The 100,285-nt window shown below is 46.8% G+C and carries 78 protein-coding genes, 2 tRNA genes, 1 other RNA gene, 4 pseudogenes and 1 riboswitch; of the genes and pseudogenes, 29 read left to right on the forward strand and 56 right to left on the reverse strand.

The annotated features are described in order from the left end of the window. Positions 1 to 120 (forward strand): annotated as a pseudogene (locus ACO0KV_RS06960) (IS30 family transposase); the annotation flags it as partial. A 130-nt stretch (positions 121 to 250) separates the two neighbouring features. On the opposite strand, the gene ACO0KV_RS06965 reads toward ACO0KV_RS06960, so the two are convergent. Continuing rightward, entirely contained in the window at positions 251 to 1,153 is a 903-nt protein-coding gene (locus tag ACO0KV_RS06965; RefSeq protein ID WP_423041268.1) for an MBL fold metallo-hydrolase, read from the reverse strand. Positions 1,154 to 1,261: 108 nt separating this feature from the next. Here ACO0KV_RS06965 and ACO0KV_RS06970 point away from each other — a divergent pair, with 108 nt between their 5' ends. Further along, positions 1,262 to 2,152: a LysR family transcriptional regulator gene (locus ACO0KV_RS06970; RefSeq protein ID WP_423041270.1), complete on the forward strand. Its 891-nt coding sequence runs from the start codon at positions 1,262 to 1,264 to the stop codon at positions 2,150 to 2,152. Between the two features lie 19 nt (positions 2,153 to 2,171). On the opposite strand, the gene ACO0KV_RS06975 is transcribed toward ACO0KV_RS06970, so the two are convergent. From ACO0KV_RS06975 to ACO0KV_RS06995, 5 genes and pseudogenes are all read right to left on the reverse strand, one after another. Continuing rightward, positions 2,172 to 3,053, reverse strand: a complete 882-nt coding sequence (locus ACO0KV_RS06975) for a LuxR C-terminal-related transcriptional regulator (protein ID WP_423041272.1) — start codon at positions 3,051 to 3,053, stop codon at positions 2,172 to 2,174. Between the two features lie 1,153 nt (positions 3,054 to 4,206). Then, positions 4,207 to 4,362 (reverse strand): hypothetical protein, encoded by a 156-nt coding sequence (locus ACO0KV_RS06980; RefSeq protein ID WP_423041274.1) that lies wholly within the window; start codon positions 4,360 to 4,362, stop codon positions 4,207 to 4,209. 180 nt (positions 4,363 to 4,542) lie between these two features. Continuing rightward, positions 4,543 to 4,887, reverse strand: coding sequence for a helix-turn-helix domain-containing protein (locus tag ACO0KV_RS06985; RefSeq protein ID WP_423041276.1), 345 nt, complete (start codon positions 4,885 to 4,887; stop codon positions 4,543 to 4,545). A 696-nt stretch (positions 4,888 to 5,583) separates the two neighbouring features. After that, positions 5,584 to 6,570, reverse strand: a complete 987-nt coding sequence (locus ACO0KV_RS06990; RefSeq protein ID WP_423041278.1) for a diguanylate cyclase — start codon at positions 6,568 to 6,570, stop codon at positions 5,584 to 5,586. A 191-nt stretch (positions 6,571 to 6,761) separates the two neighbouring features. Next, positions 6,762 to 7,660: pseudogene (locus ACO0KV_RS06995) on the reverse strand (LysR family transcriptional regulator). 100 nt (positions 7,661 to 7,760) lie between these two features. Here ACO0KV_RS06995 and metE point away from each other — a divergent pair. The 11 genes from metE to ACO0KV_RS07050 all read left to right on the forward strand — a co-directional run bounded on the left by metE (position 7,761) and on the right by ACO0KV_RS07050 (position 21,246). Then, positions 7,761 to 10,052 (forward strand): 5-methyltetrahydropteroyltriglutamate--homocysteine S-methyltransferase, encoded by a 2,292-nt coding sequence (metE, locus tag ACO0KV_RS07000; protein WP_423041280.1) that lies wholly within the window; start codon positions 7,761 to 7,763, stop codon positions 10,050 to 10,052. Positions 10,053 to 10,245: 193 nt separating this feature from the next. After that, positions 10,246 to 10,469: riboswitch (cobalamin riboswitch) on the forward strand. A gap of 265 nt (positions 10,470 to 10,734) precedes the next feature. Further along, positions 10,735 to 12,258 carry a CoA-acylating methylmalonate-semialdehyde dehydrogenase gene (locus ACO0KV_RS07005; protein WP_423041282.1) on the forward strand — a complete coding sequence of 508 codons (1,524 nt, stop codon included), beginning with the start codon at positions 10,735 to 10,737 and terminating at the stop codon, positions 12,256 to 12,258. A 13-nt stretch (positions 12,259 to 12,271) separates the two neighbouring features. Continuing rightward, a complete protein-coding gene (locus ACO0KV_RS07010; protein ID WP_423041284.1) occupies positions 12,272 to 13,432 on the forward strand; it encodes an acyl-CoA dehydrogenase family protein in 1,161 nt (386 codons plus the stop codon). Further along, the gene (locus tag ACO0KV_RS07015) at positions 13,429 to 14,211 is read left to right on the forward strand and encodes an enoyl-CoA hydratase (protein ID WP_423041286.1); all 783 of its coding nucleotides are present in this window, start codon (positions 13,429 to 13,431) and stop codon (positions 14,209 to 14,211) included. The genes ACO0KV_RS07010 and ACO0KV_RS07015 overlap by 4 nt, the downstream gene beginning before the upstream one ends. Next, positions 14,208 to 15,347 (forward strand): enoyl-CoA hydratase/isomerase family protein, encoded by a 1,140-nt coding sequence (locus tag ACO0KV_RS07020; protein ID WP_423041288.1) that lies wholly within the window; start codon positions 14,208 to 14,210, stop codon positions 15,345 to 15,347. Before ACO0KV_RS07015 ends, ACO0KV_RS07020 begins: the two co-directional genes overlap by 4 nt. A gap of 25 nt (positions 15,348 to 15,372) precedes the next feature. Further along, positions 15,373 to 16,269 (forward strand): 3-hydroxyisobutyrate dehydrogenase, encoded by an 897-nt coding sequence (gene mmsB / locus ACO0KV_RS07025; protein WP_423041290.1) that lies wholly within the window; start codon positions 15,373 to 15,375, stop codon positions 16,267 to 16,269. A gap of 339 nt (positions 16,270 to 16,608) precedes the next feature. Further along, positions 16,609 to 17,280: a PepSY-associated TM helix domain-containing protein gene (locus tag ACO0KV_RS07030; protein WP_423041292.1), complete on the forward strand. Its 672-nt coding sequence runs from the start codon at positions 16,609 to 16,611 to the stop codon at positions 17,278 to 17,280. 37 nt (positions 17,281 to 17,317) lie between these two features. Continuing rightward, positions 17,318 to 17,836, forward strand: coding sequence for a DUF2271 domain-containing protein (locus tag ACO0KV_RS07035; RefSeq protein ID WP_423041294.1), 519 nt, complete (start codon positions 17,318 to 17,320; stop codon positions 17,834 to 17,836). Between the two features lie 9 nt (positions 17,837 to 17,845). Next, complete coding sequence (locus tag ACO0KV_RS07040; protein WP_423041296.1) at positions 17,846 to 18,670, forward strand: DUF4198 domain-containing protein; 825 nt, start codon at positions 17,846 to 17,848, stop codon at positions 18,668 to 18,670. 36 nt (positions 18,671 to 18,706) lie between these two features. Further along, positions 18,707 to 19,738: an FAD:protein FMN transferase gene (locus ACO0KV_RS07045; protein WP_423041298.1), complete on the forward strand. Its 1,032-nt coding sequence runs from the start codon at positions 18,707 to 18,709 to the stop codon at positions 19,736 to 19,738. Beyond that, a complete protein-coding gene (locus ACO0KV_RS07050) occupies positions 19,738 to 21,246 on the forward strand; it encodes a sulfite reductase subunit alpha (RefSeq protein ID WP_423041300.1) in 1,509 nt (502 codons plus the stop codon). The genes ACO0KV_RS07045 and ACO0KV_RS07050 overlap by 1 nt, the downstream gene beginning before the upstream one ends. Before the next feature lie 42 nt (positions 21,247 to 21,288). Here the strand turns inward: ACO0KV_RS07050 and ACO0KV_RS07055 are convergent, their stop codons facing one another. The 9 genes and pseudogenes from ACO0KV_RS07055 to ACO0KV_RS07095 all read right to left on the reverse strand — a co-directional run bounded on the left by ACO0KV_RS07055 (position 21,289) and on the right by ACO0KV_RS07095 (position 32,583). Beyond that, entirely contained in the window at positions 21,289 to 22,908 is a 1,620-nt protein-coding gene (locus tag ACO0KV_RS07055) for a methyl-accepting chemotaxis protein (protein WP_423041301.1), read from the reverse strand. 410 nt (positions 22,909 to 23,318) lie between these two features. Then, positions 23,319 to 23,516: a hypothetical protein gene (locus ACO0KV_RS07060; protein ID WP_423041303.1), complete on the reverse strand. Its 198-nt coding sequence runs from the start codon at positions 23,514 to 23,516 to the stop codon at positions 23,319 to 23,321. A 15-nt stretch (positions 23,517 to 23,531) separates the two neighbouring features. After that, the gene (locus ACO0KV_RS07065; protein WP_423041304.1) at positions 23,532 to 24,176 is read right to left on the reverse strand and encodes an SOUL family heme-binding protein; all 645 of its coding nucleotides are present in this window, start codon (positions 24,174 to 24,176) and stop codon (positions 23,532 to 23,534) included. Positions 24,177 to 24,263: 87 nt separating this feature from the next. Then, on the reverse strand, positions 24,264 to 25,535 hold the full coding sequence (locus ACO0KV_RS07070; protein WP_423041305.1) for a class I SAM-dependent methyltransferase: 1,272 nt from the start codon (positions 25,533 to 25,535) through the stop codon (positions 24,264 to 24,266). 290 nt (positions 25,536 to 25,825) lie between these two features. Then, positions 25,826 to 26,746, reverse strand: a complete 921-nt coding sequence (locus ACO0KV_RS07075) for a glutaminase (protein WP_423041395.1) — start codon at positions 26,744 to 26,746, stop codon at positions 25,826 to 25,828. Between the two features lie 156 nt (positions 26,747 to 26,902). Continuing rightward, positions 26,903 to 27,259, reverse strand: a complete 357-nt coding sequence (locus ACO0KV_RS07080; RefSeq protein WP_423041306.1) for a DUF1304 domain-containing protein — start codon at positions 27,257 to 27,259, stop codon at positions 26,903 to 26,905. Between the two features lie 83 nt (positions 27,260 to 27,342). After that, on the reverse strand, positions 27,343 to 29,496 hold the full coding sequence (locus tag ACO0KV_RS07085; RefSeq protein WP_423041307.1) for a putative bifunctional diguanylate cyclase/phosphodiesterase: 2,154 nt from the start codon (positions 29,494 to 29,496) through the stop codon (positions 27,343 to 27,345). Positions 29,497 to 29,854: 358 nt separating this feature from the next. Next, positions 29,855 to 30,039: pseudogene (locus ACO0KV_RS07090) on the reverse strand (IS4 family transposase); the annotation flags it as partial. A 309-nt stretch (positions 30,040 to 30,348) separates the two neighbouring features. Then, a complete protein-coding gene (locus tag ACO0KV_RS07095; protein WP_423041308.1) occupies positions 30,349 to 32,583 on the reverse strand; it encodes a penicillin acylase family protein in 2,235 nt (744 codons plus the stop codon). Positions 32,584 to 32,993: 410 nt separating this feature from the next. On the opposite strand from ACO0KV_RS07095, the gene ACO0KV_RS07100 reads away from it, so the two are divergent. Next, on the forward strand, positions 32,994 to 34,196 hold the full coding sequence (locus tag ACO0KV_RS07100) for an ammonium transporter (RefSeq protein WP_423041309.1): 1,203 nt from the start codon (positions 32,994 to 32,996) through the stop codon (positions 34,194 to 34,196). A 65-nt stretch (positions 34,197 to 34,261) separates the two neighbouring features. Then, a complete protein-coding gene (locus ACO0KV_RS07105; RefSeq protein ID WP_423041310.1) occupies positions 34,262 to 34,438 on the forward strand; it encodes a hypothetical protein in 177 nt (58 codons plus the stop codon). Between the two features lie 19 nt (positions 34,439 to 34,457). Here the strand turns inward: ACO0KV_RS07105 and ACO0KV_RS07110 are convergent, their stop codons facing one another. The 5 genes from ACO0KV_RS07110 to ACO0KV_RS07130 form a co-directional block, all read right to left on the reverse strand. Beyond that, on the reverse strand, positions 34,458 to 34,658 hold the full coding sequence (locus tag ACO0KV_RS07110; RefSeq protein ID WP_423041311.1) for a DUF3079 domain-containing protein: 201 nt from the start codon (positions 34,656 to 34,658) through the stop codon (positions 34,458 to 34,460). A 136-nt stretch (positions 34,659 to 34,794) separates the two neighbouring features. Next, entirely contained in the window at positions 34,795 to 35,433 is a 639-nt protein-coding gene (locus ACO0KV_RS07115) for an SCO family protein (RefSeq protein WP_423041312.1), read from the reverse strand. After that, positions 35,430 to 36,260: a formylglycine-generating enzyme family protein gene (locus tag ACO0KV_RS07120; protein ID WP_423041313.1), complete on the reverse strand. Its 831-nt coding sequence runs from the start codon at positions 36,258 to 36,260 to the stop codon at positions 35,430 to 35,432. The genes ACO0KV_RS07115 and ACO0KV_RS07120 overlap by 4 nt, the downstream gene beginning before the upstream one ends. Positions 36,261 to 36,267: 7 nt before the next feature. Continuing rightward, entirely contained in the window at positions 36,268 to 37,767 is a 1,500-nt protein-coding gene (gene nirK / locus ACO0KV_RS07125; protein WP_423041314.1) for a copper-containing nitrite reductase, read from the reverse strand. 202 nt (positions 37,768 to 37,969) lie between these two features. After that, positions 37,970 to 38,410 carry an RrF2 family transcriptional regulator gene (locus tag ACO0KV_RS07130; RefSeq protein ID WP_423041315.1) on the reverse strand — a complete coding sequence of 147 codons (441 nt, stop codon included), beginning with the start codon at positions 38,408 to 38,410 and terminating at the stop codon, positions 37,970 to 37,972. A 332-nt stretch (positions 38,411 to 38,742) separates the two neighbouring features. On the opposite strand from ACO0KV_RS07130, the gene ACO0KV_RS07135 reads away from it, so the two are divergent. The 4 genes from ACO0KV_RS07135 to ACO0KV_RS07150 all read left to right on the forward strand — a co-directional run bounded on the left by ACO0KV_RS07135 (position 38,743) and on the right by ACO0KV_RS07150 (position 43,042). Further along, on the forward strand, positions 38,743 to 41,022 hold the full coding sequence (locus ACO0KV_RS07135; protein WP_423041316.1) for a nitric-oxide reductase large subunit: 2,280 nt from the start codon (positions 38,743 to 38,745) through the stop codon (positions 41,020 to 41,022). A 92-nt stretch (positions 41,023 to 41,114) separates the two neighbouring features. Beyond that, on the forward strand, positions 41,115 to 41,378 hold the full coding sequence (locus ACO0KV_RS07140; protein WP_423041318.1) for a DUF2249 domain-containing protein: 264 nt from the start codon (positions 41,115 to 41,117) through the stop codon (positions 41,376 to 41,378). A gap of 15 nt (positions 41,379 to 41,393) precedes the next feature. After that, positions 41,394 to 41,780, forward strand: a complete 387-nt coding sequence (locus tag ACO0KV_RS07145) for a SirB2 family protein (protein WP_423041320.1) — start codon at positions 41,394 to 41,396, stop codon at positions 41,778 to 41,780. A 26-nt stretch (positions 41,781 to 41,806) separates the two neighbouring features. Then, complete coding sequence (locus ACO0KV_RS07150) at positions 41,807 to 43,042, forward strand: HPP family protein (protein ID WP_423041322.1); 1,236 nt, start codon at positions 41,807 to 41,809, stop codon at positions 43,040 to 43,042. A gap of 8 nt (positions 43,043 to 43,050) precedes the next feature. Here the strand turns inward: ACO0KV_RS07150 and ACO0KV_RS07155 are convergent, their stop codons facing one another. The 15 genes from ACO0KV_RS07155 to ACO0KV_RS07225 form a co-directional block, all read right to left on the reverse strand. Continuing rightward, positions 43,051 to 44,199, reverse strand: a complete 1,149-nt coding sequence (locus ACO0KV_RS07155; RefSeq protein WP_423041324.1) for an NnrS family protein — start codon at positions 44,197 to 44,199, stop codon at positions 43,051 to 43,053. 370 nt (positions 44,200 to 44,569) lie between these two features. Then, positions 44,570 to 45,256 (reverse strand): Crp/Fnr family transcriptional regulator, encoded by a 687-nt coding sequence (locus ACO0KV_RS07160; RefSeq protein ID WP_423041326.1) that lies wholly within the window; start codon positions 45,254 to 45,256, stop codon positions 44,570 to 44,572. Between the two features lie 317 nt (positions 45,257 to 45,573). Beyond that, positions 45,574 to 46,218, reverse strand: a complete 645-nt coding sequence (locus ACO0KV_RS07165; RefSeq protein WP_423041328.1) for a response regulator — start codon at positions 46,216 to 46,218, stop codon at positions 45,574 to 45,576. A gap of 47 nt (positions 46,219 to 46,265) precedes the next feature. After that, entirely contained in the window at positions 46,266 to 48,191 is a 1,926-nt protein-coding gene (locus tag ACO0KV_RS07170; protein ID WP_423041330.1) for a type IV pili methyl-accepting chemotaxis transducer N-terminal domain-containing protein, read from the reverse strand. A 64-nt stretch (positions 48,192 to 48,255) separates the two neighbouring features. After that, on the reverse strand, positions 48,256 to 48,936 hold the full coding sequence (locus ACO0KV_RS07175; protein WP_423041332.1) for a carbonic anhydrase: 681 nt from the start codon (positions 48,934 to 48,936) through the stop codon (positions 48,256 to 48,258). Positions 48,937 to 48,958: 22 nt separating this feature from the next. Further along, the gene (moaA, locus tag ACO0KV_RS07180) at positions 48,959 to 49,975 is read right to left on the reverse strand and encodes a GTP 3',8-cyclase MoaA (RefSeq protein WP_423041334.1); all 1,017 of its coding nucleotides are present in this window, start codon (positions 49,973 to 49,975) and stop codon (positions 48,959 to 48,961) included. Positions 49,976 to 50,032: 57 nt separating this feature from the next. After that, complete coding sequence (locus ACO0KV_RS07185; RefSeq protein WP_423041336.1) at positions 50,033 to 51,352, reverse strand: hypothetical protein; 1,320 nt, start codon at positions 51,350 to 51,352, stop codon at positions 50,033 to 50,035. Positions 51,353 to 51,455: 103 nt separating this feature from the next. Further along, on the reverse strand, positions 51,456 to 51,914 hold the full coding sequence (locus ACO0KV_RS07190) for a hemerythrin domain-containing protein (RefSeq protein ID WP_423041337.1): 459 nt from the start codon (positions 51,912 to 51,914) through the stop codon (positions 51,456 to 51,458). 74 nt (positions 51,915 to 51,988) lie between these two features. Then, positions 51,989 to 52,735, reverse strand: a complete 747-nt coding sequence (locus tag ACO0KV_RS07195) for a peptidylprolyl isomerase (protein WP_423041339.1) — start codon at positions 52,733 to 52,735, stop codon at positions 51,989 to 51,991. Positions 52,736 to 52,783: 48 nt separating this feature from the next. Then, entirely contained in the window at positions 52,784 to 53,467 is a 684-nt protein-coding gene (gene narI, locus ACO0KV_RS07200) for a respiratory nitrate reductase subunit gamma (RefSeq protein WP_423041341.1), read from the reverse strand. A 10-nt stretch (positions 53,468 to 53,477) separates the two neighbouring features. Further along, complete coding sequence (gene narJ / locus ACO0KV_RS07205; RefSeq protein ID WP_423041343.1) at positions 53,478 to 54,152, reverse strand: nitrate reductase molybdenum cofactor assembly chaperone; 675 nt, start codon at positions 54,150 to 54,152, stop codon at positions 53,478 to 53,480. A gap of 44 nt (positions 54,153 to 54,196) precedes the next feature. After that, positions 54,197 to 55,750 (reverse strand): nitrate reductase subunit beta, encoded by a 1,554-nt coding sequence (gene narH, locus ACO0KV_RS07210; RefSeq protein ID WP_423041345.1) that lies wholly within the window; start codon positions 55,748 to 55,750, stop codon positions 54,197 to 54,199. Continuing rightward, on the reverse strand, positions 55,747 to 59,487 hold the full coding sequence (locus ACO0KV_RS07215; RefSeq protein ID WP_423041347.1) for a nitrate reductase subunit alpha: 3,741 nt from the start codon (positions 59,485 to 59,487) through the stop codon (positions 55,747 to 55,749). The genes narH and ACO0KV_RS07215 overlap by 4 nt, the downstream gene beginning before the upstream one ends. Positions 59,488 to 59,711: 224 nt before the next feature. Further along, the gene (locus ACO0KV_RS07220) at positions 59,712 to 61,097 is read right to left on the reverse strand and encodes a NarK family nitrate/nitrite MFS transporter (RefSeq protein ID WP_423041349.1); all 1,386 of its coding nucleotides are present in this window, start codon (positions 61,095 to 61,097) and stop codon (positions 59,712 to 59,714) included. A gap of 45 nt (positions 61,098 to 61,142) precedes the next feature. Then, on the reverse strand, positions 61,143 to 62,384 hold the full coding sequence (locus ACO0KV_RS07225; RefSeq protein WP_423041351.1) for an MFS transporter: 1,242 nt from the start codon (positions 62,382 to 62,384) through the stop codon (positions 61,143 to 61,145). 245 nt (positions 62,385 to 62,629) lie between these two features. Here ACO0KV_RS07225 and ACO0KV_RS07230 point away from each other — a divergent pair, with 245 nt between their 5' ends. Then, positions 62,630 to 64,738, forward strand: a complete 2,109-nt coding sequence (locus ACO0KV_RS07230; RefSeq protein WP_423041353.1) for an AsmA family protein — start codon at positions 62,630 to 62,632, stop codon at positions 64,736 to 64,738. Between the two features lie 97 nt (positions 64,739 to 64,835). On the opposite strand, the gene ACO0KV_RS07235 is transcribed toward ACO0KV_RS07230, so the two are convergent. The 11 genes from ACO0KV_RS07235 to ACO0KV_RS07285 form a co-directional block, all read right to left on the reverse strand. Continuing rightward, the gene (locus ACO0KV_RS07235) at positions 64,836 to 67,181 is read right to left on the reverse strand and encodes a molybdopterin cofactor-binding domain-containing protein (RefSeq protein ID WP_423041355.1); all 2,346 of its coding nucleotides are present in this window, start codon (positions 67,179 to 67,181) and stop codon (positions 64,836 to 64,838) included. Beyond that, a complete protein-coding gene (locus ACO0KV_RS07240) occupies positions 67,174 to 67,647 on the reverse strand; it encodes a (2Fe-2S)-binding protein (protein ID WP_423041357.1) in 474 nt (157 codons plus the stop codon). Before ACO0KV_RS07240 ends, ACO0KV_RS07235 begins: the two co-directional genes overlap by 8 nt. Positions 67,648 to 67,691: 44 nt before the next feature. Next, positions 67,692 to 68,993, reverse strand: coding sequence for a c-type cytochrome (locus ACO0KV_RS07245; RefSeq protein ID WP_423041359.1), 1,302 nt, complete (start codon positions 68,991 to 68,993; stop codon positions 67,692 to 67,694). A 345-nt stretch (positions 68,994 to 69,338) separates the two neighbouring features. Further along, complete coding sequence (locus tag ACO0KV_RS07250) at positions 69,339 to 69,917, reverse strand: superoxide dismutase (protein ID WP_423041397.1); 579 nt, start codon at positions 69,915 to 69,917, stop codon at positions 69,339 to 69,341. Between the two features lie 88 nt (positions 69,918 to 70,005). Next, positions 70,006 to 70,698: a VIT1/CCC1 transporter family protein gene (locus ACO0KV_RS07255; RefSeq protein ID WP_423041361.1), complete on the reverse strand. Its 693-nt coding sequence runs from the start codon at positions 70,696 to 70,698 to the stop codon at positions 70,006 to 70,008. Positions 70,699 to 71,311: 613 nt separating this feature from the next. Next, positions 71,312 to 71,389 (reverse strand) — tRNA-Ile (locus tag ACO0KV_RS07260). 162 nt (positions 71,390 to 71,551) lie between these two features. Continuing rightward, positions 71,552 to 73,711, reverse strand: coding sequence for an RNA polymerase sigma factor RpoD (rpoD, locus tag ACO0KV_RS07265; protein ID WP_423041399.1), 2,160 nt, complete (start codon positions 73,709 to 73,711; stop codon positions 71,552 to 71,554). Between the two features lie 1,232 nt (positions 73,712 to 74,943). Then, complete coding sequence (dnaG, locus tag ACO0KV_RS07270; RefSeq protein ID WP_423041363.1) at positions 74,944 to 76,737, reverse strand: DNA primase; 1,794 nt, start codon at positions 76,735 to 76,737, stop codon at positions 74,944 to 74,946. A 69-nt stretch (positions 76,738 to 76,806) separates the two neighbouring features. After that, complete coding sequence (locus tag ACO0KV_RS07275) at positions 76,807 to 77,253, reverse strand: GatB/YqeY domain-containing protein (RefSeq protein ID WP_423041365.1); 447 nt, start codon at positions 77,251 to 77,253, stop codon at positions 76,807 to 76,809. A gap of 127 nt (positions 77,254 to 77,380) precedes the next feature. Then, positions 77,381 to 77,593 (reverse strand): 30S ribosomal protein S21, encoded by a 213-nt coding sequence (gene rpsU / locus ACO0KV_RS07280; RefSeq protein WP_005877634.1) that lies wholly within the window; start codon positions 77,591 to 77,593, stop codon positions 77,381 to 77,383. Between the two features lie 290 nt (positions 77,594 to 77,883). Next, positions 77,884 to 79,083: an NAD(P)/FAD-dependent oxidoreductase gene (locus tag ACO0KV_RS07285; RefSeq protein ID WP_423041367.1), complete on the reverse strand. Its 1,200-nt coding sequence runs from the start codon at positions 79,081 to 79,083 to the stop codon at positions 77,884 to 77,886. Positions 79,084 to 79,497: 414 nt separating this feature from the next. Between ACO0KV_RS07285 and ACO0KV_RS07290 the strand changes: the two genes are divergently transcribed. Continuing rightward, the gene (locus ACO0KV_RS07290) at positions 79,498 to 81,768 is read left to right on the forward strand and encodes a TonB-dependent receptor (RefSeq protein WP_423041369.1); all 2,271 of its coding nucleotides are present in this window, start codon (positions 79,498 to 79,500) and stop codon (positions 81,766 to 81,768) included. Positions 81,769 to 81,963: 195 nt separating this feature from the next. On the opposite strand, the gene ybiB is transcribed toward ACO0KV_RS07290, so the two are convergent. The 5 genes from ybiB to ACO0KV_RS07315 form a co-directional block, all read right to left on the reverse strand. Continuing rightward, complete coding sequence (gene ybiB / locus ACO0KV_RS07295) at positions 81,964 to 82,950, reverse strand: DNA-binding protein YbiB (protein ID WP_423041371.1); 987 nt, start codon at positions 82,948 to 82,950, stop codon at positions 81,964 to 81,966. Positions 82,951 to 82,952: 2 nt separating this feature from the next. Beyond that, positions 82,953 to 83,408, reverse strand: coding sequence for an EVE domain-containing protein (locus ACO0KV_RS07300; RefSeq protein WP_423041373.1), 456 nt, complete (start codon positions 83,406 to 83,408; stop codon positions 82,953 to 82,955). A 133-nt stretch (positions 83,409 to 83,541) separates the two neighbouring features. Beyond that, positions 83,542 to 83,722: non-coding RNA, 6S RNA (gene ssrS / locus ACO0KV_RS07305), on the reverse strand. A 66-nt stretch (positions 83,723 to 83,788) separates the two neighbouring features. Beyond that, positions 83,789 to 84,100 carry a cell division protein ZapA gene (locus tag ACO0KV_RS07310; protein ID WP_423041401.1) on the reverse strand — a complete coding sequence of 104 codons (312 nt, stop codon included), beginning with the start codon at positions 84,098 to 84,100 and terminating at the stop codon, positions 83,789 to 83,791. Between the two features lie 11 nt (positions 84,101 to 84,111). Next, entirely contained in the window at positions 84,112 to 84,333 is a 222-nt protein-coding gene (locus ACO0KV_RS07315) for a DUF904 domain-containing protein (RefSeq protein WP_423041375.1), read from the reverse strand. 440 nt (positions 84,334 to 84,773) lie between these two features. Here ACO0KV_RS07315 and trxA point away from each other — a divergent pair, with 440 nt between their 5' ends. After that, the gene (gene trxA, locus ACO0KV_RS07320) at positions 84,774 to 85,100 is read left to right on the forward strand and encodes a thioredoxin TrxA (protein WP_422989476.1); all 327 of its coding nucleotides are present in this window, start codon (positions 84,774 to 84,776) and stop codon (positions 85,098 to 85,100) included. Between the two features lie 236 nt (positions 85,101 to 85,336). Continuing rightward, the gene (rho, locus tag ACO0KV_RS07325) at positions 85,337 to 86,599 is read left to right on the forward strand and encodes a transcription termination factor Rho (RefSeq protein ID WP_423015374.1); all 1,263 of its coding nucleotides are present in this window, start codon (positions 85,337 to 85,339) and stop codon (positions 86,597 to 86,599) included. A 98-nt stretch (positions 86,600 to 86,697) separates the two neighbouring features. Here rho and ACO0KV_RS07330 read toward each other — a convergent pair whose 3' ends face one another. From ACO0KV_RS07330 to ACO0KV_RS07340, 3 genes are read right to left on the reverse strand one after another with little or no spacing between them, the layout of a single operon-like run. Next, complete coding sequence (locus tag ACO0KV_RS07330; RefSeq protein WP_423041377.1) at positions 86,698 to 88,143, reverse strand: efflux transporter outer membrane subunit; 1,446 nt, start codon at positions 88,141 to 88,143, stop codon at positions 86,698 to 86,700. Continuing rightward, a complete protein-coding gene (locus ACO0KV_RS07335; RefSeq protein ID WP_423041379.1) occupies positions 88,143 to 91,328 on the reverse strand; it encodes an efflux RND transporter permease subunit in 3,186 nt (1,061 codons plus the stop codon). Before ACO0KV_RS07335 ends, ACO0KV_RS07330 begins: the two co-directional genes overlap by 1 nt. Positions 91,329 to 91,384: 56 nt before the next feature. Then, complete coding sequence (locus ACO0KV_RS07340; protein WP_423041381.1) at positions 91,385 to 92,707, reverse strand: efflux RND transporter periplasmic adaptor subunit; 1,323 nt, start codon at positions 92,705 to 92,707, stop codon at positions 91,385 to 91,387. A 570-nt stretch (positions 92,708 to 93,277) separates the two neighbouring features. Here ACO0KV_RS07340 and ACO0KV_RS07345 point away from each other — a divergent pair. Next, positions 93,278 to 93,928 (forward strand): TetR family transcriptional regulator, encoded by a 651-nt coding sequence (locus ACO0KV_RS07345; protein ID WP_423041383.1) that lies wholly within the window; start codon positions 93,278 to 93,280, stop codon positions 93,926 to 93,928. Here the strand turns inward: ACO0KV_RS07345 and ACO0KV_RS07350 are convergent. Beyond that, positions 93,906 to 94,535: a trimeric intracellular cation channel family protein gene (locus tag ACO0KV_RS07350; protein WP_423041385.1), complete on the reverse strand. Its 630-nt coding sequence runs from the start codon at positions 94,533 to 94,535 to the stop codon at positions 93,906 to 93,908. The two genes, ACO0KV_RS07345 and ACO0KV_RS07350, sit on opposite strands and share 23 nt — an antisense overlap. A gap of 301 nt (positions 94,536 to 94,836) precedes the next feature. Between ACO0KV_RS07350 and ACO0KV_RS07355 the strand changes: the two genes are divergently transcribed. From ACO0KV_RS07355 to ACO0KV_RS07375, 5 genes are all read left to right on the forward strand, one after another. Then, a complete protein-coding gene (locus ACO0KV_RS07355) occupies positions 94,837 to 95,103 on the forward strand; it encodes a type B 50S ribosomal protein L31 (protein ID WP_423041387.1) in 267 nt (88 codons plus the stop codon). Between the two features lie 225 nt (positions 95,104 to 95,328). After that, a complete protein-coding gene (locus tag ACO0KV_RS07360; RefSeq protein WP_423041389.1) occupies positions 95,329 to 97,050 on the forward strand; it encodes an ArnT family glycosyltransferase in 1,722 nt (573 codons plus the stop codon). Further along, a complete protein-coding gene (locus ACO0KV_RS07365) occupies positions 97,047 to 98,423 on the forward strand; it encodes an MATE family efflux transporter (RefSeq protein WP_423041391.1) in 1,377 nt (458 codons plus the stop codon). Before ACO0KV_RS07360 ends, ACO0KV_RS07365 begins: the two co-directional genes overlap by 4 nt. A gap of 177 nt (positions 98,424 to 98,600) precedes the next feature. Beyond that, positions 98,601 to 98,685 (forward strand) — tRNA-Leu (locus tag ACO0KV_RS07370). A 164-nt stretch (positions 98,686 to 98,849) separates the two neighbouring features. After that, positions 98,850 to 99,842 carry a tyrosine-type recombinase/integrase gene (locus tag ACO0KV_RS07375; RefSeq protein ID WP_423041393.1) on the forward strand — a complete coding sequence of 331 codons (993 nt, stop codon included), beginning with the start codon at positions 98,850 to 98,852 and terminating at the stop codon, positions 99,840 to 99,842. Here the strand turns inward: ACO0KV_RS07375 and ACO0KV_RS07380 are convergent. Further along, positions 99,834 to 100,285 (reverse strand): annotated as a pseudogene (locus ACO0KV_RS07380) (hypothetical protein); the annotation flags it as partial. The gene ACO0KV_RS07375 and the pseudogene ACO0KV_RS07380 overlap by 9 nt on opposite strands.

The following is a 100,285-nucleotide window of genomic DNA, read 5'->3' on the forward strand; positions in this document are numbered from 1 at the left end:
ATTACACAACAGGAGATTGATCACGCCATGAAAAGACTGAATAATCGACCAAGAAAAAGATTAGGATACCTTACACCCAATCAGGTATTCTTCAAAAATACGCTTGCACTTCAAAATTGAACTCGCGCAATAAAACAACTGCCATTGTCTGAGACAGATTTACCATCCGTGTTCTTCACCGGAAGGCACTCATGATATCGATCACAACAAGAGCAGTCTGCATGCAGTCGCCTAAGTAGGTAGGATCAAGCTACCATTTCATTTCGCCTTTATTCACTTTAGCGCCGATATTGAGTGACATTTCACCAGCAGTTAATTGTGGGTAAGCCTGTTGCATTGCGTTGATCAGTATCGAACTATCAGAACTAATGGATAAATTTTTCTCAAACTTCTGTAAATAATCTTTGGTAAAAATGATCGTACTGGCATCTATTTTTGTACCACTACTCATATGACCGGGCACAACAACTTGTGGTTTGAGTGCCAGCATCTCATCAAGTTGCTTGCCCCATGCATCCCGTTCGGCCACGGTTTGTGTGTCTGCTGTCCAGACGTGTAAATTGCCGAACACGGCGATATTGCCAACAATTGCTTTTATCGAAGGTATCCACACATAAGGACGATGTGCCAGCAAGCCAGTCGTTCCGCGGATCTCAATTCCCTGGCCTTCGAGCATGAGTTTATTTTCTTGTAATACACGAGGAATCACGGGTTGATGAGGTGCATTCCCCCCCATTTTTGGTCCCCAGAAGGCCAACTTACCAGCGACCTTGGGTGCAAGCTTATCCAGAACCGCTGAGGTCGTTACGACATCTGCTTTTGGAAAAAATACTTTTAAGGTTTCTACGCCGAAGTAATAATCAGGGTCAGCCTGACTGACATAGATCGTCGTTAATTGCTTACCACTATCGAGTACGTTCGCAGCAATACGCAACGCATCCGCGCGGGTAAAGCCACCGTCAATCAGGATGGCGTCTTTCGCCCCCATCACTAAGGTCGAATTAACGTTAAAGCTGTTAGCATCGGCGTTATACACTTTCAGAGTCAATACTGGCTGCGTAACTAGTGCTGTTTCTGGTTCTATTTCTGTCGCTGCTTGTGCCGCCTGCAAGGTAATTGCCAAAGAAGTCGCAAGAATCATTTTCTGTAACATATTAAAATCCTATATCGAGTTAAACATCGTGAATAACACTATAGTTGCAAATATCGCGCAGATAAATGCCATAATATGCACATAACTATTTCTTAAATCGAGCAAATCATGGACCGATTAACAGCCATGCAAGTCTTTGTCGAGGTCGCCCAGAGCGGAAGTTTTAGTGCAAGCGCTGACAAACTCGATATGTCGCGAGCGATGGTGACGCGCTATATCGGTGAGCTTGAGAACTGGTTAGATGCACGCTTATTACAACGAACGACCCGGAGTGTGACGCTCACTGAAGCAGGCGAACATTGTCTGCGTCGTAGTCAGCAGATGCTGGCATTGATGGAAAACGTCGAAGAAGAAACCTGCGGCCATGATGAAAATTTACGCGGCCAATTACGAATTACGTGTAGCGTCTCCCTTGCCTACGCTCAGATTGCCGCGGCAGTCGTTGATTTTTTAAAGCTCCACCCTCAGCTCAAGATCGATCTCAATGCGAGCGAGGGGGCGCTCAATCTGGTTGAAGCACGAATCGACCTAGCAATACGCATCAGTGCAACGCCTGACCCTATTCTCGTCGGCCGTCTATTGGCACCGTGTACATCCGTTCTCGTTGCATCACCTGCCTATCTCCGTAGCCATGGTATGCCACAGGTGCCCGCAGATCTTAACGGACACAGCTACCTCAGCTATGTTAATTTCGGAAAAAGTATCTGGACAATGACGCGCGGGGAGGAACAGACGCAAATCAGTATATCAAGCCATTTCAGCGCCAATGAGGCAACTGCATTATTGCAGGCAGCCTTAGCTGGTGGCGGCATCGCATTGCAGCCAAATTATCTTGCCAATCCCTATTTGATAACAGGTAGCTTGCAAACTGTGCTGCCTGACTGGAAAGTACCGGACATGGGTGTCTACGCACTCTATCCTTCACGCAAACACTTGCGTCCTGCAGTGCGGGCATTTCTGGATTTTCTCATTGAACGTTTTGCTAAAACACCTTGGTAAATACGGCGCACTACGCGAATCAAATCGTTTTATAAAGCTCTAACACCTTGAACGCAATCTCTAGTCTCGATGAAATCGCCAGCTTTTCTAATATCTTGTTGACATGAGTTCTCACAGTCCAATAACTGATATTCAACTTATTGGATATTGCCTTATCTCCATGCCCTTCAAGCAACAGAAAGCAGACAAAGGATTCTCGCTCTGTTAATTTGAATTCCTCTTTAAGTAAACTAATCGTGGTATCTCTACTAAAATTAACGCTCTCGTCTTCATTTCTAAAACTCAGTACTTTGGGATCGTGTTTTACATTTCCCAACTCGTTCATCGCAGGAAGATCGATTATTTTGGCGTTCTTTAGATACGATTTAAAATCAATACCGATACCAGAAATAATTCCTATCGGAGATCCTGCCGACAAGAGTAGTTCTCTGATTTTGTTTTTCTGATTTTTCTGATTATTTAGATTAAATTCTTCGACAATAAACTTTCCCTCTAACGTCTCAACGCGCAAATATAAAAAGAAACGTTGGTCAAAAAAATTATTGTCTTCGGGGAAATCCAGATAGTTTAAGTAATACTCATAAATATTCGAAGCCCCTTGAAAGTCGATATAGGTCTCTAGTGCAATGTGTTGCTGAGTAAAATAATCATTCATCTTCTCAGCGGTGACACCGGGGCCTAATAAATATTTATGCTCGCTACCATCTATTTTTTTTATATACGATAGTTTTTCCAGCTTTACCAAAAGAATTGATTTCTCATTTCTCAACGCGTTGGTAAAAGAACTTTTTTGACCTTGCCAGTCAATGATAATTTTTGCTTTATCCTGCTCGGCATATTGAAGTAACTCGTTCATGTCACCTAACGAAACCGGAGCAGAGACACCATCTGGAACAGTCACAATTTTTCCAAAACATCGCTCCACCCACGGAGAGACGCCCCAACAAATCACGTTCTTAAAACGCGTATGTTCAGATGTGTCGACTAGCGAAAAAGGTGAACAATTACTTTTTTCAATTTTTGTTAACTGTTGATCTCCATACAAATAATCCACGGGAAACGTACTCGATTCAAGGAGTGAGTAAAACCTCAACATGATACTCTTTCAAAAAAGTAGAAACTGCTTTTGCGATATGTAACGGGATTTAAACTTGTTGGGGATAAAAACGAATGAAAAAAAATTATAGGTATCGTTCGTATGAACCGCTAAATTCTGACTTTCTCAATTTTAAATACCAATAAAAATTCAACGCATCCCCGTGTCTTTGAATGGAATAAATTAATAAATCAATAATCGCATCATGTTTGGGTATAGACGCAATTCTGAAGCTGCACTTGCTAACTTTTCTGGCATTGATTGATACAAAACCATCCAATCTGCGAAGTGCATCTTATTAACGGTCACCAAGACTGTCTTTTAAATATATAAAAAATACGCATTGCGTTAAATCTTTTGGATTTTCTTTTCACAACAAAATTTATTAATCGCTTGATCGTAGGATCGTTACTCATTTAATGGAAAGAACATATGCGTCACAATTACCTGAAGTAGTCATTGTATTTAATCATCAATATACTAAATTAATAAATCACGAACGATTTTCAAATTAATATTTGTAACCAAAAATTAAAATAGCAGTGACAACAAAACGGAATAAATAAGACTCGCGGAACGATTTATACTCAGAAAAATATCACTAGTTTGTTTCTCTCAGATACATCCATTTCAATGACATGTCACATATTAACTACGCTCTTTGCTACGCTATGGGGACGAGGCCAGTGCTTGTGTGCTACAAAGGATTATCACGCCGATAAAAGACGTGCATCTATCCAGAATTTCAGAATATAAAAATTGACTGAACTTCAGCCCACATACTTGCCTCATGAGTTGCTCTTGTATCGCACACTATACATACAAACGCACACCTCATTCAGTGAATGGATTCAACACTAGTGGACGTACAGCGATGGATCTCATCACAAGTAATCGTCTGAAATTAATGGCAAATCAATAGCAATCATGGCCTCTACATCTGGTGTAGAATTAAATTTTATGCTGCCACTAATTTCTGTTCGCGACGATATATCCCACGCAGTCCAAGTCCAGTACCCGTTTGCGGAATAAGTGTTGACGACGATCGGTTTCCAAACACCTCTTGAAGTAAATTACCATGACCGCCATCCCTGATAGCCACTTGTAAATGCATCACTTCCCACCTCGAGCAAACATACAAATTATTACAATTTGTATGTTTTTAGGAGGTTGAAATAACTTCCTGAACACAACGAAAAAGATTTTTTTGATAAGTTCTCAGAAGGTATATTTCAGGGGCAACCGCCATGTCGTAATGGATCTGACTGATCTTCTGACGTAGGTATTTTTAAAGTCAAACAATCTGGTGAGGTGTCAGACTCTCCTTGAGTTCACTACCATTGGTTGAATTTTTTTTATACGGCGGGCTAACGATCTTTGTACACGTCGCTAAATCAATTCGTTCAAAGAATTTTCGCTCATCACCCATCAAAGCTCTCAGTTCTTTAATGCTTAGGCCTGTTTCCTGATGCAATCGCACTAACATACTCGCGCTCACAAGTAATTGAAAGCAACGAATTCTGGCAATTGTTGACGGCGATACCCCCAACACCTTACTTAAATGGAAATCATTTTTAAGCTCTAACATGTAGATGACGCTATTGACTAAAGCGTTTGGGTCGTAATTAAGTTGGCACATGATCTGTCATCCATCCTATTGAGGGTTAAAATTAATAACTACATCCCTTTAGAACACACTGTTGGAAATGTGTCTGGAAAATTCAACTTGAAGTGAGCCTCTTGAACCTCTTTTGTTTCTCTAAAAAATCTGACAATATATTCTTCGAAAGTTTCAGTTGAACGCTTATTAGCAGGGTTATAGACAGGATAGGTATTTCTCATCTTAGAATCCTTCGCGTTGAACATGTCAATGTTCAGATATTCATCTATTTCAAAGAATTTTTGTATCGCTATAAATTGGTATTTTTTATTGATGTATAGTTCAGAAAACAGACGAATAGATGGTTGATATCGGTCGCATTCTTATTCTGAAAAAATGAAATAGTCGTTTTTTCATCTTTGAATTAGGCGCAGAAAAACGGCATTCAAGGTAAGTATTTTTTTGTCGCTCGAATAAGAACTTCAAGTAGAACAAAAATAACTTTGGCTACTCATTTAGCAATGAAGTACGTTGTCAGCATCGGAAGAAGTAGCACAGGAAGGACATGTAATACCCCGTCAGAAATGGGCGGGCTAATGGATATTGAGCAGTCGACAATGATTGTCTGATTAAATTCAATTACACTTTTTTCAAAGTGAAAATTGAATGTAAAAACAATTGCAAAACAATGGCGAGGTATATTTTTTGATATGCTATTTGCGGTAAAAAATCACACTATGCTTGTTTTTTTAAATAGAGCGCTTTATCCGCAAGATCGAATAAAAGATCGGCATCTGTACAGTCTGGAGAAGATGTCGCCACTCCGATCGAAATGCCTACCTTCACTCTGACGCCATTAAGTAGCTCAATGTCGGGACGAATCACGTCAGTAAGTCGATGAACAATCGCTTTTGCCAGCTCGCTGCCACAACCACGGGCAACAACAGCAAATTCATCTCCGCCCAAGCGGACTAGCAAGTCTCCTTCTCGCATTTGTCCAGAAAGTCGCCTGGCTACTTCGCAGAGTACCCGGTCACCAGCAGGGTGTCCGAATTGATCATTCACTTGTTTAAAGCCATTTAAGTCCATGCAAATCAAGCTGTAGTGCACGCCAGATCGGATCGCATAGGACATTTCTGCAGCGTTCGCGATATCAAACTTTGCACGGTTTGCGATACCGGTCAGGTAGTCAGTTAATGCTAACTGTTTTAATTCAACTGCATTTCTGTGACTTTGCAAGGCTGTCATGACGAGTACGCCAAAATCAGCTAAGGTCCCTCTTTGAATTGTAGTAAATGGTCGTGGCTTAGAATCAATGACAGCAATCGTGCCAAGAACTAGATTATTCTCATCAACAAGTGGAACACCCGCATAAAAGCGTAAATGGGGAGCATTGACAACCAGTGGGTTAGAAATAAAGCGACCGTCTTCAACCAAATTGTGAACAATCAAGGGCTCTCTCGGTGACATAATGGTATGTGCACAAAAAGCCACCTTACGATCAAGCTGATCAACGTCTAATCCCAATCGTGATTTGAACCATAGCCGATCAGTGTCCATCATGGCGACAACTGCAATCGGCATGTCAAATGTATGTGCCGCAATCCTTGTCAGCGCGTCAAATTCCAGTGACGGTGCGGTATCGAGAATTTGATAAGAGCGGACTGCATCAATCCGTTGTAATTCATTGATCGGCAAAGGGCATTGTTGATCTGCTACCACGCTATACTCCTAAGGCATCTGGGACGATAGTCTGCTATTTTAATCTGATATTTAATTTAGTTATTTGCTAGACGCATTTTCTCATTAAACCCGTCTTTCATAAAAAAAAAAAATAATTCCTACCCGTTAGACAAGACGCTACCGCACCACGCCCATTGTCATTTTTCATTTTCCAGATTGACGCCGATAAGTTATTTCGCGGAATAATGATCCGCCTGTCTAGCGAATTCAATAAACGATTGCAGATAATCGGTCGCATTATCCATCTCACGCGTACCAAGATAAATGTGTTTCGCAATACCGTTTGGTCCCAGACGCAACGTGCGCAATTGCAACTGGGGCGCATAGTCAGTCACTAACCACTTAGGCAGTGCCGTTACGCCACGTCCACTCGCGACCATCTGTAACATGATATCAGTGGTTTCAATGGTCTTGTGTTTGCGGGGTGAACAGTTGGCCGGTAATAAGAACATGTTGAAAATGTCGAGACGCTCAATTGGCACTGGGTACGTGATCAAGGTTTCCTCCATGAGCTGTTCTGGCGCGACCACCTCTTGCGAAGCCCAAGGATGATCTTTGTGTACGACCAGTACTTGTTCATAGTCAAACACCGGTTCAAATTGTAAACCAGGCTTATGCAATGGATCTGGCGTGACGAGCAAATCAATTTCGAAACCAAACAAAGCACCGATACCGCCAAACTGAAATTTTTGTTTGACGTCCACGTCTACCAACGGCCAGGCGGCCAGATAACGGGTGACGATTTTCAACAACCATTGATAACATGGATGACACTCCATACCGATACGCAGTGTCCCGCGCTCACCCTGTGCAAACTGGCGCAAACGCTCCTCAGCAAGGACTAATTGTGGCAACAAGCGTTGTGCAACGGCATGCAGGTATGCCCCGCCTGCGTCAGTCGTAAAGAGCGTCCCTCGCGTAGCCAGATATCAGTCCCCATTTGCTGCTCCAGCTTTTTCATACTGTGACTCAGCGCCGATTGGGTCAGGTGCAAAACTTCTGCTGCAGCCGTTAATGAGCCCTGCTTTTCGACTTCCATTAAAATGGCCAAGTGAATACGCTCTAACATAAACTATGAATAAAACTCATGGATGTGTGAAGAAAGACCATTTTACTTCATTGATTTGAGAATTTACTATCAACACATTGAATAAATAAGGACGAACGACATGACCACCATCCATAACCTCGGTTTTCCCCGTATCGGCGCCAAGCGCGAACTGAAATTTGCTTTGGAGTCCTATTGGAAAGGCGAAATCTCGCTTGACGAACTCAAACGTCTCGGTTCAAGCTTGCGCCAGCGTCACTGGAACAATCAATCCGGCCTTGATCTCGTTCCCGTTGGTGACTTCTCTTTTTATGATCAGGTGCTCGATATGAGTTTCACTTTAGGCAATCTGCCTGATCGCGTCAGGGACTTCCATGGCGACCCGCTCGACAATTATTTCCGCGTAGCGCGCGGCCGTTCGGCTCAGTCCGTCCATGAGAATCATACTTGCTGCGGTGGTGTAGCTGCGGGAGAAATGACGAAGTGGTTTGACACTAATTATCACTATATTGTGCCGGAATTCAACGCGACCACCGAATTCAAGCTTGATGCGTCACGTCTCTTGGCGCAATTAGCAGAAGCCAAACAGCAAGGTGTCAAAGCAAAACCAGTGATCATTGGTCCTGTGACCTATCTGGCGCTAGGTAAAGCAAAAGAGAACGCCGACAAACTAGCGCTATTGCCATCATTATTGGCAGTCTACTCACAATTGCTACATACCTTGAGTGAGCACGGCATTGAATGGGTACAAATTGACGAGCCCATTCTGGTTACGGAATTGAACACGGATTGGCAACATGCGTTCAACCTCGCCTACCATCAACTAAAGCCGTGCCGTATCAAAATATTGGTCACCAGTTACTTTGGTCAACTGCAAGACAATCTCTATTTGGCCGCTAATCTACCAGTCGCTGGTCTGCATATCGATGCAGTCAACGATCATGAAGACCTGCGTCGTTTACTCAATCTGATCCCACAGCACAAAGTGTTGTCTCTCGGAGTCGTCAATGGTCGCAACATCTGGAAAACCGACCTTAACGCTGTGCTCGATTGGCTTGAACCATTAGCCGAGCGTCTTGGCGACAAACTCTGGATCGCACCGTCGTGTTCATTGCTGCACGTACCCGTTGACCTCAATAACGAACAAAAATTAGACGTCGACATGAAAAGTTGGCTAGCATTCGCGTTACAAAAACTAGACGAATTACAAGTGCTGGCGAAGGCGCTGCGCCATGGCCGTGATTCGGTCAAAGAAGAATTGACTGCCAACCAGTCAGCATTAGCAGCACGTCGCAACTCAACACGCGTGACGAATCCCGTGGTACAAAATGCGGTTGCTGCGATCACTACTAAGCTTGGTGCTCGTCAGAGTAGCTATACTATTCGCGCTGCCAAACAAGCGACGTTACTACAACTGCCTACCTACCCAACGACGACCATTGGCTCCTTCCCACAAACGGCAGAAATTCGCCATGCACGTAGCGAATTCAAAAGTGGAAAACTCGATGATGCTGGTTATAAAGCAGCCATGCAAGCAGAAATCGCCCGCAGTGTCCGAGAACAAGAAACACTTGATCTGGATGTGCTTGTCCACGGTGAGGCAGAACGTAATGACATGGTTGAATACTTTGGAGAACAATTGGACGGCTATGCTTTCAGTCAATTTGGCTGGGTACAATCTTATGGGTCTCGCTGTGTGAAACCACCCATTCTTTTCGGTGATATCAGTCGACCAAAAGCCATGACTGTCGAATGGACAAGCTACGCACAATCGCTGACGAAAAAACCAATGAAAGGGATGTTGACCGGCCCAGTCACGATCCTGAACTGGTCATTCGTGCGTGACGATCAACCACGCTCTGTGTCTTGCCAACAATTAGCATTGGCCATACGCGAAGAAGTGCAAGACCTGGAAAAAGCAGGCGTGCGCATTATTCAGATCGATGAAGCGGCATTACGTGAAGGACTGCCATTGCGAAAAGCAGAATGGAAAAATTATCTCGATTGGGCAATTGAATCATTCCGTATCACTGCCAATGGCGTGACAGATACTACGCAGATTCATACTCACATGTGCTATTCAGAGTTCAACGATATCATCTCGGCCATCGCAGACATGGACGCAGACGTGATCACAATTGAAACTTCTCGCTCAGATATGGAATTATTGGATGTATTCGATAGCTTCAACTATCCAAATGAAATCGGCCCTGGGGTCTATGATATTCATTCACCTAACATCCCGACCAAAGAGGATATTGTGCAACTCATGAGAAAAGCGGCCGAGCGTATTCCAGGAGAGCGCCTCTGGGTCAACCCAGATTGCGGCCTGAAGACCCGTCAATGGGCAGAAGTTTTACCGGCATTAACCAACATGGTAGCGGCAGCGAAAGAATTGCGCGCAGCGGCGTAACTAAACCGTCCTGCTTTGTATCCAACGAGTAGGACAAGACCAACCAAGTAATCACAGAAAAACGCAAGCGCCACCTGCCCTTGCGTTCTATTACCCACGATGCGCTTACTATCGCTGCTGACTTTACCCGTTTCAAACAAGCAATCAAATTGTTAGCAACAACAAATTGACGTTTACGTTAACGTAAATTAATGCTATCTTTTATCCACCAGGTGCTGCACCCCTTTTCTTAGGGTGACAGTTAAACGGGAAAGCGGTGCGTCTCTATGCTTAGCTTGCATTCAGAGACTATGCCGCTGCTGCCCCCGCAACGGTAAGCAAGTGTGGTTGCATCCTCCAAGCCACTGGTCATACGACTGGGAAGGCGATGCAACAAGTCTTGTGAGCCCGGATACCGGCCTGGTGATCTGTCGGAAAATCGCGGGTGGCGATTGAGTCCGGTATCTGCGTTCATTGTATGGCGGTAGGCTGTTGTACGCAGTTTGTCGGTTCAATTTCTTTCGTCGTTTTCTACTGGTCCCGATGTCGCGCGGTGGGTGCGCATCGTGGCGCGCATTGTTCATTCTTGCAGCGCTCCCCTTCAGGTTACTGATGTGCGCAATTGTGCGGGACTGCGTTCGTCGGTTGCTTTTTAGTCGTATTTAACTGTGCAGTGCACGGCTTCGATCAAAGGAAACTGAAAATGACCACACAAACTATGTCATCCACGACCATCCCACGTATTAAATTACTCATCAACGGTAAGTTTGTAGAATCGCGCAGCAAAGAATGGCGCGATATCGTCAACCCGGCAACGCAAGAAGTACTGGCACGCGTACCCTTTGCAACACCAGACGAAGTGGATGCCGCGGTCGCAGCAGCCAAGTTTGCATTCATTGCGTGGCGTAAAACACCCATCGGTGTACGCGCTCGCATTTTTCTTAAATATCAGCAATTGATACGTGAAAACATGAAAGAGCTAGCTGCCACGTTGACAGCAGAGCAAGGTAAAACACTAGCGGATGCTGAAGGCGATATTTTCCGCGGTTTAGAGGTGGTCGAGCATGCGGCGAATATCGGCAATCTGCAAATGGGTGAGCTGGCAAACAATGTTGCCAATGGCGTGGATACTTACACCCTTCTACAACCAATCGGCGTCTGTGCAGGCATTACGCCCTTTAACTTTCCGGCAATGATTCCGCTGTGGATGTTTCCAATGGCGATCGCTTGTGGCAATACGTTCGTCTTAAAACCATCAGAACAAGATCCCATGGTGACGATGCGCTTGGCTGAACTTGCACTACAGGCAGGTATTCCGGAAGGGGTGCTAAACGTGATTCATGGTGGTGAAGACGTCGTGAATGCTATCTGTGATCACGACGATATCAAAGCGATTTCTTTTGTGGGATCAAGCAGAGTCGGCACACATGTTTACAACCGCGCCACCTTGGCTGGTAAACGTGTGCAATGCATGATGGGCGCAAAAAATCATGCCGTTATTTTGCCGGATGCAAATAAAGAGCAAACCATCAACAGCCTTGTCGGCGCTACTTTTGGTGCAGCGGGTCAACGCTGCATGGCGGTGTCAGTCGCTATCCTCGTCGGTGAAGCAAAACACTGGGTCGACGATTTAGTACGCGTTGCCAAAACGCTCAACGTTAACGCAGGTACAGAAGTGGGAACCGACATCGGACCGGTCATTTCGTGTGCTGCGTATGATCGCGTGGGTGGGTTGATTGAGGCGGGAATTGCCGAAGGCGCCACGCTTGAACTGGATGGACGTCATCCTGTCGTTAAAGGCTATGAAAAGGGCAACTTCTTCGGACCGACTATTTTTTCTCACGTGAAGCCGGGAATGCGGATTTACGATCAAGAAATATTTGGCCCCGTATTGTGCTTATGTTTTTCTGACACACTACAAGATGCCATCGCGTTTATTAATGCGAATCCAAACGGCAATGGCACAGCGATTTTTACGCAGTCAGGTGCAGCAGCACGTAGATTTCAAGAAGAGATCGATGTCGGCCAGGTAGGTATCAACGTACCAATTCCCGTCCCTGTCCCTTTATTTTCTTTTACTGGGTCACGCGCGTCCAAGTTAGGCGATCTGGGTCCTTACGGTAAGCAAGTCATTAGTTTTTACACACAAACCAAAACGATCACCCAACGCTGGTTTGACGATAGCACCTCGACTGTTGGCGTCAATACCACCATCGCCCTGAAGTAAGAGGGTGAGCAACATGAACTTCGAACTCAACGATGAACAACTAGCCTTTCAGGCGTCGGCACGCGTCTTTGCTGAGAAAGAATTTGCACCGCATGCAGCAGCATGGGATGCAAATAGCATTTTCCCACTCGACGCCATCAAACGCGCGGGTGAGATAGGGTTTTGCGGCATCTATTCTCCCGAGTTTCAAGGTGGTTTGGGTCTATCGCGACTCGACGCGAGCATTATTTTTGAGGAACTGGCAAGTGTTGATCCATCAACGACGGCGTATCTGACCATCCATAATATGGCGACATGGATGCTGTGTCACTGGGGCAATCCGGCTATCCGCGATCATTGGGGACCACTACTCACATCCGGTCAGGCACTGGCCTCCTATTGCCTAACAGAGCCGAGCGCTGGTTCAGATGCAGCAGCAATCAAAACCAAAGCTGAACCAATAAAAGGTGGCTACAGCATTAGTGGTTCAAAAGCCTTTATTTCAGGCGCGGGGGTATCGGATCTCCTCATTGTCATGGCGCGAACAGGTGGACCGGGCGCAAGTGGAATTTCTGCTTTTGCCGTACCCGCAACCACAAAAGGGCTTGGTTTTGGGCGAAAAGAAGAAAAACTCGGCTGGCATAGTCAGCCGACGCGGCCCGTCTTTTTTGAAAATGTCTGGGTGCCTGACAACCATTTGCTTGGCAACCTCGGAGACGGTTTCAGAATAGCGATGCGTGGACTTGATGGTGGTCGTATCAATATTGCGTCCTGTTCTCTTGGCGCAGCACAAGGTGCGCTCAATGCTGCGCAAACCTATGTCAAAGAACGGCGGCAATTTAATCGTCCTTTGGCAGATTTCCAGTCAATGCAGTTCAAACTCGCCGACATGCTGACCGATCTTATCGCCGCTCGTCAATTAGTCAGGATGGCAGCGGTTAAGCTCGACGAGAAAGCCCCCCATGCAAGTGTCTATTGTGCCATGGCGAAACGATTTGCAACTGATATTGGTTTTCAAGTCTGTGATGAAGCACTACAGATCCACGGCGGGTATGGCTATATCCGTGAATATCCGCTTGAGCGCTTAATGCGTGATGCGCGAGCGCATAAGATTCTGGAAGGTACTAACGAAATCATGCGATCGATTATTGCCCGCCAATTTCTCGACACAACAACAATCGGAGACATACGATGAACCACTATACTAACTTAAAGCTCAGCATAGAGCACCGCACTGCGTTGATTACCCTAAGCAATCCTGCTGCTAATACGTTCACACGAGATGGTCTGATTTCATTAACGCAATTGGTGCGCGATCTCAATGCCAGAACCGATATTAACAGTCTAATCATTACAGGTGAGGGGGATAAATTTTTCTCCGCTGGCGCCGACCTAAAACAATTTGCTCAAGGGGATAAAGCACTGGCTCGTGAAATGGCGCGTCGATTCGGTGAAGCATTTGAGGCATTGGCTGATTTCCGCGGTGTATCAATCGCTGCCATCAATGGTTATGCAATGGGCGGTGGGCTGGAGTGTGCGCTCGCCTGTGATCTCCGAATTGCAGAGAGCCAGGTGCAAATGGCTTTACCAGAGGCCTCAGTCGGCTTGCTACCTTGCGCTGGTGGCACGCAACATCTGGCGTGGCTTGTTGGTGAAGCATGGGCAAAACGTCTGATTTTATTGGGTGAACGGATCAATGCCACGACCGCATTACAGATCGGTTTGGTCGAAGAAGTCGTAGAAACTGGCAGCGTCGTTACACGCGCATTAGCGCTGGCAAAACTTGCAGACAAACAGAGTCCAGTGAGCCTCGCTGCCTGCAAACATCTGATACAAGGTGCGCGTAAGCAGGCCCCACATCATATGCTGCCGTTAGAACGCGAAGCCTTCGTTAATCTGTTTGACACCCCAGACCAACATGAGGGCGTGCAGGCATTTTTACAAAAACGTGCTCCACAATGGAGTAACTCATGAGTGCCGCAGTCCTGTTTAGAGAAATTCGCTGCAGCAATCAGGCGCTGATTGGTGTTGCGACACTGAACGTAGAAAAATCTCTGAACGCTCTTTCGCTGGAAATGGTGCAACTACTGGACCAACAATTGCTCCTATGGGCAGAGGATCGGAAGGTTGTATTAGTTATCCTAGAAGCAGCAGGTGAAAAAGCATTTTGTGCTGGTGGTGATTTACTCCCGCTCTATCACTCAATGCGCGAACACCATGCTTCTGATCAGGCTGACGACTGTAGCGCCAACATTTATGCAGGTCAGTTTTTTTCGACCGAATATGCACTAGATTATCTGATCCATCACTATCCTAAACCAGTATTATGCTGGGGTCATGGCATCGTGATGGGGGGTGGCGTTGGATTGATGGCCGGCGCCAGCCATAAAGTCGTGACTGAGACCTCCCGTGTTGCTATGCCTGAGATATCAATAGGCCTATTTCCGGATGTTGGTGGGTCCTGGTTACTCTCGCGTATGCCACAAAAATCAGGTCTATTTCTAGCACTCACCGGCGCCCAGATTCGTGCTGCAGATTGCCTCTTTGTTGGAATGGCCGATGTCGCTATTTTACAGGCACGCAAAAACGACGTGATCGATGCACTCGGAACGCAAGCCTGGACCACTGACCGTACAGACAATGACGCACGCCTCACTGCATTACTTGCGTCATTTTCCGCTCCTGAATTGTCACAAGCTGGCCCACTACAACAACATTTGCCATTGATTAATACCTTATGTAAAGGAAACTCAATCACCGAGATTGTCGATACGATAAAAGCGAATGAGATTGATGACCCTTGGTTTGCAAAAGCAGTCGCCACGTTGCGCGCGGGTTCACCGACCTCGGCCGCATTAGCACACGCCTTACTCCAAAAAGCGAGTGCTATGGACCTAGCTGACGTTTTCAGGCTCGAATATGTGGCTGCATTGCGTTGCGCAACAGGGACAGATTTCGCGGAAGGCATCCGCGCATTACTAGTGGATAAATCGGGCAATCCTAACTGGATACCGGCATCCACCGAAGCGCTGACACCGGCAATGCTCAATCATTTTTTCACCGAACCAGCATGGCATCAACATCCACTACATCAACTCGGAAAAGAATAACTCATCCCTTTGAAGGAGACATCACATGAGTCGTATCGCATTTATCGGTTTAGGAAATATGGGTGCACCAATGGCCGTCAACCTGATCAAAGCAGGACACCAATTGACGGTATTTGATTTATCGACCGTCGCCTTGGCGCGTCTCTCCGACGCAGGCGGGACCGTCGCCAATAGCGCTGTGGCATCTGTTCTGGATGCAGAAATTGTGATCTCGATGTTGCCAGCTAGCAGCCATGTCGAATCGCTATATTTGGGCGACCAAGAGATTCTGTCATCGATTGCACCAGGAACACTGATCATCGATTGCAGTACGATTGCACCCCAATCAGCACGTAAGGTTGCCACTGCTGCTGCCGCACGTGGTTTAGCAATGATTGATGCGCCGGTATCTGGTGGCACTGTCGGCGCAGCTGCTGGCAGCTTAACATTTATTGTTGGAGGACCAACTGAGGTGGTTGAACGCGCCCGCCCTATTCTGAACGCAATGGGTAAAAACATTTTCCATGCGGGTGACAGTGGTACTGGCCAAACAGCCAAAATTTGCAATAACATGTTGCTCGGTATTCTAATGACAGGCACCGCTGAAGCATTAGCATTGGGCGTCGCGAACGGACTTGATCCTAAAGTGCTATCTGACATCATGAGTAAAAGTTCAGGCCGCAATTGGGCACTCGACGTCTATAATCCGTTTCCTGGCGTGATGGATAATGTGCCTGCTGCGCGCGCGTATGCGGGTGGGTTCGGTGTGGACCTGATGTTGAAAGATTTAGGTCTGGCAGCAGAATCAGCCTTAGCATCACGCGCAGCCATTCCTTTAGGCGAGTTATCGAGAAATCTCTACTCTTTACATAGCCAAGCTGGTTCAGGGAGTCTGGACTTTTCTAGCATTCTGAATTTATTAGCACCGAAAAAAGTCAACTAATACGTTACGTTCAACACGACACAAAATGCGCGATCAACTCACTACGAGCGCGCATTTTTTCATCGCAAAAAACGCAGTCATATCAGTGCTAACCATGCTCAATAGTCCGCAGATCATCAACGCATCAAAGGAGATAACCACTCGATGCAGCGTCAATGATGCCAACAGATGCTATCCCCACTTGTAGAAATAGAAACTAATAGCCAACGTTTTTCCTTGTTATCGCGCTCAACAAGCACCGTTAGTTAAGCCTCGCAAAGAAATGTAAATTGTGACAGTGGATGGTCATTCAAATGTATAATTGCGAATCATTATCATTTATATCCGCAAATTAATACAATGACATCGCCAGTACCAACCTCTTTAGCGATCACCTACCCACATCAGCAACGGCGGGCGTTCTGGCTACGTCAATTACATCAATGGCACTGGATTAGTTCCGCCCTATGTCTGACAGCCATGCTTCTCTTTGCGTTTAGTGGCATCACACTCAATCACGCATCGCAGATCGAGGCACATCCACATGTGACAAAAAAAACAGGTCATTTGCCGGACTCGCTGTTACATCTGCTCAAAGAGGCGCAAGCAACAACACAAATACAGACCGATCAAAGCAAGGCATTGCCTGAGAGTATAAGAAGCTGGCTGACATCACAGTTAGCGATACGGGTCGATCAACAGATCCCAGAATGGTCGCCGGAAGAGGTTTATGTCGCATTGCCACGACCCGGTGGCGATGCTTGGCTGCGTATGTCGCTCGACGATGGAACGCTGGAGTATGAACTCACTGATGGTGGCTGGATCGCTTACATCAATGATCTGCACAAAGGGCGCAATACAGGAACGGCGTGGAATTATCTGATCGATGGATTTGCCGTGTTGTGTCTGACATTTTGTGTCACGGGCTTCTTTTTATTGAAGATGCATGCCGCCAACCGACCTTCTACTTGGCCCCTCGTCTTGTTTGGTGTGGTACTGCCATTACTGTTAGCACTCACCTTCGTTCATTAACCCTCCAGTCTCTCTTTACAGTTAAAAAGGATTTTCTATGCAAAAACTGCTTCCATTTGCCATCAGTAGTCTACTTACAGCACCTGCAGTTGAGGCAATTGCCGCCGATATGAATCTGAAGGTTGAGGTGCCTCGCCCTCATGTTGCTCAATACCATAAACCCTACGTCGCGATCTGGCTCGAGAAGCCGGACCAAACGTTTGCCGGTAATCTGGCGGTATGGTACGACATGAAAAAACATAATAATGAAGGCACCAAATACCTCAAAGACCTCCGTCAATGGTGGCGTCGTAGTGGTCGGGAGTTGACCATGCCGGTCGATGGCGTCAGCGGCGCCACTCGCACCACAGGTGAACATAGCCTCAGTTTCTCTGGAGACAAAGGTGCCTTGGCAGGTCTTCCAGCAGGTGACTATCAGTTAATGGTCGAAGCGGCACGTGAAGACGGTGGCCGTGAAGTGGTCAAGATTCCATTTCATTGGCAAGCTAAAGGCGAACAAACATTGCAAGCGCAAGGAAAAACCGAGCTTGGCATGATTTCACTCAACATTAAATAAGGCACTGTTATGTCATTGATTTCTATTCCGACTCTGCGTCAGACAATTGCCATGTCTGCATTGACCTGTTTCAGCCTCGCGGCACAAGCGCATCACGCTTTTCTTGTTCCTTCCTCAACCGTGGTTTCCGGTGATGCTCCATCGATTCTGGTTGACGCTGGCATTGCCACCAATGTGTTTGAATATGACCATATGGCATTACAGCTCGATAACCTAAGTATTACCGCGCCAGATGGTAGCCCGCTTTTACCAGAAAATATCACGCATAGTCGTTTCCGTAATAGTTTTGAGCTGCAACTCAAACAAAAAGGGAGTTACAAGCTCGATGTCATGAACCAAATCCTGCTTGCCACCTATAAAGATCAGGGAGATGCCAAACGCTGGCGTGGTACGGCATCTACGATCACCAAAGAGATTCCAACAACAGCAACGGATCTCCAGGTCAGTGAGCGTATCAACCGCGTCGAGACGATCGTCACCAATGGTAAACCTGGCGGTAAATCCATGGACATAGCCGGTAAAGGTCTAGAGATCGACTTCCTCTCCCATCCCAATGACTTGGTCGCTGGAGAATCAGCCCGTTTCCGTGTACTGCTCGATGGAAAACCTATGCCGAACATCGCCATTGAAATCATCCCTGGCGGTAAACGGTATCGTCAGGATTCTGAAAACCAGCAGGTAACGACCAATAGCGATGGCATCGTCAGCATTCAATGGAAGAACGCTGGGCTGTACTGGTTGCAGGTCGAGGTTAAAGACGACCTGCATGCGACACCTCCTGCTACCTCTCGGATCGCCAGCTATAGTGTGACTCTAGAAGTGCTGCCTCAATAAGTTTCATCCATCAAGTAATCAAGCAATGAAGTCAGCATGCGCCATTTATACATCCCAACTAACACTGCCGAACCAACGACATTACCAGAAGGCTCACAGACCTTGCATCTGCAAGGGTCCAGCATGGGAACGACCTGGTGCGTGCAACTCATCGGCAAGACCAATCTGACGGCTGATATGCTGCAGCAAGGCTTGCAATATCAACTGGACCAAGTAGATCGACAAATGAGTACCTGGGACATCAACTCTGATCTATGTCGTTTTAATCGAGCGGCGGCGGGCACCTGGTGCCGCCTTCCGGAAGCATTTTGTCAGGTAGTAGATTACGCTATTTATCTGGCGCGGCAAACAGCTGGCGCATACGATCCGGCTGCTGGTAAATTAGTTGATTTATGGGGCTTTGGTCCGCAACCGCGCTCATCAGCATTTCCTAATGCAGCAAGGATAATGCAAGCGATGGCAGGACACGGTTGGCGTGATTTGCAATTCGAACGTCATGCTGCACGCTTATTTCAACCTGGTGGCGTTAGTCTGGATTTCTCTTCCATTGCGAAAGGCTACGCCGTCGATCAATTGGCGCGATTTTTAGATGCGCAGGATGTCCCCAGTTATCTCATTGAAGTGGGGGGCGAGCTCCGAGGACGCGGCATCAAGCAAGATCACTCTCCGTGGTGGATTCGTATTGAACAAGCAGATGGGCAATCCAGTACCGATAAAACAGCACATGAATCTGAATCTGGTTCAGAACACCTGATTGCCTTACATGAACTATCGATTGCGACCTCAGGTAACTATCGTCAGTTTTTTGACCACGAAGGACGACGTTATTCACATACGATCGATTCACGTACTGGTTATCCGGTCGATAATAAACTGGTGTCAGTTTCCGTACTCCATCGTGAATGCATGATTGCCGACGCGTTAGCAACAGCCTTTACTGTCATGGGATATGAGAATGCGATCGCGTATGCCAATCAACACGAGATTGCTGCCCTCTTTACACAACAACAGAACAACACGATTTCTGAGACCCGAAGTAGAGCGATGTCTGCGATGCTGGAGGAATAATGATGATGACCTCTTCCGTCCACCAGCAGCGCGCACTCAGGGTCTTCATGTGGACATCGATTTTGTTGCTCCCCGTAAGTCTGATCAGCATCTGCTGCCACAATATTATTGCTGACTGTCTGCCACCGTTACTGGTTGTGCTAACCTACATGACCTTCTGTAGTTATAGTTATTTCAAATATAAACTCACAAAAAATAACAGCACTGTCTTTTCTCCTATCGCTAAGGCTGTAGATCCAGAACACGCCTACTGTATCGCGTATGCCAGTCAGACTGGCTATGCAGTACAACTTGCTGAAAAAACCGCCCAGGTGCTACAACAAGCGGGGACATCAGTAGTCATCGTTGAGCTCAATCAGTTATCGCTCGCCGATCTGCAACGCCGCCGTCAGATGCTCTTTATCGTCAGTACGACTGGTGAAGGTGACGCACCAGACAATGCCGATCTATTTACGAGAAAACTTCTCAACACCGCTGCGGACTTATCTACGTTACGCTACGCTATTCTGGCGTTGGGTGACCGTCATTATCAACACTATTGCGCTTTTGGCTATCGGCTCGCGCAATGGCTGCAACAGCAACAAGCGATCAGCTTATTCGATCTGGTCGACGTCGATAATGGTGATGAGGCAGCGTTACGTCATTGGCAGCATTACCTCGGTAAGCTGAGTGGTCATTCAGAACCAGCAGATTGGAATCAGCCCGTCTATACCGCATGGACACTGCGCGAACGGCGCTTATTAAACCCTGATAGCCTCGGTGCACCCGTTTTTTATCTTCGGCTCACACAACGCGATAGTCTTGAACAACAATACCAGTGGCAAGCTGGCGATATTGCTGAAATCATGCCTCAATATATTGCAGCACCACTAACCGCTACTGAGCAATTAGCACAACAAAAAAACCTACCACACCGAGAATATTCAATCGCTTCCATACCTCAGGATGGATACCTCGATTTGGTCGTGCGCCAGGTACGTCATCCAGGGGGTAGTCTCGGACTCGGCTCAGGCTGGCTAACAGCCCATGCAAAAATAGGACAATCGATTGCCCTGCGTATCAGAAGCAACTTCCATTTTCATACGCCGCTGGATGACTCGCCGCTCATTCTCATTGGCAATGGCGCAGGTATTGCAGGCTTACGCGCCCACCTCAAAACACGACAAGCGCACGGCTTGGGCAGAAATTGGTTATGTTTTGGTGAGCGCCAACAAGCACGGGATTTCTTTTTTAGCGACGAGATTCTTCACTGGCAAAACAGCGGCGTCCTCAGCAAGCTCAGTTTAAGTTTTTCACGTGATCGGCCACAAGCCTATTACGTACAACACGCGTTAAAAGAACAAGCGACTGAACTTCGGCAGTGGGTAGCGCAAGGCGCAGTGATAATGGTGTGCGGAAGTCTAAAAGGGATGGGAGAAGACGTTCACAACTGTCTGTGTAACATCCTCACCCAAGAAACCATGGATCAACTGATCGCAGATCACCGCTATCGCAGAGACGTTTATTAATCTGCGAGTTCCTTTACGCGATGGGTATCAGCACTCCGGGCACTAGCACGCGATTAAGTTCACCGACGTATGATCTGAGGTATTTCCTCTCACCGCAGCGTGCTGGTACGAACTACGTTGTTGATGCAATTTAAAGATACTGACCACCTGCGACATACTTGCCGCTTGTTCATGCAGACTCTGCGCGGCGGCAGCGGCTTGTTCCACTAAGGCGGCGTTCTGTTGGGTTGTGGTATCCATCTGAATAATAGCCTGATTGATTTGCTCGATACCAGTAGATTGTTCATTGGTCGCACTCATAATATTGCTCATGATGCGATTGACATGTGCTACGCGTTCAACGATCTCTGCCATCGTCGCCCCCGCGAGCTCCACAAGGGTTCCACCCTCTTCTACTTTTTCGACAGAATCCGCAATGAGCGCTTTAATTTCTTTTGCAGCACTCGCTGAACGCTGCGCTAGGTTACGCACTTCGGAGGCAACGACGGCAAATCCTCGCCCTTGCTCACCCGCACGCGCCGCCTCGACTGCCGCATTGAGCGCAAGAATATTCGTCTGAAATGCAATACCATCAATAACAGAAATAATATCGACAATTTTTCTGGAAGAAGCACTGATGGAGCCCATGGTGTCAACAACCTTTGAGACGACCTCGCCACCTTTCACCGCCACCTCAGAGGCTGCGCTAGTTAATTGATTCGCTTCTCTGACGTGATGTAAATTATGTTGCATCGTACTGTTTAGCTCCTCCATCGAGGATGCCGTTTCTTCTAACGCACTTGCCTGCTCCTCCGTACGCAAAGATAAATCCAAATTACCAGAAGCTATTTCTGTTGAGGCCGTCACAATGACCTCTGCACCATCACGGACTTTACTGACGATGTGTTGTAGACCATCATTCATGTCTTTTAAGGCTTGCATGAGCTGCCCCGTTTCGTCTGACGATGTAATTTCAATCTGACTCGTTAAATCACCGCCAGCAACACGTCGCGCCAAGGCCACTGCATGATTGATAGGATTGGTAATACTATGAGTCAGATGCCAAGCGCACACACTGCCACAAACAATAAACATGACGATCATTGCACTCACGAGCTTAATGCTTTTGTCAGCAGTGATATCGATATCCTGACTCAGTTGATCAATCTGTTGCTTCTGGTAATCTAAAAATTCCATCTGACGCTTCAGATAAGCCTCTGACACGGGTACAAACTTCTCGAGAAGTTGGGCCGCCTCTTCATTCTGTCCTTCTTTTTTTGTCTTAGTGATCAGATCACGTAACTCGATATATTGTTTGCGGGCTGGCGAAATACTACCGAATCGTTCCTTTTCTTCGGGTGAACCCAGGTGCGCTTCCAGATACTGAAGAATTTCGCCGTTACGTACTGTCGATTTCTTGGCGTCTTCAACAAAATATTCACTCACAGACAGATCGCGACTTCTGGCCGTCGCCAGCGTTCTTTTCATCCCAGCCAAGGTAATACGATAAGACTCTTCCGTGAGGCGTTCTTTCTTGAGTGGTTCTTGCATCATCGTCCGCGTATCAGCAGCGACGTGCTGCAAATACCATAACGCGATACAAGAAGAGAGCGTAGCCAGCACCAACACAAGACTAAAACCGATACCTAAGCGAGTACCGATACGTAAATTATTTATTTTCAAAGCAAACCTTTTTTCATTAAATGCCAGCAGGTATCCGACTCAAGCGATTGCATCTCGATAGATAGAAACAATCTGATATCCGTGAAATTTTTCTCTGAAATTTCAACTAATTATCTGCACGCTGACTTGATAAATCAGTAATGAGACGCGAGGTTACAGCTGCGTTTCATTTCTTCATTTGGGATATTGAAGAGAGATAAAATATACGCCTCTTGTCACATTGACAGTTTGCGAAATATCAATTTCATCGTGGTCCAATGAAATAGAAAACTGAATTGCTTAGTCGATTGAGTGTAGAAGATTTGCTACCCGACTTGTATCATTACCGACTGCGCTCAATACGCGCTGTGTTATGAATTTTTCAGAGTAGTTATATAAGGATGTCAGTGAAGATTAAATATCATACGCAGTCACTTTTTTAACGAAGTCGTTTTCTTTTTCCAGCGATTGTCCGCCGTCGATAATGCTACCGCCACGGCCTGTTTCACTGCTTGCATTTTTGTGCGCGGATGACTGGTGCCGATGCGCCCTGTTTGCTTCCATTCATCGACGATCTGCTTGATATTGGCGCTGATCGCTGATTTACTATTGCTTTGATTGAGAGGCATAGGGCACTCACGGATTCAATAAGTTTGAGGTAAGCGCAACCAAATTTCATTACGTCGCATAAACCAAGGCTTAAACGGTGGATCATAGCGCGCATAGATTGCCTCGCCCTCCCACACAAGATGCGCGGATTCCAGTGCGGTCTTCAATAGCGCCAAATGCTTATTGTAATTATCTTCCGACCAAAAACCAGAATAGCGGATCACCGCAATGCGAACAGGCGCCACTTCGCGTAGCATGATGCGAGAATCAACTGGCTCTGGCGCATTTGCAAGCGTGACATCCTTCGGTAAAACAAATTGCACGGTATATGCACCGCCGGTTGTCGTCTGAATGACGGGAGCCGTCATCGCGAGTTTGACGGGCTCTACCGTTTGCGTCACTGGTGCTGTCATCGCCAGCCTACGCATTCCTTTATTTTTACCAAAAATATAAGCGGCTAAAATCGGAAAAGCGCGGTTACCAGCCTCATCAGCAGGCCCATCAACAACGACTTCCGCAATAATATAGGATACATAATCACGGATTTCTATCCCGTTAACTTGCTGGACAAGCTTAAATTCTGGTTCTTCAGTAGCGTGAGCGGCCATAGGAAACATCAAAAAAATAAAAGGAAGCACGAATAAATAATGCGATAGATCGGCCAAGCTGAGACTCTTCATTTTACGATCTCCCTTAACAATGAAGTTTCACAATGCAGTTTTACATCAAACTGTACAAGTAGACGAGCATACTATTTTAAGATTGAACTAAACGTAGTCTCCTATTGTTACTATCTCGTCCGCTGACGTCGTCGGACTGCGCGTCTGTAATTGTGTGCGCCCGAAACGGTGGCGGGCATGCAATGACGTTGTCTGAGGATGGCGACCTGCTTTCACACTGACCACCTGAAACAAAGAAATCCAGTCCTGATTAAATGCATAAGCGCATCCTGCCAGATAAACTCGCCATATTCTATAACGTCTATCGCCAGATATTTGCTTCACTTTCTCTGCATTAGCTGCAAACCTCTCCACCCAAAGTTCACATGTTCGCGCGTAATGGCTACGCAAATTTTCAATATCAAGCACTTCCAGTCCACCTTCTTGCATCGCCTTGAGCGCCAGCCCGATATGCGGCAACTCGCCATGCGGGAACACATATTTTTCTATAAATTCGCCATTACCATAGGGTGTCTCGCCACTATCGGCATCCGTCGATGTGATGCCATGATTCATCACTACGCCGTCTTCTGCAAGAAGAGAATGGATCTTCGCAAAATAGTCTGGCAAATGTCTAAGACCGACATGCTCAAACATACCAACACTGGTAATCCGGTCAAACGTTCCTTCAACATCCCGATAATCCTGCAAGCGGATGTCAATCAAATGACTCAGACCTAATTCCTCCACTTTTGCACGTGCAAAGGCTGCCTGATTTTCTGAGAGCGTCACGCCGACGCAGCGAGCGCCATAACATTGTGCAGCCTGAATCACTAACGCACCCCAGCCACAACCAATATCGAGCAAGGTATCGCCAGGGCGTAAATGGATTTTTTGCAGAATCAGATCTATTTTTTTTGTTTGCGCAGTGCTTAAATCTTCATCGCCATGTTCAAAATAGGCGCACGAATACACCATCTTATCATCCAGCCATAACTGATAAAACGCATCTGATACGTCGTAGTGATATTGAATGGCTGCTTTATCTTTTTCTTTGCTATGCTGAATTTTTCTGATAATGCGTGCAAATTTTCCTTCCAGTTTTAAGGTCCCAGAAGCTAGTGCATTACCGATAGAAATAATGGCGCTAGGCTTACCTTCGACATCGATTTTCCCATCGACATAAGCAGCACCCAAATTAGATAGCGAAGGGGTAAATAAGCACGACAATGCTGAAACATGCGGTACCCGAATAATCACTTCCGGATGCAAGTGACTCAGATTTAAGTGCTGACCATTCCACAGTTCGACCCGTAACGGTAGCGATAACTTATTCCGAACGCCTGCCGCCCAGTATTCCAGTTTTTTTTCCCAAAACATTAAAGATCTCCTGGCAATCACAGACAGCGATGAGCAATGACGATCGGTCATTTAACAGGATCTGATCTTATAGGCAAGAAAGGAACACGACCGTTCGGTGGAACACTTAATTTGTTGCCAGAAGAGCGGTAGTTAGACCGTCAATCATCGTGGTGGTCGCTGGAGATCATTCCTTCTCCATTACCTTCAACGTCTGTTCTACTCATCTTCTCGCGTCATTATCCAGCACATCAGGATGTGACAAGGGAGGGGATTTTGTTGAGAAGAAGTGGGAAATATCAACGTCTCACTCAAAAAATAGAACGCGCAGTCAAAGATGTAAAGCGCTCTAACGCATAAGTCCCAGCCAAGGAGTTACCCGTCGCGTCCAATCCCGGAGACCAAACAGCCACCGCCAACTCCCCCGGCACTAATGCAAGGATGCCACCACCAACACCACTTTTAGCAGGTAAGCCCACACGATATGCAAAATCGCCGGCAGCGTCATAGGTCCCGCAGGTCAACATCAAGGCATTTAAACGTTTCGCTGAACTTGGATCGAGGATTGTCGCTTTACTCCATGGAATAGTTCCATGCTGCGCTAAAAAACTCCCTGCCTTGGCAAGCTCCGCACACGTCATGGTAATAGAACATTGGCGGCAATAGCTGTCGATAACCAGATTCACCGGATTGTGCAGATTACCGAAATCTTTCATGAGATGGGCAATTGCGTAATTGCGATGTGCTGTTGCGCGTTCAGAATCAGCAACGGCAGTGTCAAAATCAATGTTCATTTGACCCGCAATTGTTCGTGCAAACTGGAGAACGGCAATATCTGATTGGACAAAGATAGTTGATAAAATATCACTAATCACTAATGCGCCAGCATTAATAAACGGATTTCTTGGCTTACCTTTTTCATGCTCAATCTGCACCAATGAGTTAAACGGATTACCCGATGGTTCACGTCCTACGCGGGACCAGATGCTATCCCCTTCGCGTGAAAATGCCAGCGCCAGCGCAAACAGCTTGGTAATACTTTGCAAAGAAAACTTCTTTTGCGCATCGCCGATGTCGTAAGTACGGCCATCGAGGCAATAAATTGCCATGCCAAATTGCTGTGGATCGACTTGTGATAGTTGCGGAATGTAGGATGCGACGTGCCCTTGTGCCAATAAGGGCTGCACCTCCGAATAAATCGTCTGCAATATTGCGTGATAATCAGGTTTCATGGACATAGGACTCTCTTGACAAGTTCAACATGCGTTCACAAACAATGAATCAACATGCTTAATCCAGATAAGTTATCCGAATCACCTACAAATTTTATTTTGTAATGATAAGGTCATGCCATGCTAATACTCTGCCAAAGCCTATTGATACTTAACTTAGCTTAAAAACAAAAAGACCAGACCAAGCGCCGCTGGTAGGCTTTGTATGAATAAAATTTTTCGGCTTGCAGTGATTGCGCCGTAAGCGCCAGCTACAAAAACGCAAAGCAAGAAAAACGTTTTAATCTCATTCCCAGCGGTAGTGGAAAGTAAGCCCCAAAATAATCCTACTGCTAAAAAACCGTTATATAAACCTTGATTTTCTGCCAACACTTTAGTCGCTGCTGCTGATTCTGGTGTTTGACGAAATGCACGCATTCCAGCAGGTTTATCCCATAAAAACATTTCCAGGACCATAATATAGACGTGTAGCACAGCGACAAGCGCAACAACAACGTTAGCAATCAATTGCATATTACTTCCTCTCAAAAATGCCGATCATACATGAGTCAGAACAAGAATCGTACATCATTTGCAACCAATAATCCCCATCGAGGTCAGAGCACGTTACCAGTGTCGGATCTACTCAAACGCTTGTTATTAATAACGAATTCCTCTAACTGAGGAAATAGAACTGGTCTGGAAATAAGATACCCTTGCAGATAATGGCACGCCATCTCCGTCAACGAGTCCGCCTGCAACTGCGTCTCAACACCCTCGGCAACTATTTCCATTTCTAAACTGTGGGCCATGGCAATAATCGCTGCAACTAGGTTTTTATGACGCAAGCTCGTTTCCATATCAAAAACAAACGATCTGTCAATTTTAATTGTATTGATTTGAAATCGCGTTAAATAACTCAATGAGGAATAGCCAGTTCCGAAATCATCTAATGAAATACCAACACCAAGGGTACTCAAGCGAGATAACACTGATTGGACGCTCGGACCGTCATCAATCAAAACACGTTCCGTCAGTTCTAATTCAAGTTGTTGAGGTAGCAGATGATTGCAAGAGAGCGCATTGTCAATGACATTGAAAAATTCGGGATCAATTAATTGGCGAGAAGAAATATTGATACTCAGTCGGACAGAATCTAAACAATGTTTTAGTTTAGAAAATTCATGACATGCCTGATTGAGAACCCATGTTCCTAACTCAACAATCAGATCACTTTGCTCGGCAATAGGGATAAAACGATCAGGAGAAATAGTACCAAAGCTACAACTTGACCAGCGAAGCAACACCTCTATCTTCTTCACTTCGTTACTATATGCATCGACGATCGGCTGATAAACTAAATGCAATTCATTGCCGGAAATCGCTGCGCGTAATGCACTGTCAATCATCGCATCACGTGCGTAGGAAGTCATTTCTTTTTCAAAAAAACTATACCGCTTATTATCGGCATTTCGCCCGGCTGACATAGCAATATCGGCATTCCTGATTAACTCTTCTGGATCACTACCATGCTCAGGATAGTTAGCGATGCCGATACTAGCTGACAGCTTCACACTTTGATGTGTTAAGGTAAAGCTTTGAGAAAATGCACCAAGAACTAAGTCACTAAAATAACTTGCCGCTTCAATACTTTCACCTGGGGCGACGTCAGTCAATACGATAACGAATTGATCTCCACTTAACCGCCCTAGTAAATCACTGGGACGTAAGAATTTTTTCAGTCGCTCAGACACTTGTTTTAAAACAGAATCAGCAACAATATGTCCAAAGGAGTCAATAAAACGTTTGAACCTATTAATGTCGATCACTAAGATCGAAAATGAACTCAAATCTACATCGCAACGCGCTATTAAGCCTGACAAGGTTGTCACTAAGCCATATCGATTTAAGCAGCCAGTGACGCTGTCATAGTTAGCGGCATAAAAAAGTTGCTCGTCTTTTTTCTTACGCTCACTAATATCTAGGATCTGCATCATGCAGTAAAGGCGACCCTGTTCAATATATGGCGATGCAGTGACTTCAAGTGAAACAAAAACACCACTCTGATGTCGCAAGATGAAGCTATCAACCATAGGATATCCGCGCTTGCCTAATGAGAAATCCTGGAAATACGTCTCCACGTCGTGCCTGTTTACGCCGAGCAGACGACCCGCAACATACTCCCCGACCAAAGCTGTCGCCTTTGGATACCCCAATAGCTGCGCCCCAGCTTCGTTTATTACATGGATATATCCCTGAAGATCAAGAATTACAAATCCTGAGCTAAGACTATTTATTGCATGAACATAACGTTGACGATTTTTTTCTTGCACTGCATAAATAAGACATAATATTGATACTGTTTTAACTAAGACAGAGAATACAAACCAGTATTGAATATTGAGCGGTACAAGATCAAATGCGTTTAACACATTAAAAAAACCGCGCACAATCAGTACATACCCCAGCCACCGATAATTATTCTGATAACTGACAAGCCGATAACCAGACCACAGTAGTGCACATCCAAGCGCAAGAGCCGTAAAAGATGCGATCAGCTTATCGCTATAAATCCAGAGTGTCGACGTCAATATGGCAAAACATGATGATGCCATCCATACTCGATGTCGATTTTTACGATCATTATTCCCAATAAAACATTCCGTACCAATTGAAAATCCAACGATACTCAGCGTAAGTAGCAACGCCAATATGATCTGTTGAATCCATCCTGCCTTACCAAATAAGCTAATGGCAATCCCTGCACTCATCGATGCCTGACCATAAGCCCAAGAAAAAGCGTACCAATTTTGCCGATTTTTGAACCAAGGAAAAATGAGAACGATGATCAGAAGAATATCAACCGCAAGAGAAAAAATGACATATAACTGAAGATCCATGTTGCTCACTTTTCTGCATGTACGTCAGTCGATATCCTTACTATCGGCCATGCGTATTAAAAATTTCATTCGTATCTAAATAAATGTAACAGCTAAGACAGATTTATTTTGAATTTATTTATCACTCGTGTCCGGCTAACCATCGAATCAATTCAATTGGTTAGCGGTGAGTGCAGCTTAAGACATGTACTCATTGATCAAAAAGGCCCATGAAATCTCAGTGTTATCAAAAAACGGGCACCGATAAAATCGGTAATAAAGTGTACAACGAAGCTTTCAATTGCAATTCCTTTTTAACAATGGTGATCAGTACATAAGTCGAGATGAAGCAACAGATTTGCGTCTTTACGGCGTTCTCGTTGTTACCCCAAAATACTCACTACGCAAATGCTGCCTGATCCATTTGAAGAACAATTAACCGGAGATTATCGCAAATGGTCAATGTCAATTTCAAATCGCGGACGCTCCTAACATCACCAAAACCCTCGCCAGTATTGGCTTTACTTGCTTTTCCTATCAATTTTACCGGACAGTAGTAATAATATCTACCTAGTAGAACGCAGCAAAAAGGCGCAGCACTAATGTAGTAATGCGCCTTAAGAAGGATAATCATCTACAAATCCTTTGCCTGCAGAATGCGCCAACAAATTTTTTTGTCGTCAATGTCTGCAGCCAGCGATTGATATAGAGTTTGCATGCGAACAGATGCCAGGCATGACAGTTTCAATTACCGGGGTGATACTCGCGCTCTAAATTTTTCTTAATATCCTTAGGATAAAATAAGACATCTTTAAACTGTCCTCGACTATACATTTCAGCCTGATCATTAAAATGTTTAGACTCCGGATGACTATTATTGCCACCAGCTAGTATCGACTTTGCTTTCAGGTGCGGTCCGAACTCGACAACGGCGACGAAGCTATTGCCACGGTCGCCGTAGATGCGCTTGTTCTTTTGCTCCGCTACCATGCCGAATGCAGCGAGGGAACCCCAATTGGCTGAGGTAAATGCCACTGGATAACTTGGTTTGTTGTCATCGTATTCCTGGTGAATATCGGCACTGAGGCGTTGAAAACGGTTGATGTCGCCCCATGGTGTTTTCCAAGTACCAAAATCTGCATTGAGTTTATCACTGGCGCGTAAGAGCGATAGCAAGCGTTCGTGTGGATTGATGTGATCACGGATGTAATTCAATACGGGCATATGTGCCGCACGCGCTTTCTCTGCGCTACTTTTTACCATATCTTGTGCCCAGTAGATTGCTAATGAAGTCGGCACTGAATCAATTGCGAAACGTAGGTTCCACGATCGCAATAGGGCGATTTGTTCTGTCAACTTTTCTTTTAGGCGTATATCGTCGCTGCCCATATATGCAGCAAGCAATGCGGGAATCATCGGTTCGAATGCGGTGAGATAACTATCGTAAGCTTTACGAATCAATCCCTCTATCGTGAGCGCATTGGTGCCTTCCAATACCTGCACGGCATGGATGCCACGTGCGTTCTCTGGTAGTGCCCACATGTATTGCGGATAGTCTTTTTCGTGCGGGCTGCTGGAATGGGGATCATCCACAGCGCCAGAAGCAGTAAATGGCCAATTATTCGTATTTTGTATCCATCCTTTTGCTGGATTGAATAAATGGATAGTGTCTTTTATTTCATGTAAGCCCTGCCATTCGGTAGCGGAAGTCGTGCCGTCGACCGGTGTTCTCCAATCAAATTTCGGGTCTCGCTTCGGAATAAAATTGCCGTGAAAATAAGCGATATTCCCTTGGTCATCAGCATAAACCGTATTATTGGACGAATTCGTACGTAACTGCATGACGTCGTAAAAGCGTTGATAGTCATTGGCTTTGGTGCGGCCATAAGATTGCATCAACGCTTTTAAGGGTTCTTCCATCATTTTCACAGTCACCCATTTGCCATCTTGAGCACGAATAACTGGTCCATGATGTGTGAAAAACGTCTGAATAGTTTTGCTAGCCATGCCATTTACTGTCTTGTAGGGAATGGTTATCGGTACTACTTTCACAGCCCGTTGCTCATTGTCATATTGATAGAAAAATTGACCGTCTTTCTCTGTGATGGTTTCCAGATATTCATCGATCACATCGCCACCACCGGAAGTATGCATCCAGCCCAGATGTTGGTTAAACCCTTGGTAGACAAAAAATTGTCCCCAGGTCACCGCGCCATAGGCATTGAGACCTTGTTGACTAACAACATGCACTTCCGGACGGAAATAAAATGAAGTGTGTGGATTAATCAGTAATAAGGAGTGGCCATTTGCAGTTAATCTTGGTGCAATAGCAAAACCGTTTGAACCTTGAGGTTCAGCATCAAAGCCATTATCTGCAACTGCGATGACATTGGCTGTATCTGGGGCGTAAAATTTTTCTAAATTATGAAGATTAATATCTTCGATGTCGCCACCAATACTCCCTTCACTAAACGTCAGCGCCATCCAGGGTTCGAAGTGGGTAAATAACTTCGGTGTAATTTCAGGATGTTTATAGAGAAAATAATTTAGGCCATCCGCAAAGGACACCATCAATTTTTTCAACCACGGTGGACTTTGTTCGTATTTCTCTTTCATTGCGGCTGGCTGAATGTACATTTTCATACGCAGGTCGCGCCATATGTCTTTTTCGCCTTCGACTTCAGCTAAGCGGCCCATGGCATTGATGTAATTGAGTTCGATACGATTGAAGTCATCTTCTGCTTGTGCATATAAAAGACCAAATACGGCATCTGCATCAGATTGACCAAACACATGTGGTATTCCCCATTTATCACGCAAAATCTTGACGCGCTTTGCAGTCGCTTGCCAGCGTGCCCGTTCTAATTTTTGTTCATGGCGCGGCACCCCAGCATCTGTTGCAGCCACGGCGTTGGACAAAGCATAAAGACTGCTCACACACGCTAAGACAACTTGCTTCGCTGTTGGGTATAGACGCATCGGGATACTCCTGAGATTATTTGCCAACGTGATCCGCCTTTTCTTTCGCACGTCTCAAGTTGCGTTTTGTTTTAGCTTTTGATTTCATGGGCGCGATATCGTGCATCTTGTTTTACCCACTTATCGGCCGTTAAAGGAAATACGAAAATCCATTAAAGCAGCAGACACTGACCTTAGAACGCGAAAACAACGACAATTACTTTATGCATCGTTACAAAAAATCACCTATATACTTGCACCAAAATATGCCGAAAACTGCGACATTTAAGTGCAAATGTGAAATATCTCAAGGTAAATTTTAATTTTCATCAATAAAATCAATAGCTTAAAATACCGCACCAAAGTGGCGTGATTATTGCTTTATTGAGGCATTCTACGTTATAACCGCGCTAAATTGGGGAGATTGAACAATGGACGGAATGAGAAACGGCATCGACACACTATTCGTATTGCTCGGTGCAATCATGATTTTGGCGATGCACGCTGGGTTCGCTTTTCTTGAACTGGGAACGGTCAGGCGCAAGAATCAAGTCAATGCACTCGTAAAAATACTGGTCGATTTTGCAATTTCGACCCTTGCCTACTTTTTCGTGGGCTATGGGGTTGCGTACGGCGTTGATTTTTTTGCTTCGGCCGATGTGCTTGCAAATAAAAATGGCTATGAATTGGTCAAATTCTTCTTCTTGCTGACCTTTGCAGCCGCCGTCCCAGCAATCATCTCAGGAGGTATCGCCGAGCGGGCAAAGTTTTACCCGCAATTGGTTGCCACTGCACTTCTAGTCGGTTTCATCTACCCTCTTTACGAAGGAATCGCATGGAACCATCGATTCGGCATCCAAGGCTGGCTCAACGCGACTTTCTCTGCAGAATTCCATGATTTTGCCGGATCGGTCGTCGTACATGCAGTGGGTGGTTGGGTGGCATTGCCTGCAGTGCTGCTGCTCGGCGCGCGTACCGGTCGCTACAAGAAAGACGGCGCGATCGCGGCGCATCCACCTTCGTCGATTCCCTTTCTCGCGTTGGGCGCCTGGATACTAACCGTAGGCTGGTTCGGCTTCAACGTCATGAGTGCGCAATCGCTTGAAAAAATGAATGGCCTCGTCGCAATCAACTCCCTCATGGCCATGGTAGGCGGCACTCTGGTCGCGCTGTTACTCGGCAAGAACGATCCCGGTTATGTGTACAACGGACCGTTGGCAGGGCTGGTTGCAGTGTGCGCCGGATCGGATGTCATGCATCCAATCGGCGCACTCGTGACCGGAGGCGTCGCCGGCGCCATCTTCGTCCTGATATTCGCGCAAACTCAAAACAAATGGAAGATTGACGATGTCCTTGGCGTCTGGCCTCTGCATGGCCTGTGCGGCGCATGGGGAGGATTGGCAGCAGGTATCTTCGGGTTGAAAGCGCTGGGCGGGGCAGGCGGGATTTCTTTTATGTCTCAGTTGCTCGGCACTGCGCTGGGTATCATTATCGCGCTCACGGGGGGCTTTATCATCTACGGCGCGCTGAAATTAGTATTTGGCATACGTCTTAGCCAGGAAGAGGAATTCCAAGGTGCCGACCTATCCATCCATCATATATCCTCGACACCTGAACGGGATTCGAACTGGTAGCGAAAACATAGGCTCTGTCGCAATAATATTGAGAAGAGTGTGGCTAAGTAAAACGAAGGCCTTTGATGCGATCGGTAGTTGTTGCTGAATATGCTGAATATGCTGAATATGCTGAATATGCTGAGCAGCAAGGGCTTACGTTTTCCGCTGGAAGTAATGTTGGTTTGCAGACGATGGTATGCCACTTATTCTTTGAGTTAGACCATATTGATGCGCTGGCGGGACCATTCCGTCCAGCGTAAGAATGGATGCAACCGTCTGCTAGAAATCTGATTTGATTTCGATAACGCGGTAGTCCCGATCCAATCCCCATTCAACCCAATCAGAACCAAAGAGCTCAACTGGATGTTGAGTTCTTTCACTACCATTGCCACATGCCAACGAATCGGCCGCACAGTACTTGTCGCATCCCCAACATAAGCGTTCTGGATTTTTAGGATGGATTGGAAATTTTTTAGTCATCAGAGTGACGAGTAATACCTAAAACCTTCATATGCAATTTCCGCCTCTTCTAACAAACCAAACATTGGATTTTTGACTTTTTCTGCTTTTACATGGTTGTCACTACGCATTCGATATTTTTTGCAACAACGAGCGATTAGAAGGATGTGCGTTTAATTGCCAACTTAATTTTCTCAAGAAATTCACCATCGACAGTACCCAGTTCGCCGCTTCGCGCCAAAATCCGTCCCTGTTCATCTAATAAAATAATCACACTGGTATGATTAAATTCGCCACTATCCATTTGCCGATATTGAATATTGAGCGTTGCTGCCAATTGCCGTACCGATGCTATATCGGTGCGTGCAATTTTCCATTGTTTCGCGTCCAAATTTTTATTTTTAGCAATGGATTCTAAGGTTGGGAGATCGTCACGTACAGGATCAAAGGTGACCAACAAGGTCGATATTTTTTTCTGCTCGTCTGTTGATAATTTCTCTTCAAGCAATTGAATAGTATCGATCAACATGGGGCATACAAATTCACAAGAATTGTAGAACATACTGATCAACGTTACCTTACCGGAATGTGCGGAAAACTTAAATTTTGAACCCTGCTGATCCTCTAATATGATTGGAAGTTGATACACAGAATCGCTGGGGAGATTGCGATTTTCTACTTCTACGTTAACTTTTTTGGTACTAACATCTGCCGCCCATAATGCAGTGCTTGCCAACATTAAAAAGCTAGGTATCAAAATTTTTCTGACGATGTTCGAACCAATTAATCTTTTCATTTTTTACTTTTATTTTTTTGAATTTGCATTTCAGTATTCACATCACGTGCGCATCGGAAGCCAAGATTGGCGGTGGTACTTGCCCCCGTCAATGACGATAACAATGCTACGCGCATGAGAATGGCGTAATTTTCTTTATTCTGCAGACTAATTGCACCAGCACCACAAAATTTCAACTTATCGGGATCACCTTGATTACGACTGTCGGCACTCAATAGCAAGGCATTAAAATCGCTCACCCACTCCCAAATCACGCCATGCATGTGAGCGACGCCATAATAATTTGGTACGCTATTGATTTGATTAGACGTTGCATCAGAGGGCGCCGAATACCAGGAAAGGATACGTGCACGCCATTGTGGGTCACTACGAGCATCAGCACGATGCTCATCAGCAGCAGCAACCAATTCCCACTCATACCAACTGGGTAATCGTGCATGCTCTGAAGCGCAGAATGCTTGAGCTGCAAACCAACTGACATTCGTGACCGCCCTCTCCTTCTGCAAACCAGCCCCTATATCTTCTGCGTTCGCCCATGCTTGTAAATAACTACTTTCGGCAAAAATGGTAGGAATTTTATCGCGCTGCCATTTTGGATTTTTTTGAACAAATGCCAGAAATTCAGCGTTCGTTACGGGGGTGCTTCTCATATAAAAATCGCTGACTTTTGCGCTATCTTTCAATTCTGAGCCAGACAACACGCTGAAAAACGTGTTGCCCTGTATCGCCACATAATCAGCGGACTGCACAGAAAATGATAAGAGTAAAAAACTTACTCCCGCCACTAATTGTGCATTGATCCGTTGAAAAAAACTCCTTTTAAGCATGATTTTCTTAATGCTCAGCAGCTTTGGTCGGCGTTACTTTTGCGCGCGCATCTTTGACTTCATTCGCATGGACCTGACCACCTTTATTGTCCCAGCTGTTCAACACATAAGTCAGGATATTAGCCACTTCATCGTCGTTCAACTGATTCATCGCTGGCATCACAGAATCAAACTCTTTGCCATTGACAGTGACTTTGCCATTTAAACCGTGCAACAAAACATTCACTGCACGTTGATGATCCGCATTTAGAAAATCTGATTGCGCCAACGGTGGGAACACACCTGGCAAGCCAGCACCATTACTTTGATGACAGACAGAACAAGTCCCAGCAAACAACTGCGCGCCAGCGTTCACCTGATCTTGCAAGGTCAAATTACCGCTTTCCGCTGCTTTCGTCGCCGTACTCACTGCCAACATATTTGGCTGCGCTCTGTCTCCCAGATAAACCGAATCGAGTTCTTTGCCAGAATAGATATCTTTCTTCGCTGGGCCGTCAACTTTCATTATCGCTAAAGCGCCTTTATTGAAAGCACGGAATATCGAGTGATCAACCAAGACATAACTGCCAGGAACTTTGGTCTGGTATTCGACAACTGCGGCGCCACCAGCTGGAATCAACGTCGTCTGTACGTTCTTTTGGAAATTGCTACCGCCTTCAAATCTGACTTTATCAAAGATTGCGCCAATTACATGAAAACTCGATACCAGATTAGGGCCACCATTACCAATAAACAGACGTATTTTCTGATCGGTTTTAGCAGTTAATGCCTTATCACCAGTCAATGCACCTTCTGCACCATTAAACAATACATAGGTCGGTTTTTCGTCGATGGCCTTTTCCATATCAAAAGGTTGTAAGCCCTTTTCCCGGTACTTTCCTGTCGTATAAAAATCGCCTTGCATCACATAATATTCATGATCAACGGCTGGCAAGCCCTGCGGTGGCTCTACCAAAATCAAGCCGTACATACCATTGGCAATGTGCATACCTACTGGTGCAGTAGCACAGTGATACACATACACGCCTTCATTCAATGCCTTAAATGTAAATTGTGATTCGTGCCCTGGTGCTGTAAAACTGGAAGCTGCACCACCACCTGGCCCAGTTACACCATGCAAATCAATGTTATGTGGCATTTTATTGGCAGGATTATTTTTTAAATGAAACTCCACCGTATCACCCTGACGAACCCGGATAAAACTGCCCGGTACTGTTCCACCGAAAGTCCAGAACATGTACTTAACACCTTCCGAGATTGCCATCTCTTTTTCTACCACCTCAAGATCGACGATCACCTTCGCAGGGAAATTGCGGTGTATTGGAGGAGGGACATGTGGTGGGCTGGTCAGCACTGCATGGATTGCAGGCCCTTGTGGCGGTCCAAAGTCACCGGAAATTTTACTAACTTTCGTCTCTGCAGAAGTTGCCACAGAGGCCAATACCAAGCTCCCCAACAACACTTGAGAAACAAGTGAGCGAGAGAAATTTCTAAACGAATTTTTCATAGCAATGCCTTTGAATGTAAGAAAATGAGGTATAGCAGAAACATTTTTTCCCATTCACAATAGCGAGCTGCGCTACAAAAATCCTTGACCAAAGATAAGTTTCAAAAAATTCTTATTGTCTAACATCAACCCTATCATCGATTTAACGCTGGCCCCAAAAGTTAGATCGTACCCAAGGCAGCACCGATGTTGGTCTTTTATGTTATTTTTTTGTATGTATCTGTACTTTACTAAACATTTTATTTTTTGAAATTAAATCCTCAAGAGAGACACCATCAAGCACGGCAAGATATGCATTAGTCGCAGAATTTAACACCCCTTTTAACCTACAAGCTTCTGCATAGGAACAGGTATTATTGGCTGGGTCAAAGCATTCTGCCATGTAAAAATCTGATTCAGTACTACGCACGACATCACCGATATTAATACTACCGGGCTCCAGTTTTAGCTTCAGTCCACCATGGCGACCACGCACGGTATCGACCATCTCAGACATCCCCAACTGGTGCACAATCTTCGTCAAATGATTTTTTGATATATCGTGAAATTCCGCGATTTCTTGGATGGTGACCAATCTCTCTCTATGCAAAGCCAGATAAATCAAGGTACGCAAAGTGTAATCTGTATAAGCAGTTAATCTCATTTTCTTGCTCTATTTCTGCACCGCCTATTTCAATGCGGGGCTGCACTAAAAAAGTCTATTTAAACTCACGCATCACTTAATGCTAAAAAAAAAACATCCCATGTTACCTCAGTAAAACGAGTTAGCTTTGCCACACAACAATCCCTAAAAATGATCCAGATCAATTTTTATAAACCCTAAAAGAGAATTAACATGCATTTACTTTACATCTTTTTATACATGCAGATAATATGCATCTTTAATGACGTTAGCAAGTGTTTTAAGACGCGTTTTTGGATTTCGCCAACTTAACGTCATCGCGATTTTTAACCACACCAATAAGGACTCACGCCATGCATGCTACGCGTAAACTCTGGACCTGGCTCGCAGTCATCTTCGTTCTCTCTTTTGCCGTATTAGGCTGGGTAGGAACGGAAATTTATTTGACTGCGCCGCCTATTCCCAAACAAGTCGTCAGTACTGACGGCGCTGTTTTATTCTCTGAAGGACAAATTCAGCGTGGCCAAGAAGCATGGCTCTCTGCTGGAGGCCAGCAATTAGGTACAGTCTGGGGCCACGGTAGTTACGTGGCGCCAGACTGGTCTGCTGACTGGTTGCATAGAGAATCTCTCGCACTCCTCGACGTATGGGCACAAAAGGAATCAAAACTTCCCTTTGATCAGCTCAGTCTCGGTCATCAAGCGGAATTGAAAGCGCGTCTCGCAGAAGAAATGCGCAAAAATTCCTATGATCAATCAGCAGAGACCATCACCATTTCTGCTGAACGTGCAATTGCAGTACGTCAAGTGGCTGCACATTACATCGGCGTATTCGGTACCAATCCGGAGATGGACAAGTTGCGTGAACAATATGCAATGAACGCCAATTCCTTACCGGATCAAGCTGACCTGCAAGCATTACCAGCCTTTTTCTTCTGGTCAGCGTGGGCAGCAGCCACAGACCGACCTAGCGCCCATGATCTAAGCTATACCAGCAATTGGCCGCACGAAGAATTGGTGCATAACACGCCGACCACGGGTGCAGGTATCTGGTCTATCGCCAGCGTCATATTAATGATTGCAGCGATTGCTGGAATGATTTTCTATCACTCGTTAAACAAAGAAATCAGTGACCCAGTTCCGCCAAAAGCGGATCCTTTGTTTGACCTCAAACCAACGCCATCCATGCTGGCGACAAAAAAATACTTCTATGTCGTCATTGGTCTGATTTTGGCGCAGGTGGGTATGGGCGTCATCACAGCGCACTATGCAGTAGAAGGTCATAGCTTCTTTGGTTTCCCCCTCGCAGATTTTTTACCATTTACCGTTAGCCGTACCATACACACACAGTTCGCGGTGTTATGGATTGCAACAGCGTGGCTGGCAACAGGTCTGTATATTGCCCCCGCCATTTCAGGATACGAGCCTAAATTTCAAAAACTAGGTGTTAATTTATTGTTCTACGCATTGCTGTTCATTGTGGTTGGCTCAACCGCATTTGGCTGGTTTGGCAGTGTCATGCACAAAGGAAATGACTTTAGCTTCTGGATCGGTAATCAAGGCTTGGAATACACGAGCATGGGGCGCATCTGGCAAATCTTATTATTCATTGGCTTGTTGCTGTGGGTCGTTCTCCTAGGTCGAGGTCTTTTGCCGGCTCTCAAAAAACCATCAGAAAGCCGAGGCTTAATTGCCATGGTGTTCTTAGCTGCCATGTGTATCGGTGCTTTCTATGCCAGCTCATTGGCATGGGGACAGCATACCCATTACTCCATGATTGAATACTGGCGTTGGTGGTTGGTTCATTTGTGGGTAGAAGGATTTTTTGAAGTCTTTGCCACAGCAGTTATCGCTTTATTGTTCACACGACTGGGCCTTATTCATGCAGCAACCGCAAACAGCGCAATTGTCTTGGAAACTATCGTCTTCTTGTTTGGTGGCATCCTGGGTACATTGCACCATCTGTATTTCACTGGCACGCCAACTTTTGTGATTGCCATTGGGGCGATGTTCTCAGCGTTGGAAGTGGTACCACTGGCGATGATAGGAATGGAAGCCTACAAGAACTATCAACGTTCTAAGGCTGCACCATGGATGCAAGCATACAAGTGGTCTATCCTATGCTTCATTGCGGTCGGCTTCTGGAACGTCATTGGTGCAGGCTTACTCGGCTTCACCATCAATACGCCGATCGCTCTGTACTACTTACAAGGCTTAAACATGACGCCAGCGCACGGTCATGCGGCATTGTTCGGTGTCTATGGCATGCTGGGCATTGGTCTGCTGTTGTTCTGCTTACGCGGCTTATCGGATCGGGCTTTATGGTCAGATAAGTTACTGCAAGGGATGTTCTGGCTGCTCAACATTGGTCTCTCAATGATGGTATTCATTTCATTGGTACCAGCCGGAATTTACCAGGCAGTGGCAAGCATCAGTAAAGGCATGTGGTATGCACGTTCGCCTGAACTGGTTCACTCGAAATTTATGGAAACATTGGTGTGGATGCGCGTTCCTGGCGATGTCATATTTTCTTGTGGCGTCTTATGTCTGGCGCTGTTTGCACTCCGTTTGCTGATCGGAAAAAAGCGCAGTCAAACTGCAACGCTTAACAATAGTTACGTCAATAAAGCATAAGCATCTATTTCTAATCTAATGAAAGGGGTCGCATGATCTCTTTCATTTAAAAAATCGCACTTCACTCACTATTTTCTATTTAAGGACTTATCATGGCACACGACTGTTCTACTCCCATTATTTCTGAAGGAATTTATGCATTTGATGCGCGAGGTATCGCAAAGCGGTTTCGCCATGCGGCTATATTTGGTGCGTTGAATGCCTTGCAACCAGGCGAAACAATGCGCTTTTGTAACGACCATAATCCTTTACCTTTACTCACACAAATAGAGCAATATTTTGGTGATCGCGTTATTATCTCGCCTGTTTCTCAAGAGCCAGGAGAAATCGTCATCGATTTTGTCATTGCACATTAAATGGAGTGAAACTCAATGGACTACCAAACGATCAAACATATTCACATTACTTGTGCAATGTTGAGTGGTAGTCTATTTTTTATCAGAGGTTGTTGGACGTTTGCGGGCTCACGCATGCTGGAAAAGCGCTGGGTTAACATCGCGCCACATCTGATCGACACACTATTGCTGACGACTGCCCTCATTATGGTCGCCTGGAGTCAACAATATCCGTTTGTCACAAATTGGATTACCGCAAAAATATCCGCCTTATTTCTTTATATTATGCTGGGAAGCCTCGCACTCAAACGAGGTAAAACCAAAAATATAAAAATCACTACATTTATCATGGCGTTGACTATTTTCTTCTATATCATCGCGGTTGCTATTACCAAACAAGTTTTACCATTTCTTCAACCATAACCGTTACCAATACCCCGTACATTTTTATGCGTAACAAGTGGTCGCACCCAAAATCGTTGTTGTCCTGGTTTAAATCATTTTCTCCGGCTCGTCTCAATGTTGATCGTCAAGAACGCTTACGGTCCTGTTGCGGCATGTTTATCGGGTTGGTTCTGACTGGGGTCGCGAGCAAATTAATGATAGGATCACTAACGAACGCACCGATGCTGCTAGGGCCACTAGGTGCATCGGCAGTACTCTTGTTCGGGGTTCCGGCGAGCCCATTGGCTCAACCGTGGTCAGCCATTTGTGGGAATCTGGTATCTGCCGTCATCGGCGTCACTTGCGTTCAGTTTTTCGGAGTTTCAATCTATAGCGCAGCAATCGCAAGCAGTCTTGCAGTCGCAACCATGTTTGCTTTACGGTGTCTACATCCTCCAGGTGGCGCTGTCGCGCTCACCGCGGTACTTGGTGGACCAGTCATTGTCAGTCTTGGCTATGACTTCGTTTTATTTCCTGTCCTCGTCAATACAATTTTGTTATTGGCGCTGGCGCTCGTTTACAATAATTTGACAGGGCGTCCTTATCCACATATTTCACAACCTGATCACAAAAGTTCTCACGCTACCAGCGATGGCAATAGCATAGACAGAATCGGCTTTAACTCAACAGATCTAGACAATGTCCTAAAAAAATACAATCAAGTTTTGGATATTAGTCGCGACGATCTGGAAAATTTATTCATGCAAACTGAAATGCATGCGTATCGCCGCCGATTCGGCGAAATTACTTGTCGCGACGTTATGTCAAAAGATGTTATCACCGCAGAATTTGGTACCTCACTGGAGGACGCATGGAAATTGCTGCGTGAGCACCGGATCAAGGTACTTCCTATCGTTGACATCGCCAGACACGTCATAGGCATCGTCACCTTAGTCGACTTTATGAAACATGCTAACCTTGATATTTACGCGACTTTTGACGATAAATTACGTCGACTGATCCGTCGCACTGTAGGGATGTCATCAAATAAACCTGAAGTAGCTGGACAGATCATGACAAAAAATGTCCGCACGGTACAGCATGATTTCCACATTGTCGAACTTGTGCCACTTTTATCAGATCAAGGTCTACATCATATTCCGATTGTAGATAATGAAAATAAGCTCGTAGGCATCGTGACACAATCTGATCTCATTGCCGCACTCTATCGCGGTCAATTAACAGATAACAGTTTTCAGAATCCCCTCTCCCTTGTCGATAGCACCCAGGCCACAAGGTGAGATACAAGCTAACCAGGCTGTCCATCCGCGCGTGCTTTCAAATACATCGGCACCATCATAGCAATCCAACAGGCCATCAATAACAGCCAGGCAGTAGCAGAAACGAGGACTAACTCCGGCATTGACAGTATGCTTGCAAAAATACGCAGGGCTGCCGAGACGTGCAATCCTAAATACAGAATCCATAAGGCTTGAGAGACCTGTAACGGTCGTCCACTGTGTCCATACGAAACCCGGCTGACAAAACCGACTAACATCGTTCCCATAAATCCAAGTGCTAGTGCGTGGGTTGCGGCTGATCCCATATGAAAGCCAAATCCATCCAAAGCAACGATAGCAAACACAATAATCAACCATGCGAATGACAGGTGTAACATCGCTAACAGGCGGTTTTGCAAAGAACGGATTATTCCCCAACGCCAAGACGTATATAGAAAACTCAGAGAGAGCATACTCGCCGTCAACGCTTGCAACCCTACGAATCCACAACTCCCACTCAGCACTAACAAGTAACACCCAAGCAACCAACCTCCTAGGAGTGTGTACGGGCGCCACACCACATAGGGTTTTAAGACATTACCACTAAAAAATGGCAACATACGATGGCACACAGTCAAAAATATTGGCAATAAAAAACCAAACAATGCAAGGTGACGCGCATATTGCCACCCCGCGCCCCACCCCATACTCCACAGCAAACCGACGATCAACGATAGTACTCCGCCACACATGCCTAACAAAAGTGCAAATCCATGTTTTTTATCTACTGCGTTACTCCGTATTAATAAACGTGCCCAACGCCAAGTTACCGCACACCATGCACTTAGCATCAAGGCGAAACCTGAACTGCGCAATGGACCCAATCCAATTCCAGAGGCAAGTATCACTGTTAGCACACCGAAAAAATAGGTCCCACCGTGGAGTAAAAAATATTGGTCTTTGCTTTCAACCGACAGCCATTTAGGACCTGCTGTGAATGTAAAGCCGAGAATAAATAATGGAAACACGCCCAACGGCATCAACATAGCGTGCAAAGGTATCGGCATTGTCGCTGGGTGTTGAAGTTGCATCCACCACCAGAAAAAAAGGACCAAAATCAAAAGGGTGCCCAAGAAAAAATACAGGCGATGTGGTGCGATTGCAAGACGTTTCATCATAATGGTTCCGATAAACTTCAACCGACAGAAGGCAGTTAAATAAACGACCTGCATTCAATAAACGCTCTCTGTCAGCGTTGATAACATACTTCTCTATCTTATGAGTAATGCTGACATTTTTCAAAGATGCATTGGGAGTATATGTATTACGTCTTTTTAACTATGCTGATTTATTGCAATAAAACGCCACTTGTTGCAATAAGCATCGCTGACAAAGAAAATGCTCAAAGGTGATAGGGCGCTTATGAAAAATGGATCGAATTGGCAGACCATGGGTCCTGTCCATTCTATATTTCACGTCAATGTCGAGGTCAGCATATCCGTCCCTCTTCAAAAAAAAACATCGCGTCAAGGAATTGAAAAAGAAAAATTAAGTATCCACGTCAAGTTGATAGGACTTTAAAGCGTCCGCCGAACCAATAAAAATCGACGAACCTCTCACTTTAATGAGTTCTTGTGCGGTTAGTTGATGCAACACCCGTGACAATGTTTCTGGAGTGAGATTTAGTAGTGACGCAAGCAAATGCTTCTTTAACTCCAGTCTAACGTGATTAGTACTTTGTACAGCTGCTGTTTTCAGTAAATAATCAATCACACGTTGGGTTGCATTTTGTGACGAGTAACGTTCAACATTGCGTATAAATCCTAATAAACGATATGATAATCCGGCCATCATCTGTCGTGAAATGAGTGGAGATTTATCTAACAAGCGTAATAAGGCTGTACGTGGGATTTTTAATAGCAAGGTCGGCTCTAAACCTTCCGCATAAAATGGAAATGGTTCATCCAAAAACATCATTGCCTCACCAATACTTTGTCCTGCACGTATCAATTCAAGCAATTTCTCATTCCCTTGAGATGAAGGAATGCTGAGTTTTACTAACCCATAAACTAATATGTAGGTGGCATCTGCGATGTCTCCTTTACGAAAAAGTGTCTCGCCTTTTTCGAGTTCTATTCTCACCACCTCTCTTTGCAAATCCTGCAAATCGATCGCTGAAATATTTTTAAAGAGTGTATGGTTTTCCAGCAAACCAAGCATGTTTGTTTGATTCATCACACATCTCCCTTTAATTGACATAGATCAATTTTAGAAGGAAGTAGCGGAGATTCCTATACGTCAAGCGGACTAGACACCCGCAGCAGATGGGGCATTCTCTTATCCATCAACTCATCAGACGTATTACATTCTCTCGCAAAATTTTTCAACATATTGAATGTTCTTGGCAGCGGTGTTCTCTGCACTCGCTTCTATGGGATAAAAAACTGGCCTATATAGCAACAACAAAACACACTAGAGAACGGGTTGTTTTTTCGATCAGAATGACTAAGGGCGACATCAAAAATCTAAACGTTCACGTAGTCTCTTGAACTTTATTTATCCATACCATGCTCAACGGCATACACTGCAATTTGTACACGACTACTAAGATTAAGTTTCTTTAAAATATTTTGCACATGGATTTTGACTGTGCTTTCAGCCACATCCAGTGTTCGCGCAATTTCCTTATTGCTCTCACCGCGTGCCAGGCAGACCATGGTTTCCCGTTCGCGCGGTGTTAATTTTTCACGTTCAGGCGTTGTGCTGACATTGTGACCAGAACGAAATTGCATGACTAATTTCGCCGTCATGGCCTCAGCAATCACAGGTTCACCGGCGGCGGCGCGTTTAATTGCATGGGTTAAATAATCGGCTTCGATGTTTTTGAGCAAATAACCACGAGCCCCGTTACGTAAAGCAGTCCCCAAATCTTCAGCTTCCTCTGACACTGTCAGCATCAATACTGCCGTATCTGGGAGGTCCTCTACGATAAGCTGCATTGCCTCAAGCCCAGATAAGCCAGGCATATTTAAATCCATCAATACCACATCAGGTCGCAACTGCTTAGCGCGCTTTACACCTTCAAGACCATCTGCTGCTTCACCGACAATTTCAAAATCAGGATTTCGCTGTAACAACAAACGAATTCCGCTACGGAATAAGGTGTGATCGTCAACCAATAATATTTTTATAGGCATGCATTTCTTTCGAGGTGATAGTGCAATTGTTATTGTTTATAGGATGTTTATGCGACTAGCCGTTCCTGACGTGATAATTGCAGCGCAATTGTTGTACCTTTTCCTGGTTGGCTATCAAGATCAAATTGAGCAGAAAGACGCTCCGCCCGTTCTTTCATGATGCGCAGCCCAACATGCTGCTCACCTTTTTCATGAACACGACTGATATCAAATCCCGCTCCATCATCTTTAATTACCATAAAAAAGTCCCTCTCATTTTTCACCAACACATGGACAACAGAAGCCTGAGCGTGTTTACGTATATTGGATAGGGCTTCCTGTAAAATAAAAAGAACTTGCAATTGCTGTTCGGGAGCTAATTGTGCACCATTCCCAATAAACTCAATATCACTTGCAACGTTGGTTTGCCGTTGAAACTTGCTGACAACATTACGCATTTCCGACTCAAGATTACTATCTTCTAACCGAGTCCTAAAATTGAGTAACAGCTCTCGGACATCTTCGTAACTTTCTTGCACACCTGCGCGCAGTAACGGTGCGATATCAGCAATCTCTTCGATTGCATTTCGACGCAAGGAGTCCTCGAGCATTTGTACTTGCAGATTGAGAAAATTTAACCCTTGCGCAATGCTGTCATGCAAACCTTGTGCTAACAAATTTCGTTCCTGCGATACCGCAAACTCCTTTTCCTTTGCAACCAAACGCTGATTTTCAATCGCCGTACCGAGATTTTTACCTAAAGTTTCAAGTAAGCGTCTTTCCTCACCGGAAATGGCGCGTTCGTCAGAGAAGTGCAACGAAAAACTACCGATCACTTGTTCACGCGCCATTATTTGAAAAATGGCTAGCGAAAAAAAACCTTCTTCCTGACAGCGATAATATTTCTGCTGATTCAGTTGACTGAAGTCCCTGACAAAAATGATGCCTTTTTGCGTGGCAGCACCACACAAACATTCATCTTTTTTTATGCAATGCTCATCCTCAATCATTTTCTCAGAAATACCTTCGTGCACAATAATGTGTAAGTGATCGTTTTGATGATCAAGTATTCTGACCGTGCCACCGTCAGCATGAATTCTTTGCATAATTTTATGCAAAAAACCACGACATAATTCTTCAATCGGATGTGGTCCGGCGAGAAATCCTGCGATCTCGTACAAGGTGCTCACTTCTAGGTTTTGCGCTTGTAACTTAGAGGTCTTTTCAGAAACACGCTCTTCCAGTGTGCGATGGACAGTTTGCACCCGATCGGCCATATGATTAAACGCCAGTGCCAATGCACCAAATTCATCGTCCGTTTCTATTGGCAAGCGAACACTGAGGTCATCGTTAGACATACGTGCAATACCCGCCTGCATACGACTAACCGGGCCGACAATCCACAGATATAACAAATAGAGCAACGCCACACTGGCCGCCAATGCCATAAAGGTCAGCGTGGTCTGGCATAAACGTAACCAGGTCGTCTTTTCTGCCAATTCAACTTCAACCAAAGACACTAAGTCATTAATATTATTTACGAAGGTCGATACATTATTAACATACGCCGCTACCGCATTATTTTTCTCATCGATACTTGCGACACTTAATACTTTTTTTGCCCCTGGCTGCACACGCTGTTGCCATTCGATTTCAACCTTATGCAACTGCGCACGAATCGCTGGCGTCATCGGCAAAAACAATGGGCGCTTAGCATCGCCCGTCTGCAAATCCAACAAACTATGATCAAACTCCCGCAACTCTTGTTCTATCCTGGCCTTATCTTGGTAGTGTTCAAGTTCGACAGCCAGTCTGTAGGAGCGCATACGCAAACTACCCGCCTCATTAATCGCGGCCCCACCCCCCTCCAATTGCCAAGAAAGTAGCAACGTGTAGCCAATCATTCCCAAGGTCAGACCTAGGCCGACCAATGTTGTCAGCAATATCCGAAACGTCAGTCGCTTACTAACAGGTACGCTGGATGGTAAATTCATAATAAAGGCCGGGGAAAATTATTTTATTAAAACAAATAGTGACGAAGGTCACCGATCAAGCAGCTTATTCCGCCATGCTGCCAGTTTGTTGCGTTACATTCAGAGGACATACCATGGGTAAAAAACTGTCTGAACGTTCAGAATAGGCCAGTAATGCACCGTTACTCATGTCAAAATACCAGCCGTGCAAGGCAATCTTGCCAGTGATTTCACGCTCTGCAATCCAAGGAAAACTACGTAAATTATTCAATGACAAAATCACCGAACCCAATTCACAAGCACGATGTTGCTCAGCTTCGGTACATTGCGCCAATTGTTGCAAGACTTGCTTTTTAACAGGCTCCGCAATTTTCATCCAACGTCCAATAAAGTCAATTTTTCGGGTTGGTTTATAACCTTGCATCAGAGCGCGAATTCCACCGCACTTCTCATGTCCCATGACAATAATACGTTGCACATTGAGCGTCTCAACGGCAAACTGAATCGCCGCACTGACACCATGCTGATGCGCTGACTCGTTACAGGGAGGAACCAGATTAGCCACATTCCTGACGACAAAAATGTCACCTGGATCACAATCAAGTAACAGTGCGGGATCGACCCTAGAATCACAACAGCCAATCAGCAAGGTGGTCGGATTCTGGCCATGATTCAGTTTGTCATAAATTGAACTTTCACCAGCAAAGTATTTTGTTTGAAAACGCTGAAATCCCTCAATAAATTGATGAATGTTTTTGACTTCCACCTTGCTCTCCGTTGACCATTATTTAGCCGCCAGTTTGCGACATAAAACGGATGATTTTATGCGGCTGCTCTATAAATTCATGTCGCTCTGGCTTTAATTCTATCGCAGATCGTATTGCAGCCTCCAAATCAAGATCACTAATGCCAGATCTTAATAGGGGACGCAATTCAAATTTCTCTTCCTGTCCCAGGCACATGTATAAGGTACCATCAACTGAGAGCCTGACGCGATTACAACTAGCGCAAAAATGTTGACTGATGGGCGAAATAAAGCCAATAGAGCTTTTGCCATCTGCGGTACTCCAATAGCGCGCAGGCCCGCCGCCCATTTCTGTTGCGGCAGGTATCAACTGAAAATGATTTACCAGTTCCTCGCGTACTGCACTAATGTCTAAAAATTGGCTATTTCTGCCTGTACTTCCCATGGGCATCGCCTCAATCAGGCGCAAAATAAATCCTTGCTCAAAGCAGAATTGCGCCATGCGCAGAATTTCATGTTCATTGACCCCACGCATGACAACCATATTGAGCTTAATCGGGTCAAATCCGGCCTCTTTACCGGCTTGCAGCCCCGCCATAATACTGGCATAACTATCACGGCCTGTGATGGTCTGCATACATGCTTTATCCAAACTATCCAGACTGACATTGATGCGAGCGACGCCTGCGCGACGTAGAGCGTGAGCATGTTTGTGTAATTGCGTGGCATTCGTTGACAAAGATATATCACTCACACCAGGTAATTCCGAAAGCTGTGAAGCTAACTGGGGCAGGTTCCGGCGTAATAAAGGCTCGCCACCGGTCAAGCGGACGCGTGCAACCCCCATGCGAGAAAAGGCGGCCACCACGCGTGTTATTTCATCAAAGCGCAACCAATTCTCAGGTTCTTCAAAACCAGAGAAACCTTTTGGCATACAGTAACTACAACGCAAATCGCAGCGATCTGTAACCGATAAACGTAAATAACTAACCTGACGACCGAAACGATCGATCAATGCAGGAGAAGTTTGAGCACTAGTGTGATGGGCAGGGTATTCCATGCCTATATTGTGGTTGCGTTAAGCCGGAAGCACAATTCGCCTCCAGACCAACATAGACTAGTTCTTTTGGGGGATATCGGAAATGCCGGGTGGAAATAGTACCGCGTGCAGTTCGCGTCGATAACGCAGCAAGCTTAACGCCAATAATATCCCCAATAAGCCCTGGGATGCAGCAAACGTGAATCCTGCCACCATGGCAAGAACGCTAGGAGAAAAAGGGAGCAGGAGCAACAAAATGAAGGCCAACAACACGACCCGTGCCTGCAATAACAAGCGTTGAGGCGCTAAAATGGCTTGCATCGTTGGCACCCGACGACCTGCTGGGGTTTGCCTACGGAGGTGCATAAAAACCAGAAAGGGAATAATTTTTCCTAACATAGCGTTAATAGGTAGTACGGCACCACCAACCAACGTCAGCACACCAATCCACCATGGAAAGATCAATTTCAGACTAGCGGGTAAATACGGCGAAAACACGCCCAGCATGAATACCAATAAAGCTGCACATAACCAGCTGATGGCACAGACCACCCACAATACCCACGTCGGATCAAAGCGTCGCTTTGCATGCCAGACCACGTATAAAGCAATACCAGCAGTACCCCCGACTACAAGACAAGCCAGTACCAATGCCAACGACCAACATGGAGGAAAGAACGCCACCATCAAGGGCAGCCATAAGCACCCCGGTAAGTAGGTTTGCCAATGTGTGCCTGGCCTGACCGTTTGCCAAAACATAGGTACCGTTGTCGATGCGATACCAAGGACCAGCGTGGCCGTCCATCCGAGCACCCCCCACGCCACATGCAAATCTAGAAAATGCATGATATCGATATGCCACCAACCAACAAAACTGCCCGCCATTGCAATGCCAAGTACGACCACCATCAAGAATGCCAGTGCGATCCAGCGCAGGGTGCGCGTTGTCGTATCCACAACAGAAATACGCCATGCAGTAGCACCCAGTGCGGCAATCACAGCGCCATAAAGTGGGAGCGCTACACCAATCGCAAGCTGAAAGCCGCGTAGGTCACCCGCTAAAAAGCCAACTGCGAGCGCCATGGCAATAAATGCAGATCCAAGCGCAACACAGGGGGCAAGATAACGCGCAGCGACAACTGTCTGCCCTGCAACTACGGGCATTAATTGAAACAACGCACCGATCATGATCGGCGCCAGCATACCCAACACCAAGCAATGCGTCAGTGCCAATGCTAACGGCGCAAAACGATCAGGCAAACCATTGCTATTGCCAAACGCCAGTAGCACGCCTGCCAAGGCACCTAACCATGGTGCCGGCAAAAGACAGCCAAAAATCGTCGCAGGAGAAGGCGCTAACTCGTAATTGAGAATGTTGATACTGGGGCGTATTGACATATGACATAGGGTTTCGGACGTTCGAAAGCGAAAAAACAGGTTCATCGTATCAAGAGCACTAATGATCGCTTTCGACGACCATGCTTAGCATCGTCAATAACAATCAACTACAAGAACATGCACCACAGCAAGGACTCCCCATGCCCAAGACTGTTTCCAGATTTGGTATGCTGCCACCACACATTGGATATAACACGTTCTCTTCTTTGATATTGTGCTGCTGTATCAATACATTCAGAGTATCAATCGCCGCCAACGCCTGCGCTGCCTGCTTTGCTTCGATGGCAGCGTAAGTCTCATCGCGCAAACGACGAATTTCAGCGTGTTCGCTACGCATAACGACAGTTGGACCTGAACTCATTCCGGTCGCCTTTTCAAACGCAGGAAAAAGCTTTTCTTCCTCTAATTTAAAATGCGCTTCCAGTTCCTCACTAAATAAACGGAAGTTACGTCCGGCCGACACCAGATCGTTCTTTTGCAATGCCGCTTCACAACGGCTCAGTTGATCATCACAACCACGGTGTTGCTTTACCATTTGCATCATTGCCTGAGACATATCCATACCTTTTCTATTTCATCCTAAGAAACCTTTGATGCTGTGACTGCGCACGGCATCAGAGATCTTCTAAAAATAATTTATTGCACCAGCGGGCTATCCGCACCTTGTATATCAATTCCAGAAATCTTTGCTCGTCCCACCACCACCTGAAGGTATTGGCGCAACGCATGGTCATGACTTGCCTTGTACATCGCACTAGCAATAGTCGTCTCAATATCCTCAAATGCCAGCAATCGCCCTTCTGCTTTACGACCAACCTGAATGATATGCAAACCAAAACGGGTTTCGATCAATTGCGGAATCACGCTCTCCGGAGAAGCGGCAAAAACGGCGCGCTCAAACTCTGGCACGGTCGCACCACGCGCAATTTGTCCAAGACTGCCACCGACGTCTCCTGAGGAACAATTGGAATTCGCTTTGGCACAGGCAGCAAACAACGCCGGGTTTTCCAGCACATCTGCCAACACCACGCCGGCGTGTTTGCGCAATGCGTCCAGATCAACTCCCGGTGTCACTTGAAACAAGATGTGACTACATTCAGCTAATTCACCTACTGTAAATCGCTCTGGATAGGCTTGATACTGACGTAGACATTCGTCGTGCCCTGGTTCTGGCACCTTGACTTCAAGTGCCAACAATGCGTCGATCAATTCTTCGTCGTCATCGTTATCCAAGGATAAACGCCTTGCTTCATCGACCAATACGCGACGTAACACCAGTGCTGTCATGGCACTTTTCATTGGGTCTGCTGCATCTTGATGGGCAGGCAATTCCTGCTCCATATCCGCATCTGTTAGCTCTACGCCATTCACAATCACGGGCATCGTTTTCTCCTATTTTTCATTGTCATCTTCATTTCGTCCATGTTGCTTTTAACGTGAACGCACCAACTGCCATGCCCGACTGATATAGCCAACTGAAGCAAAGCCGCTCCATACGTGAACCAGACGGGTGAATGGAAATATGACAAACAAACTTAATCCCATAAATAAATGGGCTTTAAATAGCAAAGGAGCGCTAACGATGAAATCTGCAGCATCGCCGCGGAATGTCACAATGTGCTGTGCCCACGTCATCAGCAACACCATCATGTCGCCATCACGATGCTGAGCCGATTCAAAAATCGTCGACAAACCCAAACCTAATGTGATGAAAATCCAACCAAGCAATACCTTGTCACCGACTTTTGTCACAGCAGAAATGCGTGCGTCACTCAAGCGACGGTGCATCAGTATCAGCAAACCCAGCATACACATGCTACCAAATACACCACCGGCAACCATCGCAATCATTTGCTTGAAGCTATGACTGACGCCCAAGGTCTCCCAGACAATGACAGGTGTCAACAAGCCAACCAAATGCCCGAAGAACAAGCCAATAATACCGATGTGAAACAAGATATTGCCAACCCGCAGGTACCCTGCATGCAACATCTGTGACGAGTCGCTCTTCCAGGTATATTGTTCTCGCTCAAAACGTACCAAGCTGCCAAACAAAAAGATAGCCAAGGCAATGTACGGATAAATGCCGTATAAAAATTGATGTAGATAAGACATGACAGTCTCCTTATTGACCAGCAGTTGACGCTGATGTTACTGAGCGTGCACCAGGTTGCCGCGGATAAAAATTGACGGGATGCGTTCCCGACATCACTGGTTTGAGTAATGGTTCCACACCATCAGCACCAGGACCAAAGGTTTCCATCGCCTCGTCCATATCGCGCACCGGTGGCTCACCTTGCTCTTGTGGAACTACATCGGTAAATGACGTTAGCAACAAGAAGGCATTGGCATACGGACTTTCTTTGCGTTGCAAACGAACGCCAATCGCTGCTAATACGTGAATCGCCTCACCCAATAGCTTTTCTGCTTGCTCATCCTCAACGAGGCTCAGGAATTCCAAAAACAGCGGTACATAGTCTGGTAATTCACTCGCTTCCGGTTCAAAACCATAACGACGATATTCCTCAATCAAGTCAACCATCGCCTGGCCACGGTCACGACTTTCTCCATGAATGTGTTCAAACAAATGCAGTGCCACCGACGCGGTACGATCGAAGGTCGCCACGTAGTTTTCCTGGATACTGATCAGATCATTTTTTTTCAAATAATCAAGCAAAGGCTGCAAGACATTTAATGAATCCAGATCACTAGCGAGTGTCTGCGCAATTTCCGGAAGCGCTGTAATAAGATCTGGCTGCGGATAACTCAGTAAAGCGGAAATAACACGATAAATAGACATACAATTTTCCTTTGGTACGGGATGCACTCTGCACCCCGGGGGAGTTAATCAACGGACGACATCTTCTTACGTGATTTCGGCATCTCCACAAAAATCACACTACCTTGCGGCTTTTTGCCAAACAAAGCACCATCCGATGTACCACCTGAACATCCATTTCCGAACGTGAATCCGCAACTACCTTTTTCATTAAAACTATCTTCCACCATTTCCTTATGCGAGGATGGAATGACGAACCTGTCTTCATAGTTCGCAATCGCCATGGTCTGATACATGTCTTCCACTTGCGCGGCGGTCAATCCGACCTGCTGTAAAACAGCGTGATCAAGTTCACCATAGACAGTCTCCGAACGTTTATAGGCACGCATCGCCAACATCCGTTCTAAAGCATTAAGTACCGGTTCTTCTTTACCCGCCGTCAGCAAATTGGCCAGATAGCGCACGGGGATACGCAAGGATTTGACGTCGGGAATAATGCCATTCATGCCCATGTGTCCTGCTTCTGCCGCTTTTTGTATCGGTGACAGAGGTGGAACATACCAAACCATAGGTAAGGTGCGGTATTCGGGATGTAATGGGAATGCAATCTTCCATTCCATTGCCATCTTGTAGACGGGCGATTTCTGTGCAGAGGTAATCCAGCTCTCCGGAATACCGTGTTTACGGGCTTCAGCAATCACTTCAGGATCATGCGGATTGAGAAAACATCCGAGCTGCGCCTCATACAAATCCTGTTCATTCGGCACGGATGCAGCTGCCTCGATCTTATCTGCGTCATAGAGCAACACGCCAAGATAGCGGATACGGCCAACGCAAGTCTCGGAACAAACCGTCGGCTGACCTGCTTCGATCCGTGGGTAGCAGAAGGTGCACTTCTCTGCTTTGCCAGAACTCCAGTTGTAATAAATCTTCTTGTAAGGGCAACCAGAAATACACATGCGCCAGCCACGACATTTGTCCTGATCGACAAGTACGATACCGTCGTCTTCACGTTTGTATATCGAGCCAGATGGGCAAGAAGCAACACAGGCAGGATTAAGGCAATGCTCACACAAACGCGGCAAATACATCATGAACGTTGATTCAAAGGTGCTGTACATTTCCTTTTGCAACCCTTCAAACAACGCGTCTTTGCTACGCGCACTAAACTCACCACCGAGGTCATCTTCCCAATTCGGGCCCCACACAATTTTGTCCATTTTTTTTCCAGTAATGACTGAAACAGGACGTGCAGTTGGCGGTGTTTGCATCAGTGGTGCATTTTGCAAATGCTCATAATCAAACGTAAATGGTTCGTAATAATCATCGATTGATGGCAAATTGGGGTTGGCAAAAATATTTGCCAAAATCCGTAACTTCCCGCCTTGCTTTGGTTCTAACTTACCCGCATCGTTGCGATGCCATCCCCCCTTCCATTTCGACTGATTTTCCCATTCTTTTGGATAGCCAATACCTGGCTTGGTCTCGACGTTATTGAACCATGCGTACTCAACACCATCACGGCTAGTCCAAACATTTTTGCAGGTAACAGAACAAGTGTGACATCCGATACATTTATCCAAATTAAGCACCATACCTACCTGTGCGCGAATTCTCATGATGCTGCTCCTTGTTCTGCTGCTTCGTCTAACTTGCCATCTAACCAATCAACTTTTTTCATCTTACGTAACACGACAAATTCATCACGGTTACTACCTACGGTGCCGTAATAATTAAAGCCGTAAGCAAGTTGGGCATAGCCGCCTATCATGTGTGTCGGTTTCAACACCGCACGGGTAACGGAGTTATGAATACCGCCCCGTTTACCGCTAAGTTCTGCGCCGGGTGTATTGATAATTTTTTCCTGTGCGTGATACATCAGACACATACCTTTTGGAACGCGTTGACTGACAACCACACGCGCCGTCAATGTTCCATTGCTATTAAACACTTCGACCCAATCGTTATCCACCAAACCGGCTTCTTTCGCTTCGATCTCCGACACCCAGACATGGGGGCCACCGCGACTCAGGGTCAACATGCGCAGATTGTCAGTGTAGGTTGAATGAATCCCCCACTTCTGATGCGGCGTGATGAAGTTAAGAACGATTTCTTTCTCACCGTTTGGTGATTTATTGAGCATAGGCGCAACCGTTTTAGTATCAATCGCAGGCTTATACACACACAAACCTTCGCCAAAATCGAGCATCCAGCGGTGATCCTGATAGAACTGTTGACGCCCAGTCAATGTGCGCCATGGGATCAGTTCATGCACATTGGTGTAGCCTGCGTTATAGCTCACTTCTTCTGATTCAAGACCTGACCAAGTAGGTGCCGAGATAATTTTTCGCGGTTGCGCCTGGACATCACGGAATCGAATTTTGTCATGTTCGCGCCCTACCGCTAAATGCGTGTGGTCACGACCAGTGATTTTGCCCAATGCTTCCCACGCCTTGACGGAGACGTGGCCATTCGTTTCTGGCGCAAAAGTTAAAATCATTTCACAGGCATCAATCGCACTTTCCAATCGAGGACGACCTTTGCTAATACCTTCTTCCGTGACGACCTTAGAAATGCCACCGATCTCTTTGACTTCGTGTTCCGTATTCCAATTAATCCCCTTGCCACCATTACCCAATTTGTCGAGCAAAGGGCCAATAGAAGTAAATTTTTTGTAGATGTCTTTATAGTTGCGTTCAACCACAAAAAAGTTAGGTGCAGTTTTTCCGGGAATCAGATCGCACTCACCTTTTTTCCAGTCTTTTGGTTCAAAGGCCTGACCTAACTCACCAGGCGTGTCATGCATCAACGGTTGCAAAACGATATCCTTACGGGTCCCCAAATAGTCGCCACCGATTTCAGTGAATTTTTTGGCAATACCTTTGTAGATTTCCCAGTCGGTCCTACTTTCCCACAATGGTTGTACCGCTTCACTCAGTGGATGAATAAACGGATGCATATCGGAGGTGTTTAAGTCATCTTTTTCATACCAGGTTGCCGTCGGCAGTACGATGTCGCCATAGAGGCAAGTCGTGCTCATTCGGAAATCCAAGACCACCAACAAATCAAGCTTCCCTTCAGCAGCCACTGGATGGAATTTGACTTCTGAAGGCTTCACGGCGTCATCAGGATCATCGAATAAGGCATTTTGCGTACCCAGCAGATATTTCAAGAAATACTCATGGCCCTTGCCTGAGCTTCCCAAAATATTAGAGCGCCAGACAAACATGTTGCGCGGGAAATTTTTTGGATTATCCGGATCATCGCAGCTCATATTAATGGCACCGGATTTCAAACTATTTTTCAGATACTCTTGTGGCTCCAACCCTGCAGCTGCAGCGGCGTCGCACACATCCAGAGGATTTGTTTCTAGTTGTGGTGCGGATGGCAGCCAACCTAAACGCTCGGACTTCGCGTTCATGTCTATCATGCTCATGTGACTGATTTTAGATTTATCAGCAGTGGGCGCCAGAATTTCATCCATGGCTAATTTCTCATGCCGCCATTGGCTGGTGTGGGCATAGAAAAAACTCGTACCGTTCATCTGCCGCGCAGGACGCACCCAATCGCTGGCGAATGCCAATGGCGCCCAGCCAAACTGCGGACGCAATTTTTCCTGACCAACGTAGTGAGCCCAACCGCCGCCAGATTTACCAATGCAACCGCACATCATGAGCATATTGATAATGCCACGGTAAATCATGTCGTTGTGATACCAGTGATTCAACGCAGCACCAACAATCACCATACTCTTACCCTCGGTATCATTCGCATTTTGTGCAAATTCACGCGCCACCTGAATAACCAGATCACGCTTTACGCCGGTATGCTTTTCTTGCCAGGCCGGTGTGTAGGGCACATCGTCGTCATACGAATGCGCAACGGCGCCGCCCAAGCCTTGATCAACACCGTAATTGGCCATCGATAAATCATAGACAGTGGCAACCAGAACGACGCTGCCATCGGCCAACGTCACCCGCTTTGCAGGTAAATTACGACTCACCATTTCATTGGCGTCATTACCGCCAAAATAATTGAAGCTAACACTTACTACCTCATCATGTGTAAACATGAGGCTAAGTTGCGGGTCAATTTCACGACCTGTGTTGCCATCTTTTGGTTCTAAATTCCAACGCCCGACTTTGGCGCCTTCATCAAATTTTCCTTCTCCCCAACGATAGCCAATCGATCCATTCGGTGCAACGATATCACCCGTTGCCTCATCAATTGCCAATGTTTTCCAATCAGGATTATTGGCTTCATTCAAATTTCCCGGCAACTGCGAAGCGCGCAGCATCTGATCTGGGACATAAGAACCATTGCGTTCAACCAGACGCACCAGCATCGGCATATCGGTATATTGTTTGACGTAGCGACGGAAATAGTCGGACTTACCGCCCAGATGGAACTCCTTCAATATCACATGGCCCATGGCCATCGCGAGGGCGGCATCTGTGCCTTGTTTAGGGGCCATCCAAATATCACCGAACTTCACCATCTCGCCGAAATCACTGGATACGGCAACGGTTTTAGTGCCTTTGTAACGCACCTCTGTGTAGAAATGGGCGTCCGGTGTACGCGTTTGCGGTACATTAGAACCCCAAACCATTAAATAGGTTGAGTTGTACCAGTCTGCGGACTCAGGTACATCCGTTTGTTCACCCCAGATTTGTGGACTGGCAGGTGGCAAATCGCAATACCAATCGTAAAACGAGAGCGGTACGCCACCGATCAGACTCAAATAACGTGAACCGGCCGCATACGACACCATCGACATCGCTGGAATAGGTGAGAAGCCGACAACCCGATCAGGACCAAACTTTTTAATCGTGTAGGCATTCGATGCTGCGATCATTTCTTGCGCTGTATCCCAGTCAGCACGTACAAAGCCACCCAGACCACGGACAGATTTATATCGCTTTGCTTTCTCTGGGTTTTGGCTAATCGATTCCCACGCGGCGATCGGATCCATGGTCTGACGTGCTTCCTGCCACATTTCCATCAGACGACCGCGTATCATTGGATACTTCACACGCTGTGCGGAATACACATACCAGCTATACGATGCGCCACGTGGGCAGCCGCGCGGCTCGTGATTGGGCAAATCAGGGCGAGTACGAGGATAGTCAGTTTGTTGCGTTTCCCAGGTAATCAAGCCGTTCTTTACATAGACTTTCCAAGAACAGGAACCGGTACAATTCACACCATGCGTAGAGCGTACTATTTTGTCGTGCTGCCAACGGCTACGGTAAGTGTTCTCCCATTGACGGTCTTCGTCCACCACAGCACCATGACCATCGGAGAAGGTGGACTTCACCCGCGACATGAACTTCAATCTATCCAAAAAATGACTCATCACAAACTCCCTATCAGGTGGACAAGATGTCCACAAGTTTCATTACTTGCATACTGAGAGTGTAGAGATACGCGTCACTATCGACCATTCTTCGGAGCGCCGTCATCGCGCAAGCATTGGCACTAGCCCCACTAGTCCTTTTGAACTAGTCGTGCAAATCAAATCAAAAAAAAACCTCCGATTTTCATCAGAGGCATTTGACATTCAGCGATCAAAAAAATTTACTAACACGGCACTTCCGCACCTTTACGTGCGTAATACCACCACGTAATGGCCATGCAAGTGACATAGAAGCCGACAAACACATACAAGGCCATATCCGGCGCACCTGTCAACTTAATGGAAGTACCAAAACTTTGTGGAATGAAGAAGCCGCCATACGCTCCGATTGCACCAGAAAATCCCAATACAGCAGCAGATTCTTTCGCAGCATCGAGACGTGCTTGCTTCATTGCTAGTTCGCCCTTCCCTGCCGCATCACGCTCACGGCCAGTTTGAAAGATCAGCGGAATCATGCAAAACGTCGAGCCATTGCCCAAGCCAGTCAGAATAAACATGCCAATAAAGGCAAACAGAAACACCATAAACTGATGATCATGTAATGCTGGAACGATTCCGCCCACGATCGTTAAGGACATCGCAACAAAAACCCAAAACGTCAACCGCGCACCACCAATTTTATCTGCAATCATTCCACCGATAGGTCGTGCCAGCGCACCAGCCAAAGGCCCGAGAAAGGCGAACTTAGCCACTTCAATCTCAGGAAACTGCGCTTTAATCAGCATAGCGAAACCTGCTGAAAACCCGATAAACGAACCAAACGTCCCCACATACAACCAGCACATTAACCAATTGTGTTTACGTTTAAAAATAATCGCCTGGTCCGCAAATGAAGCTTTTGCAGATGCAATGTCATTCATACCAAACCAAGCAGCCAAGGTCGCCGCGATGATAAATGGGACCCAGATAAAGCCAGCATTGCCTAACCAAAACAGATGATCAGCGTTCGTTTTAGGGTTATGAAACAAAAAACCCTCGCCTGAGATAGCGACACCAAACATCGCCGAAGAAATCACCAGCGGTGTCAAAAACTGCACTACCGACACACCAAGATTGCCGATGCCAGCGTTCATACCAGTGGCATAACCTTTGCGCGATTTAGGAAAAAAGAAACTAATGTTAGCCATACTAGAACTAAAATTGCCGCCACCCAAACCGCATAACAGCGCCAGAATGAGTAACGTAGAATAACTGGTCGTCGGATCTTGTAATGCAAAGCCCATCCCGATTGCTGGAATCAACAAACTAGCCGTTGAAATTGCGGTCCATTTGCGGCCACCAAATACAGGCACCAGAAATGAATAAAATATCCGCAAAGTCGCCCCCGACAGAGCGGGCAAGGCCGTCAGAAAAAACAATTGATCCTTACTAAAATGAAACCCTCCTTTATCCAAATTAGCGGCAACGACGCTCCACAACATCCAGACAGCGAAGGCCAACATCAGACTAGGAATAGAAATCCATAGATTTCGATTTGCAATGGAGCTACCTTCCTTGTTCCAGAATTCGGCATTCTCCGGCTCCCATCGACTTAAAACATGACTCATCATATGCTCCCTATAAAATAAATTAATTACGCACGTTCGCCCCCGTTCTTAGGTAGCACTTACTCCATTCATGGATTGATTTTGCTGACGAAATTGAAAGTGCATCCACACCAAGGAGACGCAAACAGCGCCATACAAGAGCATAAAACATGAGCTTCGTACGCCTGTGAGATCCACCAAAGCGCCAAACATGATTGGCAAAATAAAGCCACCCAAGCCGCCGGCCAAGCCGACGACACCTGACACGGCGCCAATATTGCTGCCGTAGCCATCAGCAATAAATTTAAATACCGAGGCCTTGCCAACCGCCATCGAGATACCCACGACAAAAAGGATGATCGTGAACAGCACCGGGCTCAGTCCTATATGAAAAGTCTGCATGCCGTTGACTGTTTTTACGCTGAAATCAGTTTGAGGATAAGACAGCAAAAAGAATGCAACCCAACAAACCCACATCACCGCCCAAGTGACTTTGTACGCGCCGTATTTATCTGCTAACCAGCCGCCAAACGCACGTAACACACCGCCAGGCAAGGAGAAGCAGGCTGCAAGTAAAGCAGCACTCTTGATATCAAAGCCGTATTCAGTCACGTAATACTTCACCATCCATAAGCTCAAGCCAACGTAGCCGCCAAAGACTACCGAGTAATACTGGCAATACCGCCATACTTTGGGATCTTTCAACATGTTGAGCTGCGCCAAAAAGCTGATATTCGATTTCACGTTGTGACTAGGGTCCGTCGCCGAAAATAACCAGAAAATCAGTGCTGCCGCGAACATCATAACGGCGTACACCTGAGGTACCAGAGTCCAGCCACCAGCAGCAATTAATGCTGGAGCAATAAATTTATTCACAGCAGCGCCCGAGTTGCCAGCGCCAAAAATACCCATGGCTAATCCCTGACGCTCCTTCTTAAACCAGCGTGCAACATATGGGGTGCCAACAGAAAATGAACCTCCGGCGAAGCCCACCAGTAAGCCAAGTGTCAAAAAATGCCAATAAGCCGTCGCATAACTAATCAGATAAATCGGCAACACCGTTGTCAGCATCAAGACAAACAAAACAATGCGTCCACCGAATCTGTCGGTCCAAATCCCCAACGGCACACGAATCAACGAACCGGTCAGCACCGGCATCGCTGTCAAAAGACCAAATTCTGTTTCGTTTAGATGTAATGCCGCCTTAATAGGAATACCTATCACACCAAACATCATCCAGATGGTGAAACATACCGTGAACGCCAGCGTACTGGACCCGAGTACCGCATATGCATTGCCTTTGCTAGCCATGACCTACTCCTATTGCTTTTATCAGTGCTATCATCTTAAGGAGTAAAGGGGTATTTTAAAATTCCCCTGAAGGTGCATTCCGACTATGCAAATGGCTAGGCTTATTAGCCAAAAGGACTAGTCTACGGAGAACAGACCAAACAATTGTGCAGACCAGTGCGGTACCGTACCAAGATGCCACAACAATGTGTTCTATCATCAACACCTTTATGTGGCTCATTTCTGTTGTCCTTGACGAGAAAGTCATGTTTATAAAATTACTTAAATCACTGATTTATTTCGTCTCCGTATTTGTCCTGATACTCGTTAGTGTGGTTATCTTTATCAGTAACTTTAACTGGAACAACGCACGGCCATATCTGAACCAACGGATTACCAAGAACATTGGTCATGATTTTGCGATACGTGGCGACTTAACACTCCAGTTATGTACCGAATCAACGCGTGGTTCGGTGTGGGAGCGTTACTTTTCGCAAACGCCAATGTTATGTGTTAGTGCCAATGATATCTCGATCAGCAATGTGCCTTGGAGTAATACGGGTACGCAATTAGCTGCTGTGCGGCGGGTTATGGTGTCCTTGCAGCTTTGGCCGTTGTTACACAAAAAAGCTGTCATCACCCAGTTGGAACTAGACATGCCACAACTGGCGCTTGAACGAGGTCCTGATGGACGCGGCAATTGGTCATTACCAGAAAGCGATTCATCGGATTGGACTATGACTATTGCACAACTACGTTTTCCGAACGGATCCATGCGTTTTTTGGACAAGGCCATCAACCTTGACCTGCACGCCGAGGCGAGAGCGGTGGCAACTGTACCAGCGCAGGAAAATGGGAAAGACTCGCCAGATCAGCCTGCGCAACAATTCTTTCTCCGTTTTTTACTCAGTGGTAGCTACGACCATGCACCGATCACTGGCAATGGTCAGTTGGGATCGATATTGAGCATAAAAGACGCACACACGATTTTTCCAGTCGCTGCGACGATGCAAATTGGCGGCAATCATATCGCATTCAATGGGGTGATCACCGATCCACGTGCTCCCTCAGGGATTAATGTTGAGCTTGCGCTGGCAGGTGCCAGTCTGTCTGAGCTGTATCCCTTGACAGGCATATTACTTCCAGTCACCGGTGCTTACAAAATTAAAGGCCAATTGCTGGGACAAAAAATCGGTGCAAACTGGAACTGGCACTACCAGAATTTCATGGGCATGATGGGTGCCAGTGATCTTGCCGGCAGTCTGGACTATATTCATGGCGCACCACGCCCAACTTTGCGTGGCACGGTCACCTCTAACCAGTTACGACTCGATGATCTCGGCCCGCTCATCGGTGCTGAAAGTAGTACGCTAAAAATCGCACGTAGCAAAAAAACGATTCCGAAGAATCACAAGATCCTACCCACAGTGCAGTTTCAACCCAATCAATGGACCGCCCTCGATGCAGACGTCAAATTCAGCAGCAAGCATCTGACTCGTACGCACGATATTCCCCTCGAAAATATCGTGACAGAAATCCACTTGCTCGATGGGGTGTTAAGCCTGTCGCCGTTATATTTCGGTATCGCCGGCGGTGACGTCACATCAAATATTTCTCTCGATGGCCGGACTACACCGATCGCAGCACAAATAAAAATCGCCGGACGGAATGTAATGTTACGTGAATTGTTCCCAAAACTGGAATCAACGCACGAAAGTTTAGGTGAGATTAACGGCGATGCGGCGTTGACCGGACACGGTAATTCGATCTCATCAATGCTGGCAACCGCGAATGGCGAGCTGGCTGCCACTGTGAGTCGAGGATCCGTGAGTCGGTACATGCTGGAACTAGCAGGATTAAACGTAGCAAATGCTTTGTTTGTTAAAATTTTTGGTGATACGCAGGTCAGGATAAATTGTCTAGTGAGCGATTTTGGTGTGAAAGACGGCGTGGCTGAAATCCGCCGTTTCGTTATTGATACCGACGTGGCGGTCGTCGATCTAAAAGGGGATATCGATCTTGCAAAGGAACAGCTTAATCTGAACATGACACCTACATCAAAGGGCATGCGGGTCTTCTCACTGCATTCGCCTTTGTATGCCAAGGGCACCTTCTCCAATCCAGACATCGGCCCCTACAAAGGTCCGCTGCTGATGAGAGCAACTGCGGCAGCCGCATTGACTGCCTTGGCACCACCGGCGGCCATACTAGCAACGCTTAACATAGGCACAGCGCCGAAAATCAATTGTCCGGTTGAATTGGCGCGTATGTATAAGGCACGCAGCAATTCACGCTCTACAGCGACAAACGCTCCCGCTACACCGGTCGACCTCAACGAAATTCAAACAAATCGCAAGGCCATGCGTACCAAGTAAGAAAAAACTGCTTCGCCACGCGAGCTAAACCGCTCGTAAAGTGCGGCACGAAGTACAGGGGCTGGTACACGATACGCTCACAGGAATTTTGTATGGCTTAGCCACCCAATTTTCCCGAGGAGGCAGCTTGTGTTTTCCCCAATGCCTTTAATACTGTTTCCGGACGAATTGGAATATGCCGAAGACGAACCCCTATCGCTGCGAAGATAGCATTTCCAATTGCTGGGCCCACTACCGTGGTCGGTGGCTCGCCCATGCCCGTTGCCGTTTCTGTACTAGTCACAAATTCAATCTCTAATTCTGGAACATCAGCCATCCGAAGCGGCGTATAAGTATTCAAATTAGTATCACGCACCTGTCCGTGTTCAAATTGCGTTCCTTCATGTAAGGCCATGCTTAGCCCCCATAATGCGGCGCCTTCGGCTTGAGCTAAAGCACCGTCTGGGTGAATAATGGTGCCGGCATCAATAACCAAAAAAATCTTTTCCACGCTAACCAAACCAGTAAGTCGATCGACCTTCACCTTCGCGACGCATGCGCTCCAGGTTGGCATATCGCGTTCCTGACCAAAAGTGCTGGCAATTCCCATTCCAGTATCGGCTGGCATGATGCTACCCCAGCCTGCATTGGCTGCAACCCGTTGCAATACATTCGCCATTCGACTCGCGCCACCAACAGCATTGGGCATACTGCCAGCGTTAATACCCTTACCGTCCAATAGCATTAAACGGAAAGCTAATGGATCGAGCTTGGCGGAGATGGCAGCCTCATCAATAAAACTCTCGAGTGCCCAATTTGTCCAACCAGGTCCCACAGAGCGTAACCATCCCGGACGAAAAGTGCTATTAGCAAGATCGTTAGATAGCGCACGTACCTGATGGGCTCCGACAGAATACCAATGGTCTGCACCGGCAATCGAAAATGGATCATACGGCACACCATTTTTTCCTTTTGGCATAAATGAAGGAATCATTACCTGAGTGGGCCAACCTGCACACGCGTCATGTTGCATCGCGATGACTTTATTTTGCTGGTCAAATGCCAAACGCAAGCGCTGCACCGAGGGAGAACGTGGTGAATCAAAGCGGGCATCATCGGCTCGGGTACAGACCATCTTCACTGGCCGACCCAGTGCTTTTGCAGCGAGCGCAGCTGGGATTGCATAGTCACCATTCAATCTGCGCCCAAAACCGCCGCCCAACAAATAGGTATGCATTAACACTTTGTCTTCAGATACGTTCAGGGCTTTGGCCATAACAGGGAGGATTAGTGATTGCCACTGATTGCCAGTGTGAATATGCCACACGCCATTTTTCTCTAAGGCGAGTACATTCACCGGTTCCAATTGGAAGTGCAAGACGGTGCTGGTGGTATAAGTACGATCGATGATAAGCGTCGCGTTTGAAAATGCCAATGCTACGCCATCATCAGCAACGACCAAAGAACCGCCGGATTGTGCATGAATCAAATTTGTACCATGATCCACAATATCTGCCTCAGACACATTGGCACTACTACCGGCAGCCCAATCCACTTTCACAAGATCGGCTGCACGAATTGCACCTGCAAATGAGTCTGCGAAAACCATTACCCAACCAGGTACAGTATCAGATGGATCAATTAGCGCGATCGACTTTATATAGCCTGTGACGCTTCTGGCTCCACTATCGTCAATGGCGTTGACTTTTGATCCATAGCGAGTAGGAGGAATGAGCGGACGCGCATACACCATGCCAGGAGTCATTGCATCAATACCATAAACTGCGCTGCCGTCCGTCTTTGACGGTATATCAAGCGCGGTCGTATTGTGCCCGATCAGATGTCGCTGGTCTGGTGACTTCAAGGGCAAGGCTTTCAATTGCTCGGGCGTATACTGACGAACCAGGTTCCCGTGACTGACGATCTCGGCATAACTTATGGTTTTATTCGCTGCACGAACGATACTGTCACGAGCCACACAATGATTTGGATCAACGCCCAGAAGTTTGGCACCTTCTTCAATTAATGCAACACGTCCCGCTGCACCGGCACGACTCAACGTATCAAAGCTTTGCCATACTGACCAACTCCCACCTGTCACCATGGTGCCCCATTTAGGATCACTATTGACGTAGTTCAAACGTACATCATCCCAACGAACTTCTAATTCGTCCGCTAAAATACGCGCTAATGCCGTGCCGACATGTTGACCCATTTCGGCCTTAGCAATGTTGACCGTGACGATACCTTCGCGATTAATCTCAAACCAAATACTTGGATCAAAAACAGGTGTCGCATCGATCGACGCATTATTATCTTCAGCAAAACTTTGATCTGCCCGCAAAAAAGTAAGCGAAAATCCTGTACCAATCGCTGAAATTAAAAATCCACGCCGCCCCAGGGACGCGGGCTCGGCCATCGTGTTATCTACGTCAACGCGTAAATGCTTCATCAACTTAAACATTCGAATGCCCCTTGGACATGTCAACTGCCGCTATTTTGATCGCCTTGCGTATGCGGATATAGGCCATGCAGCGGCATAGATTGCCACTCATGACTGCGTTGATGTTGGCATCGGTGGGATTGGGGTAGTCGTTGAGCAACGTCGCAGCCTGCATGATTTGTCCCGATTGGCAATATCCGCATTGCGGAGTTTGGGTTTCAATCCATGCTTTTTGCAGGGGATGTTGGCCTAGAGGATCAAGTCCTTCTATCGTTACAATATGTGCGCCCTGCACTCCGGCCAACGATATAATACAAGAACGCACGGCACGTCCATCGATATGTACAGTACAGGCACCACATAGACCTATGCCGCACCCAAACTTCGTACCTTTTAAACCAATGTGATCGCGAATCACCCAAAGCAATGGCGTTGCAGGATCATCATGAACATCAACATCTTTACCATTGATTGAAAACTGGGTCATAGCGTATTCATCCTTTTATGTGTTGTGCCAGTGGTAAAAGTAATTCATGGTTGATGAGCACGTCGCATTGCAACGATGTCGTTTTCTAGGTTGAGCCATGGAGGTTGCGTAGTTCGGCTTCGACGAAGATAAGCGGCCATTTGTACGATATCGGTATTGGTCAAGGCTGCATCAAAACCTGGCATCATCATTGCGGAGCTACCCTCTTTTCTACCAATGCCATATAAAATCACTTGCAAAAAATTATCCGGATTGGGCGCGAACAATGTCGAGGAAAATCCTAGCTCAGGCCGTGATAGATTCATTGATGCAGCACTATTAGAGTGACATGATGCACACGCAGCGACGTAGAGGGCGGCACCATGATCGCTGTAGAGGTTCGATACTTGTGATGACTGCGCCGTTACCTTCGCAACGATCGTGTTTATCGCCAATGCATTCTGCACAATTTTCGTCGCGCCGTTTAGATCAGAAAAATAAGTAGCCAATGCATGCACGTCTGCATCCGTTGCTTTGGCCAACCCAGTATGTACCACCTCAGCCATTGGTCCAATAGCAACCCCATGTAGTTGTGTTTTCCCGTAACGTAAATAGGCATAAATTTCCGTTTCACTCCACATCACTAATGCAGGATTTGCCGACGTCAACGCTGGAGAATACCAACCATCAATAGCTGCACCAGCATAAGAAGCATTTTTGCGCTCGCCTCCTAAACTATTACGTGGGGTGTGACACGCCGCACAATGAGCGACGCCTTCAGCTAAATAACGCCCACGATTCCATTCTTCACTTTTAGTCACATCCGGAAGCAGAGGCGTTTTGTCAAAATAAAGCCATTTCCAGACGGTCTGTAAAGCGCGAACATTCAGAGGAAAAGGGAGTGTATTTTTTGGTGATACAGATTTGATCAGCGGTCGCGTCATGAAATAGGCGTAAAGCACTGCGACATCATCGTCTTTGATATGAGCAAAATAGGTGTATGGAAAAGCAGGGAACAAGTTAGCGCCATCCTGCCGAACACCCTCATGCAGTGCACGCTTAAACGCCTCCTGCGACCATCGCCCGATGCCGGTTGCCGGATCTGGTGTGATGTTACTTGAATAGATACGCCCGAACGGGGTAACGACAGCCAAGCCTCCTGCAAATTCGCCGCCACCTTTTACCGTATGGCAAGCAGCACAATTGCCGATACCAGCAAGTATGGCACCCTTATTGATTTGCTCGACGGAAAAAGAACTTTGCTGGGCTTGCTCAACATCAGCGAGTGCCGGGTGCCATGAGAGTCCAACCACTGCGATGAGCAATAGTAGAACTAGCCCAGCGAGTCCCGTTAAGAACTTTTTCATTGAATTAACCTCTCATGAGAAATGATGGCGGTGTCTATAGTCCAAAGACTTTCGTTAACTACGTTTCAAATAATGTCTTGCGCTTTGATTCATTTTTTATAGCAACTTGACGTGGGCTTCCGACAACGACTGCGATCTCACCATTTGACATTGAAGATTCTTGATTAGCGTATGAAAAATCAAGCTCTCTCAGTAGTTTGCGTAAGAAATAAAACGAGGCGCGGAATGCGCCGAGTTCTTTCATCGTGTAGTAAAGACATACGCCCATCTGTGCGGCGGCACACAGAAACTAACAGAGACGACCATCATTTTATTTTGAGCGATAACATTACGAATCGCTGGCAATTAAGAAAAATTCTCTTCAGCGAAATGCCAATTCGCCAAATTCCAAAATGCGTCGATATATTTTGGACGTGCATTACGATAATCAATATAGTAAGCATGCTCCCATACATCACAAGTCAACAGAGGTATCGAAGCGCCAGTGATCGGCGTAGCGGCATTGCTAGTACTAATAATTTCAAGTTGCCTGTTCTCAGATTTAACTAACCATGTCCAACCAGAACCGAAATTGCTTACACATGATTTAGTGAAATCTTCCTTAAAGATCTCGAAAGAGCCCCATTTGGCAACAATTGCTTCACCCAAATTACCAATAGCTATACCGCCGCCGCTTGGTTGCAAACTGTGCCAATAGAAAGTGTGATTCCACACTTGCGCCGCATTATTAAAAATAGCCCCAGATGACGTCTTAATGATCGATTCTAATGTAGACGACTCAAATTCCGTGTTTTTTATTAGCGCATTCAAATTATCAACGTAAGCCTTGTGATGTTTGCCGTAGTGATAATCCAAGGTTTCTCTTGAGATATGCGGTTCTAGCGCAGAAAGCGGATACGGTAGCGGTGGTAAAATATGTTCCATTGCAATTCCTTTTGATCGTTGTCCTACATCATTGTTAACTACCTCTTCAACACCCCGTTCGCTATGCATAGTTGTATTTGCCGTTTTATTAAACAGCGCCAAATAGAGTCCCAACAATTGAGGTGACAGCCAATGCCAACGCACTCCACAGCGTTACACGCAACACGCTAGGGAAAATTTTTGCAGCACCTGCGCTCGCGGCCAAGCCCCCAAGAATTGCAAGCGATACCAATGCAACGGACACAACGCTCCCGATTAGCCACGTTTCTGGCACGAATGCAGTAACAGCAAGCGGAAGTGCGGCACCAACCGAAAAACTACAGGCCGACGCCAGCGCCGCTTGCAATGGATGGGCAATGGACAACTCTGAAATACCTAATTCATCCCGAGCATGCGCACCCAATGCGTCATGAGCCATCAACTTGTCTGCGACTTGCTTTGCCAAAGGATAGTCAAGACCACGATGCATGTAGATCGCAGTCAACTCCTGGTGTTCTCCTTGAGTATCTGCTTTTAGTTCAACGGTTTCTTCCGCCAATGCCGCTTGCTCTGTGTCTGCTTGCGAAGACACAGATACGTATTCGCCACTCGCCATCGACATCGCACCAGAAACCAAACCTGCTACGCCAGTCAGTAAAATATTGCCATGAGAGACATGCGCCGATGCAACGCCGACGACAAGGCTTGCTGTCGACACGATCCCATCGTTTGCACCTAGTACCGCCGCACGTAACCAACCTATAGACTTTATGCGGTGCTTCTCAAGAGGCCGAAAGGTCATTGCACCTATTCCAATCTGAATATATTCAACTCACGGATGAACAAACCGACGTATATGGGAATGTGGAAATTAATTTGTTCCGTTTTAACTTACCCCATCCACCATCTTATTGACATTAGCTGAATTCAGTTTTACATCCGGTGCGCTAGCACACAGACATGTTCAATTTAATTATTCGGTTTGATATCTGTTTGCCTTAGACGACAGACAGGAAGGATTAAAAATATGAATGCATATCGTCAGCACGTATCAGGATTTTTTTCGCACGCCGAGGAGTCCCAACATGCATGAACCATGTTAGCCTGGGGAGCCAGTCTTGGTGCTTTGATAGGAACAACAGTCAGCAGCGTGACGAATGCAAAACACAAAAAAGGAAGCTTCGCGACATGGAAAAAATTCTAAGCATTCCTGAAAATACATTGGCCGTCCCGCTCAGAAACTTTTTCTTCTTCCGCATCTTTTACAGAATATTTTGACGGCGGTTAACAGGCCTACTTAACAGATAACTACTTTCTCTCTGGAGAAAGATGGACAAATAATGGACACTACCAAATTTTGAATAAAAAAAAGGAGTCGCAAACTAATGCAACTCCTTGATCTTATTACTGAATTCTGGTGGGCCTCCCGTGAGTCGAACACGGTACCAACGGATTATGAGTCCGCTGCTCTAACCAACATGAGCTAGAGGCCCATTTTTTTCTTAATGTTTTGCCATGATATTTTTAGTTTTATCTGTTCGAAAAATACTAAGCATTTTCAATACAAAACATTTGCTACTGCTAATCATTTACACCGCAAAAACGGCACAAAAAGACGCATTGGCGCTGAAAAAAGCAACGCCAATTATACAACATTAATTCCCTTCGAGGAAGCTCTTGAGCTTGTCGGAGCGAGATGGATGACGCAATTTGCGCAGTGCTTTTGCCTCTATTTGGCGGATACGTTCACGTGTTACATCGAACTGCTTACCGACTTCTTCCAAGGTGTGATCTGTCGACATTTCGACACCAAAACGCATGCGCAGCACTTTGGCTTCGCGTGGTGTCAGAGAATCCAACACGTCTTTAACGACGTTGCGCATGGACGCATGCAGGGCGGCGTCGGCAGGTGCCAGTGTGTGATTGTCTTCGATAAAATCACCGAGATGAGAATCATCATCGTCACCGATTGGTGTTTCCATGGAAATCGGTTCTTTCGCGATTTTCATGATCTTGCGGATTTTATCTTCTGGCATTTCCATCTTGATGGCCAGCGTTGCCGGATCTGGTTCTACACCAGTTTCTTGCAGAATCTGGCGAGAGATACGATTCATTTTATTGATCGTTTCTATCATGTGCACCGGAATACGGATGGTACGGGCCTGATCAGCGATGGAGCGGGTGATCGCCTGACGAATCCACCATGTTGCGTAGGTAGAGAATTTATAACCGCGACGATATTCAAATTTATCGACGGCTTTCATCAAACCGATATTACCTTCCTGAATCAGATCCAAGAATTGCAAACCGCGGTTGGTATATTTTTTTGCGATAGAAATAACCAGACGTAAGTTAGCCTCGGTCATTTCGCGCTTTGCTTTACGTGCTTTCATTTCACCAGCAGACATGCGCTTATTGATATTGCGCAGATCTGGCAATGGCAATACGACGCGCACTTGCAGGTCGATCAGTTTTTGTTGCAGTTGCTGCACCGCTGGCACGTTACGTCCCAATATAGCGCTGTAGGAATGACCGGAGTTAACTTCGCCTTCTACCCACTTCAGATTCGTTTCGTTACCTGGGAACACTTTGATGAAGTGAGAGCGGGGCATACCACAACGATTCACAGCCACTTCGAGAATTTGTTTTTCGATATGGCGTACTTCGTCAACCTGACCACGCAGGGTGTCGCACAATTTCTCAACGACTTTGGCTGTGAAGCGAATACCGAGCAACTCGTTAGAGATGGCTTCTTGTGCTTTGACGTAAGACTTGGAGTTATAGCCTTCTTTTTCGTAAGACTTGCGCATCTTATCGAAATTGGTGGAGATGATTTCAAACTTCGCCAGGGCGTCGCGCTTCATCTGCTCTAACTGTTCAGCGGAAATCGCGGCGGCACCAGCGGCACCACCATCGTCGTCCTCTTCTTCTTCGTCTTCTTCCTCTTCTTCGTCTTCTTCCTCTTCCTCAACTACGGCGACAACGACGACAGGTGCTGGTTCATCGGTCGCGTTAGGATCGACCAGACCATCGACGATTTCATCAATCTTCATTTCGTCGGCAGCGATTTTTTCTGCTGCAGCAAGAATTTCGGCGATCGTTGTCGGGCACGCAGAGATTGCCTGAATCATGTCTTTCAGGCCTTCTTCGATCTTCTTGGCAATAACGATCTCGCCCTCGCGTGTCAGCAACTCAACTGAACCCATTTCACGCATATACATACGGACAGGGTCAGTGGTACGGCCAAAATCAGAATCGACGGTGGAGAGTGCAGCTTCAGCGGCAGCTTCGACCTCATCATCGTCAGTGGTGACGGTGACGACGTTATCGGACAGCAAGAGCGTTTCTGCGTCTGGTGCCTGCTCGTAGACTGCTACGCCCATGTCATTGAACGTGCCGATAATGCCTTCGATGGCTTCTGGGTCGACGACGTTTTCTGGCAAGTGATCGTTGATCTCAGCGAAAGTCAGGTAGCCGCGATCCTTACCGAGTTTAATCAGTGTTTTGAGCTTTTGGCGACGACGTTCGAGTTCTTCTTCTGTCGCTTCTGGATCGGAGGAGAATGCGTCTTTGAGCAAGGCTTTTTCTTTGGCTTTGCGGTCTTTTGCTTTGGCTTTATCAATTGCCTTCATCTCAGCGCGTTCTACCGCGTTCAATGCTGCGATTTCTTCATTTTCTGGCTGATATTCTTTTGGTTTGCGTCCGCGACGTCCGGGCACTTTAACGCCTGGCAAAACATAACCGGACGTATCAATCGCGGCCAACACCGCAGCATCGGTCGTCTGTGAGACGGTCGGTGCAGATCCAGTCTTAATTTCCTGAACTTCAGGAGCAGCTTTCGCTGATTTCTTGGTAGGCTTAGTCACTGTCTTTGAATCGGTTTTGTTAGTTGTCACGGAAGCTTTCGATGTTGCGGATACCGCTGGATCTGGCTGTAGCGATTCAGTCACGTCTCGCGCTTGCTTACCAGCAATCTGATGAGTTGCGACTTCCGCAAGTTTCTCATCACTTTTTGTGGCTCGGGTTGACGCTTTCACCGCGCCCTCTGCCGTTTTCTTTACTTGCACTTTTTTGCTCGAAATAGGCGCGGTTACCTCTGCGACTATTTTGGCAGTGCGCTTGTCTGCTGCGGCCTTATTGGCGGCAACCGCATTGGAACTTGTCGTTGATGCTGCCTTGGTTGTTGCTTTGGTTGTTGCTTTGGATGCTACTTTGGTTACGACCTTAGCCGCCACCTTGGTTGGAGCCGGAATCTCAACGGCTACATTCACTTTAGGCGCTTTAACACCTTTCGCAACTTCTTTTTTGCTGGCGGCTTTTACTGCCGCCGAGCCGGATTTAGCCGTTGCTTTTACGGGCGCTGTCTTTTTATCGGCGGCTTTGGTAGCAGGCTGACTGGCGGCCTTAGATTGCGCTTTAACGTCGACACTTGTTGCTTTGGCTACTGCTGTCTTACTGACTGTCTTTGCTGCAGGGGCGGTGCTTGCATTTTTAGACGTCGTTGTTGCAGTTTTTTTAACTGTCGCAGACGTCAGTGTTTTCGCGGGTTTCTTCATTGCGCTAGCCATTGAATCAAACCATCCGGAACTGAGGAAGTCGCCTGCCTGTACTAGGTACAAATTGTACAAAAAGAAATGCCTCGCTGCCGGTTAAATTGACCTGCTTGCAGAACATCTCTGTTTTTGTTTCAGACTTCCCGAGACTCAGCGCCAGTGTTTTGGGTTACTCGGAGGAGCATTACGCTCACCTAAACAACACATTTCGTCGCAACTAGACACATTTGCGCGAAATGAAACAACCTAAGACCTTGAATCGTAAGCCTTTAATTATAGCATGCGGTCAAACATTTCTCTAGCCCAAAGCTAGACAAACGACAACTAAACTGATAAAAAATTAGGCAATTTTCTTACAAAGCGCTCTTGAAATTTTCATGTAGCGCCACCATTTCGAGTGCGAAATAAAGCGGAAAGTGATTAAAAGAATATCGATATTTCCTGATAGCATTAACCCATTCGATGGCAATTTGATGCTAAAAAAAACCAACAAGCTAGCGAATCCCTGCTTCAGTCACCGCCTGCTGACGTAAAGCGTCTTGCAGTTGCATGATTTCTCTCCAGCGCGCCTTATCTTCATCGGTACGCAAGCCCGACGCCACCAATCGCTCTGCTTCACTCTTGAGCGCCTGCGAACGGATTTGACGGATTGCACCGACCAACTCTAATCGCACCAAATCTGGATCAGTATCGGTTTGCTCCGCCACTTCAGCAATCAACCCATCATAATCCTGACTGACGGCCCTGAGTTGCTCGGCGAGCGCTGCAAACTGTGCGCCCTCACCCATACTTTGCGCAACGGCGACTAACTGCTTGAGCATCGCAGCACCATCAGGCGCTAACAACGCCGACTCAGACAAAGTAGCCTCATCGAGCATCGCAGACAATGCGGGATACGCGACCAGAATGCGCATAATCTGAAGCTCAAGTCCAATTGGCGCACTGCGCTTAGAACGCGGCGGCGCTAATTTAACTCGCGCCACGGGCTGCGACAATTCAAATAAAGCCTCAATTTCAGCCGGTGTCGTCTGCGTTATCTGCGCTAGATTTCTGACGATCTGCAATCGCAATCCAGAAGGCTGCATTGCCTGCAGCAAGGGCTTGGCATCAAACTGGGTTCGCGCGCGCCCCTCCGCAGAGCTCAGATCGTTATCACCAACCATTTCGCGCATAAAAAACTGCGACAAGGGCATGGCATCATGCACTTGCTGATCAAATGCTTCGGCACCGAATTCGCGAATAAAACTGTCGGGGTCATGCTCCGTTGGTAAGAACAAAAATTTGATGAATTTATCATCGTTTGCGTGCGGCAAACACGCGTCTAATGCGCGACGCGCAGCGCGCCGGCCTGCGCTATCGCCGTCAAAACTAAACACTACATGGTCTGTCTGACGCAATAGCTTTTGTACGTGGGTAGGCGTACAAGCGGTACCCAACGTCGCCACTGCTTGCGGAAACCCCATCTGTGCCAGCGCGACCACGTCCATATAGCCCTCGGTAACCAGCACATAGCCAGCCTCGCGAATTGACTGCCGTGCTTCAAATAAACCGTAGAGCTCATAGCCCTTCTGAAACAACGGTGTCTCTGGCGAATTTAGATATTTAGGCTCGCCTTGCTCCATAATCCGCCCACCAAAACCAATGATTTGGCCTTTGGTATTACGAATCGGGAACATCACACGATCTCTGAAACGATCGTAACGCTTACGACCACCGCCTTCTTCTTCGCTTTTATCAATCACGAGACCAGCCTCAACCAGCTCCGGTGCTTGATAGTCCGAAAACACGGACCGCAATCCATCCCACGCGTCCGGCGCAAAACCGAGCCCGAAGCGAGCGGCGATTTCCCCGGTCAGACCGCGTTTTTTGAGGTAGGCGATCGCCTGTGGTGCGCCACGTAATTGCTGCTTGTAGTAATCACCCGCCTTCGTCATCACCTCGGACAACGCCAGGCTTTTAGCGGTTACTTCAGCGCGTTGAGCTGGCAACATCCGGTCTTCTTCAGGAACGATCATGCCGTTGCTTTGCGCCAAATCGCGGATCGCATCAACATAACTGAGGCCAGAATACTCCATCAAAAAGCCAATGGAACTGCCGTGCGCGCCGCACCCAAAGCAATGATAAAACTGCTTGGTCGGGCTCACCGTGAAACTCGGGGATTTTTCGTTATGAAAGGGACACAAACCCATGTAGTTTGCGCCACCTTTTTTGAGTTGGACGTATTTACCCACCACGTCAACGATGTCAACGCGGGCGAGCAAATCCTGAATAAAACTTTGCGGTATCAACTCTGGCTACCAGCCTTGCGGCTTGTGCAAAATGTCATCGACACACTGAGATCAGCGACATCAATGAAATCAGCGCGTCAGTGCTGCTTTAACCAGACCAGACACTTTACCCATGTCAGCACGGCCAGCTAATTTAGCTTTGAGAACATCGATGACTTTGCGCATATCTTGTGGACCTGCGGCGCCAGTTTCAGCAACGGCCGCAGCCACGGCTGCCTGCACTTCTTCGTCAGACAATGCAGCTGGCATGTAAGCCGACAAGACTTCCAGCTCAGCTTTTTCGATATCTGCCAGATCTTGACGACCACCTGCTTCAAATTGCTGAATCGAATCTTTACGTTGCTTGATCATTTTTTCAATGATCGCCAGGACCATACCATCATCCAGTTCTACGCGTTCGTCAACTTCTTTTTGCTTCATCGCCGCAGTCAACAAACGGATGGTACCCAGTTTACCGGCTTCTTTAGCACGCATTGCTGCTTTCATATCGTCGGTGATTTGGTCTTTTAAACTCATGAACTACCCCAGGAAACTGAATCAGATAAAAACAACAAAACCCGCTGCGGCTGACCGGAGCGGGCATGCAAAACCTAAATGATACTACCCTGCATCGCACCTGGCATTGCCAGATACAACGTCAGAATTAATACATTTTCTTAGGCAATTGCTGACTACGAATGCGTTTGTAGTGACGCTTAACAGCTGCTGCCAGCTTACGTTTGCGTTCTGCAGTTGGCTTCTCGTAGAACTCGCGAGCGCGCAATTCGGTCAACAGACCGGTCTTTTCGATAGTGCGCTTGAAGCGGCGCATGGCGACTTCGAACGGCTCGTTTTCTTTAAGGCGAATTGTGGTCATGTAAGTTCAAACCATTGAAAGATTATAGGAAGACAGAGATAGTAACAGGATTTTCGATTTATGGGAAGGAATCTGATTAAATCTTACGCAAAAACTTTAATCGATCTTAGCAATCAAACCAGAAAGTCAACACTTCTTGCCTGCATTTTGAAATTGAGGAGGGGAGTATCAGGCAAAACATACGATTTGTCCATACAAAATAGAAATATTAAAAATATACTCCCCACTAGTATAAAAAATAACTTTCCACCCGATATTAATTTGACATCGATAAAGCGACTGCTGTGTTTTTACAACGCTAGGCCAGCCGCCGTGCCAGACGCCCATGCCCACTGAAAATTAAAACCACCTAACCAGCCAGTCACATCCACTGACTCACCGATAAAATACAAACCAGGCACCTTCGTTACCATCATGCTCTGCTGTGATAAAGTACGGGTGTCAACACCACCGCGGGTAACTTCCGCTTTACGGTAGCCTTCGGAGCCATTCGGCACCAATTCCCAGCGATTCAGCTTCTCCCCGAGCAAACGCAAGCGCTTATCAGGCATATCCGCTATCTTCAGATCACCGTCAAAACCATGCGCAGCGAAGAGCCCATCAACCAGCCGCGCTGGTAAAAACTGCGCCATATAATTAGACAAATTCTTTTTGGTCGCCGTTTTTGCCTGAATCAACTCTTCAGCAACATCGACTTCTGGCATTAAATTAATACGAATCGGTGTGCCCGGTTGCCAGTAACTGGAAATCTGCAGTACACCAGGCCCGGACAATCCTTTATGCGTGAACAGTAAATCTTCACGGAATGTCGTCCTCGATTTTTTATCGCCTGTCTCAATATCCACTTCAAGAGAAATACCGGACAAGGGAACAAATGGTTCCCAGGATGTCGCATCAAACGTCAGCGGGACCAAGGCGGGGCGCGGCTCAATGATCTTAATGCCAAACTGACGGGCGATTTTGTGCGCAAAATCAGTCGCGCCGATCTTAGGTATCGACAAGCCACCAGTTGCAATGACGACGCTGTCCACAGAAATCTCGCCTGTTGAGGTTTTCAGCAAAAAGCCTCCCTCTTCGATGGCACTGACATCGTCTACCGCACAGGGCATGCGCCAGTGCACCTTACCTGCATCGCATTCTGCTTTTAACATGCGGATAATATCTTCCGCGCTATCGTCACAAAACAGTTGACCCTTGTGCTTTTCGTGCCATGCGATCCCGTGACGCTTCATGAGGGACAAAAAGTCCTGGGGCGTGTAGCGCGAAAGTGCACTTTTACAAAAGTGTGGATTCTCAGATAAAAAATTGACGGGGCTCGCATATAAGTTAGTGAAGTTGCAGCGCCCGCCACCAGATATCCGGATTTTTTCAGCCAAGCGACTCGCATGATCAATTAACACCACGCGTTTGCCACGCTGTCCGGCAACTGCTGCACACATCATTCCCGCAGCACCCGCCCCGATCACCGCGACATCAAATTGTTTACTCATGGCATGGCCCTCATCAAAATCAGGCGGAGATTGTAGCGGATTAGGTCGCCCGTCGCGGTCTAAATCAAGCAAATCATTCAAATCACATACTGATAATGCAGCGCTTCCATTTTATGCATCACCACAAAAGTGCCGATTGCACCAAATATAAGCATGAAATTCTCATATGATTAGAACGACAACGCTGTTAGAAAAACACAACATTTCTGTTACAAAAAGCCATAAATTGAAATCAATATAAAAGAAATTATTGACTTGTTTTACGCAAAAAGAGATAACTTAACAAAGATTGCGCAAACGATTGCGCAATCTGATGTAAAAAAGCAAATTGTTATCTTTGCCCCCTCAAGGATAAATATTTTTGCACTAAAAAGATCCTCTATTTGGACAAACCTCACCTTTGGGATTAATTTCATGCGCAACTATTCTTCAAAGCAGCTATGGCAAGGTGCAACACGCACCTTGATCGCTGTCGCAGTAAGCACTGCATTTCCAATGCACGCAGCAATGGCTCAAGAAGCGAAGCCAGAAGCTTCGAATAAAGATGGTACAAAACTGGAAACAGTCATCGTTACCGCTAACCGCCGCGCAGAGAACATCAAAGAAGTACCGATGTCTATTTCTGCAATTAAAGGGGAAGCCCTTGATACGTACGGTGCTAGCGGTCAGGATATTCGCTTCTTATCCGCACGCGTTCCTAGTCTGAACATTGAGTCTGATTTCGGTCGCACTTTCCCACGCTTTTATATCCGCGGTCTGGGCAATACCGATTTCGACTTAAACGCGTCACAACCAGTTGGTTTGATTTATGACGATATCGTTCAGGAAAGCCCGATTTTGAAAGGCTTCCCTGTATTTGACGTTGATCAGGTTGAAGTTTTGCGCGGCCCACAAGGCACATTGTTCGGTCGTAACTCCCCAGCTGGCGTGATTAAATTTGAGTCCGCAAAGCCAACACGCAACTTTGAAGGTTATGGCAGCTTGGGTTATGGTAACTACGGCGCAGTCAATCTAGAAGGTGCTGTTAACGTGCCATTGAACCAGGATTGGGCAATGCGCTTCTCCGGTCAGTCACAAAGCCGCGATGATCGCGTCACTAACCCATTGAGCACTGGTACAAAGACGCTTGAAGGCTATCATGACAACGCGGCGCGTCTGCAGTTGTTGTACAAAAATGGTGATTTCAGCGCGCTGTTCAATTTGCATGGCCGCGACATGGCAGGCAACGCAACATTGTTCCGCGCTAACATCATTCAAAAGGGTACCAACAATCTGGTACCAGGATTTGACTACGGTTCTTATCCAACGGATGGTCTGAACAAACAGACATTGACTTCCGAAGGCGCGAATGCACGTCTGCGTTGGGATCTGACTGGATTAACTGTCTATTCCATTACTGGTTACGACAAAGCGAAGTTCTACAGCCGTGCTGACGTTGACGGTGGCTACGGTGCATCATTCGCGCCAACAATGGGACCTGGTTTTATTCCATTCCCATCTGAGACAGCGGATGGCCTGCCATACCTGCGCCAGATCACTCAGGAAGTTCGCGTTCAATCCAACACCAGCGATCCACTGCAATGGATCACAGGCCTGTACTACTTCAACGAAAAAATCCAGGTTGATAGTTTTGACTACAACTCCCTGGCAGGCAACGTGCAAGATGGTTACGCTGTTCAGCATCAGAAATCAACATCCTATGCGGCATTTGGTTCCGTCAACTACGCTGTCAACGATCAGTTTAAAGTCCGTGCAGGCGTACGCTATACCAAAGACAGCAAAGACTTTGATGCACAGCGTCAATGGACTCCTGGCAAGCCAATCAGCGCAGGTGGCACACCTGTCCTGACAGCGAATCCAAGTGCAAGTAACGTTACTTGGGATTTGAGCGGTAGCTATGCATTAGACAAGACCACTAACTTGTTTGCGCGTGTAGCAACTGGCTACCGCGCACCAAGTGTGCAAGGTCGTGTCCTGTTTGGTGACAGCATCTCTGTTGCACAGTCTGAAAAGAACTTGTCTTTTGAAGCTGGTATCAAAAAAGACATTCTTGATAACACTGCACACATTGATTTCACTGTATTCCAATACACAGCAAAAGATCTGCAATTGACAGCAGGTAGTGGCGCCGTGAATCAAAACAAACTGGTCAATGCAGACAAAGCAACTGGCCAAGGTTTTGAGCTCGATTTACGTGCCAATCTGAGCCGCAACTGGAAAGCAACGATCGGTGTCAGCTATAACGATACTGAAATCAAGGATCCTAACCTCTTCGTGGCTGCTTGCGGCAATGGTTGTACCGTTACAAATCCCGCTGGCCCATTCAAGGGCACAGCAGCGATCAACGGTAACCCACTGCCACGCGCACCTAAATGGGTTGGTAACTTCAACTTGAAATACACAACACAAGTTGGCGAAGGCACACTGTACGCTGTCACCGACTGGGCATACAAAGATACTTACAACATGTTCTTGTATGAAGCAGCAGAATACAAAGCAAAATCTTCGTTAGAAGGTGGCCTGCGTGTTGGTTATCAATGGGCTGATGGTAAATACGAACTGGCTGCGTATGGTCGTAATATCACCAACAGACAGCAAGTTGTTGCAGCCATTGACTTCGATAACCTGACAGGTATTCTGAACGAACCACGTAGCTACGGCATTCAGTTCAAAGCCAACTTCTGATTCTGCGTTACCGATAATCAGTTAGTCAGCTCTTAAAATAAAACGCGCCAGATATAAATCTGGCGCGTTTTTTATTTGAGTAACAGTATGATTGGTCGCGGTACACCAATGTTGATTCAGATTCAGATTCAGATCTTCATCTGCCGATGCTCACCAGCTAAATTCAAGATGCCAGTGATACGCCATTGAATAAAATTACAGCACCCGCATCTGAATTTTCTGCGTTATATCGACACATAGCTGCACCTGTCGTGCGATATTGGCTGGAACAGGAATGTCTTCGTCGAGTACCGAGGTAATCCAGCTTGCCGTCGTTTGGGCATCCAGAGCATCAGGTGCTTCAGGCGTACCACCGATCAGATTATCTTGTGTATCGACTAGCGTTTCACACTGGCCAGCATGCAGCCAGTCAATCCGCTGCGCTCGGCCGATATTGGCAACAGTTTCCCCTTCTGTTCCCCGCATCAAAAATACATCACCCGCCTGGGTATCTGCAAAGGTCATAAAAAATTGCTGCAACATATGCAAATATTCGGGGTGTGTATAGGATGTCAAACGCAAGGCTGGTGTCGTGAACGGCTGAATGATTTTTACTAAGGTATGCGTAGAATTTCTCACACCTAATACTCGCCGCAGATTCAACAAACCAGACATCGCTGGCGACAAAGACTCAATTGCAACGAAGGCTGGCTGCTTTGCAGCTAACTGCGCGTTGACCTGTTCTGTCGTCGTCAACAACGGAATATCTAATGCAGCAAAAATCTCTGCAGTCGTCACGCGTCCGGCATCCTGCGTAACGCCGTGCACCAGCACCGGCACACCGCGACGGGCGAGCAATAAAGCCAACAAAGGAGTGAGGTTAGCTTTTTTACGGGCTCCGTTGTAACTAGGAATAATCACTGGCGCATAGTCGGCCGTTGCCGGCGCGGTCAAAGGTAAAATAAACGCCTTTGCCGCATCTAGAAAACCAGCAATCTCGTCAATCGATTCGCCCTTAATCCGCATCGACAGCAAAATCCCGCCCAGCTCGAGATCAGATACCTGCCCCGCCAGCATTGCCTGGTAAAGGGCTTTCGCATCTTCACGGGTCATACTCCGTGCGCCATCTTTGCCGCGGCCAATTTCTTTAATAAAACGTGCTGCCGGAAATGGCGGCAAACCAGTTACAGATTGATGTGTCATCGTTATTTATCCAGCAGTGCCAGCACTGCATGCCATTCTTGTGGGGTCACCGGAGTAATCGATAAACGACTACCTTTTTGCAGCACCAGCATCGTTGATAACTCAGGGGAGTTGCGCATTTCTGTCAGGCTCAATAACGTGGTTTTACGCAGCGCCTTGACATCGACCATCATCCAGCGCGGTATCTCTGGCGTCGATTTTGGATCGAAATAATGGCTCTTGGAATCAAACTGTGTGTGATCTGGATAAGCAGTTGACGCTACTTCAGCAATACCGGCGATACCTGGCTCGGCACAACTGGAATGATAAAACAGTACGCCGTCGCCAATTCGCATCTGGTCCCGCATAAAATTGCGCGCCTGATAATTCCGGACACCAAACCAAGGCACGGCCGACTCGTCCATTGCGTCATCGATACTCATTTCTTCCGGCTCGGACTTCATTAACCAATAAGCCATCGCAATTTACTCACAAGAAAAAAGGAAATTGTCGCATATTTGTGCGCAGCTCAGCAGCAACGATCCGACTAACACTCTGCAGCAGAAAAAATGGCGAAAAAAAACGGCTGTCATGGTTGACAGCCGTTCAGAATAAGTCCCCACCGATGCCGCTATGCCGGCATCCTGAACCTAAGCGGTTCAAGTTGGCCACGGTCAGTTCAATTTCGGGTTCATCGGACTAGCGACGCTCACGCCCATCGAACAATATTCCACAGCCTATGCACATAAATGGTTCAAGGAATATATGGCATTGGCGAACACGGCAGGGAATTGAAGTTTACTCTTAAATTGAGATTTTATGTCATTGTTTTTGATTAAATTAAACAATGACCCTGAATTCAAAATAGGTTTTCTTGTGGTGTCAGCGCTTGATCCATGACTTCATGCATCTGCGTCATCTTTTGTTTTACCTCGGAGATCGACATGCCAGAGAGCGGACCTTCCGGTGATTTCGTTGCCAATAATTCTGTCGTCATGCCAAGCGCTGCCATCACCGCAATCCGGTCTGTCCCTTTGACCTTAGATGAATCACGTAAAGCCGACATTTTCGCATCAAGGTAAGCCGCCGCTTCGCGCAGCGCACGATCCTCACCATCTCTACAAGCGAGTTTGTAACTCTGCCCCATGATTGTGACATCGACCTGGATCACTTTCTTATCAGTCATGCTGCTTCCTCATCAGTAGCGATTTCTGCGGGCAACTGCATCAATAATGCGGTTACCCGGGTATGCGCTTGTTGCATGCGCTGTTGCATCTCTTGATTCTGTAAAGTCAACAACGCCACTTCGTTGCGTAACCCCGCATTCTCAGTACGCAAGGCGTGGGCAAGCTCAGCGAGCTTAGCAACTTTTTCAGCGAGTAATTCAAAATCGGAGATCATCATAGTTAGTTTTGGAGCACAACAAATCTGGGTTCTTATTATACGAGTAAATTTTCTGTCAACACAGAACTTGCGAAAAGGATGCACTGAAAAATAGGCATCGACTTCAATTTTGACAAAAAATTAGCCTGATTTGAATGAAATTATGAAAAAACATAAAAAACATCCATAAAAAAACACCATTTTTGTAAGCAAAAAAATATTTTATGTGACGAAGCGCACAAAATGCGTTGAAGGATCACACTTTTTTTAAAAATAGGTTATTATTTGGCGCATAGCTAACCACGCTAGACTCTTCGTTGGCATCTCTCCGGTATATATAAATGCCATTGAATTTACGCCAATCGCCTCAAGATTCAACACTGAATGCGGCGAGTTCCGATTTCTGACCGATATTCTGTGGCGCTGTTACCCCTTAATTTTTCCCTCTCGATGAGGATTCCATGAGCGAAAACATCAAATATGTAAGCGATGCTTCTTTTGAAGCAGACGTATTAAAATCCGACAAACCAGTTCTGGTGGACTTCTGGGCTGAATGGTGTGGTCCTTGCAAAATGATCGCCCCAATTCTGGAAGAAGTAGCAAAAGAATACGACGGCAAAATCGTTGTTGCAAAAATGGACGTCGACGCTAACCAGGCAGTGCCTGCACAGTTCGGCATCCGTGGCATCCCAACGCTGATCTTGTTTAAAAATGGCGCTGTTGCCGCACAAAAAGTTGGCGCATTGGCAAAAGGTCAATTGACATCTTTCATTGACGCCAATATTTAAGGTATCATTCGGTACTGCACCAGATCGACATTCAATTGATGTCTACGTAAATTGAAAAAAATTCCGGTGCGGTACGTTGATCTTAAATGATCGCAAATGGTAGCTGAAAATAGCAACGAAAAATAAGAGCTTGTTTTAATGGTCATTTGACCGCAAAATACAAATAACTATTCTGTTTATTCTGTAGTTCCTCCGTTCACTCCCCCACCCCATACTCCCATCCCGGGACACTCACCATGCATCTATCTGAATTAAAAGCCCTACACGTATCCGCATTGCTGGAAATGGCTGTAGGACTCGATATTGACAACGCAGCACGTATGCGCAAACAAGAATTGATGTTCGCGATTCTTAAAAAACGTGCAAAATCTGGCGAACAAATTTTTGGCGATGGCGCTCTCGAAGTCCTGCCTGATGGCTTTGGTTTTCTCCGCTCTCCAGACGCCAGCTATATGGCATCCACGGATGACATATATATTTCCCCATCCCAGATCCGCCGTTTCAATTTGCATACAGGTGATTCGATCGAGGGTGAAGTACGTACACCAAAAGATGGAGAACGTTATTTCGCGCTAGTGAAGGTGGACAAGGTTAACGGAGAATCTCCAGAGGCGTCTAAACACCGCATTCTGTTTGAGAACTTAACACCATTGCATCCGAACAAAGTATTGACGCTCGAACGCGAAATGCGCGGCGAAGAAAATACCACAGGTCGTATCATCGACATGATTGCACCGATTGGCCGTGGTCAGCGTGGCTTGCTAGTGGCGTCACCAAAATCCGGTAAATCCGTGATGTTGCAACACGTCGCTCACGCGATCACGACTAACCATCCTGATGTGACATTGATCGTTTTGCTGATCGATGAACGTCCGGAAGAGGTGACAGAAATGCAGCGCTCTGTGCGCGGTGAAGTCGTCGCTTCCACGTTTGATGAACCAGCAACGCGTCACGTACAAGTCGCTGAAATGGTGCTGGAAAAAGCCAAACGTCTGGTCGAAATGAAAAAAGACGTCGTCATCCTGCTCGATTCGATTACCCGTTTGGCACGTGCTTACAATACCGTCATCCCGGCTTCTGGCAAAGTATTGACCGGTGGTGTTGATGCCAATGCATTGCAACGTCCAAAGCGTTTCTTCGGTGCAGCACGTAACGTCGAAGAAGGTGGTTCTCTGACCATTATCGCGACAGCACTGATCGAAACCGGCAGCCGTATGGATGACGTGATCTACGAAGAATTCAAAGGTACAGGTAACATGGAAGTTCACCTGGAACGCCGTCTTGCCGAGAAACGTGTCTATCCGGCAATCAACCTCAATAAATCCGGTACTCGTCGAGAAGAGTTGCTGATCAAACCAGATCAATTGCAAAAAATCTGGATTTTGCGCAAGTTGCTGTACTCGATGGACGAGATCGAAGCGATGGAATTCATTCAGGACAAAATGAAGGCAACCAAAAACAATGCAGAGTTCTTTGAAATGATGCGTCGTGGTGGTTAATTTCGCTCAATAATTTGAGTAGAAAAAATCCTTCATAAAAAAAGCCGATACCCAAAAGTATCGGCTTTTTTATTTTAACCAGTCAGCAATACCGGCATTTATTTTGTAGTAATAATCTGGCTTGCATCCCAGCCGCCGCCAACAGCCTTATACAAGCTCACCACTGCACTCAGATGCGCGCGCTGAGTGTCAATCAGCGTGACTTGCCCTTGCCACAGATCTCGCTGTGCGTTGAGTACTTCGAGGTAGCTACTATAGCCGTTTTTGTAGCGTAACTCGGCTAAGCGCAACGAGTCTTTCAATGCAGCGACGCGACGTTGTCCAGAGATGTAAATCTGTTCATCGGCTGCAACGTTACTCAATGAATCGTGCACATCCTTAAATGCGCCCTGCACTGTTTGTACATACTGCGCCAGCGCCTGGGTTTTGCGTGCTTCGGCACCTGAAACCACAGCACCAATCGCACCAGCACGGAAAATAGGCTGGGTCAGATTGGCGCCGATGTTCCATAGCATCGATGCTGGATTAATCAGGTCTTTTAACCCTTGCGACTCGTATCCGACGCCGCTACTCAGTTTCAGACTTGGAAAGTACTGCGCTTTTGCCTGGCCAATGTCAGCATTCGCAGCAATCAGAGACTGCTCCGCCATAACAATATCAGGTCGACGCGCTAATAAGTCCGAGCGCAGATCAGCAGGAACGGTAAGTTGCCCATACAAGCCATCTATATTCTTGCCACGGGCAATCACCGGAGCGGCGACCGCTGCTGGTGAGCGCCCTAACAATACCGCTAACGCAGATTCCGTGTTGGCAACAGATTGCTTGGCTTGTGCCAAACTGATCTCTGCTGCTGCCTCTTCAGAATCAGCAACGTGCAAATCAATTTCACCAATGGTGCCTGAAGCATACAGTTTTTGCTGTAAGCGCAGATTTTCATGACGCGTTTTTAAGGTCACTTCTGCCAGTGCCAACTGCGCATCACTGGCACGCAGCGTAAAATAGCTCTGCGCCAGCGAGCTATATAAGCTTGTCAGCACCACACCCTGATTCGCCTCCTGCGCAAGTAATCGTGCACGAGCAGCTTCATCCGCCCGCGCCAGCTTACCCCACAGGTCAAACTCATAGGACGCACTTAGACCAAGTTTGTAGTCGCGGCTCACAGGTTCTGCGCCGGCTCCCAGTAGCCCAGCATTCTGACTAGTGCGCAATTTGGTTGGCGTGATGTTAGCATCGACAGTCGGATAGCGATTCGAATTCGTCCCTGCTGCCAGTGCACGAGCTTCTTCTACACGACCTGCAGCCAGCAATAAATCCTGGTTATTAAAGTGCGCTTCTTCCAGCAGAGCGTTCAACACTGGGTCATTAAACCCTTTCCACCATGCCATATAGTCGACGGCGCTGCTTTTACCTTGTGTCGCGGGAATGACTAAAGCCGTCGGCACGTCCAGTGATGGACGCTTGTATTCTGGGCCGACTGATGCACAGCCGGCCAAGGCTAGGCTTGCTGCCATCGCGGTTAATAAAAATTTTGGATGTAACATCATTATTCCTTTGCCTTTACGTCTGCATTTGCGCCTGTATTTGCACCTAAGTCAGCTACTAGATGGTGGTTTTTTACAGGATGAGCAAAATCCGCTTCCGTTGTATTGAGGCGTTTGTCATTAATCAGTTTGAAAAATAACGGTACAAAGAAAATCGCCAAGAAAGTCGCCGCTAACATGCCGCCTAAAACGCCCGTCCCCAGCGATTGGCGTGCAGCTGCACCAGCACCATGCGAGAACGCCAGTGGAACGACACCCAAGATAAATGCCAGCGACGTCATCAGAATAGGACGGAAGCGTAATCGTGCCGCCTCCACTGCCGCCGCCACTGGTGCATAACCTTCATGTACTTTCATGACTGCAAACTCGACGATCAGAATCGCATTTTTTGCCGACAAGCCCAACAAGGTCACCAGACCGATCTGGAAGTACACGTCGTTATTAAAGTGACGCAAGTACACCGCCAGCAGCGCACCAAAGATACCGAATGGCATTGCTAACAGAACAGAGAACGGTAACGACCATTTTTCGTACTGTGCGGCCAGAATCAGGAAAATCATCAGTACACCGGCACCCAATGCAACGCCGGCCGCATTGCTGCTACGTTTTTCTTGGAACGAAGCACCACCCCAGTCGTAGACCACGTCGGCAGGTAATACGTTTTTCGCTGCACGTTCCATCGCAGCAATCGCCTGACCAGAGCTATAGCCCGGCTTCGCATCGCCCAGCAATTTAATCGCAGGCAAGGCATTGAAACGCTGTACCGAATCAGGACCGGTGATAAATTTGATCGTCGTGAAAGCACGCACCGGAATCATCTGGCCAGTCGCTGAGCGGACATACATGCTGCCGATATCTTCCGGTTTAGCGCGGTACTGACCTTCTGCCTGCAACTGTACGGTATAAATACGACCGTTTTTGTTGAAGTCGTTCACATAGTAACTACCCAAGGTCGCTGCCAATGTGTTGTAGACATCAGAAAGTGCCACACCCATAGAGCGGGCTTTTTCGTTATCCACATCGACATACAACTGCGGCGAATTTGCTTGCCACAATGTTTTGACACCAGCCAGTTCTGGCTGTTTATTGGCTTCAGCTAACAACAGTGGCAATAAAGTCGCCAGACGTTTGACGCCGCCTTCACCCGCGTTTTGCATATAGAACTCAAAACCACCCGTTTGTCCCAAGCCCTGAATTGCTGGTGGACTGAAAAACAACGGTAAACCTTCTTTAATACGGCCAGTTTTCATGTAACTTTCACCAACCAGTTGCTGTGCAGACTGGGCACGCTCATCCCATGGTTTGAGTGGGAAGAACATGGTCGCAGCCGATGACTTCAGACCGCCACCACCCAAAAAGTCGAGACCAACAAGAGAAAACGTCGTATCAATATTCTTGTTTGTTTTCATGATCGTTTCGACTTGGCGAACCATTGCGTCAGTACGATCCAGCGATGCGCCATCCGGCATAATCGCTGCGCCAATAAAGTAGCCCTGATCTTCATCTGGCACCAAACCACCAGGAACGTGCTTCCACAGAACGCCAGTCAACGCCACCATACCTAACACCAAGGCAACGCCGAGTGTGGCACGTTTAAGGAAGAAGCTCACACCGTTGGTATAACGTGTGGTTAGACGCAAAAATGCGGCATTAAACCAAGTGAAAAAACGGTGATGATTTTCAGCGCCTGGTTTCAACAAGATCGCGCACAAGGCTGGCGTCAATGTCAACGCAACGATACCGGACAAGACAACCGCAATCGAAATCGTGACTGAGAACTGACGATACAACTCACCCGCCAAACCACCCAAGAAAGCGATCGGGCCAAACGCAGCCACCAGCACCAACACAATCGCAACGACTGGTCCCGTGACTTCGTGCATCGCTTCAATGGCAGCATCTTTCGGGGACATGCCCTCTTCATTCATCAAACGCTCAACGTTTTCCAACACCACGATCGCATCATCCACCACAATACCGATCGCCAACACCATACCAAATAAGGTCAGGGTGTTAATGCTGTATCCGAGTAAATGTAAGCCAGCCATGGTGCCAATTAAGGATACCGGTACGGCCAAGGTAGGAATCACCGTTGCACGCCAGCTTTGCAAAAACAAGTACACGACAATAAACACCAACACCATCGCTTCGCCCAGTGTTTTTAGTACCTCAGCAATTGATTCAGTGACAAATGGAGTCGTGTCATAAGGCGTGGAATAGGTCATGCCTTCAGGGAATTTCGCTTTCAGATCCTGCAGGGTCTTTTCGACGGCTTTACGCGTTTCGAGGGCGTTAGCGCCAGTCTGTAAGAACACACCAATGTTAGCGGATGGATGTCCATTAACACGACCATACAAGTTGTAATCTTTCGAACCCAACTCAACCCGTGCCACGTCTTTAATACGGATCGTTGCACCACTCTTATCGGATTTAACGATGATGTTGGCGAACTCTGCTGGCTCCAGTAACCGCCCTTTGGCAGTGACGGTCATGGTCAGTTCTTCAGAATTATTCGGTGGAGCACCGACTTTACCTGCGGCATACTGTGCATTTTGCTCAGAAACTGCGTTAGAAATATCGCTCACCGTCACGCCCAATTGTGCCATTCTGTCTGGACGCATCCAAATACGCATTGCGTAATCTTTAGCACCAAAGATCTGAATATTGGTGGTACCTGGCACCCGTTTTAAGGCATCTAAAACATTCTGTGTCGCATAATTCGACAAGAACAAAGCATCATAACGGTTGTCTGGTGAATACAAGGCAGCGACCACCAAAAAGTTCGATGAACTCTTCGTCACTGTGACACCCTGACGACGCACTTCTTGCGGCAATTTTGCATCAGCCTGGCGTACACGGTTATTGACGTTAACTGCGGCAATATCCAGATCAGTACCGACTTCAAATGTCACGTCAATAGAGACACGTCCATCGGCCGATGAGACCGAGTTCATGTACAGCATGTGTTCGACACCATTAATCTGCTCTTCAATCGGTGCCGCAACGGTTCGCTCAACCACTTCAGCCGACGCGCCTGGATAAACGGCAGTGACGTTGACGACGGGCGGAGAAATTTCCGGATAACGCGAAATCGGTAAGACACGCAAAGCGGCCAAACCTGCCAGCACGATAATCAACGACAGTACTGTCGCAAAAATCGGCCGGTTAATAAAAAATTTTGAAAACATGAAAGTATCCTGTTTGCCTTTGCTGACGAAGCAGCGCAATGTTCAGTAAAGTGAGCTTATTTTGCAGTGTCGGCTGCGGTTTTTCCTGATGCCACTTTTGCAGGTGCAGGTGGCATCGCCGTAGCATCGCTTGCTGCAGCCGCTTTGGCACTCACTGCAACTGGCGTGACGGTCATACCTGGTTCATGCGCTTTAATAAAGCCATCAACCAATACGCGCTCACCGCTATTGAGACCTTTGGTTACCACCCATTCACCGTGCGACCAGCCGTCTAACTCAACTGGTTTTGGCACCAGTTTATTGTCGGGTGAGACCGCAAATACCATTTTTCCCATCGGTCCATCAATCACTGCACGTTGTGGCACTGCCAGCGCAGAACTACGTTTTGCACCCGCTAAGATCACACGTACAAACTGGCCAGGGCGCAGATTGCCATCCGGATTGGCGACTTGTGCACGCGCATCAAAGCCGCCGGTTGCCGGATTAACTTTTTCACTCACAAAGTTCATCTTGCCGGTAGTCGGAAACATGCTGCCGTCGGCAAGTTTTAATTGCACATCAAAAGCCAGACTGCCATTTGTTGCACGCTTACCTGGCAGCGCAACCTTACCGCTACCCACCTCTTTAGCGACTTTTAGATAATCTGCTTCAGGAATACTGAAATTGATATATACCGGATCAGTCTGCACGATAGTCGTCAACAAACTATCTGCGGCGGTGATCAGGTTACCGTTGGATTTATTCGCGATACCAGTTACGCCGCTAATGGGAGCGACGACTTTGGTGTAGCCGAGGTTGAGTTTGGCTTCATTGACCTGCGCCAGCATTTGTTTATAGCTAGCTTCAGCCGTTTCGAGCGTCGATTTAGCATCATCAAATTCTTTCTGGCTGATCGCTTTTTCTGCGGCCAGTGGCGAAAGGCGAGCATATTCACGCTTGGCTTGATTTAATTTTGCCTCGCTAACACCGGCTGCTGCCTCAGCGGAGGCCAATTGTGTACGATAGGTACCAGGATCAATCTGAAACAAGACATCGCCCGCTTTGACGCGCGAACCTTCTTCATACAAACGGTTTTCGAGGATACCAGCGACACGGGCGCGTACTTCGGTCTCGCGTGAGCCCGCTGTCTGACCGACATATTCAAAATCCATCGCCAGATCGCGGCTTGTCACGGTGACGACATTCACTTCTGGTGGCGGCATATTACCTGGTGCGGCATGCGCGGATTCTTCATTGCCACAAGCAGCCAACGTGACTAAAGGCAAACTCAAAGCAAGGACACGCAGTGCCGGATGCTGGTAGATCTGCTCAATCCGAGATGATAGCGAAGAGCGTGTTCTGGAAATAGGTTCGGAAGGTGTAGTGTCTGAGAAGCGCATAAAGAATTCTTTCTGCAAGATTAAAAAACGGTACGCTATTATATACATACAATCATGTTTGTATATAATGCTGACTAACAACCTTACAGATTGAGGGGAATCAAACGGTAAAAAGAGATTTATCGCTGAGTAATTATTTAATTTTTGTCTTTATTTTTTTATCTTTTTTAAGGAAATAAACGATTTTAGTGTCACAGATGCATAAATTTGCCTACAATTGCAAGAACAAGTACTCGCCCGGTTATATAAATGCTTGATTTTTACCTATAAAACAGAAGGCGTATTGCCCCAAAACCATGCAATAAAGACCCGAAAAATGGACAATCTGACGAAGAATCGTCATACCAGCGTAGATTGAACTAAACCACACTGCACATAAAAATAGTGACTCAAGCCATTCAGTGAGGACACAACCGCTAGCAATGACAGGAAGCAAAAACCACTGAAAACAAAGAAGGACGAAGACAGGATATAACTTAGACAACACGCCTCTGGTACCGCAGCGAGATGGCATCAACAAGAATAAAAATCTGCCAGAGCCATTTTGTGTAAGACCTAAAAGGAATAACAATGGTCAGAAAAACCAAAGAAGAAACACTAGAAACCTATGCATCACTGCTCGATGCAGCTGAACAGGTGTTTTCTCAAAAAGGCGTCACCAACACGACGCTCAACGATGTAGCAATTGCCGCAGGCATGACACGTGGCGCGATTTATTGGCATTTTAAAGATAAAAATGCCCTGCTGCAGGCCATGTGCGATCGCGCATTTTTGCCCATGGAGGCGCTGCTCAATGAAATTTTGGAAACACCGGACAAAGATCCCATTGTTGCCTTAAAGCAATTAGATATTCATTTTTTGCAAATTGTTTCAGGCGATCAACGTCAGCGCAGGGTGTTTGATATTATTTTTCATCGCTGCGAAAAAAATCCCGACCTGCCCTTCTTTGAAAACGAAAAACGTCAGCGCATCGAATGTATGGCAAAGATTCAGGCCATCATCCAAAGTGCAGTGGATCAGGGCAAATTGCATCCAGATACCGATACATGGATTGCTATGCAAGCCAACCACGCGTTTCTGGTTGGCATCGTCTATGAATGGCTGGAGGATACCTCGGCCTACTGCATGATTGCCCACGCCGAGAGTATGGTCGACATGTTTCTGGCCGGCCTATTCGCCCGCCCACCGTTAAAAAAAGCTAAGCCGGTAGCTTCCAGTTAAATTTTAGCGCCAACATCCGCATCGCAAAAGTTGTCGACGTACCCGCGAGCACAGCCACGGCCTCGGATGCGCCGCGCCAATCCAGCAAGAGGTATATCCAACAGCCAGCAAACGCACAAGTGGCGTAAAGCTGGCTACGGCGGAACACCAATGGAATTTCATTACAAATCACATCACGTAGCACACCACCAAAAATCCCTGTAATAACGCCCATCATGGCACAAACAAATAACGGCATGTCAGCCTCTTGCGCCAGCGACGCGCCGGTCACACTAAACAAACCCAAGCCCAAGGCATCCGCCCATTCCAGCGCGTTTTCAGTCAACGCGTGGCGTAAGTGCCGCAATAAAGGAATGGCAATCAATGACAACACAAAGATAAGAATAGGGTATTCCTGATTTTCTACCCAAAACAAAGGCCGACGATCTAGCAATAGATCACGCAAAGTTCCGCCGCCAAAGGCAGTGATGAACGCCACCGTAAAACATCCCACCGCATCCATGCGCTTACGGCGCGCTTCGATAAAGCCAGAACAAGCAAATGCAATCACCCCTGCCACTTCGGCAGTATGAATCATTGCATTCATTCCAAGATAACTACTTGCCATACGTCTTACCCTTACCTGATTCTCACTATACAGATACAATTTTACCTGCAAGTGCCAACTCGGCCTGCTTCTCGCAAGAAATACCCTTCATTTCTGTTCAAATATACCCTCAAGGTACGTAGTTTTGCCTTCGGGATACTATCACCAACATCAAAAACCATTGTATAATCATGGGCTTGGCATTTTGTTTCTCGCAAAATCCAACTTTAATCAACTCTGGCAAGTGATACGCAATCGGATCAAGAAGCAGTGCGATCGACGAAGTGCATATTGGCTACCTACTTTATATACTGAGGCAAGCATGAAAGACGGCATCCACCCAAATTATCGCGAAGTGTTGTTCCACGACGTTTCCAACGATTTCAAATTCATCACACGTTCTACGATCAACACACGTGACAAAGCTGAATTTGAAGGCAAAGAATACCCACTGGTAAAGATCGAGGTTTCTGCAGAATCCCACCCTTTCTACACTGGTAAACATAAAATCGTTGACACAGCTGGTCGTGTTGACAAGTTCCGCAAAAAGTTCGGCACTGTCGGTTCCAAGACATCTGTTGCAAACTAAGCAGTACAACGGTTTTATCAAAAAAGGCAGCTCAGGCTGCCTTTTTTACTAAGCGTCTCCGTACAATGTATTTAAAATATACAACTTACGCAAAGCGACGCAAATCACAAGCCATCGATGACGTCATACTTGTTTAGCCGCTTTTTGCTAGACTCTCGGTCTCAAGCGAGCAACAAAACAGGTAATGTACCAACAACCGACACGGTAACTCTAAAAAGATTACATATGAAGCCAGTCCGACTTCCTGCTGCCGCTACCATTGCCCTCCCGCGCTGGGGAATCTTTGCCCTGTGCCTACTCTATATTCTTCCCGGCCTAATCGGCCGCGACCCTTGGAAAGGTGATGACGCCACCAGCTTTGGTGTGATGTGGACGATGGCACACGGCACGATATCTGACTGGTTGTGGCCGCATATCGTTGGCATGCCAATGCCAGATAAAGGTCCGCTCGCTTACTGGTTGGGAGCCATTTGCATTAAATTATTTGGGGGCATTATCGGCGAACCGATGGCAGCGCGTTTATCGACGGGCATCTTTTTTGTTATCGGCTCAGTCTCAGTATGGAATGCTACCTATCTCTTAGGACGGCGTTCAGAAGCACAACCGCTCAAGCTGGCATTTGGCGGCCAGCCAGAACCGCAAGACTTCGGCAGAACACTGGCAGATGGTGCGCTCCTCATCTATCTTGGCTGCCTTGGCCTCTTAGTGCGTAGCCACGAAACCAGCGTTGAAACGCTACAAATTTCTCTGGTCGCTTTTTGCCTTTACCTATGCGTACGCCTGCTCGACACCCCAAAACTGGGACTGGTCATCCAGTTAGGCTTGAGCATGAGCATGCTGACATTAACCAGAGGCTGGGTTGTACCTTTGAGCCTGATTATTTGCCTGAGTCTGCTCTGTCTCTATCGCCAGCACACCAGACCGATTAAATTTATCGTTGCAGCATTACCAATCGCACTGATACTCCCCGCTTTATGGCTGACGGCGATCTGCATTGTCGCGCCTTACGACAGTAGCCCCTATCCCGCATGGATGTCGTGGAACTACCGGCAGATTAATTGGCCAAGCATCGCTACTATTTCTTACTTCTTTAAATACAGTATCTGGTTTGCGTGGCCGGCCTGGCCATTTGCAGGCTGGGCGATTTACGCGTGGCGCCGACAAGAAAAAGCCTTACATATTTCGTTACCAAGTACGTTCTTTCTTTGCTTTGTCGTCCTCAGCTTCTTAAATCCAGCATCAGAAGAAAGTCTGTTATTGCCGATTTTGCCACCATTAGCAATTCTGGCTGCGTTTGGGTTGCCAACCATGAAACGTAGTGCCATCAACGCCGTTGACTGGTTTGCTGTGCTCGTGTTGACGGGTATTGCCGGATTTATCTGGCTGGGTTGGATCGCCGAACAAACCGGTTGGCCAGAAAAAATGAGTGCAAAGATTCTGCACCTAGCGCCAGGTTTTGTCCCGAGCTTCCATCCTTTTGTCTTTGCTATTGCGCTGGCGACGACCATTGCTTGGTTCCTGCTTGTGTACTGGAGAATTTCACGCCAACCCTCCGTGCTGTGGCGGGCGGTTGTTTTGTCTAGTGGCGGCGTGATTTTGTGCTGGATGTTGTTACTGAGTTTATGGATGCCATGGATTAATCAACGCATCACTTATGCCACATTAAGTGTTGAGGTCGCACATCAGTTGCCAGCGAAAGACTATTGTGTCGAGGCTTACATTGGAGCGTCACAACGTGCATCAATGGCTTATTTTGGTGGTGTGCATTTTGCTGGCTTCTCTGATCATGATTGCGATTTTTTAATGCTGCAACACAATCGCAAGCAATCCGAAGAGCCCCAGTTGCCATCACAATATCAACTCGAACAATGGGAGCGCATCTGGAATGGACATCGCGCCTACGACAAGGATGAAATGCTGACCCTGTATCGTCGTAAAATTAAATGACCATCCCATCAGCGTCAGGCGTCGCTGGTAACGCAAAGCACATTGCGGCGATTGCCTGGCCTATGCTGATCGGCCAGTTAGCCGTCGTCGCCAATGGCGTCATCGACACAGCAATGACCTCACGATTTTCTGCGACGGATCTAGCCGCATTATCGATTGGCATATCGATTTATGTCAGCATTTTTGTGGGACTTAATGGCGTGCTACAGGCGATCTCCCCGACCGTAGGGCAATTGTTTGGCGCACGTGAATTTCCGCAAATTGGTGCCAAATTAAAACAAGGGATATGGCTCGCTTTTTTCTTATCCTGCCTTGGTTGTGCGATGCTATTGTTCCCGCAATCGTTACTCGATATTGCCCAGGCCTCCCCGACCCTCAATGAAAAATCCCGCCTCTATCTCCAAATACTGGCATTAGCCCTGCCAGCAACACTAGGCTTCAGAATTTATAGCGCGCTCAACAATGCCGTCGGCCGACCAAAAATGGTGATGGCGATTCAGTTGGCCTCATTGGCGCTCAAAGTACCACTCAATACCCTGTTCATTTTTGGTGGATTCGGCATTCCGGGGATGGGTGGTCCAGGGTGCGCAGCAGCGACCACCGTCATCGCCTGGCTGATGCTAATCACTGGCTGGTTGATTCTACATCGCGTTGCTTATTACAAGATTTTCGCGCTATTTGGTACAGGCTTTGCCCGTCCACAATGGCAATCACTCAAGGCCTTATTGCATCTTGGCATTCCTATGGGGCTGAGTTATCTGATTGAGGTGACCGCTTATGCCTTCATGGCCCTGTTCATCGCACGACTAGGCGAAGTCGCCGTATCAGGACATCAATTGACTGCCAACTTTGGCACCATTTTATACATGCTACCGCTGTCAATCGCTAATTCCACCAGCACCTTGGTCGCACAAGCAATTGGCGCCAAAGAATTACAGCAAGCAAAAAAAATCAGCCGGGCGGGGCTGGTTCTGGCCATAGGCTGCGCCGTCCCCATGGGTGTCCTGATCTGGTTCACCCGCGAATGGATCCTTCACGCCTACACCGACAACGAAACCATCATCGCCGCCGCCATGCCGTTGTTTTTCTTCATCGCGGTGTACCAGATTTTTGATGCCATTCAGGTCGTCGCCGCCTTCGTCTTACGCGCCTACAAAATTGCCGTCATCCCCACCGTACTGTACGCCGTCGCCCTCTGGGGATGCGGCCTCGGTGGCGGTTACATCATCGGCCTCGATCCATGGCGCATCATGCCCGACCAACTCCACGGCGCCGCCGGCTTCTGGCTCGCTAACAGCGCCAGCATCGCCTTAGTTGCCCTTAGCCTGTGGCTCTACCTGCAACGCGCACAACGCCATTTCACCATCGACTAACACCAAACCCCTCACCATCCCATCACCATCCCGACACGTCGCGCCTCAGTGTGAAATGAACTAAAAAATATACACAAAAGCACAAAAATCCCCCACCAAAAATCAACCTCCACGCCCGCAACCCACCGCGCCACTTGCAAAAACAAGCCAGCCCTGTCATAATCCCGTTTATGCGTTGCCGAGATGGCGGAATAGGTAGACGCACGGGACTCAAAATCCCGCGCCGCAAGGCGTGCCGGTTCGATTCCGGCTCTCGGCACCACGGAACACAGGGCTAAGTCATAATAATCAATGACTTAGCCCTTTTTCTTTGCCTAAATTCTAGCTTTTATGGGCTTTATTATGCCCTTTAAGTTCTTGCCTTCACCCGAAATTCACCCGACAATCACCCGACTTATTTAATCCACCAGCGGGAGTTATTACATCATGGCATCGTTTGAAAAAGTACGTACAGGCTGGCGCGTGTCAGTCAACACAAAAGGCGTGCGCGATAGCTCCACGTTTTCAACTAAGATTGAAGCGCAAACTTGGGCAAGCAAAAGAGAGGTTGAGATTCGTAAGTTTGCATCAAAAGGCGGTGCAACGGATAAATATCTTGACGACGCTCTGACAAAATATTCTAAGGAAGTATCGGTAGAGAAAAAAGGCAAGGATTGGGAGGAAGTTAGGCTACTAGCTATATCGGCACATCTTGTTGATAAAAAACCGTTCGGAACCATGTTGCTGCATGAGATTGATTCGGCTGTACTTGCTCGCTGGCGTGACATGCGCCTTCAAACAGTTAGCGGCTCAACAGTCAACAGAGAGTTAAATCTACTCAGTCACGTTTTCACTATTGCTAGAAAAGAATGGAAGTGGATTTTAGAAAGTCCAACCACCGATGTGACGCGCCCAAAAAATGCGGCCGCGCGTGACCGTCGCATAACAGAAGAAGAAATAGAAAAGCTAAAAATTGCCTTTGGCTTTAATGGCGAAGTGCGAACAAAAAATCATGCAGTCATGGCCGCCTTTCTGTTTGCCATTGAAACTGCTATGCGTGCCGGAGAAATCTGTTGGTTGCCTTGGAGTTCAATTAAAGGCTCGGTTGCTACGCTGCCAGCCGAAGTGAATAAAAACGGCTCAAAGCGCGACGTACCCCTATCACCAAGGGCGCTTGAGATATTAAAGATGTTGCCGAAGAATGGTGAAACCTGTTTCGGTATCACGTCAGCAAGTCTCGATGCGCTTTATCGTAAAGCAAGGGCAACAACTGGAATTGATGACTTAAAATTTCACGACACAAGACACGAAGCAATTACGCGACTAGCAAAGAAATTGAATGTGCTTGAATTGGCGCGAATGGTCGGTCATAAAGATTTGAAGATGCTGCAAGTTTATTTTAATCCTACAGCAGAGGAAATATCTGACAAATTAAAGTGACACATGCTTCCAAGTTTTACCTTTTCTTGCGTAGCAAATTGTAGCGACTGAAACATTGAATTTTTTTGCCAAGGCTGTCGATGTTTCTTTCGACAGCCTTATTTCCTCAACAATCCCATCAGATAGTTTTGATGCGTGGTGTTTGCTTCCAGTTGGAATTTTTTCTGGATTTATATGTGACCAATGCTTATCGCCTAGTTGACTATCAAAATTTTTCCGCCCTCTGCCTTTTGCTTTCATGTCTTGCATATTGGCAGCTTGCTTTCCAGTGAATAAATGATTGGGATTAAAACATTTTCTATTGTCGCATTTATGAAAGGCGAATTCTAGGATGAAGTGCAATTTATGAACGGTACCGGTTAATGAGGGCAAGATGCGATAGCATTTGTGCCTTTTTGACCGGCCAGTCGAAATTGCATAATGAACTACACACATCTCACCCA

Origin of the sequence: Undibacterium sp. RuRC25W (assembly GCF_049339825.1) — a bacterium.
Taxonomy (GTDB): domain Bacteria; phylum Pseudomonadota; class Gammaproteobacteria; order Burkholderiales; family Burkholderiaceae_D; genus Undibacterium.

Bases quoted from the DNA above. Each gene is read 5' to 3' on its own strand.
- ACO0KV_RS06965 (WP_423041268.1), bottom strand. From the start codon at position 1,153: ATGTTACAGAAAATGATTCTTGCGACTTCTTTGGCAATTACCTTGCAG.
- ACO0KV_RS06970 (WP_423041270.1), top strand. From the start codon at position 1,262: ATGGACCGATTAACAGCCATGCAAGTCTTTGTCGAGGTCGCCCAGAGC.
- ACO0KV_RS06980 (WP_423041274.1), bottom strand. From the start codon at position 4,362: ATGCATTTACAAGTGGCTATCAGGGATGGCGGTCATGGTAATTTACTT.
- ACO0KV_RS06985 (WP_423041276.1), bottom strand. From the start codon at position 4,887: ATGTGCCAACTTAATTACGACCCAAACGCTTTAGTCAATAGCGTCATC.
- metE (WP_423041280.1), top strand. From the start codon at position 7,761: ATGACCACCATCCATAACCTCGGTTTTCCCCGTATCGGCGCCAAGCGC.
- ACO0KV_RS07005 (WP_423041282.1), top strand. From the start codon at position 10,735: ATGACCACACAAACTATGTCATCCACGACCATCCCACGTATTAAATTA.
- ACO0KV_RS07010 (WP_423041284.1), top strand. From the start codon at position 12,272: ATGAACTTCGAACTCAACGATGAACAACTAGCCTTTCAGGCGTCGGCA.
- ACO0KV_RS07015 (WP_423041286.1), top strand. From the start codon at position 13,429: ATGAACCACTATACTAACTTAAAGCTCAGCATAGAGCACCGCACTGCG.
- ACO0KV_RS07020 (WP_423041288.1), top strand. From the start codon at position 14,208: ATGAGTGCCGCAGTCCTGTTTAGAGAAATTCGCTGCAGCAATCAGGCG.
- mmsB (WP_423041290.1), top strand. From the start codon at position 15,373: ATGAGTCGTATCGCATTTATCGGTTTAGGAAATATGGGTGCACCAATG.
- ACO0KV_RS07030 (WP_423041292.1), top strand. From the start codon at position 16,609: ATGACATCGCCAGTACCAACCTCTTTAGCGATCACCTACCCACATCAG.
- ACO0KV_RS07035 (WP_423041294.1), top strand. From the start codon at position 17,318: ATGCAAAAACTGCTTCCATTTGCCATCAGTAGTCTACTTACAGCACCT.
- ACO0KV_RS07040 (WP_423041296.1), top strand. From the start codon at position 17,846: ATGTCATTGATTTCTATTCCGACTCTGCGTCAGACAATTGCCATGTCT.
- ACO0KV_RS07045 (WP_423041298.1), top strand. From the start codon at position 18,707: ATGCGCCATTTATACATCCCAACTAACACTGCCGAACCAACGACATTA.
- ACO0KV_RS07050 (WP_423041300.1), top strand. From the start codon at position 19,738: ATGATGATGACCTCTTCCGTCCACCAGCAGCGCGCACTCAGGGTCTTC.
- ACO0KV_RS07060 (WP_423041303.1), bottom strand. From the start codon at position 23,516: ATGCCTCTCAATCAAAGCAATAGTAAATCAGCGATCAGCGCCAATATC.
- ACO0KV_RS07065 (WP_423041304.1), bottom strand. From the start codon at position 24,176: ATGAAGAGTCTCAGCTTGGCCGATCTATCGCATTATTTATTCGTGCTT.
- ACO0KV_RS07070 (WP_423041305.1), bottom strand. From the start codon at position 25,535: ATGTTTTGGGAAAAAAAACTGGAATACTGGGCGGCAGGCGTTCGGAAT.
- ACO0KV_RS07075 (WP_423041395.1), bottom strand. From the start codon at position 26,746: ATGAAACCTGATTATCACGCAATATTGCAGACGATTTATTCGGAGGTG.
- ACO0KV_RS07080 (WP_423041306.1), bottom strand. From the start codon at position 27,259: ATGCAATTGATTGCTAACGTTGTTGTTGCGCTTGTCGCTGTGCTACAC.
- ACO0KV_RS07085 (WP_423041307.1), bottom strand. From the start codon at position 29,496: ATGAGTGCAGGGATTGCCATTAGCTTATTTGGTAAGGCAGGATGGATT.
- ACO0KV_RS07095 (WP_423041308.1), bottom strand. From the start codon at position 32,583: ATGCGTCTATACCCAACAGCGAAGCAAGTTGTCTTAGCGTGTGTGAGC.
- ACO0KV_RS07100 (WP_423041309.1), top strand. From the start codon at position 32,994: ATGGACGGAATGAGAAACGGCATCGACACACTATTCGTATTGCTCGGT.
- ACO0KV_RS07105 (WP_423041310.1), top strand. From the start codon at position 34,262: ATGCGATCGGTAGTTGTTGCTGAATATGCTGAATATGCTGAATATGCT.
- ACO0KV_RS07110 (WP_423041311.1), bottom strand. From the start codon at position 34,658: ATGACTAAAAAATTTCCAATCCATCCTAAAAATCCAGAACGCTTATGT.
- ACO0KV_RS07115 (WP_423041312.1), bottom strand. From the start codon at position 35,433: ATGAAAAGATTAATTGGTTCGAACATCGTCAGAAAAATTTTGATACCT.
- ACO0KV_RS07120 (WP_423041313.1), bottom strand. From the start codon at position 36,260: ATGCTTAAAAGGAGTTTTTTTCAACGGATCAATGCACAATTAGTGGCG.
- nirK (WP_423041314.1), bottom strand. From the start codon at position 37,767: ATGAAAAATTCGTTTAGAAATTTCTCTCGCTCACTTGTTTCTCAAGTG.
- ACO0KV_RS07130 (WP_423041315.1), bottom strand. From the start codon at position 38,410: ATGAGATTAACTGCTTATACAGATTACACTTTGCGTACCTTGATTTAT.
- ACO0KV_RS07135 (WP_423041316.1), top strand. From the start codon at position 38,743: ATGCATGCTACGCGTAAACTCTGGACCTGGCTCGCAGTCATCTTCGTT.
- ACO0KV_RS07140 (WP_423041318.1), top strand. From the start codon at position 41,115: ATGGCACACGACTGTTCTACTCCCATTATTTCTGAAGGAATTTATGCA.
- ACO0KV_RS07145 (WP_423041320.1), top strand. From the start codon at position 41,394: ATGGACTACCAAACGATCAAACATATTCACATTACTTGTGCAATGTTG.
- ACO0KV_RS07150 (WP_423041322.1), top strand. From the start codon at position 41,807: ATGCGTAACAAGTGGTCGCACCCAAAATCGTTGTTGTCCTGGTTTAAA.
- ACO0KV_RS07155 (WP_423041324.1), bottom strand. From the start codon at position 44,199: ATGATGAAACGTCTTGCAATCGCACCACATCGCCTGTATTTTTTCTTG.
- ACO0KV_RS07160 (WP_423041326.1), bottom strand. From the start codon at position 45,256: ATGAATCAAACAAACATGCTTGGTTTGCTGGAAAACCATACACTCTTT.
- ACO0KV_RS07165 (WP_423041328.1), bottom strand. From the start codon at position 46,218: ATGCCTATAAAAATATTATTGGTTGACGATCACACCTTATTCCGTAGC.
- ACO0KV_RS07170 (WP_423041330.1), bottom strand. From the start codon at position 48,191: ATGAATTTACCATCCAGCGTACCTGTTAGTAAGCGACTGACGTTTCGG.
- moaA (WP_423041334.1), bottom strand. From the start codon at position 49,975: ATGGAATACCCTGCCCATCACACTAGTGCTCAAACTTCTCCTGCATTG.
- ACO0KV_RS07185 (WP_423041336.1), bottom strand. From the start codon at position 51,352: ATGTCAATACGCCCCAGTATCAACATTCTCAATTACGAGTTAGCGCCT.
- ACO0KV_RS07190 (WP_423041337.1), bottom strand. From the start codon at position 51,914: ATGGATATGTCTCAGGCAATGATGCAAATGGTAAAGCAACACCGTGGT.
- ACO0KV_RS07195 (WP_423041339.1), bottom strand. From the start codon at position 52,735: ATGCCCGTGATTGTGAATGGCGTAGAGCTAACAGATGCGGATATGGAG.
- narI (WP_423041341.1), bottom strand. From the start codon at position 53,467: ATGTCTTATCTACATCAATTTTTATACGGCATTTATCCGTACATTGCC.
- narJ (WP_423041343.1), bottom strand. From the start codon at position 54,152: ATGTCTATTTATCGTGTTATTTCCGCTTTACTGAGTTATCCGCAGCCA.
- narH (WP_423041345.1), bottom strand. From the start codon at position 55,750: ATGAGAATTCGCGCACAGGTAGGTATGGTGCTTAATTTGGATAAATGT.
- ACO0KV_RS07215 (WP_423041347.1), bottom strand. From the start codon at position 59,487: ATGAGTCATTTTTTGGATAGATTGAAGTTCATGTCGCGGGTGAAGTCC.
- ACO0KV_RS07220 (WP_423041349.1), bottom strand. From the start codon at position 61,097: ATGATGAGTCATGTTTTAAGTCGATGGGAGCCGGAGAATGCCGAATTC.
- ACO0KV_RS07225 (WP_423041351.1), bottom strand. From the start codon at position 62,384: ATGGCTAGCAAAGGCAATGCATATGCGGTACTCGGGTCCAGTACGCTG.
- ACO0KV_RS07230 (WP_423041353.1), top strand. From the start codon at position 62,630: ATGTTTATAAAATTACTTAAATCACTGATTTATTTCGTCTCCGTATTT.
- ACO0KV_RS07235 (WP_423041355.1), bottom strand. From the start codon at position 67,181: ATGTTTAAGTTGATGAAGCATTTACGCGTTGACGTAGATAACACGATG.
- ACO0KV_RS07240 (WP_423041357.1), bottom strand. From the start codon at position 67,647: ATGACCCAGTTTTCAATCAATGGTAAAGATGTTGATGTTCATGATGAT.
- ACO0KV_RS07245 (WP_423041359.1), bottom strand. From the start codon at position 68,993: ATGAAAAAGTTCTTAACGGGACTCGCTGGGCTAGTTCTACTATTGCTC.
- ACO0KV_RS07250 (WP_423041397.1), bottom strand. From the start codon at position 69,917: ATGGAACATATTTTACCACCGCTACCGTATCCGCTTTCTGCGCTAGAA.
- ACO0KV_RS07255 (WP_423041361.1), bottom strand. From the start codon at position 70,698: ATGACCTTTCGGCCTCTTGAGAAGCACCGCATAAAGTCTATAGGTTGG.
- ACO0KV_RS07275 (WP_423041365.1), bottom strand. From the start codon at position 77,253: ATGAGTTTAAAAGACCAAATCACCGACGATATGAAAGCAGCAATGCGT.
- rpsU (WP_005877634.1), bottom strand. From the start codon at position 77,593: ATGACCACAATTCGCCTTAAAGAAAACGAGCCGTTCGAAGTCGCCATG.
- ACO0KV_RS07285 (WP_423041367.1), bottom strand. From the start codon at position 79,083: ATGAGTAAACAATTTGATGTCGCGGTGATCGGGGCGGGTGCTGCGGGA.
- ACO0KV_RS07290 (WP_423041369.1), top strand. From the start codon at position 79,498: ATGCGCAACTATTCTTCAAAGCAGCTATGGCAAGGTGCAACACGCACC.
- ybiB (WP_423041371.1), bottom strand. From the start codon at position 82,950: ATGACACATCAATCTGTAACTGGTTTGCCGCCATTTCCGGCAGCACGT.
- ACO0KV_RS07300 (WP_423041373.1), bottom strand. From the start codon at position 83,408: ATGGCTTATTGGTTAATGAAGTCCGAGCCGGAAGAAATGAGTATCGAT.
- ACO0KV_RS07315 (WP_423041375.1), bottom strand. From the start codon at position 84,333: ATGATGATCTCCGATTTTGAATTACTCGCTGAAAAAGTTGCTAAGCTC.
- trxA (WP_422989476.1), top strand. From the start codon at position 84,774: ATGAGCGAAAACATCAAATATGTAAGCGATGCTTCTTTTGAAGCAGAC.
- rho (WP_423015374.1), top strand. From the start codon at position 85,337: ATGCATCTATCTGAATTAAAAGCCCTACACGTATCCGCATTGCTGGAA.
- ACO0KV_RS07330 (WP_423041377.1), bottom strand. From the start codon at position 88,143: ATGATGTTACATCCAAAATTTTTATTAACCGCGATGGCAGCAAGCCTA.
- ACO0KV_RS07335 (WP_423041379.1), bottom strand. From the start codon at position 91,328: ATGTTTTCAAAATTTTTTATTAACCGGCCGATTTTTGCGACAGTACTG.
- ACO0KV_RS07340 (WP_423041381.1), bottom strand. From the start codon at position 92,707: ATGCGCTTCTCAGACACTACACCTTCCGAACCTATTTCCAGAACACGC.
- ACO0KV_RS07345 (WP_423041383.1), top strand. From the start codon at position 93,278: ATGGTCAGAAAAACCAAAGAAGAAACACTAGAAACCTATGCATCACTG.
- ACO0KV_RS07350 (WP_423041385.1), bottom strand. From the start codon at position 94,535: ATGGCAAGTAGTTATCTTGGAATGAATGCAATGATTCATACTGCCGAA.
- ACO0KV_RS07355 (WP_423041387.1), top strand. From the start codon at position 94,837: ATGAAAGACGGCATCCACCCAAATTATCGCGAAGTGTTGTTCCACGAC.
- ACO0KV_RS07360 (WP_423041389.1), top strand. From the start codon at position 95,329: ATGAAGCCAGTCCGACTTCCTGCTGCCGCTACCATTGCCCTCCCGCGC.
- ACO0KV_RS07365 (WP_423041391.1), top strand. From the start codon at position 97,047: ATGACCATCCCATCAGCGTCAGGCGTCGCTGGTAACGCAAAGCACATT.
- ACO0KV_RS07375 (WP_423041393.1), top strand. From the start codon at position 98,850: ATGGCATCGTTTGAAAAAGTACGTACAGGCTGGCGCGTGTCAGTCAAC.